This is a genomic window from Motilibacter peucedani, assembly GCF_003634695.1.
Classification (GTDB): domain Bacteria; phylum Actinomycetota; class Actinomycetes; order Motilibacterales; family Motilibacteraceae; genus Motilibacter; species Motilibacter peucedani.
The window spans coordinates 1-112,042 of sequence record NZ_RBWV01000013.1 but is presented as its reverse complement, the minus strand read 5'-3'; the positions used below and the strand labels follow the sequence as shown (position 1 = coordinate 112,042).

At 73.9% G+C, this 112,042-nt stretch carries 114 protein-coding genes, 1 pseudogene and 1 riboswitch (1 of these 116 cut by a window edge); of the genes and pseudogenes, 44 read left to right on the top strand and 71 right to left on the bottom strand.

Annotated features, from left to right (window positions below):
- The 4 genes and pseudogenes from CLV35_RS13630 to moeZ form a co-directional block, all read right to left on the bottom strand.
- Positions 1-413 (bottom strand): annotated as a pseudogene (locus tag CLV35_RS13630) (UvrD-helicase domain-containing protein); its annotated part reaches 2,557 nt to the left of the window's first position; the annotation flags it as partial.
- A 101-nt stretch (positions 414-514) separates the two neighbouring features.
- A complete protein-coding gene (locus CLV35_RS13625; RefSeq protein WP_121194047.1) occupies positions 515-3,733 on the bottom strand; it encodes an ATP-dependent helicase in 3,219 nt (1,072 codons plus the stop codon).
- A 73-nt stretch (positions 3,734-3,806) separates the two neighbouring features.
- Positions 3,807-4,097: an MGMT family protein gene (locus CLV35_RS13620; RefSeq protein ID WP_121194046.1), complete on the bottom strand. Its 291-nt coding sequence runs from the start codon at positions 4,095-4,097 to the stop codon at positions 3,807-3,809.
- A 23-nt stretch (positions 4,098-4,120) separates the two neighbouring features.
- Entirely contained in the window at positions 4,121-5,296 is a 1,176-nt protein-coding gene (gene moeZ / locus CLV35_RS13615) for an adenylyltransferase/sulfurtransferase MoeZ (protein ID WP_121194045.1), read from the bottom strand.
- 120 nt (positions 5,297-5,416) lie between these two features.
- Between moeZ and CLV35_RS20120 the strand changes: the two genes are divergently transcribed.
- Positions 5,417-5,674 (top strand): hypothetical protein, encoded by a 258-nt coding sequence (locus CLV35_RS20120; protein ID WP_183061973.1) that lies wholly within the window; start codon positions 5,417-5,419, stop codon positions 5,672-5,674.
- Between the two features lie 131 nt (positions 5,675-5,805).
- Complete coding sequence (locus CLV35_RS13605; RefSeq protein WP_121194043.1) at positions 5,806-6,036, top strand: DUF3107 domain-containing protein; 231 nt, start codon at positions 5,806-5,808, stop codon at positions 6,034-6,036.
- Between the two features lie 22 nt (positions 6,037-6,058).
- Here CLV35_RS13605 and CLV35_RS13600 read toward each other — a convergent pair whose 3' ends face one another.
- Positions 6,059-6,766 (bottom strand): ferritin-like fold-containing protein, encoded by a 708-nt coding sequence (locus CLV35_RS13600; protein WP_231121804.1) that lies wholly within the window; start codon positions 6,764-6,766, stop codon positions 6,059-6,061.
- Positions 6,767-7,000: 234 nt separating this feature from the next.
- Between CLV35_RS13600 and CLV35_RS13595 the strand changes: the two genes are divergently transcribed.
- The 5 genes from CLV35_RS13595 to CLV35_RS13575 all read left to right on the top strand — a co-directional run bounded on the left by CLV35_RS13595 (position 7,001) and on the right by CLV35_RS13575 (position 11,598).
- The gene (locus tag CLV35_RS13595) at positions 7,001-8,530 is read left to right on the top strand and encodes a DEAD/DEAH box helicase (protein ID WP_121194041.1); all 1,530 of its coding nucleotides are present in this window, start codon (positions 7,001-7,003) and stop codon (positions 8,528-8,530) included.
- Positions 8,531-8,534: 4 nt separating this feature from the next.
- Complete coding sequence (locus tag CLV35_RS13590) at positions 8,535-9,080, top strand: metallophosphoesterase family protein (RefSeq protein ID WP_121194040.1); 546 nt, start codon at positions 8,535-8,537, stop codon at positions 9,078-9,080.
- Positions 9,081-9,091: 11 nt separating this feature from the next.
- Entirely contained in the window at positions 9,092-9,964 is an 873-nt protein-coding gene (locus CLV35_RS13585; RefSeq protein WP_231121803.1) for an alpha/beta fold hydrolase, read from the top strand.
- 42 nt (positions 9,965-10,006) lie between these two features.
- Entirely contained in the window at positions 10,007-10,471 is a 465-nt protein-coding gene (locus CLV35_RS13580; RefSeq protein ID WP_231121802.1) for an ATP-binding protein, read from the top strand.
- A gap of 62 nt (positions 10,472-10,533) precedes the next feature.
- The gene (locus CLV35_RS13575) at positions 10,534-11,598 is read left to right on the top strand and encodes a hypothetical protein (RefSeq protein ID WP_121194039.1); all 1,065 of its coding nucleotides are present in this window, start codon (positions 10,534-10,536) and stop codon (positions 11,596-11,598) included.
- 14 nt (positions 11,599-11,612) lie between these two features.
- Here the strand turns inward: CLV35_RS13575 and CLV35_RS13570 are convergent, their stop codons facing one another.
- Genes CLV35_RS13570 through CLV35_RS13555 form a run of 4 tightly spaced genes read right to left on the bottom strand, consistent with a single transcriptional unit; the run spans position 11,613 to position 14,861 of the window.
- The gene (locus CLV35_RS13570; protein WP_121194323.1) at positions 11,613-12,167 is read right to left on the bottom strand and encodes a MarC family protein; all 555 of its coding nucleotides are present in this window, start codon (positions 12,165-12,167) and stop codon (positions 11,613-11,615) included.
- Between the two features lie 46 nt (positions 12,168-12,213).
- The gene (locus CLV35_RS13565) at positions 12,214-13,065 is read right to left on the bottom strand and encodes a PHP domain-containing protein (RefSeq protein WP_121194038.1); all 852 of its coding nucleotides are present in this window, start codon (positions 13,063-13,065) and stop codon (positions 12,214-12,216) included.
- Between the two features lie 32 nt (positions 13,066-13,097).
- Positions 13,098-13,742, bottom strand: a complete 645-nt coding sequence (locus CLV35_RS13560) for a DUF6758 family protein (protein WP_121194037.1) — start codon at positions 13,740-13,742, stop codon at positions 13,098-13,100.
- A gap of 45 nt (positions 13,743-13,787) precedes the next feature.
- Entirely contained in the window at positions 13,788-14,861 is a 1,074-nt protein-coding gene (locus CLV35_RS13555; RefSeq protein WP_183061972.1) for a DUF2332 domain-containing protein, read from the bottom strand.
- A gap of 91 nt (positions 14,862-14,952) precedes the next feature.
- Here CLV35_RS13555 and CLV35_RS13550 point away from each other — a divergent pair, with 91 nt between their 5' ends.
- Complete coding sequence (locus tag CLV35_RS13550) at positions 14,953-16,041, top strand: magnesium and cobalt transport protein CorA (protein ID WP_121194035.1); 1,089 nt, start codon at positions 14,953-14,955, stop codon at positions 16,039-16,041.
- Between the two features lie 18 nt (positions 16,042-16,059).
- Here the strand turns inward: CLV35_RS13550 and CLV35_RS20115 are convergent, their stop codons facing one another.
- Positions 16,060-16,233 carry a hypothetical protein gene (locus CLV35_RS20115; protein WP_183061971.1) on the bottom strand — a complete coding sequence of 58 codons (174 nt, stop codon included), beginning with the start codon at positions 16,231-16,233 and terminating at the stop codon, positions 16,060-16,062.
- A gap of 275 nt (positions 16,234-16,508) precedes the next feature.
- Positions 16,509-17,609 carry an AI-2E family transporter gene (locus CLV35_RS13545; protein WP_121194322.1) on the bottom strand — a complete coding sequence of 367 codons (1,101 nt, stop codon included), beginning with the start codon at positions 17,607-17,609 and terminating at the stop codon, positions 16,509-16,511.
- Between the two features lie 93 nt (positions 17,610-17,702).
- On the opposite strand from CLV35_RS13545, the gene CLV35_RS13540 reads away from it, so the two are divergent.
- Complete coding sequence (locus tag CLV35_RS13540) at positions 17,703-19,376, top strand: DUF885 domain-containing protein (RefSeq protein WP_121194034.1); 1,674 nt, start codon at positions 17,703-17,705, stop codon at positions 19,374-19,376.
- A 3-nt stretch (positions 19,377-19,379) separates the two neighbouring features.
- Here the strand turns inward: CLV35_RS13540 and CLV35_RS13535 are convergent, their stop codons facing one another.
- From CLV35_RS13535 to CLV35_RS13500, 9 genes are read right to left on the bottom strand one after another with little or no spacing between them, the layout of a single operon-like run.
- Positions 19,380-19,880: a Rossmann-fold NAD(P)-binding domain-containing protein gene (locus CLV35_RS13535; protein WP_121194033.1), complete on the bottom strand. Its 501-nt coding sequence runs from the start codon at positions 19,878-19,880 to the stop codon at positions 19,380-19,382.
- A 5-nt stretch (positions 19,881-19,885) separates the two neighbouring features.
- A complete protein-coding gene (locus tag CLV35_RS13530) occupies positions 19,886-21,247 on the bottom strand; it encodes a family 4 glycosyl hydrolase (RefSeq protein WP_121194032.1) in 1,362 nt (453 codons plus the stop codon).
- Between the two features lie 4 nt (positions 21,248-21,251).
- Positions 21,252-21,959 (bottom strand): polysaccharide deacetylase family protein, encoded by a 708-nt coding sequence (locus CLV35_RS13525; RefSeq protein ID WP_183061970.1) that lies wholly within the window; start codon positions 21,957-21,959, stop codon positions 21,252-21,254.
- Positions 21,956-22,252, bottom strand: coding sequence for a hypothetical protein (locus CLV35_RS20110; protein ID WP_183061969.1), 297 nt, complete (start codon positions 22,250-22,252; stop codon positions 21,956-21,958). The genes CLV35_RS13525 and CLV35_RS20110 overlap by 4 nt, the downstream gene beginning before the upstream one ends.
- 30 nt (positions 22,253-22,282) lie before the next feature.
- On the bottom strand, positions 22,283-23,038 hold the full coding sequence (locus CLV35_RS13520; RefSeq protein WP_121194030.1) for a DeoR/GlpR family DNA-binding transcription regulator: 756 nt from the start codon (positions 23,036-23,038) through the stop codon (positions 22,283-22,285).
- 5 nt (positions 23,039-23,043) lie between these two features.
- Positions 23,044-24,105 carry a D-2-hydroxyacid dehydrogenase gene (locus CLV35_RS13515; RefSeq protein WP_121194029.1) on the bottom strand — a complete coding sequence of 354 codons (1,062 nt, stop codon included), beginning with the start codon at positions 24,103-24,105 and terminating at the stop codon, positions 23,044-23,046.
- A complete protein-coding gene (locus CLV35_RS13510) occupies positions 24,105-24,989 on the bottom strand; it encodes a carbohydrate ABC transporter permease (protein ID WP_231121800.1) in 885 nt (294 codons plus the stop codon). Before CLV35_RS13510 ends, CLV35_RS13515 begins: the two co-directional genes overlap by 1 nt.
- Before the next feature lie 10 nt (positions 24,990-24,999).
- Positions 25,000-25,935 carry a carbohydrate ABC transporter permease gene (locus CLV35_RS13505; RefSeq protein WP_231121799.1) on the bottom strand — a complete coding sequence of 312 codons (936 nt, stop codon included), beginning with the start codon at positions 25,933-25,935 and terminating at the stop codon, positions 25,000-25,002.
- Positions 25,936-25,946: 11 nt separating this feature from the next.
- Positions 25,947-27,329, bottom strand: a complete 1,383-nt coding sequence (locus CLV35_RS13500; protein WP_121194028.1) for an ABC transporter substrate-binding protein — start codon at positions 27,327-27,329, stop codon at positions 25,947-25,949.
- 240 nt (positions 27,330-27,569) lie between these two features.
- Here CLV35_RS13500 and CLV35_RS13495 point away from each other — a divergent pair, with 240 nt between their 5' ends.
- On the top strand, positions 27,570-28,442 hold the full coding sequence (locus CLV35_RS13495; protein ID WP_121194027.1) for an LLM class flavin-dependent oxidoreductase: 873 nt from the start codon (positions 27,570-27,572) through the stop codon (positions 28,440-28,442).
- A gap of 32 nt (positions 28,443-28,474) precedes the next feature.
- Here CLV35_RS13495 and CLV35_RS13490 read toward each other — a convergent pair whose 3' ends face one another.
- On the bottom strand, positions 28,475-29,005 hold the full coding sequence (locus CLV35_RS13490) for a MarR family winged helix-turn-helix transcriptional regulator (RefSeq protein ID WP_121194026.1): 531 nt from the start codon (positions 29,003-29,005) through the stop codon (positions 28,475-28,477).
- Between the two features lie 130 nt (positions 29,006-29,135).
- Between CLV35_RS13490 and CLV35_RS13485 the strand changes: the two genes are divergently transcribed.
- The 4 genes from CLV35_RS13485 to CLV35_RS13470 are packed head-to-tail and all read left to right on the top strand — an operon-like array spanning position 29,136 to position 32,415.
- A complete protein-coding gene (locus tag CLV35_RS13485; protein ID WP_121194025.1) occupies positions 29,136-29,804 on the top strand; it encodes an FMN-dependent NADH-azoreductase in 669 nt (222 codons plus the stop codon).
- 41 nt (positions 29,805-29,845) lie between these two features.
- Positions 29,846-30,607, top strand: coding sequence for an MOSC N-terminal beta barrel domain-containing protein (locus CLV35_RS13480; RefSeq protein ID WP_121194024.1), 762 nt, complete (start codon positions 29,846-29,848; stop codon positions 30,605-30,607).
- A 10-nt stretch (positions 30,608-30,617) separates the two neighbouring features.
- Positions 30,618-31,871, top strand: a complete 1,254-nt coding sequence (locus CLV35_RS13475) for a magnesium transporter MgtE N-terminal domain-containing protein (RefSeq protein WP_121194023.1) — start codon at positions 30,618-30,620, stop codon at positions 31,869-31,871.
- Complete coding sequence (locus CLV35_RS13470; protein ID WP_121194022.1) at positions 31,861-32,415, top strand: DUF1003 domain-containing protein; 555 nt, start codon at positions 31,861-31,863, stop codon at positions 32,413-32,415. The genes CLV35_RS13475 and CLV35_RS13470 overlap by 11 nt, the downstream gene beginning before the upstream one ends.
- A gap of 200 nt (positions 32,416-32,615) precedes the next feature.
- Here the strand turns inward: CLV35_RS13470 and CLV35_RS13460 are convergent, their stop codons facing one another.
- A complete protein-coding gene (locus CLV35_RS13460; protein ID WP_121194021.1) occupies positions 32,616-34,829 on the bottom strand; it encodes a putative bifunctional diguanylate cyclase/phosphodiesterase in 2,214 nt (737 codons plus the stop codon).
- Positions 34,830-34,891: 62 nt separating this feature from the next.
- Positions 34,892-34,997, top strand: a riboswitch (TPP riboswitch).
- Between the two features lie 84 nt (positions 34,998-35,081).
- On the opposite strand from CLV35_RS13460, the gene CLV35_RS13455 reads away from it, so the two are divergent.
- From CLV35_RS13455 to CLV35_RS13445, 3 genes are read left to right on the top strand one after another with little or no spacing between them, the layout of a single operon-like run.
- Positions 35,082-35,864 carry an ECF transporter S component gene (locus CLV35_RS13455; protein WP_231121798.1) on the top strand — a complete coding sequence of 261 codons (783 nt, stop codon included), beginning with the start codon at positions 35,082-35,084 and terminating at the stop codon, positions 35,862-35,864.
- 3 nt (positions 35,865-35,867) lie between these two features.
- Positions 35,868-37,280 (top strand): ABC transporter ATP-binding protein, encoded by a 1,413-nt coding sequence (locus tag CLV35_RS13450; RefSeq protein ID WP_121194019.1) that lies wholly within the window; start codon positions 35,868-35,870, stop codon positions 37,278-37,280.
- Complete coding sequence (locus CLV35_RS13445; protein ID WP_121194018.1) at positions 37,277-37,990, top strand: energy-coupling factor transporter transmembrane component T family protein; 714 nt, start codon at positions 37,277-37,279, stop codon at positions 37,988-37,990. The genes CLV35_RS13450 and CLV35_RS13445 overlap by 4 nt, the downstream gene beginning before the upstream one ends.
- Before the next feature lie 371 nt (positions 37,991-38,361).
- On the opposite strand, the gene CLV35_RS19745 is transcribed toward CLV35_RS13445, so the two are convergent.
- Entirely contained in the window at positions 38,362-39,297 is a 936-nt protein-coding gene (locus CLV35_RS19745; RefSeq protein WP_183061968.1) for a type IV toxin-antitoxin system AbiEi family antitoxin domain-containing protein, read from the bottom strand.
- A gap of 272 nt (positions 39,298-39,569) precedes the next feature.
- On the opposite strand from CLV35_RS19745, the gene CLV35_RS13430 reads away from it, so the two are divergent.
- Positions 39,570-41,432, top strand: a complete 1,863-nt coding sequence (locus CLV35_RS13430; RefSeq protein WP_231121797.1) for a GspE/PulE family protein — start codon at positions 39,570-39,572, stop codon at positions 41,430-41,432.
- On the opposite strand, the gene CLV35_RS13425 is transcribed toward CLV35_RS13430, so the two are convergent.
- Positions 41,425-41,889 carry a MarR family winged helix-turn-helix transcriptional regulator gene (locus tag CLV35_RS13425; RefSeq protein WP_121194015.1) on the bottom strand — a complete coding sequence of 155 codons (465 nt, stop codon included), beginning with the start codon at positions 41,887-41,889 and terminating at the stop codon, positions 41,425-41,427. The two genes, CLV35_RS13430 and CLV35_RS13425, sit on opposite strands and share 8 nt — an antisense overlap.
- A 107-nt stretch (positions 41,890-41,996) precedes the next feature.
- On the opposite strand from CLV35_RS13425, the gene CLV35_RS13420 reads away from it, so the two are divergent.
- A complete protein-coding gene (locus CLV35_RS13420) occupies positions 41,997-43,145 on the top strand; it encodes an Mrp/NBP35 family ATP-binding protein (protein ID WP_121194014.1) in 1,149 nt (382 codons plus the stop codon).
- A 19-nt stretch (positions 43,146-43,164) separates the two neighbouring features.
- On the opposite strand, the gene CLV35_RS13415 is transcribed toward CLV35_RS13420, so the two are convergent.
- The 4 genes from CLV35_RS13415 to sigE all read right to left on the bottom strand — a co-directional run bounded on the left by CLV35_RS13415 (position 43,165) and on the right by sigE (position 46,669).
- Complete coding sequence (locus tag CLV35_RS13415; protein ID WP_121194013.1) at positions 43,165-43,605, bottom strand: sec-independent translocase; 441 nt, start codon at positions 43,603-43,605, stop codon at positions 43,165-43,167.
- A 98-nt stretch (positions 43,606-43,703) separates the two neighbouring features.
- Positions 43,704-45,224 (bottom strand): S1C family serine protease, encoded by a 1,521-nt coding sequence (locus tag CLV35_RS13410; protein WP_121194012.1) that lies wholly within the window; start codon positions 45,222-45,224, stop codon positions 43,704-43,706.
- Between the two features lie 165 nt (positions 45,225-45,389).
- A complete protein-coding gene (locus CLV35_RS13405) occupies positions 45,390-46,067 on the bottom strand; it encodes an anti-sigma factor family protein (RefSeq protein WP_121194011.1) in 678 nt (225 codons plus the stop codon).
- Positions 46,064-46,669 (bottom strand): RNA polymerase sigma factor SigE, encoded by a 606-nt coding sequence (gene sigE, locus CLV35_RS13400; RefSeq protein ID WP_231121796.1) that lies wholly within the window; start codon positions 46,667-46,669, stop codon positions 46,064-46,066. The genes CLV35_RS13405 and sigE overlap by 4 nt, the downstream gene beginning before the upstream one ends.
- Before the next feature lie 153 nt (positions 46,670-46,822).
- Here sigE and CLV35_RS13395 point away from each other — a divergent pair, with 153 nt between their 5' ends.
- Positions 46,823-47,446: an O-methyltransferase gene (locus tag CLV35_RS13395; RefSeq protein WP_121194010.1), complete on the top strand. Its 624-nt coding sequence runs from the start codon at positions 46,823-46,825 to the stop codon at positions 47,444-47,446.
- A gap of 24 nt (positions 47,447-47,470) precedes the next feature.
- Here CLV35_RS13395 and CLV35_RS13390 read toward each other — a convergent pair whose 3' ends face one another.
- From CLV35_RS13390 to CLV35_RS13370, 5 genes are all read right to left on the bottom strand, one after another.
- Positions 47,471-49,033 (bottom strand): leucyl aminopeptidase, encoded by a 1,563-nt coding sequence (locus CLV35_RS13390; protein ID WP_231121795.1) that lies wholly within the window; start codon positions 49,031-49,033, stop codon positions 47,471-47,473.
- Positions 49,034-49,132: 99 nt separating this feature from the next.
- Positions 49,133-49,300, bottom strand: coding sequence for a DUF3117 domain-containing protein (locus tag CLV35_RS13385; RefSeq protein WP_183061967.1), 168 nt, complete (start codon positions 49,298-49,300; stop codon positions 49,133-49,135).
- A 148-nt stretch (positions 49,301-49,448) separates the two neighbouring features.
- A complete protein-coding gene (locus CLV35_RS13380) occupies positions 49,449-50,045 on the bottom strand; it encodes a DNA-3-methyladenine glycosylase I (RefSeq protein WP_121194317.1) in 597 nt (198 codons plus the stop codon).
- Entirely contained in the window at positions 50,042-50,485 is a 444-nt protein-coding gene (locus CLV35_RS13375; RefSeq protein WP_121194008.1) for an SRPBCC family protein, read from the bottom strand. The genes CLV35_RS13380 and CLV35_RS13375 overlap by 4 nt, the downstream gene beginning before the upstream one ends.
- A gap of 7 nt (positions 50,486-50,492) precedes the next feature.
- Positions 50,493-50,801, bottom strand: a complete 309-nt coding sequence (locus tag CLV35_RS13370) for a DivIVA domain-containing protein (protein ID WP_121194007.1) — start codon at positions 50,799-50,801, stop codon at positions 50,493-50,495.
- A gap of 146 nt (positions 50,802-50,947) precedes the next feature.
- Here CLV35_RS13370 and folP point away from each other — a divergent pair, with 146 nt between their 5' ends.
- The gene (folP, locus tag CLV35_RS13365) at positions 50,948-51,760 is read left to right on the top strand and encodes a dihydropteroate synthase (protein ID WP_121194316.1); all 813 of its coding nucleotides are present in this window, start codon (positions 50,948-50,950) and stop codon (positions 51,758-51,760) included.
- Between the two features lie 25 nt (positions 51,761-51,785).
- Positions 51,786-52,100: a hypothetical protein gene (locus CLV35_RS13360; protein WP_121194006.1), complete on the top strand. Its 315-nt coding sequence runs from the start codon at positions 51,786-51,788 to the stop codon at positions 52,098-52,100.
- Between the two features lies 1 nt (position 52,101).
- Here the strand turns inward: CLV35_RS13360 and CLV35_RS13355 are convergent, their stop codons facing one another.
- Positions 52,102-52,449, bottom strand: coding sequence for a rhodanese-like domain-containing protein (locus CLV35_RS13355; protein WP_121194315.1), 348 nt, complete (start codon positions 52,447-52,449; stop codon positions 52,102-52,104).
- Between the two features lie 133 nt (positions 52,450-52,582).
- On the opposite strand from CLV35_RS13355, the gene CLV35_RS13350 reads away from it, so the two are divergent.
- The gene (locus tag CLV35_RS13350; RefSeq protein ID WP_121194005.1) at positions 52,583-53,650 is read left to right on the top strand and encodes an NADH:flavin oxidoreductase/NADH oxidase; all 1,068 of its coding nucleotides are present in this window, start codon (positions 52,583-52,585) and stop codon (positions 53,648-53,650) included.
- Positions 53,651-53,669: 19 nt separating this feature from the next.
- Here the strand turns inward: CLV35_RS13350 and CLV35_RS13345 are convergent, their stop codons facing one another.
- On the bottom strand, positions 53,670-54,275 hold the full coding sequence (locus CLV35_RS13345) for an LOG family protein (protein WP_121194004.1): 606 nt from the start codon (positions 54,273-54,275) through the stop codon (positions 53,670-53,672).
- Between the two features lie 4 nt (positions 54,276-54,279).
- Positions 54,280-55,113, bottom strand: coding sequence for an LOG family protein (locus tag CLV35_RS13340; RefSeq protein ID WP_121194003.1), 834 nt, complete (start codon positions 55,111-55,113; stop codon positions 54,280-54,282).
- A 43-nt stretch (positions 55,114-55,156) separates the two neighbouring features.
- Between CLV35_RS13340 and CLV35_RS13335 the strand changes: the two genes are divergently transcribed.
- Both CLV35_RS13335 and CLV35_RS13330 read left to right on the top strand, forming a co-directional pair.
- Positions 55,157-55,471, top strand: coding sequence for a hypothetical protein (locus CLV35_RS13335; RefSeq protein ID WP_121194002.1), 315 nt, complete (start codon positions 55,157-55,159; stop codon positions 55,469-55,471).
- Positions 55,472-55,484: 13 nt separating this feature from the next.
- A complete protein-coding gene (locus CLV35_RS13330; protein WP_121194001.1) occupies positions 55,485-56,279 on the top strand; it encodes a nitroreductase family protein in 795 nt (264 codons plus the stop codon).
- 48 nt (positions 56,280-56,327) lie between these two features.
- Here the strand turns inward: CLV35_RS13330 and CLV35_RS13325 are convergent, their stop codons facing one another.
- The 5 genes from CLV35_RS13325 to CLV35_RS13305 form a co-directional block, all read right to left on the bottom strand.
- Positions 56,328-57,236 carry a poly(ethylene terephthalate) hydrolase family protein gene (locus CLV35_RS13325; protein WP_121194000.1) on the bottom strand — a complete coding sequence of 303 codons (909 nt, stop codon included), beginning with the start codon at positions 57,234-57,236 and terminating at the stop codon, positions 56,328-56,330.
- 181 nt (positions 57,237-57,417) lie between these two features.
- Positions 57,418-58,836: a DUF222 domain-containing protein gene (locus tag CLV35_RS13320; protein WP_121193999.1), complete on the bottom strand. Its 1,419-nt coding sequence runs from the start codon at positions 58,834-58,836 to the stop codon at positions 57,418-57,420.
- 78 nt (positions 58,837-58,914) lie between these two features.
- Positions 58,915-59,790 (bottom strand): fructosamine kinase family protein, encoded by an 876-nt coding sequence (locus CLV35_RS13315; protein WP_121193998.1) that lies wholly within the window; start codon positions 59,788-59,790, stop codon positions 58,915-58,917.
- A 46-nt stretch (positions 59,791-59,836) separates the two neighbouring features.
- Positions 59,837-60,232, bottom strand: coding sequence for a VOC family protein (locus CLV35_RS13310; RefSeq protein WP_121193997.1), 396 nt, complete (start codon positions 60,230-60,232; stop codon positions 59,837-59,839).
- On the bottom strand, positions 60,229-60,519 hold the full coding sequence (locus CLV35_RS13305; protein ID WP_121193996.1) for an ArsR/SmtB family transcription factor: 291 nt from the start codon (positions 60,517-60,519) through the stop codon (positions 60,229-60,231). Before CLV35_RS13305 ends, CLV35_RS13310 begins: the two co-directional genes overlap by 4 nt.
- A gap of 67 nt (positions 60,520-60,586) precedes the next feature.
- Between CLV35_RS13305 and CLV35_RS13300 the strand changes: the two genes are divergently transcribed.
- Entirely contained in the window at positions 60,587-61,135 is a 549-nt protein-coding gene (locus tag CLV35_RS13300; protein ID WP_121193995.1) for a chloramphenicol phosphotransferase CPT family protein, read from the top strand.
- A 32-nt stretch (positions 61,136-61,167) separates the two neighbouring features.
- Here CLV35_RS13300 and CLV35_RS13295 read toward each other — a convergent pair whose 3' ends face one another.
- The 4 genes from CLV35_RS13295 to CLV35_RS13280 all read right to left on the bottom strand — a co-directional run bounded on the left by CLV35_RS13295 (position 61,168) and on the right by CLV35_RS13280 (position 67,214).
- Positions 61,168-62,043 (bottom strand): alpha/beta fold hydrolase, encoded by an 876-nt coding sequence (locus tag CLV35_RS13295; protein ID WP_121193994.1) that lies wholly within the window; start codon positions 62,041-62,043, stop codon positions 61,168-61,170.
- Positions 62,044-62,114: 71 nt separating this feature from the next.
- Positions 62,115-64,892 carry a bifunctional YncE family protein/alkaline phosphatase family protein gene (locus tag CLV35_RS13290; protein WP_121193993.1) on the bottom strand — a complete coding sequence of 926 codons (2,778 nt, stop codon included), beginning with the start codon at positions 64,890-64,892 and terminating at the stop codon, positions 62,115-62,117.
- Between the two features lie 25 nt (positions 64,893-64,917).
- A complete protein-coding gene (locus CLV35_RS13285) occupies positions 64,918-66,270 on the bottom strand; it encodes an ABC transporter permease (protein WP_121193992.1) in 1,353 nt (450 codons plus the stop codon).
- On the bottom strand, positions 66,267-67,214 hold the full coding sequence (locus CLV35_RS13280; protein WP_121193991.1) for an ABC transporter ATP-binding protein: 948 nt from the start codon (positions 67,212-67,214) through the stop codon (positions 66,267-66,269). The genes CLV35_RS13285 and CLV35_RS13280 overlap by 4 nt, the downstream gene beginning before the upstream one ends.
- A 350-nt stretch (positions 67,215-67,564) precedes the next feature.
- Here CLV35_RS13280 and CLV35_RS13270 point away from each other — a divergent pair, with 350 nt between their 5' ends.
- Complete coding sequence (locus CLV35_RS13270; protein ID WP_121193989.1) at positions 67,565-67,951, top strand: hypothetical protein; 387 nt, start codon at positions 67,565-67,567, stop codon at positions 67,949-67,951.
- 15 nt (positions 67,952-67,966) lie between these two features.
- On the opposite strand, the gene CLV35_RS13265 is transcribed toward CLV35_RS13270, so the two are convergent.
- From CLV35_RS13265 to dapE, 4 genes are all read right to left on the bottom strand, one after another.
- Complete coding sequence (locus CLV35_RS13265; protein WP_183061965.1) at positions 67,967-68,419, bottom strand: SRPBCC family protein; 453 nt, start codon at positions 68,417-68,419, stop codon at positions 67,967-67,969.
- Positions 68,416-68,721, bottom strand: a complete 306-nt coding sequence (locus CLV35_RS13260) for an ArsR/SmtB family transcription factor (protein WP_231121791.1) — start codon at positions 68,719-68,721, stop codon at positions 68,416-68,418. The genes CLV35_RS13265 and CLV35_RS13260 overlap by 4 nt, the downstream gene beginning before the upstream one ends.
- 98 nt (positions 68,722-68,819) lie before the next feature.
- A complete protein-coding gene (locus tag CLV35_RS13255; RefSeq protein WP_183061964.1) occupies positions 68,820-71,372 on the bottom strand; it encodes an amidase family protein in 2,553 nt (850 codons plus the stop codon).
- A 193-nt stretch (positions 71,373-71,565) separates the two neighbouring features.
- A complete protein-coding gene (gene dapE / locus CLV35_RS13250) occupies positions 71,566-72,630 on the bottom strand; it encodes a succinyl-diaminopimelate desuccinylase (RefSeq protein ID WP_121193985.1) in 1,065 nt (354 codons plus the stop codon).
- 18 nt (positions 72,631-72,648) lie between these two features.
- Here dapE and dapD point away from each other — a divergent pair, with 18 nt between their 5' ends.
- Positions 72,649-73,596 (top strand): 2,3,4,5-tetrahydropyridine-2,6-dicarboxylate N-succinyltransferase, encoded by a 948-nt coding sequence (gene dapD / locus CLV35_RS13245; RefSeq protein WP_121193984.1) that lies wholly within the window; start codon positions 72,649-72,651, stop codon positions 73,594-73,596.
- 11 nt (positions 73,597-73,607) lie between these two features.
- Positions 73,608-74,609, top strand: coding sequence for a Gfo/Idh/MocA family protein (locus CLV35_RS13240; protein WP_121193983.1), 1,002 nt, complete (start codon positions 73,608-73,610; stop codon positions 74,607-74,609).
- Positions 74,610-74,648: 39 nt separating this feature from the next.
- Here the strand turns inward: CLV35_RS13240 and CLV35_RS13235 are convergent, their stop codons facing one another.
- From CLV35_RS13235 to CLV35_RS13225, 3 genes are all read right to left on the bottom strand, one after another.
- On the bottom strand, positions 74,649-77,105 hold the full coding sequence (locus tag CLV35_RS13235) for an alpha/beta hydrolase family protein (protein WP_121193982.1): 2,457 nt from the start codon (positions 77,103-77,105) through the stop codon (positions 74,649-74,651).
- 220 nt (positions 77,106-77,325) lie between these two features.
- A complete protein-coding gene (locus CLV35_RS13230) occupies positions 77,326-77,529 on the bottom strand; it encodes a hypothetical protein (protein ID WP_147431966.1) in 204 nt (67 codons plus the stop codon).
- A 41-nt stretch (positions 77,530-77,570) separates the two neighbouring features.
- Positions 77,571-77,996, bottom strand: a complete 426-nt coding sequence (locus tag CLV35_RS13225) for a RidA family protein (protein WP_121193980.1) — start codon at positions 77,994-77,996, stop codon at positions 77,571-77,573.
- Positions 77,997-78,136: 140 nt separating this feature from the next.
- Between CLV35_RS13225 and CLV35_RS20810 the strand changes: the two genes are divergently transcribed.
- From CLV35_RS20810 to CLV35_RS13210, 3 genes are read left to right on the top strand one after another with little or no spacing between them, the layout of a single operon-like run.
- Positions 78,137-79,210 (top strand): hypothetical protein, encoded by a 1,074-nt coding sequence (locus tag CLV35_RS20810; RefSeq protein WP_183061963.1) that lies wholly within the window; start codon positions 78,137-78,139, stop codon positions 79,208-79,210.
- Position 79,211: 1 nt separating this feature from the next.
- Positions 79,212-79,901, top strand: a complete 690-nt coding sequence (locus CLV35_RS13215) for a hypothetical protein (RefSeq protein WP_121193979.1) — start codon at positions 79,212-79,214, stop codon at positions 79,899-79,901.
- Positions 79,898-80,338: a hypothetical protein gene (locus CLV35_RS13210; RefSeq protein ID WP_121193978.1), complete on the top strand. Its 441-nt coding sequence runs from the start codon at positions 79,898-79,900 to the stop codon at positions 80,336-80,338. The genes CLV35_RS13215 and CLV35_RS13210 overlap by 4 nt, the downstream gene beginning before the upstream one ends.
- Positions 80,339-80,341: 3 nt before the next feature.
- Here CLV35_RS13210 and CLV35_RS13205 read toward each other — a convergent pair whose 3' ends face one another.
- The 7 genes from CLV35_RS13205 to CLV35_RS13175 form a co-directional block, all read right to left on the bottom strand.
- Positions 80,342-81,079, bottom strand: coding sequence for an SDR family oxidoreductase (locus tag CLV35_RS13205; RefSeq protein ID WP_121193977.1), 738 nt, complete (start codon positions 81,077-81,079; stop codon positions 80,342-80,344).
- 16 nt (positions 81,080-81,095) lie between these two features.
- On the bottom strand, positions 81,096-81,713 hold the full coding sequence (locus CLV35_RS13200; protein ID WP_231121790.1) for a DedA family protein: 618 nt from the start codon (positions 81,711-81,713) through the stop codon (positions 81,096-81,098).
- A 20-nt stretch (positions 81,714-81,733) separates the two neighbouring features.
- On the bottom strand, positions 81,734-82,864 hold the full coding sequence (gene dapC / locus CLV35_RS13195; RefSeq protein WP_231121789.1) for a succinyldiaminopimelate transaminase: 1,131 nt from the start codon (positions 82,862-82,864) through the stop codon (positions 81,734-81,736).
- Positions 82,861-83,184 (bottom strand): ferredoxin, encoded by a 324-nt coding sequence (gene fdxA / locus CLV35_RS20515; protein ID WP_121193975.1) that lies wholly within the window; start codon positions 83,182-83,184, stop codon positions 82,861-82,863. Before fdxA ends, dapC begins: the two co-directional genes overlap by 4 nt.
- An 87-nt stretch (positions 83,185-83,271) precedes the next feature.
- Positions 83,272-83,787 carry a flavin reductase family protein gene (locus tag CLV35_RS13185; RefSeq protein ID WP_231121788.1) on the bottom strand — a complete coding sequence of 172 codons (516 nt, stop codon included), beginning with the start codon at positions 83,785-83,787 and terminating at the stop codon, positions 83,272-83,274.
- Positions 83,784-84,161 (bottom strand): DUF6113 family protein, encoded by a 378-nt coding sequence (locus tag CLV35_RS13180; RefSeq protein WP_147431965.1) that lies wholly within the window; start codon positions 84,159-84,161, stop codon positions 83,784-83,786. Before CLV35_RS13180 ends, CLV35_RS13185 begins: the two co-directional genes overlap by 4 nt.
- 28 nt (positions 84,162-84,189) lie before the next feature.
- Positions 84,190-86,136, bottom strand: coding sequence for an AAA family ATPase (locus CLV35_RS13175; RefSeq protein WP_231121787.1), 1,947 nt, complete (start codon positions 86,134-86,136; stop codon positions 84,190-84,192).
- 268 nt (positions 86,137-86,404) lie between these two features.
- On the opposite strand from CLV35_RS13175, the gene CLV35_RS13170 reads away from it, so the two are divergent.
- On the top strand, positions 86,405-88,291 hold the full coding sequence (locus CLV35_RS13170; RefSeq protein WP_121193972.1) for a S8 family peptidase: 1,887 nt from the start codon (positions 86,405-86,407) through the stop codon (positions 88,289-88,291).
- Positions 88,292-88,315: 24 nt separating this feature from the next.
- Here the strand turns inward: CLV35_RS13170 and mshB are convergent, their stop codons facing one another.
- Positions 88,316-89,221, bottom strand: coding sequence for an N-acetyl-1-D-myo-inositol-2-amino-2-deoxy-alpha-D-glucopyranoside deacetylase (gene mshB / locus CLV35_RS13165; protein WP_121194312.1), 906 nt, complete (start codon positions 89,219-89,221; stop codon positions 88,316-88,318).
- 170 nt (positions 89,222-89,391) lie between these two features.
- On the opposite strand from mshB, the gene CLV35_RS13160 reads away from it, so the two are divergent.
- Positions 89,392-91,488, top strand: coding sequence for a S9 family peptidase (locus CLV35_RS13160; RefSeq protein WP_121193971.1), 2,097 nt, complete (start codon positions 89,392-89,394; stop codon positions 91,486-91,488).
- Here the strand turns inward: CLV35_RS13160 and CLV35_RS13155 are convergent.
- The 9 genes from CLV35_RS13155 to CLV35_RS13115 all read right to left on the bottom strand — a co-directional run bounded on the left by CLV35_RS13155 (position 91,485) and on the right by CLV35_RS13115 (position 100,402).
- A complete protein-coding gene (locus tag CLV35_RS13155) occupies positions 91,485-92,501 on the bottom strand; it encodes an ABC transporter ATP-binding protein (RefSeq protein ID WP_121193970.1) in 1,017 nt (338 codons plus the stop codon). The two genes, CLV35_RS13160 and CLV35_RS13155, sit on opposite strands and share 4 nt — an antisense overlap.
- Positions 92,488-93,576, bottom strand: a complete 1,089-nt coding sequence (locus CLV35_RS13150) for an ABC transporter ATP-binding protein (protein ID WP_121193969.1) — start codon at positions 93,574-93,576, stop codon at positions 92,488-92,490. Before CLV35_RS13150 ends, CLV35_RS13155 begins: the two co-directional genes overlap by 14 nt.
- An 11-nt stretch (positions 93,577-93,587) precedes the next feature.
- Positions 93,588-94,580: an ABC transporter permease gene (locus CLV35_RS13145; RefSeq protein ID WP_121193968.1), complete on the bottom strand. Its 993-nt coding sequence runs from the start codon at positions 94,578-94,580 to the stop codon at positions 93,588-93,590.
- A complete protein-coding gene (locus CLV35_RS13140) occupies positions 94,573-95,508 on the bottom strand; it encodes an ABC transporter permease (protein WP_121193967.1) in 936 nt (311 codons plus the stop codon). Before CLV35_RS13140 ends, CLV35_RS13145 begins: the two co-directional genes overlap by 8 nt.
- 127 nt (positions 95,509-95,635) lie before the next feature.
- A complete protein-coding gene (locus CLV35_RS13135) occupies positions 95,636-97,321 on the bottom strand; it encodes a peptide ABC transporter substrate-binding protein (protein WP_121193966.1) in 1,686 nt (561 codons plus the stop codon).
- 253 nt (positions 97,322-97,574) lie between these two features.
- Positions 97,575-98,849 (bottom strand): EamA family transporter, encoded by a 1,275-nt coding sequence (locus tag CLV35_RS13130; RefSeq protein WP_121193965.1) that lies wholly within the window; start codon positions 98,847-98,849, stop codon positions 97,575-97,577.
- The gene (locus CLV35_RS13125; protein WP_121193964.1) at positions 98,846-99,250 is read right to left on the bottom strand and encodes a DUF3037 domain-containing protein; all 405 of its coding nucleotides are present in this window, start codon (positions 99,248-99,250) and stop codon (positions 98,846-98,848) included. The genes CLV35_RS13130 and CLV35_RS13125 overlap by 4 nt, the downstream gene beginning before the upstream one ends.
- A complete protein-coding gene (locus CLV35_RS13120) occupies positions 99,234-100,022 on the bottom strand; it encodes a HipA family kinase (protein ID WP_231121785.1) in 789 nt (262 codons plus the stop codon). The genes CLV35_RS13125 and CLV35_RS13120 overlap by 17 nt, the downstream gene beginning before the upstream one ends.
- Positions 100,023-100,084: 62 nt before the next feature.
- Positions 100,085-100,402, bottom strand: a complete 318-nt coding sequence (locus tag CLV35_RS13115) for a hypothetical protein (RefSeq protein ID WP_121193962.1) — start codon at positions 100,400-100,402, stop codon at positions 100,085-100,087.
- Between the two features lie 99 nt (positions 100,403-100,501).
- On the opposite strand from CLV35_RS13115, the gene CLV35_RS13110 reads away from it, so the two are divergent.
- The 3 genes from CLV35_RS13110 (at position 100,502) to CLV35_RS13100 (ending at position 104,046) form a co-directional block, all read left to right on the top strand.
- Entirely contained in the window at positions 100,502-101,620 is a 1,119-nt protein-coding gene (locus tag CLV35_RS13110; RefSeq protein WP_231121784.1) for a glycoside hydrolase family 88 protein, read from the top strand.
- A 101-nt stretch (positions 101,621-101,721) separates the two neighbouring features.
- A complete protein-coding gene (locus tag CLV35_RS13105) occupies positions 101,722-103,503 on the top strand; it encodes a bifunctional metallophosphatase/5'-nucleotidase (RefSeq protein WP_121193960.1) in 1,782 nt (593 codons plus the stop codon).
- 123 nt (positions 103,504-103,626) lie between these two features.
- Positions 103,627-104,046 carry a DUF7715 family protein gene (locus CLV35_RS13100; RefSeq protein ID WP_121193959.1) on the top strand — a complete coding sequence of 140 codons (420 nt, stop codon included), beginning with the start codon at positions 103,627-103,629 and terminating at the stop codon, positions 104,044-104,046.
- Here CLV35_RS13100 and ychF read toward each other — a convergent pair.
- A complete protein-coding gene (ychF, locus tag CLV35_RS13095; RefSeq protein WP_121193958.1) occupies positions 104,036-105,109 on the bottom strand; it encodes a redox-regulated ATPase YchF in 1,074 nt (357 codons plus the stop codon). The two genes, CLV35_RS13100 and ychF, sit on opposite strands and share 11 nt — an antisense overlap.
- Before the next feature lie 183 nt (positions 105,110-105,292).
- Here ychF and CLV35_RS13090 point away from each other — a divergent pair, with 183 nt between their 5' ends.
- A complete protein-coding gene (locus CLV35_RS13090; protein WP_231121783.1) occupies positions 105,293-106,474 on the top strand; it encodes a DNA recombination protein RmuC in 1,182 nt (393 codons plus the stop codon).
- Between the two features lie 70 nt (positions 106,475-106,544).
- Entirely contained in the window at positions 106,545-107,168 is a 624-nt protein-coding gene (locus tag CLV35_RS13085) for a DUF6542 domain-containing protein (protein ID WP_147431964.1), read from the top strand.
- Here the strand turns inward: CLV35_RS13085 and CLV35_RS13080 are convergent.
- Positions 107,140-108,141 carry a 4-hydroxy-3-methylbut-2-enyl diphosphate reductase gene (locus tag CLV35_RS13080; RefSeq protein WP_231121782.1) on the bottom strand — a complete coding sequence of 334 codons (1,002 nt, stop codon included), beginning with the start codon at positions 108,139-108,141 and terminating at the stop codon, positions 107,140-107,142. The genes CLV35_RS13085 and CLV35_RS13080 overlap by 29 nt on opposite strands.
- Before the next feature lie 46 nt (positions 108,142-108,187).
- Here CLV35_RS13080 and xseA point away from each other — a divergent pair, with 46 nt between their 5' ends.
- The 5 genes from xseA to CLV35_RS13055 all read left to right on the top strand — a co-directional run bounded on the left by xseA (position 108,188) and on the right by CLV35_RS13055 (position 111,946).
- Complete coding sequence (gene xseA, locus CLV35_RS13075; protein WP_407938210.1) at positions 108,188-109,483, top strand: exodeoxyribonuclease VII large subunit; 1,296 nt, start codon at positions 108,188-108,190, stop codon at positions 109,481-109,483.
- Between the two features lie 29 nt (positions 109,484-109,512).
- Positions 109,513-110,979, top strand: coding sequence for an MFS transporter (locus CLV35_RS13070; RefSeq protein WP_231121781.1), 1,467 nt, complete (start codon positions 109,513-109,515; stop codon positions 110,977-110,979).
- An 80-nt stretch (positions 110,980-111,059) separates the two neighbouring features.
- Positions 111,060-111,278: a hypothetical protein gene (locus CLV35_RS13065; protein ID WP_147431963.1), complete on the top strand. Its 219-nt coding sequence runs from the start codon at positions 111,060-111,062 to the stop codon at positions 111,276-111,278.
- Between the two features lie 58 nt (positions 111,279-111,336).
- Positions 111,337-111,693 (top strand): hypothetical protein, encoded by a 357-nt coding sequence (locus CLV35_RS13060; RefSeq protein ID WP_121193954.1) that lies wholly within the window; start codon positions 111,337-111,339, stop codon positions 111,691-111,693.
- A 22-nt stretch (positions 111,694-111,715) separates the two neighbouring features.
- On the top strand, positions 111,716-111,946 hold the full coding sequence (locus tag CLV35_RS13055; RefSeq protein ID WP_121193953.1) for an exodeoxyribonuclease VII small subunit: 231 nt from the start codon (positions 111,716-111,718) through the stop codon (positions 111,944-111,946).
- Positions 111,947-112,042 lie beyond the last annotated feature (96 nt).

Genomic DNA, 112,042 nt, shown 5'->3' with positions numbered 1-112,042 from the left:
TGCTCGGAGAGCTCGCCGTCGAGCGCGAGCAGGTCGGCGACGATGCTGGAGACCTGCTTGGTCAGCCCCGCGAAGGGGCCGGGTGCGGCACGGACGACGCGCTCGGCCAGCTGGAAGCGCGTGGCGTCGGCCAGCAGGGCGGCGCGCGGCTCGACACCCAGGCGCAGGCCGTGCTCCTGCACCAGCGACCCCGCGTAGGCGTGGTAGGTCGACACCGTCGGCAGGCCGTCGACCTCGCCCTCGAGCAGGCCGGCCGTCGCGAGCGCCGTGCGGACCCGCCCGGCGAGCTCGGCCGCCGCCTTGTTGGTGAAGGTGAGCCCGAGCACCTGCTCCGGCCGCACCTGTCCGCTGCCCACCAGCCACACGACGCGGGCCGCCATGACGGTGGTCTTGCCGGAGCCCGCGCCGGCCACGACCACGCCCGGCTCGAGCGGAGCCGCGACGGCCGCCAGCTGCGGCGCGCTGAAGGGCACCCCGAGCAGGTCGCGCAGCTGCGCGGGGTCGCGCAGCCGGCTCACTGGACCACCTGCGCGCCCTCGGCCTGGGCCGGGCACGCCCGACGGTGGATGCAGCGGCTGCACTGGTCGCCCGGCGTGGGCGCGAAGCCCTCGGTGCGGACCAGCCGGGCGCCGTCCTCGACGAGGCCGTCGACCCACGTCGTGCCGTCGTCGCCGGAGGCCAGCGCTGCCTGCGGCGAGACCTTGGGCATCCCGGAGTCGTCGCGCCGCAGCCAGACCAGCTCTGCGCCGCCGGCGGGTGCACCGGGGGCCAGCTCCTCGAACGCGCCCGCGGCGACGGCGCGCTGGTAGACGCCGAGCTGCGCGTGCTGCGCCACCTCGGGGGCGCTGAGCGGGGTGCGGCCGGTCTTGAAGTCGACGACGTGCACGCCGCCGTCGGCGTCGCGCTCCAGCCGGTCGGCGCTCCCGCGCAGGACGACCGGACCGTCGGGCGTCGGCACCTCGACGCGGAACTCGCGCTCGGTGGCGAGCAGCTCGCGCCCGCGCTGCGGCGTGGCGACGTGCCAGGCGAGGAAGCGGCCGACGGCGGCGCTGGCCTCGGCCCGCTGCTGCGCCGACTGCCACCGCGCCTCGAAGGCCAGCTCGCTCCAGACCGAGTCGATCGCGGCCTCGAGCACCGCCGGCTCGGCGGCGAGCTCGCCCGTGGCCACCCGGTCGGCCAGCACGTGGACGATGCTGCCGAAGCCGAGCGCCGACGTGCGCGCCGTCGTGGCCTGGGCCTCGTGCTCGAGGAACCACTTGAGCGGGCACTCCGCCAGCCCGGCGAGCGAGGACCCCGACAGCACGACCGGCGCGCCCGGCTGGCGCAGCGGCACGCCGGGGTCGGTGGTGTCGACCAGTCCCCACCACCGCCCGAGGTGGGCCGCCGGCACCAGCGGCGCGCCGGAGTCGTCCTCGGCGGCGGCCAGCTGGGCGAGCTGCGCCACGGCGGCCGCCCGCAGGCCGGGCGGGGCCTCGGGGTCGACGCTCGCGCGGCGCAGGTCGGCGACCAGGCCCGGCACGCTGAGGGTGCGACGCGGCCGGCGGGCGACGGCGACGACCGGCACGCCGAGCTCGTCGAGGAACCGGGACGGCCGCTCGCCGTCGTCGTCGGCGCTGGCCACGGCCGACACGACGAGCGTGCGGCGCGCCCGCGTCACCGCGACGTAGAAGAGCCGGCGCTCCTCGGCGAGCAGGTCCGCCGACGACGGCGGCTCGACGACGCCGTCGGCCCCGATGCGCTCGGGCTCGAGCAGGCTGCCGCGGCGGCGCAGGTCCGGCCAGACGCGCTCCTGCACGCCGACCACGGCGACGAGGTCCCACTCGAGGCCCTTGGAGCGGTGGGCGGTGAGCAGGCGGACGGCCTCGCCGCGCACGGCCCGCTCGGCGAGGGTGTCGCCGGGGATGCGCTGGGCCTCGACCTCGTCGAGCAGCAGGCGCACGCCGCGCACGCCGGGACGCTGCTCGACGCGCGCCGCGGCGTCGAACAGCCCGCAGACCGCGTCGAGGTCGCGGTCGGCGGCCCGGCCGGCCGGGCCGCCGGTGAGCGCGGCCCGCTCGAGCCGCTGCGGCCAGCGGGTGCCGCTCCACAGCGTCCAGAGCGCCTGCTCGCCGGTCGCGCCCTGGTCGAGCTGCTCGCGCACGCGAGCCAGCAGCAGGCCGAGCCGCCGCACCGGAGCCGCCAGCCGCTGGTCGGCCGCCACCAGCCGCTCGGGGTGCTCGACCGCGCCGCGGAGGAGCTCGGCCGAGGAGTCGGGTGTGCGCCCGGCGGCGCGCTGCTCCGCGCGCAGGTCGCGGGCGAGAGCGCGCAGCGCGCCGGGCTCGGCACCGCACAGCGGCGAGAGGAGCAGCTCGCCCACCTGCTCGACGCTGGCCCGCGCCTGCCCGCCCGCCACGCGCAGGGCCAGCAGGAGCGGCGCCACGGCCGGCTCCTCGCTCAGGGGCAGCTCGTCGCCGGCCACCTCGACCGGCACGCCGGCGGCGCCGAGCACGCGGCGCAGCAAGGGCACCGAGCGCCGGCCGCTGCGGCAGAGCACCGCCATGCGCGACCAGGGCAGCCCGTCGTCGAGGTGGGCGCGGCGCAGCAGGTCGGCGACCGCGTCGGCCTCCGCCCCTGCCGTCGGGTAGGTGCGCACGACGACGGCCGGAGGCCCGTCGTCGGCCGGCGGTCGCGCCGGCACCAGGTCGCGGTGGGCCGCGACCACGGACCGGGGCAGCGCCCGCACCGGCATGCGGGAGGCGAGCGTGCGGCTCGCGGCCAGCAGCTCGGCGCCGGCTCGGCGCGAGACGCGCAGGGTCCGCACCGGCGCCTCGGCCCCGGAGAGCTGGCGGAACCGGTCGGGCAGCTCGAGGATGCCGCTGACGTCGGCGCCGCGGAAGGCGTAGATCGACTGGTCGGGGTCGCCGACCGCGACGAGGTGGCGTCCGCCGCCGGCGAGGGCGCGCAGCAGCCGCTCCTGGCTGGGGTCGGTGTCCTGGTACTCGTCGACGAGGACGGCGGCGAACCGGGCGCGCAGGGCAGCCTGGACCTCGGGCTGCTCGGCCAGCAAGCAGGCGCGGTGCACCAGCTCGGCGTAGTCGACGGCGAGGCGGGCGTCGAGCACGTCGAGGTAGTCGGCGAAGAACGCCGCGCTGGCCACCCAGTCGTCGCGGCCGGCCTCGCGGCCCAGCTGCGCCAGGCGCGGCGGGTCGAGCCCGAGCTCGCGGGCCCGCGACAGCACGGCGCGGACCTCCTCGGCCATGCCGCGCGTGGAGAGCGCCGGGCGCAGCCGCTCGGGCCAGTCGACGCGGCCCTCGCCGGCGGCGTTGCCCTCGAGCAGCTCGTGGACCACGACGTCCTGCTCGGGCGCCGACAGCAGCCGCAGCGGCTCGGTGAAGGCGTCGGCGGGCGAGTGGGCCCGCACCAGCGCGTAGGCGAACGAGTGGAAGGTCCAGGCCATGGGCTCGCCGGTGGCCCGCCCGAGCCGGGCGGTGATGCGCTCGCGCAGCTCGCCGGCCGCCTTGCGGCTGAACGTCAGCACCAGCACCTGGTCGGGCCGCAGCGGGCGCTGCTCGTCCTCGACGAGGGAGGCGACCGACTCGACCAGCGTGGTGGTCTTGCCGGTGCCCGGACCCGCCAGCACGAGCAGCGGGCCCTCCCGGTGGGCCGCCACGGCCGCCTGGGCCGGGTCGAGGACCGGGCGCAGCGCGGGGGCGGCCGTCGGCGCCAGCAGGGTGAAGGTGGTGGTGCTCTCCATGTCGGGGCCATGCCACCACACGGCACTGACACTGTCCCGGCGAGCGGCTCCGCGGACGGGCTCGAGCGCAGGCTCAGCCCCGCCAGCGGGCGCGCGAGAGGTCGACCCGCTCGCCCGCGAGCGGCACGCCCTCGGCCACCAGCCGGCGCACCGCCTCGTCGGACTTGTGGGCGGGCGGGCGGCCGTCGGAGCGGATCACGCGCCACCACGGCACGCCGCCGCCCCACCGGGCCATGACGGCGCCCACGCCCCGCGGGCCGCCCTCCCCGAGCATCTCGGCGAGGTCGCCGTAGGTGGTCACCGACCCCGCCGGCACGCGCTCGACGAGCTCGAGCACGCGCTCGGCGAAGGGGGTCGGGTCCACCTCGGCGGCTGCGGCGCGACCGACTAGTAGGAGGGCTGGCTCGGGTCGATCTGGCTGACCCAGGCGCTGACCCCGCCGCCCACGTGCACGGCGTCGGCGAGACCGGCCCCCTTGAGCACGGCCAGCACCTCGGCCGAGCGCACACCCGTCTTGCAGTGCAGGACGACCTGCTTGTCCTGCGGCAGCGTCTCGAGCGCGGAGCCGTTGAGGAACTCGCCCTTGGGGATCAGCACGGCGCCGGGGATCGAGTTGATCTCGGCCTCGTTGGGCTCGCGGACGTCGACGAGCACGAAGTCGCGCTCGCCCTCGGCCCGCTCCTTGAGCCACTGCTCGAGCTGCTGCACGCCGATGGTCGCGCCCTTGACCGCCTCGGACGCCTCCTCGGAGACCGCGCCGCAGAACGCCTCGTAGTCGCCCAGCAGCGCCGTGATCGGCTGGCCGTCGGGGTCCTTGCGCAGCTTGAGCGTGCGGTACGACATCTCGAGCGCGTCGTAGACCATCAGCCGGCCGAGCAGCGTCTCGCCGATGCCGGTGATCAGCTTGATCGCCTCGGTGACCATGATCGACCCGATCGAGGCGCAGAGCACGCCCAGCACGCCGCCCTCGGCGCACGAGGGGACCATCCCGGGCGGCGGGGGCTCGGGGTAGAGGTCGCGGTAGTTGGGCCCGTGCTCGTTCCAGAAGACGCTGACCTGGCCCTCGAAGCGGTAGATCGAGCCCCAGACGTAGGGCTTGCCCAGCAGCACGGCCGCGTCGTTGACGAGGTAGCGCGTGGCGAAGTTGTCGGTGCCGTCGAGGATCAGGTCGTAGGGCTCGAAGATCCGCAGGACGTTGTCCTCGTCGAGCCGCTCCTCGTGGAGGACGACGTCGACGTACGGGTTCACCTCGGCCACGGACTCCTTGGCCGAGACGGCCTTCGGCTTGCCGATGTCGGACTGGCCGTGGATGACCTGGCGCTGGAGGTTGGACTCGTCGACGGTGTCGAAGTCGACGATGCCCAGGGTGCCGACGCCGGCCGCGGCCAGGTAGAGCAGCGCGGGGCTGCCGAGGCCGCCGGCGCCCACGACGAGCACCTTGGCGTTCTTCAGCCGCTTCTGCCCGACCATGCCGACGTCGGGGATGATCAGGTGGCGCGAGTAGCGGCGCACCTCGTCGACCGACAGGGACTCGGCAGGCTCGACGAGCGGGGGCAACGGCACGATGATCTCCTCCTCAGGGCGACGCCGTGGGCAACCCCACGGGGCCGCCCGCGCATTCCCGGCAGGTCAAGCATCTCAGGTCCGACGAGTGCCGGGCGCGGTCCGGGGACGGGGGAGGTCATGAGCACACCCACGAGCGGCAGCGACGACCTGGCGGGCGGTGCGGCGGGCGGGCCGGCCGAGGTCCCCACCGAGGTCCCCGACGCCGACGCCCAGGAGCAGGCGCGGACGGTCGCGGGCGACGAGCTGGCCCCCGGCACCGCGGCGGCCGGCGCCTCGCCTGCCGCCGGCACCGCCGCGACCGTCGAGGCCGACGAGGGCGACCTGGTCGAGCAGGCCCGCGACGTGCCGCTCGGCGACCGCGACGACTACCCCTGAGGCTCCCGTTTTCCGCTGAGCGCGGAGCGGGCGGCGCGACCGGCGCCGGCCGCTCCGGGCCGGGGTAGCCTGCGGCTGCCGGTGGCGAGACACCCTGCGCCGCCGGTCCGAGCGCGAGAAGAGGAGCGGCCGTGGAGGTCAAGATCGGTGTCCAGCAGGCGGCTCGCGAGCTCGTCGTCGAGAGCGCGCAGACCGCCGACGAGGTCTCGGCCGCCGTGGCGGCCGCGATCGCGGCGGGCGGCGTCCTGACGCTGAGCGACGACAAGGGCCGCCAGGTGATCGTCGCCGTCGACAAGCTGGCCTACGTCGAGATCGGCGTGCCCGAGGTGCGGCGCGTGGGCTTCGGCGCCATCGTCAGCTAGCGCCGGCCCGCCCGCGCGGTCCTCACGCCGAGAGGCCCAGCGCCGCCATCCGCCGCGTGTGCGCCTCGGTGAGCCGCGTGAACATCGAGCTCAGCGCGACCAGGTCGGTGCCGGGCCGCTCGGGCGTGCCGGCCAGCAGCTCGGTGAGCTCGTCGTCCTCGGCAGCGACGTGCTGGGCCTGGCTGAGCGCCTCGCCGACCAAGCGCCGGCCCCACAGCGCCAGGCGGCCGGCCACGCGGTGGTCGGCCTCGACGGCGGCGCGCACCCGGGCGATGACGAAGTCGGCGTGGCCGGCGTCCTCGAGCGCGCGCAGCACCAGCTCGCGGGTCGAGGGCCCGACGCTGCCGCTCACCTCGCGCAGGAAGTCGCGCGCGATGGCGTCGCCGACGTAGGCCTTGACGAGGCCCTCGAGCCAGTCGCTGGGCGCGGTGCGCCGGTGGAACTCCTCGAAGGCCGGCAGGTAGCGCGTCATGGTGGCCTCGACGTCGGCGCCGAGCGCGACCAGCCGCTCCTGCAGGAGCGCGAAGTGCGCCTGCTCGGTGGCCGCCAGCGCCTGCAGCGCCGCTCGGTCTGAGAGCCGAGGCGCGGCCGCCGCGTCGGTGGCGAGGCGCTCGAAGCCCAGCAGCTCGCCGACGGCCAGCAGGCCCAGCAGCGACACGACCCCGCGGCGGTAGGCAGCGTCGTCCGGGCGCCCGTCGAGGATGTCGTCGGGAGCGCTGCGATCGGTCACGGCGGGCAGCGTACCCATCGCGGGTAGCATGGCTGGCGTTCACGGGAGAGCCCGGTCGGTGCCCCGATCGGCACCCGACCCCCGCGTGCACCGCGTGGAGCCCGCCCGAGCGGGCTCCGCGGCGCACTCTAGAGAGGCACTCCGCTGACCACCTTCCGCGACCTCGGCGTACTCGCCGCCACCGCTGACGCCCTCGAGGCCGTCGGCATCGTCCACCCCTTCCCGATCCAGGAGATGACGCTCCCGGTCGCGCTGGCGGGGTCCGACATCATCGGCCAGGCAAAGACCGGCACCGGCAAGACGCTCGGCTTCGGCATCCCGCTGCTCCAGCGCGTGGTGGCCCCCGGCGACGACGCGACGTCCGAGGCGCCGGGCAAGCCGCAGGCGCTCGTGGTCGTCCCGACCCGCGAGCTCGCCGTGCAGGTCGCCAAGGACATCGACCTGGCGGGCGGCGCGCGCGGCGTGCGCGTGCTGCAGGTCTACGGCGGTCGCGCCTACGAGCCGCAGGTCGAGGCGCTGCGCAAGGGCGTCGAGATCGTGGTCGGCACCCCGGGCCGCCTGCTCGACCTGGCCAAGCAGGGCCACCTCGACCTGTCCTTCGTCAGCATGCTGGTGCTCGACGAGGCCGACGAGATGCTCGACCTGGGCTTCCTGCCCGACGTCGAGCGCATCCTGGCCCAGACCCGCGCCTCGCGGCAGACGATGCTGTTCTCGGCCACGATGCCCGGCGCGGTCGTCTCGCTCGCGCGGCAGTACATGACCCAGCCGACGCACATCAACGCGGTGAACCCGGACGACGAGGACGCCACCGTCGCCAACATCGAGCAGCACGTCTTCCAGGCGCACGCGCTCGACAAGCCCGAGGTCCTCGCCCGCCTGCTGCAGGCCGAGGGCCGCGGGCTCGTGATGATCTTCACCCGCACCAAGCGGGCCGCCGCGCGGGTGTCCGACGACCTGGCCGAGCGCGGGTTCGCCGCGGCCGCGGTGCACGGCGACCTCGGCCAGGGCGCCCGCGAGCAGGCGCTGCGCGCGTTCCGCAACGGCAAGGTCGACGTGCTGGTCGCCACCGACGTCGCCGCGCGCGGCATCGACGTCGAGGGCGTCACCCACGTCGTCAACTACGAGTGCCCCGACGACGAGAAGACCTACCTGCACCGCATCGGGCGCACCGGCCGCGCCGGCGCGTCGGGCATCGCGGTGACGCTCGTCGACTGGGCCGACACCACGCGCTGGTCGGTCATCAACAAGGCGCTCGGCCTCTCGTTCTACACGCCGGTGGAGACCTACTCCTCCTCCGAGCACCTCTACACGCTGCTCAACATCCCGCCGGGCACCAAGGGCGTCCTGCCCCGCGCGGAGCGCACCCGCGAGGGCCTCTCGGCCGAGCAGGTCGAGGACCTCGGCGAGACCGGCAAGCGCCAGGCGCGCGGCGGCCGCACGGGCGACGACAGGGCCGGGCGCCACGGCCACGACGGCGGCCGCCGGTCCGGCGCCCGCACCGAGGCCGCTGCTGCCGACGACGCCCCCGAGCAGGAGCGCCCGGCCCGCCCTCCCCGATCGCGCAACCGCCGGCGCACGCGCTCGGGCGAGGCCCTCACCCCGGGTGCCGCAGCCGAGGGACCGGAGACCTCGGTCGCCGCACCGGACGCCGCGACCGGCGAGGGCGGCGAGCCCCGCCGCCGGCGTCGCCGCCGTCCCAGCTCCTCGGCCGGCGGCGACGCCGCCCAGCAACCTGCGCCGGCCGCCGCGGGCGACGCCGACTAGTCCGGTGGCGGCCCGCCCGCCGGGCACCCGGCTGCTGCTGCTCGCCGACACCCACGTGCCCCGCCGGGCCCGCTCGCTGCCGGACGCGGTGTGGGTCGCGGTCGAGGAGGCCGACCTCGTCGTCCACGCGGGCGACTGGGTGGACGTGGCGCTGCTCGACGAGCTCGAGCAGCGCGCCGCCCGGCTGCTCGGCGTCCACGGCAACAACGACGGCCCCGCTCTGCGGGCGCGGCTGCCGGAGCGCGCGCACGCGACGGTGGAGGGCGTACGCCTCTCGGTCGTCCACGAGACGGGCCCGGCCGCCGGGCGCGAGCTGCGGATGCAGGCCGAGTTCCCGGAGACCGACCTGCTGGTCTTCGGCCACAGCCACGTCCCGTGGGACACGAGCGCCCCGGGCGGCCTTCGCCTGCTGAACCCGGGCTCGCCCACCGACCGGCGCCGGCAGCCGGTCTGCACGTGCACGACCCTGCGCCTGGCCGACGGCGCGGTCCACGACGTACGCCTGCACGCCGTCCCGCGCACCGGCTCGCGCCTCGGGCCCGCCACGTAGGCTCGTGAGCCGTGGCTCTCCCTCGCACGCTGACCCGGCACCCCGACCTGCGCGACCTGGCGGTCGGCGCGGGCGCCGACGCGTGGGCCGGCGTCGAGGCGCGGCCCACCGGCGAAGCGCGCGGCACGGCGCTGCTCCTGCCGGGCTTCACCGGGTCGAAGGAGGACTTCCTCCCCCTGCTACCGCTGCTCGCCGCCGGCGGCGTGCGCGCCGTCGCGGTCGACCTGCGCGGCCAGTACGAGTCGCCGCACGCCGACCGCCCCGAGGGGTACGCGGTGGAGCAGCTCGCCGCGGAGGTGGCCGAGCGCGCCGCGTCCCTGGGGGACGGCCCGGTGCACCTGCTCGGCCACAGCTTCGGCGGTCTGGTGGCGCAGGAGGCGGCGAGGGCGGCGCCGGGGGCGCTGGCGTCGCTGACCCTGCTGTGCACGGGCCCGGGCGCGCTGCCGCCGGGTGCGCGCACCGACGACGCCGAGCTGCTGCTGGCCGCGCTGCCCGGCGTCCCGCTCGACCAGGCGTGGGAGCTCAAGCAGGCGCACGAGGCGGCGGGCGCTCCGGCGCCGGGCACGCCGGCGCCCGAGGTGCAGGAGTTCCTCCAGCGCCGGTGGGTGCGCTCGGCGCACGAGGGCTACCTCGTGATGGCCCGCGAACTGGTGTCGCGCCCCGACACGGTCGACGAGCTGGCCGCGGTGCTCCGGGCCGCCGGTGTGCCCGTGCTCGTGGCCCACGGGGCCGACGACGACGCCTGGACGCCGGAGCAGCAGGCCGACATGGCCCGGCGGCTCGGCGCGCGCTACGTCGTGGTCCCCGACGCCGCGCACTCCCCCGCCTACGAGGCTCCGGAGGCCACCGCGCGGGTCCTGCTCGGGCACTGGCTCGGGGCATAGCACCCAGGTCTGCGATCCGCATCCCGGACGAGGGGTAGACCGGTGCGCGCGGGGGCACAAGCCCTCCCAGAGGGCGTCGAGAACACGGCGTGCTGCAGCGCGAAGGAGGTCGTCATCCCCACGATCGACTTGCGCGCGCCGTTGTCCGCCGACCCGCGCGAGGTGGCTGCCGCGCGCCACCAGATGGCGTCGCACCTGCACTCCCAGGGCATCGACGGCGAGGTCGCCGACTCCGCGGTGCTGCTGGTGAGCGAGCTCGTGACCAACGCCATCCTGCACGGCGAGCCGCCGGTGGAGCTGCGCGTCGCCGTGCCCGGCGGCCGGGTGCACGTCGAGGTGCACGACAGCGACCGGGAGTCCCACCCCCACGTCGGGCCGGTCAACGGTCCGGCCGGCGAGCGGCTGGGCGGCCGGGGGCTCAGCCTGGTCGCCTCGCTGTCCTCGCGCTGGGGGCTCTGGGCCGACGACTCGGGCAAGTGCGTCTGGTTCGAGATCGACCTGCGCTGAGCGCCGGGGCGAGCGGCGGCATCGCCGAGCGCCGCGCCCGCGGGGCGCCTATCGTCGGGGACGTGGAGCTGCTCGACAGCCGGGGCGGTGCCGGCCCCGTCGCGGGTCCGGGGCGTGCGGCCGACCCCGCGGGCCTCGAGATGCTGGAGCCGGTCGAGCTCGACGCGTCGGACGCCGACCGCGCGGGTGGACCGAAACCCCCTCGCCCGCCCGTGCGCGACCGGCTCCGCGCGACCCTGCTCCGCCGCCCGAGCCGCCCGAGCCGCACCGTCGTCGCGGCGGTCGTGGCTACCGCGTGCGGTGCCGCTGCCGGCGCCTGGAGCGTCTCCTCGGCGCACGCGCGCGACGAGCGGCAGGCCCGACTGGCCTCGGTCGACCTGCGCGTGACCGGCATCGTGCCCACCTTCGACGAGACGGGCCTGCCGGAGCGGGCCGACGTCTACCTCGCCAACCGGGGGTCGGCGGCGGTGACCGTGACGGCCGGCAACCTCGGGTCGCAGGACGCGGTGCAGGTGCCCCTGCCCGTGCCGGCCGACGAGGGCGCCACCCTGACGATCCCGCTCGAGCGCGCCTGCGGCCACCCGCTGGCCTCCGGCGACCTCCGCCTGCGCGTGCGCACGACGGACGGCACCGTGCGCAGCGTGCTGCTGCGCGACGGCCGCGACTTCCTGCTCAACGGCCTGAGCGACGTCTGGGCGAGCGACTGCGGCATCCAGACGCTCAACCAGCTGGTCTTCGACACCGCGGTGCTGGTCAACAGGCGCAGGAGCGACACCGCCTCGCAGTTGGTCCTCGGCATCGGGCCGCCGGTCGTGCGCGACGGCGCGCAGGCTCCGGTCCTGACCGGCATCCGCTCGGCCGTCGCCGGTCTCGAGGCCAGCACCGGCGAGGGCTGGCCGATCCACACGACCTCCGTGGCGGCCAGCGCGGCGACAGTGGTGCTGCGGGTCACCTCCTGCAAGGCGCTGCACCTGCCGACCGACCCCGACAACGACGCACTGCTCCAGGTGGAGGGCAGCGTCGTGCCCGGTGCCCCCACCGAGACGGCCAACCTCTACGGCGCGAGCCTGAGCCTGGCGCTCGTGCGCGTCATCGGGCGGGCCTGCCCCGACCTGCTGCGCTCCTGACGGCTTCCGGCGGCTCAGCCGGCGCTGATGAACGCCCGCACCGCGTTGGCGACCATCTGCACGGCGATCGCCGAGAGCAGCAGGCCCGAGATGCGGGTGACGAGCAGGACGCCGCTCTCCTTGATGACCTTGATGATGCCGACGGAGTAGCGCATCGTCAGCCACAGCACGAGGTGGACCAGCACCACGCCGAGCGCCAGGAAGACCCCGCGCTCCCAGGTGTGCACCTGGCGCACGAAGACCATCGTCGCCACGATGGCACCCGGCCCGGCGAGCAGCGGCGTGCCGAGCGGCACGAGGGCGACGTTCGTGTCGCGCTGCACCGAGGGCTCGGAGTCGTTGCCCGTCAGCAGCTCGAGCGCCACGAGCAGGAGCAGCAGGCCGCCCGAGCACTGCAGGGCCGGCAGCGTGATGCCGAGGTAGTCGAGCAGCTGCTGGCCGAACAGCGCGAACGCGGCGATGACCAGCAGGGCCGTGGAGGACGCCTGCCACGCGACCCGGCGGCGCAGCGCGGTCGTGCGCCCGCTGGTGAGGCTGAGGAACAGCGGGATGGTGCCGGGCGGGTCCATGATCACGAACAGCGTGACGAACACCGAGCCGAGGAAGCGGATGTCGTCAGCCACCGCGCGCCACCTGCCCGGCCTGCCCGGCCTGGGCGAGGATCGCGTCGTAGACCTCGGGCGCGGTGAGGTTCTCGCCGAGCCGGTTGGCCTTCCCGGCGCCGTGGTAGTCGCTCGACCCGGTCTGGAGCAGCCCGAGCCCGCGCGCGAGGCGCTGCAGCCGGACGACGTCCTCGGCGCTGTGGTCGCGGTGGTGCACCTCGAGCCCGGCGAGCCCGGCCTCGGCCATCGCGGCCACCGCACCGTCGTCGAGCACCGCGCCGCGGTGCCGGGCGAACGGGTGGGCCAGCACGGGTACGCCGCCCGCCGCCCGCACGGCCCGGACCGCGGCGACCGGGTCGAGGGAGCGGTGGCGCACGTAGTGCGGGCTCCTGCTGTTGAGCAGCCCGGCGAAGGCCTCGCCGCGGTCGCGGACGACACCACTGCGTACGAGCGCGTCGGCGATGTGGGGGCGGCCGACGGTCGCCCCCGGCTCGAGCTCGTCGAGGACCTGGTCCCAGCTCACCGGCACGCCCGAGGCGCGCAGCCGGTCGACCATCTCGCGCGCCCGCGGCACGCGGCTGGCCCGCACCCGCTCGAGCTCAGCGGCGAGGCGCGGGTCGTCGGGGTCGAACAGGTAGCCGAGCAGGTGGAGGCTGACCTGCTTGTAGCGGCAGGAGATCTCGGCGCCGCGCACGAGGGTGAGCCCGTCGGGCAACGCGGCTGCGGCCTCGTCCCAGCCCGCCGTCGTGTCGTGGTCGGTCAGGGCGACGACGTCGAGCCCCGCCGCGGCCGCGGCGCGCACGAGCTCGGCCGGCGAGTCGGTGCCGTCGGAGGCCGTGGAGTGGGTGTGCAGGTCGATGCGCATCAGGCGCGCAGCCTAACGGCGGGGGGTGACGCTCAGGCGACGGCGGGAGCCGCTGCCAGCCGCGGGGTCAGCGCGCCGGTGGGCAGCAGCTCGAGCTCGTGCCCGAGCTCGCGGGCGTCGGTGAGCTCGAGACCCTCGAGCAGCATCGCGCCGGCGGTCTCGGGCCACAGCAGCACGTAGACCCAGCACCCGAGCGCCTCGCCCGCGTAGGCGGCGCAGGAGTCGGCCGAGGTCACGCACCACAGCGCCGTGGGGTGGCCGGCGGCGTGGACGCGCGCGTGCGGCGGCCGGTCGGACACCGGCCCCGGGTCGGGACCGGGGATGCCGGCGTAGCGGGCGCCCATGCCGACGCCGGGCTCCTCGGCGACGAGCAGCATCTCGCCCGGCCCGCCCAGCGGCGCGGGGCCGGAGAGCGCGAGCCCCGCGGCGACCGTCCCTGAGCGCTCGTCGCCCGCGCACGTGACGCCGGTGACCACCCAGCCGCGCGGCAGCGGCCACGGCAGCCACACCGGCACCTTCGAGCGGGCCACGAGGTCGACGACGTGCTGGACCGTGGGCTGGTGGGGGGCCGGCTGCGGGAGGACGGCGCCGTGGGTCGCGCACGTCCAGGCGCTCGACCACAGCCCCGGGGGCTGCACCGCGCCACCGCAGCGCGGGCACGTCGGCGTGCCTCTCATGGGCCTACACGTTCCTCGCCGATCCGCGTCCGGTCAACCCCCGGCTCACACCGCGTGACGCCACGTGACCGGTACGCCGTGGGCCGGCGCGCTCCCCAGCAGCCGGTCCGCCCCGGTGCCGACCCGCAGCCGCACCTCCGCGTCCCCGCCCGGCCCGTCGTCGCCCTCGCGCGGCTCGAGGCGCAGGTGGGCGAAGCCGGCGCCAGGTCCGGCGCTCCGCGCGAGCGAGTCGAGCGCGGTAGCGAGCCGGCCGCGGGCGGGTGCGGGGACGTACTGCCGGAAGACGCTGTGCCAGACGACCGTCGTGACGCCCTCGACGAGCTCGAGCCCCTCCGCGAAGGCGGCGGCGTCGCCGGCGACGACCGGGGGCGGCGACGAGCCGACCGTCTCGAACGCAGCGCGCAGCCGCTCGACCCGCTCGACCTGGTCGGCCCAGACGTACGCGGTGAGCAGCAGCCGGCCCTCGGTGCTCGCGACGTCGACCGGGTCGAGGTCGACGCCCACCGCCTCGACGACCTCGACGTCCGCGCTCGGCGGCGCAGCGCCGGTCCACGCGTCGTCGAGGCGCACCCGCGCGTCGGCCGGCCCCCACGGGTCGCCGGCACCGCCGACGCGGAACCGCTCGACCGCCAGGTTGAGCCCGGCGCTGGCGCCGAGCTCGACCAGCCGCACCCGCGAGGACCCGGTGGCGGCCGCCACGTGCCGCAGGCCGCCGGCGAGCGCGGCCGCTCGGCCGACCTCGTTGGTCTGCGGCACGCGCTCGAGGGCCTGGAGCAGGGCCTGCGGCGGGTCGGCGACCAGCTCGAGCAGGGCCGGCCAGGCGGCGTCGGCGCCCGCGAACGAGCCGCCGACCGAGGGGTAGTGCAGGGCGAGCCGCGGCGCCTGCCGCTCGAGCACCAGCCGGTGCACGGCGCCCATCAGCCGCAGGGGCACCGCGTCGCCGGCGCCCGCACCGGCCCAGGGCGCGAGCAGCTGCGCCGTGGGGCCGCCAGCTGAGGCGTCCTGCGCGAGGCGCTCGAGCAGCGCCGCGTACATCGGCGACCCGAGCTGCTGGCAGGCGCGCGCCTGCCGGGCCAGCAGCTGCGCGACGGCGGGCGGGGCGGCGGGCGGGTCGGGCACGCTGGGACGGTAGCGCCGGGGGCGCCGCCTACTATGAGCGGTCGGCGTCCAGGACGGCCTCGAGGGCCCGTGCACGCAGAGGGGGTCAGCCGTGGCATGGGTCCCAGGGCTCGTCCGTGGGCGCAGCGCGCTGCTCGCCCGGCGCCGGCAGGGCGGCGAGGTCCAGCGCGACCGTGTCGACCGCGGCCGCGACGCGGTCGTCGACTGCGGGGTCTACGCCCACGGCGCCAGGCTCGAGGACTCCGCGAGCTACCCCGAGGCGCTGCGCCGCGCGCGCGCCGAGGGCGGCTTCGTGTGGATCGGGCTGCACGAGCCCAGCGCCCGCGAGCTCGACGACATCGCCCGCGACTTCGGCCTGCACCCCCTCGCCGTCGAGGACGCCGTGCAGGCCCACCAGCGGCCCAAGCTGGAGAAGTACGAAGGCATGCTGTTCGCGGTCTTCAAGACCGTCACCTACGTGGCGCACGAGACCGTCACCGACAGCAGCCAGATCGTCGAGACCGGCGAGGTCATGGTCTTCGTCGGCGAGGACTACGTCGTCACCGTGCGCCACGGCGACCACGGCAGCCTGCGCGGCCTGCGACGGCGGGTCGAGGGCGACGAGGGGCTCATGCGCATCGGCCCGCTCGGCGTGCTCTACGCGATCGCCGACCGCATCGTCGACGACTACCTCGGCGTCACCGAGGCCGTGCAGGACGACGTCGACGAGCTCGAGCAGTCGGTCCTCTCGCCCCAGCGCAGCCGCGAGATCGAGCGGATCTACCAGCTCAAGCGAGAGGTCATCGAGCTCAAGCGCGCCGTGGCCCCGCTCGAGATGCCGATGCGCGACCTGGTCAACCGCTACTCCATCGGCCACGGCGACCTCACGCAGTACTTCCGCGACGTCGAGGACCACCTGACCCGCGTGCGCGACCAGGTCACCGGCTACGACGAGCTGCTGACCTCGATCCTGCAGGTCGCCTACGCCCAGGTGCAGATCTACGAGAACGAGGACATGCGCAAGATCTCGGCGTGGGTGGCGATCGCCGCCGTGCCGACGATGATCGCCGGGATCTACGGCATGAACTTCGAGCACATGCCCGAGCTCGGCTGGCGCTACGGCTACGCCTACGCGTTGAGCGTCATCGGGGTCGTCTGCGCGGCGCTGTGGCGGGGCTTCCGCCGCAACGGCTGGCTCTAGCCCCGCCCCTCCGGCCCGCTAGTCGGGCGGCTCCGGCAGCGCCGCGTCGCCCGTCACGTCCTCCTCGGGCGGCACGCTCGGCGTCTCGATGTCGGGGTCCTCGCTCACGGTGGGGTCGGCAGGCTGCTCCAGGTCCTCCACGCGCGTGCGCGGCTCCGGGGAGTCGAGGGGCTCGAACGGTGTCGTCGTCATGGCCGGGCCCCTACCCGGGCGCCGCGGGTCCGACGCCCGGGACCTTGGTCCGTCGCCCGGGTGGCGCTACCGGAGGGCTGTGAGCCGGCCGAAGCCTCTAGTACGCGCCGGACGAGCCGGCGCACTCCCCGAGAGCGCAGGCACCGCGATGAACACGAACTCCTACACCCCCAGCGGCGCGGTCATCTACACCCCGGAGCGCACGAAGGCCCTGCTCGCGCGCCGCGGCACCTCACCGCGTACGGCTGTGGTCCCCACCGCCGCCTGAGCGGACCTCAGGCGGGGACCTTCTCCTCGCCGACGGTCGGCTGCGGCTTGAGCTCGCCGCGCCGCACGTCGTAGATGTCGCGGACCAGCACCTGGATGATGCCGGCGACCGGGATCGCGAGCAGCGCCCCGAGGATGCCGGCCAGCTCGACGCCCAGCAGGACGCTGAGCAGCACGGCCAGCGGGTTGAGCTTGACGGTCCGGGACTGGACCACCGGCTGGAGCAGGTGGTTCTCCAGCTGCTGGTAGATGACGAACCACACGGCGACGATGATCGCCGCCTGGATCGAGGTGAAGGCGGAGGCCGCCACGGCGACCACCGCGCCGATGGTGGCGCCGACCAGCGGGATCAGGTCGCACACCGCCACGAACAGCGCGATGACGCCCGCGAAGGGCACGCCCGTGACCAGCAGCACCACGTAGGTCAGCACGCCGCAGATCGCGGCGATGAACAGCGCCCCGGTGATGTAGCCCGTGATCGTGCGGGCGCAGTCGGCGGCGACGCGGCGGGCGCGGTCCTGGTGCTGGTCGGGCAGCTGGGCGACCGCGGCGGTCATGATCTTCGGCCCCTCGAGCACCATGAGGAACGAGAGCACGATGATCGAGACGGCGGCCAGCAGCAGCTGGCCGGCGACGGTCACGGCGTGCAGGGCGGGGACGCCGAGCCCGGTCAGCGACTTGCGGATGTCGGCCTGGTGCTTGTCGAGGTAGTCGTCGATGTTGTAGCGGGTGACCAGGTGGCCGAGGGGCCCCCGGCCCGCCTGCGCGTCCTCGACGTACTTCGGGATCGAGCGCGAGAGGTCGTCGTACTGCCGCGCCAGCGGCGTCACGAACAGCGTGATGAGCCCCGCCAGCAGCAGCAGCACCACGAGGTAGACGAGCAGGGTCGCCACCGAGCGCTTGAGGTGGAGCCGGTTCTCGGCCATGTTGACCAGCGGGGTCAGCGCGACCGCGAAGAACGCCGCGATCGCCGCCCACACCAGGATGCGCGCCACGTCCCGCAGGATCATCAGCAGCAGCACGGTGCCGAGGACCATCGCGATGGTCGCCGCGATGGTCCGCACGGGCACCGGCGTACGCGCGCGGCCGTCCTTCAGTTCCACTGCCATGAACCCAGCCTTCCCCCGGGCCGTCGCGTTCACGCTCCGTCACCTCGCGGGCCGGGGGGCCGCCGCGCCTGCGCCGTCGCGCAGAATGGCGCCGTGTCCGAGATCCGCGACCTCGCCGACGAGGTGCACGCGCTGCTGATGGCGGCCGACCCGTTCAGCGCGACCCTGCTGGGCGTGCCGGGCCACGACGCCGAGGTGCCCGACATGAGCCGGGCCGCCGCGGCGGCGCGCTCGGGGACCTGGCGGCGGCTGCTCCACCGTGCCGGTGACCTGGAGGCGCGTGGCACCGCCGACCCGCGCGACACCGTCACCCTGTCGGCCACGCGGCACCTGCTCGAGGCGCACCTCGCCCACGACGAGGCGGCGACGGTCGAGCACACGCTCTCGCCGATGGCAGACGGGCCGTCGGTGCTGCTGCTGCTCGTCTCCCAGACGCGGCTGCGGACGCTCGCTTCTGCGCACGACTACCTCGAGCGCGTACGCGGCTTCGCCTCCTACGTCGACGGCTGCGCGCAGCGGCTGCGCGAGGGCCTCGCCGAGGGCCGTACGCCTGTGGCGACGCTCGCGCGCGTGGTGCTCGGGCAGCTCGACGGCTACCTCGGCTCCCCGGTCGACGCGACGGACGCCGTCGCGGGCGTCGCCGCGCCCGCCGAGCTCGAGGACGCCGACGTGTGGCGCGGCCAGCTGGTCGCCGCCGTGCGGGACTCCGTGCGCCCGGCCGTCGCGCGCTACCGCGCGCTGGTCGCCGACGAGCTGCTGCCCGCCGCCCGCGACGACGAGCACTGCGGACTGCTGCACCTGCCGCGGGGGCTCGAGGACTACGACCGGCTCATCCGCGTCCACACGACCCTGCCGCTCGCGGCCCGCGACGTGCACGAGGTGGGCCTGGCGGCCGTCGAGTCGCTGGTCGCGCAGATGACCGAGCTGGGCGCACGGCTGGGGATCGGCTCCTTCGCCGAGGTGCTCGAGCAGGCCCGCACGGCATCAGCGGGCGTCGACCCAGAGCAGGCGATGGCCCGTGCCCGGGTCGCCGTCGCGCGGGCCGAGGCCGTGACGCCGCAGTGGTTCCCCGAGCCGCTGCCGGCGCCCTGCACGGTCGAGGCGATGTCCGACCACCTGGGCTCGGCGGGACTGCCGCCGATGTACGTGCCGCCCTCCCCCGACGGCGCGCGCCAGGGCACCTACCTCTTCAACACCGTCAAGCTCGGTGCCGGCAGCGGCTGGGACCTGGAGGCCACTGCGTACCACGAAGCGGTTCCCGGCCATCACCTGCAGGTGTCCCGCGCGCTGCTGCAGACCGATCTGCCCGCGATCCAGCGCGAGGGCATCGTCACCGCGCAGGCGGAGGGCTGGGGCCTCTACGCCGAGCACCTGGCTGCCGACATGGGTCTCTACACCGACGAGCAGCAGCAGTTGGGCGCCCTCGCCATGCGCACGACGCGCGCCGCGCGGCTGGTCGTCGACACCGGCCTGCACGCCCTGGGCTGGAGCCGCCAGCAGGCGGTCGACTACATGAGCGGGACCTGCCCGCTGCCGGTCGAGTTCCTGGCCTCGGAGGTCAACCGCTACATCGGCTACCCGGGCCAGGCGCTCGCCTACTTCACCGGCTACCAGGAGATCCTGCGGCTGCGCGCGCTCGCCGAGCAGGAGCTGGGCGCGGCCTTCGACGTCCGCGAGTTCCACGGTGCCCTCCTGGGCGCCGGCTCCGTGCCGCTGCCGGCGCTGCGCACAGCCGTCGACGCGTGGGTGGCCGCCCGCGCGGCCTAGGCGTCACTGCGGGCGTTCGGCCCATGGCCGCACGGCGCCCAGGACGACGTCGCGCTCCTCGGCCAACGCGGTCAGGGCGGCGGCCGACACCTCCTCCGGTGTGTGCCACCGGCCGTCCCGCCATCCCAGGACCACCTGGTGCCACGGCTGCGCCGGGGCCGCGGGCATCAGCCCGTCGGGCGCGGCCGCGGCGCTGGTCAGCAGCTGCACCACCGGGCCCGACACGGCCCGGCGCAGCACCGCGAGCAGCGCGGCGGGCGCTCCGGGCGCGTAGACGAGCGCGGCGTCCAGCGTGCCGGCCGACGTCAGGCGCGCCCGCAGCTCCTTCGTCCGCGTCCGGTCCGCCGCCAGGGGCGCGATGCTGCCGCGCCGCTCGTCGGCCAGTCGCTCGAGCTCGTCACCCGTGCGCGCGACCGCGACCACCCGCCAGCCGTCGTCGGCCAGCCGGAGCACCGCAGGCCGCAGGACCCGGGTGGCGCCGACCACGAGGATGCGCCGGGGCACGGCAGTCAGCGGAACAGGGGCAGGTGCTCGAGCTGCGCGGCGATGAGCGCGTCGGTCAGCTCGGCCGCAGCACCGGGGTCGGTCACCGCCCCGTCGGCCAGCACCGCCTCCACGGCGAGGTCGCGGCTGCCCGTCATGGCCGCCTCGACGGCCAGGTAGACCGAGGACAGCCGGGCGTTGATGATCGCGGTCAGCGGGGCCCCGAGGTCGGGCACGCTGACCGGCCGGATGCCCCGTGCGGTCGCGACCCCGGGGATCTCGAGCGCCGCGTCGTCGGGGAGGCCGGGCACCGCACCGTTGTTCACGACGTTGCACGAGAACATCTCGCGCGAGTCCCTGCTCACCGACCGGAGGATCGCCACCAGCTGCTCCTGCTCGCCGCTGGAGCGCTCGAAGATGCTCTCGTCGAGGGGCTCGGTGCCGTCGGCCTGCCGAGCCATGGCCTGATAGCGCTCCTCCCCCCACTCGAGGATCTCGGGCACGGAGAACGCGTCCACGCCGAGGGTCTTGCCGTAGTAGGCGCCGCGCGGCCACCGCTGCGGGAAGAACTCGGTGACGTGGCGGTCCTCGGCGGCCGGGAAGGCGCCGTAGCGCAGGAACAGCTCCCACGAGAAGGGGTTGTTCCACGCGGTCGTGGCCTCGGAGAAGATGTCGCCCAGGTCGGCCGGGTCGAGGGGCTGCGCGAGCTCGCGCTCGACCTTCGCGCGCACCTCGGGCCACGCGTCGACGCCGCTGCGCCGGAAGTCGTAGATGAAGGTCAGGTGGTTGATGCCTGCGTAGAGCGTCGACGTCTGCTCGAACGGGGCACCGATGTAGGCGGCCAGGTGGCGCTGCACGTGGTGCATCCCGTGGCACAGCCCGACGAGGTCGTGGGCGCCGGCGTAGGACGTCATCGCCATGACGTTGGCCGTCATCGGGTTGCTGTAGTTGAAGAAGAAGGCGTCCGGCGCCAGCTCGAGGACGTCGCGGGCGATGTCCACCATGACCGGCACCGTGCGGAGCAGGCGGGAGATCCCGCCCGGCATGACGGAGTCGCCGACGGGCTGGAAGACGCCGTGCCGCTGGCACACCTCGTGGTCGGCCTGCCAGCCCGGGCGCCCACCCACTCCGACGCAGGTCACGACGAAGTCGGCGCCAGGCAGGACGTCGCGCCGGTCGGTGGAGCCCCTGACGCTGATGGATCCCTCAGCGCCCCGCGCGGCGACCATCCGCTCGGCCAGCCCCTGCGCCGTGGAGAGGGCGACGCCGTCGACGTCGACGAGCCGGATGTCCCACTCCCCCAGGTCGGTCGCGGAGATGAGGTCGGCCAGCAGGCCGCGGGTGAAGACCGCGCTCCCCGCACCGATGAGCACCAGGCTGCGACGCATCTGCTCAGGCTCCCCTCTGCGCGGCGGGGAGGCTCCCCACCTGCTGCACCATGGTGTTGCTGAAGACGTAGCGGTAGCCCGCGGCGCGGACCGCGTCGTCGTGCCGGCGGCTGGTGCCGAACGGCGAGCCCCAGAGGTAGGCCATCGCCGGCGCGCTCTGGCCGGTGACCGCGTCCATCCGCCGCTTGGGCTCGACGATCTCGCGCTCGAGGTCGTCGTCGGTGACGATGTCGGCGATGCCGTCGTGCGACGCGGTGTGCGGAGTGACGACGTGTCGGGTCGAGAGCTCGCCCACCTCGTCCCACGACATCGCCAGCCGGTCGCGCCCGAACTCCGCGGGCAGCAGGTCGATGTTGTGCGAGCGGGCGAACTGCTCCTGCTCCGCGGGCGGGCAGTCGACGAAGCCGGTGCAGACGAAGAACCAGGCGGTGAGGCCGAGCTCGTCGCAGACGGGCGCAGCGACTTCGACGTTGTTGCGGTAGCCCTCGTAGAACACCGGGATGACGGCCGGCCGGTCCTCCGACCAGGTGCCTGTCGCGAAGAAGCCGTCGAGCTCCTCGAGCGTCACGCCGGCGAAGGTCTCCCGCAGCTTCGCGAGGTCCGAGCGCAGCGCGCCGCGCGAGGCCTCGGCGGTGTTGTGGAAGTTGAGGACACGGACGAACCTGCCCTGCGACAGCGCCTCCTGGTGGCCGGCGAACCCGAGGGGGCTCACCGGTCGCCCGGCTCGAAGGAGGTGACGGTGAGTGCCTGCACGGTGCTGATGAGGCAGCCCAGGTCGCCGTCGCGCTGGCTGGGGAAGAGCTCGGCGCGCACCTCGCCCAGGCGCCGGGCGAGCTCCGCGCCCTCGCGGAGCACGTGCTCGTCGTGCACGACGGGCCCGTCGCCTCCGGCGGGTACGAGTGCGAGCACCATCGGGACGCCGACGCTGCCGAAGCTGCGGTCCTGGGCCGTGCGCAGCGCCTCCATCGCGCCGGCTGCGGGCTGCTCGGGGGGCAGGGTGGTCATGCGGTTCTCCTCGGGTCGCTGGGCGGGACGTCAGACCTGGCGGACCTCGACACCGGCGTCGCGCAGGGCGGCGACGGCGGGAGGTGGCGCGTCGGTGTCGGTGATGACGGTCGAGAGCTGGTCGACGCCGGCCAGCCGCACGGGCCCGCGACGGGTGAACTTGCTGCTGTCGGCCAGCACGACGATCGAGCGCGCCCGTTGCAGCAGCCGCCGGTCGGTGCTCGCCTCGTGCACCGAGGCCCCGGTGAGGCCGACGGAGGGGTCGATGCCGTAGGTGCCGGTGAAGGCGAGGTCGACCTCGAACTCCTGCACGGCCGACTCCGCGAGCCCGCCGAGCAGCGACATCTCGGCGTGCCGGAGAATGCCACCGAGCACCACGACGGTGACCTCGGGCAGCCGCGAGAGCTGGACCGCGACGTTGAGCCCGTTGGTGATGACGGTGAGCCCCTCTCTGCCCTGCAGGTGCGGGAGCATCGCCTCGGTGGTCGTGCCGCCGGTGATGAGCACGGTCGAGCGGTCCTCGACCAGGGCGGTGGCTGCCAGCCCGATGCGCCGCTTCTCGGCCGACTGCTCGAGCTGGCGGGCGGTCGGGGTGATCTCGAGCTCGTCGGGCAGGCTGGCGCCGCCGTGGACGCGGCGCAGCAGGCCCTGCTCACCCATCTCCGTCAGGTCGCGCCGGATGGTCGACGGGCTGACACCGACCGCGGCCGCCAGCTCGCGCACGTTGCCGCCGCCGTGCAGCCGCAGCTGGCGGAGGACCTCGCGCTGCCTCTCGTGGCTCAGCATCGCGCTCAGTACCCCAGGGTCCGGTCGACCACGTTGAGGAGCGAGCGTCCCTCGCGCAGCCGGCGCAGGTTCTGCGAGACGATCTCGAGCACCTGCTCCGCGTAGGCGGGCGCGAGGCCGCTGACGTGCGGCGTGACGAGGACGTTGGGCTCGTCCCACCACGGGTCGTCGGGGGCGAGCGGCTCGTCGGCGAAGACGTCGAGCACCGCGGCGCGGACGCGTCCCGACCGGAGGGCCGCCCGCAGCGCGTCCTCGTCGACGATGCCACCGCGTGCCACGTTGATGATCACCGCCGAGTCCTTCAGCGCGCCGAGGGCCTGCGCGTCCAGCATGCCCGCCGTCTGCTCCGTGAGCGGCAGGACCACGACGAGGTAGTCCGAGCGGCCCAGCACCTCGTGCAGCCCGTCGGGCCCGAACACCTGGACCGGTGCGTCGGCCGAGGGCTGCAGCTCGGCCGACGGGTCGTAGTGGTCGGCAGCGCGCGCGGGGGACCCCGGCGTACGCCGCACCGCCAGCACGTCCATCCCGAAGACTCGGCCCAGCCGGCCGATCTCCCGCCCGATGCGGCCGTAGCCCAGGATCCCCAGCGTGGCGCCGCGCACCGGGGCGGGCAGCATGCGGGCCCACCGCTCGTCGGGCCCGGGCCAGCGTCGCCGCTCGCGGGTCTCGAGGAGGGCCGGCAGGCGGTGGGCCGTGCCGAGGACGGCCCACATGACGTACTCGGCCAGCGGCACGGGCGAGACCCCGCCGATCGTCGTGATGGGGATGTCGCTGTCCCACAGCGGCTCGGAGCGCAGGTGGTCGACGCCAGAGGTGTCCACCTGCACCCACCGCAGCCGCGGTGCCCGCGAGGGGTGGCAGACGACCGAGCCGGTGTGGAGCACGTCGACCTGGGCCCAGACCTCGTCGTCGATCTCCTCGGCCGAGCTGACGCTGACCTGCCGCACCTCGACGTCGTCGCCGACCGACTCGATCGCGGCGAGGAACTCCTCGTCGAAGCGCATGGTCGAGAGGTAGTTGATGCGGGCGCGCCCGGAGAAGACGCGGGTCCCCGTGGCGCCGGCCATCACTTGATGCCGGAGCGGGCGAGGCCCTGCACGAAGTAGCGCTGGAACGCCACGAACAGCACGATCATGGGCAGCGTCATCAGCAGGCTGATCGCCATGATGGCGCCGTAGTTCGAGGAGTACTGCCCCTGCAGGTCGGTGACGATGCCCAGCGGCAGGGTGAAGAGCTCGTTGTTGCTGAACAGCGCGACCAGCGGCCACGCGAACGAGTTCCACTCGCTGGAGAAGGTGAGCAGCACCAGCACGGCGACGAGCGGCTTGCACAGCGGCAGGACGATCTGCACGAAGGCCCGCACGTGGCCGGCGCCGTCGACGCGCGCCGCCTCCAGCAGCTCGTCGGGGATCGCGACGAAGAACTGGCGGGCCAGGAAGACACCGAAGACCGCCGCGCTCTCGGGCAGGATGACGGCCCAGATGTTGCCGAACAGGCCGAGGTCGACCGACACCCTGAACTGCGGCACCATCACGGCCTGCACCGGGATCATCATCGTGGAGAGCAGCAGCAGGAACAGCGGGTTGCGCCCGCGGAAGCGGATCTTCGCGAACGCGTAGCCCGCGAGCAGGTTGCACACCACCGTGATGAGCGTCGTGAGCGTCGCGATCACGAACGAGTTCCAGAACCAGTGCCACACCGGGTAGAGGTCGATCGGGTCGCGGTAGTTGTCGAGCGTGAAGTGGTGCGGCCACCAGCGCAGGCCGGCCGAGTAGAGCTCGGACTGCGGCGAGAAGGAGGTCAGGATCATCCAGTAGAGCGGGAAGAACATGACCAGCGTGATGACGACGGCGAGCGCGAGGCGCGCCCAGAACCAGGGGCTCCGACGCGTACGCGGTCGCCGGGTCGCCGAGGTCGCCGGCGCCTGCGCGGGGGTGGTCGTCGTGGACACGTGCGCCTCCTCAGTCGGTCTGGTCGCGCGTGCTGCTGAAGCGCCACTGCGCCGCGGTGATGGCGAGGGTGATCAGGTAGATGACCACGCCGACAGCCGCGCCGTAGCCGAGCTGCTGGGGCCCGTGCTCGTCGAAGCTCGTGCGGTAGGCGTAGGTGCTCACCGTCGTCGTCGCGTAGTCGGGCCCGCCGCGGGTCATCGCCCAGACCGTGTCGAACACCTGGAACGAGTAGATCATGTTCATGACCAGCAGGAAGAAGGTCGACGGGCCGAGCAGCGGGAAGACGACGTGGCGGAAGCGCTGCCACGCGCTGGCTCCGTCGACGGTCGCCGCCTCCTGCACCTCGGAGCTCACCCCTTGGAGACCGGCGAGGTAGATGAGCATGTCGAAGCCGACCCGCTGCCAGACCGTGACGATGATGACCGAGGCCATCGCCCAGGTGCCGTTCGCCTGCCAGGAGGGTCCGCTGATGCCCAGAGTGGCGAGGAACTTGTTGACGAAGCCGTTGTACTGGTCGAACATCCACGCGCCGAGCACGCCCGTGGAGATGCCGGAGATGACCAGGGGCAGGAAGATGATCGACCGGTAGAGGGTGCGCCCGGGCAGCACGCTGTTGAGCAGCACGGCGATGCCGAGGCCGGCTGCCATCGCGATCGGGATGCTGAAGAGCGTGAAGACGCCGGTGTTGCGCAGCGTCTCCCAGAAGACGCGGTCCTTGAGCAGGTCGGCGTAGTTGTTGATGCCGAGGTACTCCCCCGGCCCCAGCGAGCCCAGCTTCTCGAAGCTGATGACGAACGCGAGCACCAGCGGCAGCAGCAGGAACACCGAGATGAGCACGAGGTTGGGCAGCAGGAAGCCACCTGCTGCCAGTGCCTGGCCGCGGGCCAGCCCGCCGCGCCGCCGCTGGGGCGTCGCGGTGGGCATCCGCTCCTGGAGGAGGGTCACCGGCCCGGTCCTCAGCCGGCGAGGGCTTTGGTCACGCCGCTGGCGATGTTCTTGAGGGTCGCCTCGCTCGACTGGTTGTGGAAGGCCAGCTCGAGCTGGTCCTGCAGGAGGGTGTTGATGCTGGCGAAGGCCGGGACCGTCGACTCCTTCACCACGGTGTCGGAGATCGTGGCGGCCTGCTGGGCGCAGACGGCGACGACGTCAGGCCGCGAGACGTACTGCAGGCTCTCGCTCGAGAGCGACTTCAGGGTCGGCAGCTCGATCGCCTGCTCGCAGAAGTACTTCATGCAGTCCTCGGTGACGAGGAACTTGAGGAACGCGGCGGCGAGGTCCGGGTTCTTCGTGTCCTTCAGCGCGACGATCGCGTTGCCGCCGAGGTCGGACGCCGCCGCGGTGCTCTGCGGCATGTAGGTCGCGCCCCAGTCGCCGCCCTTGTAGCCCGACTTCGCGTCGGCGAGCTCGGGCACCAGGAAGTCGCCGATGAACGTCATCGGCACCGTCTGGTTGAGGAAGAAGTTGTCGGAGTAGACGCTGGTCTTGATGGTGTTGGTCTTCGGCACCCACTTGTTGTCGAAGAAGCTCTTGGTGAAGTCCATCGCCTTGGTGGCCTCGGCCGAAGGCAGCGCCGTCCCCTTGAGGTCGGGCGTCAGCAGCGTGCCGCCCGCCTGGTAGAGCCACGAGAGCCACCGGTAGGCACCGGCCTGCGTCCAGTCGTAGGCGAAGGGGAACTTGTTGTCCGGCAGGCTGCTGCGCAGCTTGGTCGCGACGTCGGAGAACTCCTCCCACGTCCACGCGTCCGAGAGCTTGTCGGGCACCGCGGTGATGCCGGCGCTGGCGAACGCCGCCTTGTTGTAGACGATGCAGGTGGTGTCGGTCTGGTGCGGCACGCCGTAGGGCTTGCCGTCGAACTTCACCGCCTCCCACAGCGCCGGCAGGAACGCGTCGGACTCCGCGGCCGAGACGTAGGGCGTCAGGTCGAGCAGCACGCCCTTCGCGCTGTACTTGCCGATCGTCGTGTAGTCGACGCGGAAGATGTCGGGCGCGTTGCCCGCCTGGATGCCGCGGTCGATGCCGCTGAAGAACCCGTCGTAGGGCACGGCCTTCAGCTGCACGGTGGCCCCGGGGTTGGCCTCCTCGAACTTCTTCTTGGCGTAGGTGAAGCCGGCCGTCTCGCCGACGCTGCCGCCCCAGAAGGCGAAGGTGAGCTTGCCCGTGACGGGCCCGGAGCTGGCCTTCGAGCCGGCCGCCGTGGACGCCCCGCCGCTCGAGGCCGGCGCGCTGCCTGCGGCGTCGCTGCTCGTGCCGTCGGAGTGCTTGGAGGAGCACGCGCCGAGACCGACCAGCGCCGCTGCGCCCACCGCCCCGCCGAGGAACCCGCGCCGTGTGAGTGCCATGTGTTCGCCTGCTCCTCGAGGAGGTCCCTTCCGGGACGCGGGTGGGTCTGTTGTACGTCCGGCGCCAGGAACCGTCAACAGTTCCCAGGAGCACCGGCCGCACTGCTCGTCCGTGCTCGAACGTCGTCGTCTCTGCGCGGTTCTGCTGCCGGACGGCCTCCCGGACGCTACCGCCGGGGCACGCGCCCCGCACGGCGAGAACGTCGACGCCCCGGGGGCGGCTGCGACAGGATGGGCGCCATGACGACCCTCGGCGCTGTCTTCCGCCCCCAGCTCCCGCCCGAGCGGCTGCGCTCGGTGGCCCGGGCCGCCGACGAGGCCGGCCTCGAGGAGCTGTGGATCTGGGAGGACTGCTTCCGTGAGGGGGGCATCTCCTCGGCGGCGATGGCGCTCGCCTGGACGACCCAGCTGCGCCTGGGCATCGGGCTCATGCCGGTGCCCTTCCGCAACGTCGCCCTCTCGGCCATGGAGCTCGCGACCCTGGCGCGCGTCTTCCCGGGACGCGTGCGCCCGGCCGTCGGCCACGGCGTGCAGGACTGGATGGCGCAGGTCGGCGCCCGGCCCGCCTCCCCCATGACCTGCCTGCGCGAGCACCTCTCCGCGCTCCAGGCGCTGCTCGCCGGCGAGCGCGTCACGACCAGCGGGCGCTACGTGCACCTCGACGACGTCGCGCTCGACTGGCCGCCGGCGCAGCCGCCGGCGCTCATCACCGGAGCGACCGGCGACCGTACGCTGCGGCTCTCCGGCGAGCTCGCGGCCGGCACGATCCTCACCGGGGGCACCACGCCCGACGGCGTGCGCCGCGCCCGCGGGATCGTCGACGAGGGCCGCGCCCTCGCCGGGCGCTCGGACCACCACGAGGTCGTCGTCTACCTCGTCGCTGCCGCCGGTCCCGACTCCGCCGAGCGGCTCGAGCGCGAGTGCCGGCGCTGGGAGTTCCCGGCCGGTGCCGACGTCACGGTGGGCGGCGACGCGGAGTCGGTGGCCAACGGCGTACGCCGCTGGGCCGAGGCCGGCGCCGACACCGTCGTGCTGCAGCCGACCGAGGACGAGCCCGACCTCGAGGGCTTCGTGCGCTTCGCCGGCGAGCAGGTGCGCCCGCTGCTGGGCTGACGCACGCAGCAGCCCGCCGGAGCGGCAGCCCCTCAGGCGCGGGCGACCTCGCGGGCGACGGCGTCGGCGGCCTCGCACGCCGACTCCACGGTGGCGGGCTCGTCGCCCGGGAGGGTCGCCGCCACGCGCTCGAGCAGGGAGCGGAACGTCGCCGCCTCGGCAGGCGAGAGCCCGCGCAGCACGGAGGTGTCGATGCCGGCCAGCGCCCGCTCCGCCTCGGCGTGGACGCGGCGACCGTCGTCGGTGGCGACCACCTGGCGGCTGCGCCGGTCGGCGGGGTCGGGCCGGCGCGTGACCAGTCCGGCCCGCTCGAGGTCGTCGAGCAGGTAGGTCAGGACCGTGCGGTCGACCCCGAGGCGCTGGCCGACGACGGTCTGGCTCGCCGCCTCGCCGCTCACGGCGGCGGTGAGCACGTGGAACCCGCGGGGGCCGCCGGGCAGGTCGGCGAGCACCGAGCCGGCCGCCTTGACATAGGCGCGGAACACCGCGCCGAGGGTGTAGCCGAGGTCGCGCTCGAGGGGCGAGCAGGGCGAGGCGGCGGCACACGCCTGCAGCTCGTCCATGCCACGACCGTACACCCGGCGCGTCCCTGTGCGCGGTCGTCCAGACGGTCGGGTTGACAGATGTTCTGCTTGACATACGATCTGTCCAGCAGCAGGAACCGTCCCTGCACCCAGGTCCCCAGGAGGAGCCATGTCCCTGTTCCGTCTCGATGCGAGCATCCGCGGCGAGCAGTCGGTGAGCCGCAAGGTCGCCGACACTGCGACCGACGCGTGGCTCGAGGTCCACCCCCACGCGCCGGTCGTCCGGCGTGACCTGGGCGCCCACCCGCTGCCCTCGGACCTGTGGCCCCACGCCGTGGGCGGCTCGTTCCTGCCCGAGGACGCGCGCAGCCCGGAGCAGCGCGACGCGCTCGCCCTCGCCGCCACGCTGGCCGACGAGCTCGTCGCGGCCGACGCCTACGTCTTCGCGCTGCCGCTCTACAACTGGGGCGTCGACCAGCACGTCAAGACCTGGATCGACCTCGTGCTGACAGACCCGCGCTTCCGCGCCGGCACCCCCTCGCCGATCGCCGGCCGGCCGGCCGCGCTCGTCGTGACCCGCGGCGGCGGCTACTCCGAGGGCATGCCGAAGCACGGCTGGGACCACGCGACGCCCTACTACCTGCGCGTGCTGGGCGACGTGTTCGCCCTCGACGTCCACGTCTCAGAGGTCGAGCTGACCCTCGCCGGGCTCAACCCGGCGATGGCCGAGCTGATCCCGCTCGCCGAGAAGTCGCTGCGCGACGGGCACGAGAGCGCCGGCCGCCACGGCGCCGTCCTGGCCGAGCGGGTGGCCGGGGTCACGCGCCTCGCCGGCTGACACGCCGCCCGGCGCGCTGCGTTCCGGCACACTGTGGGCCCATGACGAGCGTCAGCGGCCTCACGGTCGCGCCGGTGAAGGGGCTGGCGGCCGTGCCGCGCCAGCGCGTCCGGCTCGAGCAGCAGGGCGTGGCGGAGGACCGCCGCCTGTTCCTGCTGCGCGCCGACGGCACCGTGGCCACCATCCGCCAGCTCCCGGCGCTCGCGACGCTCGAGCCCGACCTCGACCTCGAGGCCGGGGAGCTGCGGCTGCGGCTGCCCGGGGGCGGGTCGGTCGCCACAGCGGTCCACGAGGCCGGCGCCGCCCTGTCGGCCGACCTGTTCGGCAAGCAGCGCGCGGGCCGGCGCCTGTCCGGCGCGGTCGAGGACGCCGTGAGCGAGGCGGCCGGCGAGCCGCTGCGGCTGGTGCTCGCCGACCGGACGGGCATCGGCTGGGACGAGGGCCCGGTGTCGCTCGTCTCCCGCGCCTCCGCGGCAGCCGTCGGGCTGCCCGAGGACGAGGCGGGGCCGCAGCTGCGCCGGCTGCGCGTGCTCGTGGAGCTCGAGGGCGCAGCGCCCTACGAGGAGGACGGCTGGGTCGGCCGCGACGTGCGGGTGGGGGCGGCAGTCGTACGCGTGAGCCACCTGCTCCAGCGCTGCGTCGTGATCGGCGCCTCGCCGGTCACCGGCGAGCAGGACTGGGACGGCGTGCGCCGGCTCGTCCAGGTGCGCGGCCGCGACCTCACCTGCCTCGGCGTCATCGCCACCGTCGTCGAGCCCGGCGAGGTGGGCGTCGGCGACCCCGTCGAGCCGCAGATGACCTAGCCTTCGCTGCGTGAGTGGCACCCGCGTCTACGCCGCCCGGCTGGCCGGCACCGGAGTCTTCGACCCCACCGGTGACCAGGTCGGCAAGGTGCGCGACGTCGTCTGCCTGCTGCGGCAGGAGCAGCGCCCGCGCGTGCTGGGACTCGTCGTCGAGGTCCTCGGCAGGCGCCCGGTCTTCCTGCCCATGACACGGGTCACCGCCGTCGACCCCGGCTCGGTCATCACCACCGGCATCGTCAACATGCGCCGCTTCTCCCAGCGGCCCACCGAGACCCTGGTCCTCGGCGAGCTGCTCGACCGCAAGGTGACCCTCGTCGAGGACTCCACGACCGTCACCGTCGAGGACATCGCCCTGGAGCAGACGCGCACGCGCGACTGGGTGCTCGACAAGGTGCACGTCAGCCGCCCGGCCAAGGGCTTGCGCCGGCGCGGCGAGGCGCTCACCGTCGACTGGGACGCGGTGACCGGCTTCAGCCTGCAGGAGCAGGGCCAGGGCGCCACCAACCTGCTGGCCGCCTTCGAGGAGATGCGCGCGCCGGACCTCGCCAACGTGCTGCACGACCTCTCGCCCAAGCGGCGCGCCGAGGTCGCCGCCGCGCTCGACGACGAGAAGCTCGCCGACGTCCTGGAGGAGCTGCCCGAGGACGACCAGGTCGAGATCCTCGGCAACCTCGACGAGGCGCGCGCGGCCGACGTGCTCGAGGCCATGGGCCCCGACGACGCGGCCGACCTGCTGGCCGAGCTGCCCGAGCACGAGGCCGAGAAGCTGCTCGCGCTCATGGAGCCCGGCGAGGCGGCCGACGTGCGCCGCCTGCTGTCCTACGACGAGCTCACGGCCGGCGGCATGATGACGACCGAGCCGGTCATCCTGCCTCCCGACGCCACCGTCGCCGAGGCGCTCGCCCGCGTGCGCGTCGCCGACCTCTCCCCCGCGCTCGCCTCCTCCGTCTACGTCTGCCGGCCCCCGCTCGAGACGCCGACCGGGCGCTTCCTCGGCACCGCCCACATCCAGCGCCTGCTGCGCGAGCCGCCGTCGTCCCTGGTGTCCGGGGTCGTCGACAAGGACGTCGACCCGCTGCTGCCGCAGACGACGCTGCCGGCCGTGACGCACTACCTGGCCACCTACAACCTCGTGGCCATCGCGGTCGTCGACGACAACGACCACCTGCTGGGCGCGGTCACCGTCGACGACGTGCTCGACCACCTGCTGCCCGACGACTGGCGCGACCGCCCGGCCGACATCGAGGTGCCGCGTGGCTCGTGACGAGCGCGGCCTGCGCGGGCCCCGGCCCTCGCGCTCGCGCCCGGCGCTCGACGTGCCGCGCGAGCGCGGCCGGCGCGGGCTGCGCGGCCCGGGCTACGACGCCGAGACCTTCGGCGCGATCGGCGAGCGCATCGCCCGCTTCCTCGGCACCTGGCGGTTCATCGGCTACCTCACGGTGTTCGTGGCGCTCTGGCTGGCGTGGAACACCTGGACGCCGGACCGGCTCCAGTTCGACCCGCGGGCCACCAACTACACGCTGCTCACGCTCATCCTGTCGCTGCAGGCGTCCTACGCCGCGCCGCTGATCCTGCTGGCGCAGAACCGCCAGGCCGACCGCGACCGGGTGCAGTGGGAGCAGGACCGCGCGCGCAGCGAGCGCAGCATCGCCGACACCGAGTACCTCACCCGCGAGCTGGCCGCCGTGCGCATCGCGCTCGGCGAGGTGGCCACCCGCGACTTCCTGCGCGGCGAGCTGCGCACCCTGCTCGAGGAGCTCGAGGAGCGCCAGGCCGAGCAGCCGCCCGCCGCCGAGTACGAGTCCTGAACTCAGACCTCCAGCGCCTCGACGCCTCCTGGACGGCGACGACCTCTGCCGCCGGCGCGCCGTGCGCCTCCGCGGTCTCCAGCAGGGCCGCGGCGCGGCCGGCGGCCTCGGCGTCGTCGGACCCGGAGCCGGACTCCACCCACGCGTACGCGCCATTCCACCGAGCCGCAGGTCCGACACCGACGCCGGGCGACGTGGCCCTACGCCGTCGCGGCAGCCAGCGGCGCGTGCTGCTCGAGCTGCTCGATGACGGCGGGCAGGTCGGCCGGCGACATCGGCCGGCTGTAGAGGTAGCCCTGCGCGCTGGGCACGCCGAGCCCGTGCAGCGCCCGCGCCTGCACCTCGGTCTCGACGCCCTCGACCACGGTGTGCAGCCCCAGGGTGCGGCCGAGCTCGGCGATGACCGAGACCAGCCGCGTGCTCGACCGCTCGGTCGTGATGTGGTCGGTGAAGCTCTTGTCGACCTTCAGGATGTCGAAGTCGAGCTGCTGCAGGTAGCTCAGCGACGAGTAGCCCGTGCCGAAGTCGTCGACCGCGAAGCGCACGCCGATCGCGCGCAGCACCCGCACCGCGTCGACGACGGACTCGAGTCCCAGCGCCGCGCTCTCGGTGATCTCCAGCACGAGGTGGCGCGGGTCGAGCCCGGTGTCGGCGAGCACGGCGCGCACCTCGTCGGCGAAGCCGGGCTCCTCGAGCCGCGCGGGCGAGACGTTGGCGCTGACGTAGGCGTCGGCCGCCACGGGGTGCTCCCGCTTGAGCTCGGCGACCGACGCGCAGGCCGTGCGCAGCACCCAGCGGTCGACCTCTCCCATCAGGCCCATCGACTCGGCGGTCGGGAGGAAGGCGAAGGGGCCGAGCAGCCCGCGCGTCGGGTGCTCCCAGCGGATCAGGGCCTCGAGGCCCTGGAGGCGGGCGCTCGCCACGTCGACGATGGGCTGGAAGTGCAGGCGCAGCTCGCCGCCGTGCAGCGCCTGGCGCACCGACTCGCGCAGCACCAGCTCGCCCATGCGGGCCTCGCGCAGGTCCGGCTCGAAGACGCGGGCGCAGTCGCCGCCGGCGGCCTTCGCCGCGTACATCGCGAGGTCGGCGTCCGTGACCGGGTCCGCCCCCTGGGTCCACGAGCCGGCGAGCCCGAGGCTCGCGGTCACCAGCGTGTGCACCAGCTCGGGCTGGTCGAACGGCGCGCGCAGGCACTCGAGCACCCGCAGCGCGAACGACTCGGTCTCCTGCTCGCCGGCGCCCACGAGCAGCACCGCGAACTCGTCGCCCTCGAGGTGCGCCACGAGCGAGGGCTCGGCCACCAGCGCGTACAGCCGGCCGGCGACCTCGCTGAGCACGGCGTCGCCGCCCTCGCGCCCGAGCCGGTCGTTGATGGTCTTGAAGCCGTCGATGTCGCAGTGGATGACGCCGACCGGCGTCCCCGCGCCCGTCGCGTCCCAGATCCGCTCGTTGAGCAGCGTACGGTTCGGCAGCCCGGTGACCGGGTTGCGCAGCGCCTGCTCGCGGACCTCCACCTCGAGCCGGTGGCGCTCGGTGACGTCGCGCGCGTTGATGACCGCGCCCGAGGAGTCCGGCGAGGCCGACAGGGTGCACTCGAGCACGCGCCAGCCGTCGCCGCCGCGCACCCGCAGGTCGAGCTGCGTGGGGACGCCGGGGCGCGGTCCCGCGGCGAGGCGCTCGAGGGCGGCCTCGACCTCGTCCGGGTGCATGTGCTCGCGCAGGACCGCCGCGCACTCCGCGCCGACGAGCCCGGAGGCCTCGATGCCGAGCACCGAGGTGAGCGAGGGGCTGACGTACTCCACGCGGCCCTCGCCGTCGAGCAGCACGGTGATGTCCGAGGAGTTCTCGACCAGGCTGGCGAAGCGCCGCTCGTCGTGCTCGTGCAGCTGAGCGGCCGAGCGGGTCAGGCGGCTGACGAGGTAGGCGGTGATCTCGCTGAGCAGGACGCAGACCAGCACCGTGTCGAGCGCGCCGCCCCGCAGCCAGGCCGCGTGGTCGGCGGGCGCGACGTCGGCCAGCGGCAGCCAGAACGCGACGCCGATGAGCGGTGACCACCAGAGGCTCGTCCACCGCGGCTGCGAGAGCCCGATGAAGACCGCGAGCACGGTGAAGAAGCAGGTGGAGTTGTAGGGGTTGAACGACACCGCGTTCATCAGGCCGATCATCACGCAGCCAAGCGGGATGATCGGCAGCATCGCGGCCCGTGGCCACCGGTGGAACGGCAGCACCAGGCACAGCACGCCGACGGCCGCGGCGACGACGGCGACCGAGACGCCCGCGACCAGGGCCCAGCCGCCCAGAGGCAGGGTGCAGGACACCGACACCGCGCTGCCGGCGAGGGTGAGGACCGCTCCGCACCTGCTCGCCAGGCCGCGCAGGTCGAGGGAGTCGTCCCTCCGCGGCTTCCTGGTCACGACGTCCTCATCGACCGGGCACCCCGCCGTCTTACGGGTACGCACGGGTGTAATCTCGCAGCGCACCACCGCAGGGGAGCGCTGCAGCGCTGAGAGTGTGGGACGACCCACAGACCCTCGAACCTGATCCGGGTCATGCCGGCGCAGGGAGTCGGATCTCCACCGAGCGGCGCGTCCCTCGGGCCGCGCCACGCGGTGGCTCGTCAGATGCCTTCACCTCTCCTCCTACGTCGTCCGCGTCCAGGAGGAACCGTGTCCACCACCCACCCGTCCGGCCCGTCCCGCCCGTCCGGCGCCGCCGCGCGCGCCGGCACGGTCATTGTCGCCGTGGGCGCCGTCGCCGCCGTGCTCGGCTACCTCGGCACCGAGGCGACCGACCTGCCGCGCGCCGCGAGCGTCATCGACGCCGTGGTCGCGCTCGTCGCCGCCGGGCTCGTCTGCTTCGGCGTCCTGACCCGCCCCCGGGCACCGTGGCGCACCGTGGACATCGTCACCGCGGCGGTGCTGGCCGTCGCGTCCGGCGTGGTCTTCTGGGCGTGGACCCAGCTGTGGAACGCGGTGTCGCCGGCGTTCTCGGGCTTCCCGCCCGGCCAGGCCGTGATGTACGGCATGTGGTTCCTGCCGGGCGCGCTCGTGCCGCTGGTCGTCCGCAAGCCGGGCGCCGCGGTCTTCGCCGAGCTCGTCGCCTCGACCCTCGAGTACCTCCTGGCGAGCTCGTTCGGCGCGCCGGTGATCGTCTACGGGCTCGTCCAGGGGCTGTGCGCCGAGGCCGTGTGGGCCGCGTTCCGCTACCGGCGCTGGGGCCTCGTGCCCTCCGCGCTCGCCGGTGCGGCGGCGGGCCTGGGCGCCGCGCTGCTCGACCTCGTCTACTACTACGCCGACTGGTCGGGCCCGTGGAAGCTCACCTACGTCGTCGCCGTCGTCGTCTCCGGCGCCGTGCTGACCGGTGGCCTGTCGTGGTGGCTGCTGCGCGCGCTGGTGCCGACCGGCGCCCTCGGCGCCTTCGCGGCCGGCCGCAGCCGCGAGCTGGTCTAGCGCATGCAGGTGTCCGTCACGGGCTGGGGCTGGCGCCACGCCGGCCGCCGGGCCTGGGCGGTGCGCGAGCTGGACCTCGAGGTCGCGCCCGGTGAGAAGGTCCTGCTCGTCGGCCCGTCCGGGGCCGGCAAGAGCACGCTCCTGCTCGCGCTCGCCGGGCTGCTCGACCCGTCCTCGGCCGAGGAGACCGAGGGCCGCATCACCCTCGACGGCGTCGACGCCCGCGAAGCGCGCGGCCGCGCCGGGCTGGTGCAGCAGGACCCGGCCACGAGCCTGGTGATGGCGCGCGCCGGTGACGACGTCGCGTTCGGGCCCGAGTGCTGGGGCGTCGAGCCGGCGGAGATCTGGCCGCGCGTGGACGAGGCGCTCGACGACGTCGGGTTCACCCTCGGCCGCTCCCGCGCCACCGCCGGGCTCTCCGGCGGCGAGGCGCAGCGCCTCGCCCTCGCGGGGGTCGTCGCCCTGCGGCCCGAACTCCTGCTGCTCGACGAGCCGACCGCCAGCCTCGACCCGGCCGGCGTGCTTGTGGCCCGCGCGGCGGTCGGTCGCGTGCTCGAGCGCACCGGCGCAGGGCTGGTCATGGTCGAGCACCGGCCAGGGCCCTGGCTCGACCTGGTCGACCGGGTGGTCGCCCTGGACGCGTCCGGCGTCGTGGCCGACGGCCCGCCGGCCGCCGTGCTCTCCGGCGAGCGCGGGCGCTGGCTGGCCGAGCACCGTGTGTGGGTGCCGGGCTTCGAGCCGTCGTGGCCGTGGCACGCGCCCGCCGCCGGGGAGGCCCTCCTGCAGGCGGAGTCCGTGACGCACCGGCACCGCGGTGCTTCCCGGCCCTCACCCGAGGACGTCTCGCTCGTGCTCCACCGCGGGGAGGCCGTCGCGGTCACCGGCCGCAACGGCGTCGGCAAGACCACCTTCGCCCAGGCGCTCGGAGGCCTGCTGCGGCCGAGCGCGGGCAGCGTACGCGCGACGCCGGCCCTGAGCGCCGACCGCCGTCCGCTGTGCACGTGGCGCGCCAGTGCGCTGGCCGGCGCGGTCGGCAGCGTCTTCCAGCGCCCCGAGCAGCAGTTCGTCACCGGCCGCGTCGTCGACGAGGTCGCCCTCGGCGTCCGGCTGGCGGGCGGTGCCCCGTCGACGGCGACCGACCTGCTCGAGCGGCTCGGCCTGGCACGGCTCGCCGCCGCCGACCCGCACACGCTGTCCGGGGGCGAGCAGCGCCGGCTCTCGGTCGCCGCCGTCCTGGCCGCCGCGCCTCAGGTGCTGGTGCTCGACGAGCCGAGCTTCGGGCAGGACGCGCGCACCTGGGCCGAGCTCGTGCGGCTGCTGCAGGCGCTGCTCGAGGAGGGCCGCTCTGTCGCCGCGGTCACCCACGACCGGCCGCTCGTCGGTGCACTGGCGGCGCGCGAGCTGGTCCTCGGGTGAGCGTCAACCCGCTCTCCGGCCTGCTCGCCTGCACGGTGGTCGGACTCGCCGCACTGCTGGCCCGCGACGCCGTCACGCCGGTGCTGCTGCTCGTGCCCGCCCTCGCGTGGCTGCTCTCCGGGCTGCCGGTGGCCACCTCGGCCCGCCGCTCGGTCCCGGTCTTCGTCGCGGCGGCCGGCGTGGGCTTCTCCACCGCCCTGCTCGCGCCGGGCGCAGGGCTGGTGTGGGACCGCGGCCTCGCCATGGCGCTGCGCGTGCTGGCGGTGGCGCTGCCCGGCGCGCTCTACGCCGGTCTCGTCGACCCCACCGAGCTCGCAGACGCGCTCGTCCAGCGGCTGCACGCCCCGGCGCGCTTCGCCTACGGCGCCCTCGCCGCCCTGCGCCTGCTGCCCCTGCTCCAGGAGGAGTGGCGCATGAGCGGGCTGGCCCGCCGCGCCCGCGGCCTCGGCGACCGGCGCAGCCCCGCCGCAGTCGTACGCGCCTTCGCCGCCCGCTGCTTCGCGCTCCTCGTCGCCGCCGTCCGCCGCAGCACCCGCCTGGCCACGGCCATGGACGCCCGCGGCTTCGACTCCGGCCGCCCGCGCACCTCCGCCCGCACGTCCCCGCTCGGCAGTCCGGACCTGGTGCTCGTCTCCGCGTCCCTCGTCGTCGCCGTCGGCGCGACGCTCCTCTCCGCCGCCCTCGGCACCTGGTCGCCCGCCTGGGGGTGAGCGCGCCTATCGCGACCTCGGCGGTGGAACCTCGACCCCAGCGGTAGCAACCACGACCCGGCGGTAGCCCCTCGGCTACCTCCGGACCGCTTTGCTACCGCTCACCTGCCGAGCGCCAGCCCAGCGGTAGCCGACGCGGCCGAGCGGTGGCAACCCCGACCTCAGCGGTAGCAACCACGACCCGGCGGTAGCCCCTCGGCTACCGCCGACCCTCCCTTGCTACCGCTCACCTGCCGAGAGCCAGCCCAGCGGTAGCCGACGCGGCCCAGCGGTAGCCGACGCGGCCGAGCGGTGGCAACCCCGACCTCAGCGGTAGCAACCACGACCCGGCGGTAGCCCCTCGGCTACCGCCGACCCTCCCTTGCTACCGCTCAGCGCCCATGACGCCGGGCTGAGCGCTCCAGGGCCGCGCGCACCACGTGCTCGAGCCGCCCCGGGTCGTGGAGGTCGCGCCACTCGAGCCGGACGAACTCGTAGCCCGCCGCGCGCAGGTCGTCCTCTCGCCGCTTCTCCGCGCGCAGGACCTCCGCGGCCGAGGTCGAGCCGTCGCCGGCGTACTTCGACCAGCCGTCGAACTCGACGACGACATGGTGCTCCTCGAGGACGAGGTCACCGCGGTACGGACGCCCGCTCGCACCGCGCACGACGCCCTGGGGAACAGGCGTCGGCAGGCCGAGCTCGGCCATCACCAGGCGGGCGAGCGTCTCGCCGGGCGACTCGGACCGTCCGTCAGCCAGGCGTACGGCGCGCACCGCCTGGGGCGCACCGCGCCAGCCGCGTACGGCCTGCAGCGCCTCGTCGAGCGCCTCCGGTGTGGCGAGGCGCAGCCGCAGTGCCGAGTCCATGGCGACCACGGCGGCATGCAGCGGGAGTGAGCGCGCGAGATCGATGGCCGTGCGGGCTCCGGAGGTGACTGGTACGCCGTGGCCGTCGGCGCGCACGTGCTCGTCCGGCAGCGGTGCGCGCAGGACGTGCAGCCCCGGACGCTTGCGGTGGTCGGCCCGGGCCGCGGTCAGCGTCACCGTCGACGGCGGCTCGAGGAGGACCATGCCGAGCAGCAGGGCCGCCGACGAGTGGCTCGCGACGGCGTGGGCCACGCACAGCTGCGCCGCGCGCACCGCCAGGCGATGGGCACCGGTGGGGTCGACCTCGTCGGGCAGGGAGTAGACGCCGTGGCGGAGGCGCACCCACCTCCCCTCCGCCACGAGCCGCGCTACCTCGTCGGGCGGGAACCCGTGCACACCGGCATCGGCGGCGGAGAAGACACCGCCCTGGGCGGTGGCGAGGGCGAGCAGGCCGGGGGTCATCGCGTCAGTCTCGGGCTCCGGCGCTCGGAGCACCGCCCGTCGTCCACATGCCCGGGAGCCGAGGGCGCGCAGCTCGACCAGGCACATCGGGCACCAGCGGTAGCAGTTCCACGCCAGCGGTAGCACCTCGGCTCCCGCCGGGCTCGATCTGCTACCACTCGCGCGCCTGCCTGAGCCATGCCGCTGCCGAACGTGCCGCGAGCGCGAGGCACCGGACAGGAACACCGCTGCCCCGGGCTACAGCAGGAGCGGATCTGCTCCGAAGAGACTGCGTGAGCATTCCCACGGCCCGCGACGAGTCGACCCTGTCACGAGGACGGCACGCCTACTCCGACCTGCCCTACGCGGTCAGCTCGACGCCGGAGCCGGCCACCCAGCAACCGGCTGCCGCACCGGCAGCGAGCTCGAGCTACGCCGGCGCGAACGGCTACGGCGGCGGGACCCGCAAGCGCATCGGCGACGTGCTCGTCGAGGCCGGCGTGCTCACGCAGGCCGACCTCGAGCGCGCCCTCGGCGCGCAGAAGACCGATGCCTCCGGCGAGCGCAAGCGGCTCGGCGAGATCATCACCGAGCTCGGCTTCGCCTCGGAGCGCCAGGTCGCCCAGGCTCTCGCCGACGTGCTCGGCCTCCAGGTCGTCGACCTCGGCGCCGTCGTGGTCAGCCCCGAGGTCGCGCGCTCGCTGCCGCGCTCGGTCGCGGAGCGTACGGGCGTCCTCGTCGTCGACCGCGCGCCCGACGGTGCGCTGCGGGTCGCGACCTCCGACCCGACCAACGTGCTGGCGCTCGACGACGTACGCCTCTACACCAACGCTCCCCGCCTCGACGTGCTCGTGGCGACCTCGAGCCAGGTGCGCGAGCACCTGCACCGCGCGTGGTCGCTGTCGGAGGACAACGTCGTCGTCGCCGACGTGCTCGAGGGCATCACGCCCGACACCGACGACACCCAGGAGACCGGCGGCTCGCCCGACGACGCCCCGACGGTCCGCCTGGTCAACATGGTGCTCTCCGACGCCGTGCGCGCCGGTGCCTCCGACATCCACATCGAGCCCCAGCGCGACGTGCTGCGCATCCGCTACCGCGTCGACGGCATGCTGCGCGACGTCATGACCGTGCCCCGCCGCGCGGCACCGGCCGTCGTCAGCCGCATCAAGATCACCTCGGGCCTCGACATCGCCGAGCGCCGGGTGCCGCAGGACGGCCGCGCCCGCATCAGCGTCGACGGCACCTCGGTCGACACCCGCATCTCGACCATGCCCTCGATCCACGGCGAGAAGGTCGTCATCCGTCTGCTGATGGGCGCCGAGCAGATCAAGCAGCTCGACGCGATGGGCATGTCTGCTCCGCAGCTGGCGAAGATCCGCGCCTCGATGCAGCAGCCGCAGGGCCTGGTGCTCATCACCGGCCCCACCGGCTCGGGCAAGACCTCGACCCTCTACGCCGCGCTCTCGGAGATCGTCGACCCGACGCGCAACATCGTGACGCTCGAGGACCCGGTCGAGATCCAGATCCCCGGCATCACGCAGACGCAGACCAACGAGCGGGCCGGCATGACCTTCGCCAAGGGCCTGCGCTCGATCCTGCGCCAGGACCCCGACGTGGTCCTCGTCGGCGAGGTCCGTGACGCCGAGACCGCCGAGCTGGCGCTGACCGCGTCGATGACCGGCCACCTCGTGCTCTCGACCCTGCACACCAACTCGGCGGTCGCGGCCATCACCCGCATGGTCGACATGGGCATCGAGCCGTTCCTCGTCGCCTCGTCGCTGACCTGCGTGGTGGCGCAGCGACTGGTACGCCGCGTGTGCACCAGCTGCGCGCGCCCCGAGCCGCTCGACCCGGTGCTCGCCGAGTCGCTGGGTGTGCCGGTCGAGCTCCAGGCCGTCGCGGCCCCGCGCAAGGGCGAGGGCTGCACGCAGTGCGGCGGCACCGGCTACAAGGGCCGCTGCGGCATCTACGAGGTCATCGAGATCACGCCGACGCTGCGCGGTGTGCTGCTGCGCGACCCCAGCGAGGCCGCGCTCGCCCGGGCCGCCGAGGCGGAGGGGTTCCGGTCGCTGCGGTCGGCCGCCCTCGAGCTGGCCGCCCGCGGCGAGACGACGTTCGCCGAGGTCGCGCGCGTGGTGCCGCGCTTCAGCTGAGCAGCTTGTCCATCGCCCGGTCGAGGGCCGCGAGGTCCTCGGGGTCGAGCTTGGAGACGACCAGCTCGGACACGCCGCGCAGGTGCGTGCCGGTGGCGCTGCGCAGCCGGTCGTAGCCCGCCTGCGTCAGCACCGCGAACAGCCCGCGGGCGTCACTCACGCAGGCCTCGCGCGTGACGAGCCCCTCGCGCTCGAGCCGGTCGACCAGGCGGGTCAGCCCGCTGCGCGAGAGCAGCACGGCGTCGGCCAGCTCGGTCATGCGCAGCTTGTGCTCGGGCGCCTCGACGAGCTGCACGAGCACGTCGTAGGACGCGAGTGGTAGCGAGTGGGCTCCGAGCAGGTCGGCCTCGAGCTGACGCACCACGGTGGCATGGGCGCGCAAGAACTTGCGCCAGACCGCGATCTCCCCCGAGCTCAACCGCTCCGGAGCACGTTGCACCGGTGGCGATGTCTGCATCGCCGCATCGTACCCGCAATACCACTCTCTGCTGTCGTTTGTCACCGGTTCGGCCCAGGTGCTACGCAGCGGTCCGCGTCGCCCGGCACGCGCCGTAGCATCGCCTCATGCAGAGCCCCACCGTCGAGCAGGTCCACGCTGCGCTGGCCCGGGTCATCGACCCCGAGATCCGCCGGCCCATCACCGAGATCGGCATGGTGGGAGCGGTCGAGGTCACCGGCGCGACCGTCGCCGTCCACATCCTGCTCACGACGACCGGCTGCCCGATGCGCGAGCGCATCACGACCGACGTCACCACAGCCGTACGCGGTGTGCCGGGCGTCGCGGACGTCGCCGTGACGCTCGGGGTGATGAGCGACGAGCAGCGCGCGGGCCTCAAGACCCTGCTGCGCGGCGGGGTGCCCGAGCGCGCGGTGCCGTTCTCGCAGCCGGGCTCGCGCACGCGGGTCTACGCGGTGGCCAGCGGCAAGGGCGGCGTCGGCAAGTCGTCGGTCACGGCCAACCTGGCCGCTGCGATGGCGGCCGACGGGCTCGCGGTCGGCCTGCTCGACGCCGACATCTACGGCTTCTCGATCCCCCGCATGCTCGGCGTCACCGGCCGCCCGACCAAGGTCGGCGACATGATCATGCCGCCCGTCTCGCTGGGCGTGAAGGTCGTGTCCATGGGGATGTTCGTCCAGGGCAACACCCCGGTGGCGTTCCGCGGGCCCAAGCTGCACCGCGCGCTCGAGCAGTTCCTCACCGACTTCGAGTGGGGCGAGCTCGACGTGCTCCTGCTCGACCTGCCCCCCGGCACCGGGGACATCGCGATCTCCACCGCGCACCTGCTGCCGACCGCCGAGCTCGTCGTCGTCACGACCCCGCAGCTCGCCGCGGCCGAGGTCGCCGAGCGCGCCGGCTCGCTCGCCAAGCAGACCTCGCAGCGGGTCGCGGGCGTCATCGAGAACATGTCCTACCTGCCGTGCCCGCACTGCACCGAGGAGGGCCGCGACCACCGGCTCGAGGTGTTCGGCGCCGGCGGCGGGCAGACGGTCGCCGACGCGCTGACCGGCGTGCTCGGCGCGCGGGTGCCGCTGCTCGGCCAGGTGCCGCTCGACGGCCGGCTGCGCGAGGGCGGCGACAGCGGCGTGCCGCTCTCGGTCGGCGACCCGACGGCTCCGGCGTCGGTGGCGCTGCGCGAGATCGCCCAGCGGCTGGGCCGGGCGCCGCGCTCGATCGTCGGCCGTCCGCTCTCGCTCACCCCCGTCAGCGCCTAGCGGCGCTCAGCGGGGTCGCTCAGGTGACGTCGCCGTCGGCGTAGGCCGAGGCGTCGGGCGCGTCGTCCTTGCGGAGGTCCGGAGCGCCGGGCTTGCGCAGGTCGGGTGCGTCGCGCTTGCGCAGGTCCGGCGAGCCCGACGAGCGGGCGGTCGCGCCGGTGGACCGGCTGCTCGGGGCGTCGCCGTCGAGGTCGAACGCGCTGCGCAGGTCGTCGTCGAGCGCGTCGTCGAGCAGGTGCTTCTGCACGAACGCGCGCGGGTTGAGCTCGCTGAGGTCGATGTCGGCGAACTCCGGGCCCAGGTGCTCGCGGACGTCGGCCTGCGCCTCGCTGGCCATGCGGCGCAGCTGGCGCACCATGCGGCCGGCCTCGGAGATGAAGCCAGGCAGCTTGTCGGGGCCGATGACCACGAGGGCCACCACGGCCAGGACGACGAACTCCCAGCCGTTGATCCCGAACATCGCCCGCTCCTCGGTGCTGAGTGCCCCGGCCGAGCAGGCCGGAGTGCACCTCCGAGACTAGCTCCTGCCAGCCGGGCCCACCCTCGGGTCGCGCAGCATCAGCCGGTCTTGCTGCGGCCCAGCGTGACCTCGACGGTGCGGCTGCGCCCGCCCCGCGTGTAGGCGAGGCTCACGGTCTCTCCGGGCACGTGCGCGCGGATCGCGACGATGAGCTCCTGCGAGTCGGCCACCCGCTTGCCGTCGACGGCGGTGATGACGTCGCCCTCGCGCAGGCCCGCCTTGTCGGCCGGTCCGCCGGGCTCGACACCGGGGGTGCCCCCCGTCGTCCGCGCGTCACCGATGCGGGCACCCGGGTCGTCGTAGGTGCAGTCCAGCGAGACACCGATCACCGGGTGCACCGCGTGGCCGGTGCGGATGATCTCGTCGGCGATGCGCTTGGCCTGGTTGCTCGGGATGGCGAACCCGAGCCCGATGCTGCCCGACTGCCCGCCGCTGCTGGAGCTGCTCAGCGTCGAGATGGCGCTGTTGACGCCGATGACCTGGCCGCTGTAGTTGACCAGCGGGCCGCCCGAGTTGCCCGGGTTGATCGCGGCGTCGGTCTGGATCGCGCTGTAGTAGGACGCGTCCTTGGCGCCGCAGCCCCCCGAGGCGCCCGACTCCCCTGCGGTCACCGGACGGTCGAGGGCGCTGACGATGCCGGTGGTCACCGTGCCCGAGAGCCCGAGCGGCGAGCCCACCGCGATGACCGGGTCGCCGACCACCGCGGCCGCGGAGTCGCCGAAGGCCACGGTCGGCAGCGCGCTCGCGTCCACCTTGATGACGGCGAGGTCGTAGCTCGAGTCGGCGCCGACGATGCGCGCGTCGAAGCCGCGCCCGTCCTGGAACACCACGCGCACCTCGCCGCCGCCGATCGCGGAGGCGACCACGTGGTTGTTGGTCAGGATGTAGCCGTCGGGGCGGATCACGAAGCCGGAGCCCGAGCCCTGCTCGACCTGGATCGACACCACCCGCTGCAGCAGCTGGGCCGCGACGGCCGGCACGCTGCCCTGCGGGCGCTGCTGGCTGCCGCGCGGGGTGACGGGCAGGCTGCTCGTGCCCGTCACGACGTCGTCGCCGCCGTCGTCGGCGAGGCCCCAGCCGATGACGCCGCCGACCGCGCCGCCCAGCAGGGCGATCAGCGCAGCGAGCGCGACGATCAGGGGTGCGCGGCGCGACGACCGCGCCGGCCGGCCCTCGGCGGCGACGAGGACGTCGCGCGGCTGCTGCGGCGGCGGCGGGAAGTGCGGGCTGGTGTAGGGCGGCGCGTAGGGCGAGCTGAACGGCGCGTCGCCCGGGCGGCGCAGCTGCTCGCCCGGCGGGCGGAAGTACGGGTCGACCGGCGGGTACGCGGCCTGCTGGCCGCCCCAGCCCGGCGGGGGCTGCTGCGGCTGCTGGCCGTACGGCTGCTGCTGTGCGTACGGCTGCTGGGGCTGCTGCGGCGCGTACGGCTGCTGCTGGCCCGTGCCCTCGACCGGCCCGGTCGGCCAGTCGTCGGAGCGGATCTCCTCCGGCTGGCGCACCGCCCACGGGTCGTCACCGGGTTGCGCCCACCACGCGCCTTCGGGCCGCTCGTCGCTCATGGGTCGTGTCGCTCCTGGGCTTCTCAGGCCGTCGTCGCCTCCCGGTAGGGGGGCGGGTCGGGGTCGCGCGTCGTCTGCGTGGTCACCGGCATACCCGGCCCGGCCATTCTCGTCACCCGGGCGCGGGCACGCACCACCACGCCCGCACGACCGGCAGGGCCTGCCTCAGCGCTGGAGCGTCGCGGCGAGCAGCGGGAGCGGGGCGCTCAGCCGCTCGATGGGCTCGGAGGCCGCACCGCCGTGACGCGCCGACCGCGTCACCGCCGCGCGGCCGAGCGGGAACGAGAGCTCGGCGGCGGTGGGGTCGGAGAGCGCCGCAGCGATGCGCGACTCGGCGCTCGACCGGGTCGGCGCCGTGCGGGCGGCCCGGCGCGCGGCGGCGTCGGACTCGGTGCTCGGGACGCTCGGCCGGGTCGCCGGCGGGCGCGGTGCCCGGGTGGTGGCGCGGGCGCCTGAGGCGGAGCCGCCGCTCGGGCTCATGGCCGGCACAGCGACGAGCAGGGCCGCTCCGACCAGCAGGCCGAAGGACGCGGCGCCCGCGTGCGGCCGGCGCAGGTGCGAGGACGGCACGACGGGCTCGGGTTCCGGCGCGCAGGCCGCGACCGAGGGCAGCGAGAGCAGCCGCGAGGTCAGGTCGGAGGGCACGCAGGGCTGGCCGAGGCGACCGAGCTGTGCCTTGACCGCGCGCGCCGCCTGCAGCTCGGCGCGGCACGACGGGCAGCCGGCGACGTGGGCGAGCAGCCGGTCGCGCTCGTCGTGGGCGACCTGGCCGTCGGCCAGCGCGTCGAGGCGCGAGCCGAGGTGCGGCCCGCCGAACGGCGAGAGCGAGCCGAAGCCGGTCATGCGAGCACCCCGCCGTCGGCGAGCGCGCCGTCCTCCAGCGCCGCGCGCACGCGGGCCGGGTCGCGGTGGGCCAGCGCCGCCCGCAGCTGGGCGCGCCCGCGCGAGATGCGGCTGCGCACCGTGCCCAGCTTCACGCCGAGCGCCACGGCGATCTCGTCGTAGGACAGCCCCTCGATGTCGCACAGCACGACGGCGGCGCGGAAGTCGGGCGAGAGCGCGGCGAGCGCGGTCTCGACGTCGGGGTCGAGCCCGCTGTCGACCAGCAGCGCCTCGGGCCCGGGCTCGCGGCCGGGCAGCCGGTCGTCGCCGTCGTCGGGCAGCGGGTCGAAGCGCACGCGCGACTTGCGGCGCACCGAGTCGAGGAACAGGTTGACCGTGATGCGGTGCAGCCAGCCCTCGAACGTGCCGGGCGAATAGCGCGAGAGCGAGCGGAAGACCCGGACGAAGACCTCCTGGGTGAGGTCCTCGGCCTCGTGCCGGTCGCCGGTGAGGCGCAGCGCGAGGCGGTAGACGCGGGCCGAGTGCGTGCGCACGATCGAGTCCCAGCTCGGGGCGACCCAGGTGCTGCCGCCGTCCGGCGGGGCCCAGGTCGGGTCGTCCACCACGCTCTCCCTCGCTGCTCGCTCGTCGTGCTCGTCGTCGGGTGCTCCCGACAGCCTCCACCAGAGGCGTCGTAGTGGCAACGGTCGCGCACACCGCGCGGGTTCCCGTGGGTCGCCCCCGACCGTGCCGGCGGCCTGGCTAGGCTGCGACCCGTGCGCGAGACGACGTGGGAGTTCAGCGAGGCGTGGGCCGGCGAGGACGACGTGCTCCGCGAGGCGCGCGCCCGCGCCTCCGAGCTGGGCTGCGTGCCGGTCGGCCCCGGAGGTGCCGCCGCCCTGCGCGTGCTGGCCGCCGCCCTGGGCGCCCGGGCGGTGGTCGAGATCGGCACCGGCACCGGCGTCTCCGGGCTCGCCCTGCTGCAGGGCATGCGGCCCGACGGCATCCTCACCACCGTCGACGTCGAGCCCGAGCACCAGCGCGCCGCCAAGGAGGCCTTCGCCGCCGCCGGCGTCGCCGGCAACCGCGCCCGGGTCATCTCCGGCCGCGCGCTCGACGTCCTGCCCCGGCTGGCCGACGGCGGCTACGACCTGGTGTTCTGCGACGGCGAGAAGACCGAGCACACGGCCTACCTCACCGAGGCGCTGCGCCTGCTGCGCGTCGGCGGCGCGGTGGCCTTCGACGGCAGCCTGCTCGACGCGGTGGCCGACCCGGCGCAGCGCGACGAGCAGACGACCGCCGTGCGCGAGCTGCTCGCCGCGGTCAAGGGCGACGAGCGGCTGGTGTCGTCGCTGCTGCCCGTCGGCGACGGCCTGCTGGTCGCCGTCAAGCGCGCCTGAGCCCTCGACCTCGCAGGACCGCTCTCAGCCGCGTCGGACCGGCGCGCCGAGGCCCTCGAGCCAGCGCAGCAGCAGCCGCACGCCGAAGCCGGTGCCGCCCTTGTTGACGTCGGCGTCGTCGGCGTCGGCCCGCGCAGGGCCGGCGACGTCGAGGTGGGCCCAGGCCCGGGTGCCCGTGAACTCGCGCAGGAACAGCGCCGCGGTGATCGAGCCGCCGCCGACGTGGGGGTCGCGCGGCACGTGGGCGAGGTCGGCCACCGGCGAGTCGAGCGCCGAGCGGTAGTCCTCGACGAGCGGCATCCGCCAGAGGCGCTCGCCACCGCGCTCGGAGGCCGCCAGCAGCGCCTCGGCCAGCCGCTCGTCGGTGGCGTAGAGCGCGCCGTGGCGCTTGCCGAGGCCGAGGCTCGCCGCGCCGGTCAGCGTGGCGATGTCGACCACCGCGTCGGGGGCGAGCTGGGCGTCGGCGTAGCCGAGCGCGTCGGCCAGCACCATCCGGCCCTCGGCGTCGGTGTTGAGCACCTCGACCGTCGTCCCGTCGTAGTGGCGCACGACGTCGCCCGGGCGGTAGGCCGCGCCGTCGGGGAGGTTCTCGGCGATCGCGAGCAGGCCGGTGACCCGCACGCGCACGCCGAGCTCGCGCACCGCGCTCATGACGCCGAGCACCGCGCCGGCGCCGGCCATGTCGGTCTTCATCGACACCATGGCGTCGCGCGGCTTGAGCGAGAGGCCGCCGCTGTCGAAGCAGATGCCCTTGCCGACCAGCACGACGTGCGGAACCCGGCGCTCGGTCTCGGGCTCGTAGCGCATCTCGACCAGGCGCGGGGGCCGGCGCGAGCCGCTGCCCACGGCCAGCAGGCCGCCGAAGCCCTCGGCGGCGAGCGCGGCCTCGTCGCGGACGTGCACCTCGAGCCCGGCCGCCGCGCCCACGCGCTGGGCCTCCTCGGCGAGCTCGACGGGTCCGACGACGTCGGCCGGTGAGTTGATCAGGTCGCGCGCGAGCGCGAGCGCCCGACCGGTCGCCACGGCGCGCGCGACGGCGGCCTCGGCCGCGGCGCGGCGGGGTCCGCTGGCGGCCAGCAGCAGGCGTACGTCCCGGAGCCGTTCGCCCGAGGCGGTCAGTCCGGAGCGGGGTACGCGGTAGGCGCCTGCCAGCAGGCCCTCGACCGCCGCGCGGACGCTCTCGGGGTCCTCGTCGGCGACCAGGGTCGTGGCGAGGGCCGGCTTCGAGCCGGCGCGGCGCGCGAGCTGCGCACCCGCCCGCCGCAGGTCACTGGGCGAGCCGTCGCCGGTGCCGACCAGGAGCAGCGACTCGGCGGCGCGGCCCTCGTCGGAGACCGGGACCTCGACGACCTCGCCGGGCGCGCCGGTGGCCTTCTGGTGGGCCAGCTCGTCGGCCAGCTCGAGGCCGAACGCGTCGGCCACCTCCGAGGCGCCTGCCCCGGGTGCGGGTGCCTCCGCGCCCTGGCGGACCGGCACGGCGAGCGCGACGACCGCTGAGTCGACGAGCGCGCTGCGCTCGGCCACGACCGAGACGACGGGCAGGGCGTCGGCCCGCGCGAGGGCCCGAGGGGTGCGAGGTCGCGCCACGGGCGCTCCTTCCGGTGGGCAGGGCACCGGCGCCGAGCCGCCCGGGCGCGGCGCCGGGGTGTCGGCGGGCGCCCGGGCGGGTCGGTGCGGGTCGTCGGGCTAGGGGACCACTGACTTGAGAGCGTCGCCGAGCGCGCCCGCCTCGTCGGCGGAGAGCTCGACGACCAGGCGGCCGCCACCCTCCAGCGGCACGCGCATGACGATGCCGCGCCCCTCCTTGGTGACCTCGAGCGGGCCGTCACCCGTCCGCGGCTTCATGGCCGCCATGCGCGTTCCCCTTCCTGTGGGCGGCGCCGGCACGCCCCCCACGGGGACGGCACCGGCGTCGTCTGTCCGGACCATTATCGCGGGTCGGCAGCAGCGGTGTGACAGCGCGTAGCCCGCAGCGCCCTGCAGGCGCCTCCGGCGCAGTCCTCTAGCGCCCTGCGACGCACCCCTCGAGGTGGTCGTCGACGAGCCCGCAGGCCTGCATCGCGGCGTACGCGGTGGTGGGTCCCACGAACCGGAAGCCGCGTGCCTTCAGCGCCTTCGCCAGCGCCGTCGACTCCGGGGTCGTCGCCGGGATGCCGTCCGTCGTGGCCGGGCGCGGGCGCGGCGGCGGGGCGAAGGACCACACCAGCGCGTCGAGGCTCTCGCCCGCGTCCGCCAGCGCCACGGTGGCGCGCGCGTTGGCGACCGCGGCCTCGACCTTCGCCCGGTTGCGGACGATGCCGGCGTCGGCGAGCAGGCGCTCGACGCGCGCCTCGTCGAACGCGGCGACCGCCTCGGGCTCGAAGTCCTCGAAGGCCGCGCGGAAGGCGGGGCGCTTGCGCAGGATCGTGATCCAGGCGAGCCCGGACTGGAACGCCTCGAGGGTGATCCGCTCGAGGAGCGCGCGCTCGCCGTGCACCGGGCGGCCCCACTCGGTGTCGTGGTAGTCGAGGTAGAGCCGGTCGCCGCCGGCCCCGGCTCCCGCCCAGGGGCAGCGCAGCAGCCCGTCGTCGCCCAGGACGAGCCCGGCCACCGCGCTCAGGCGCCCGGCTCGACCGAGCGGGCGAAGCGGCGCAGCGACTGGCGCATGCCGAGCACCATGAACGGGCGCGCCAAGGGCCAGCCCAGGCGGCCCAGCGCGCCGAGCGGCAGCTCGAGGTACTCCGCCCACGTGAAGCGGGAGCGGTGCTCGTCGAGCGCCTCGACCTCGAAGGCGCCGGCGCCGCGCACGACCCGGCCGGTGTGCCGCACCACGCAACGGCGCGGCGGGTCCCAGGTGCGGATCACCATCGTGTCGAGCACCCCGACGGGCCCGACGCCGGTGAAGCCCTCGATGCCGCCGCCCACGCCCTGGCCGTCCTGCGCGGTGGCACGGACCTTGGTGAGCAGCATCCAGTCGCCCTGGCTCTCCCAGTCGACCAGCGTGTCCCACACCTGCTGCGCGCTCGCGGCCACGTCGACCGACACCGACACCTGCGCCATCCGCGGCTCAGAGCTCCTCGGCCGGCGCGGGCACCGAGGCCTCGTCGAGGCCCTCGAGCTCGCGGATCCGGGCGTCGCGGGCGTCGAGCTCGGCGCCGAGCCGGTCGAGCACCTCGTCGACGTCGCGCATGCGGTAGCCGCGCAGCGCGGACGGGAAGCGCACGCCGAGCAGGTCGTCGCCGGTCAGCCCTCCCTCGGGCAGGCCGACGGGCGGGGAGTCCGGCTCCACCTCGGCCATCGAGCCACCCCTGCCCGCGGCCACGAGCGCGACGGCGACGACGATGACCAGGAGCAGGACCAGGAAGACGGGCGTCACGAGGGAGATCGTGCCACCGTCGGGTCGTGAGCGGCCACCGACCGACGAGGAGACGCCCCGTGACGACGGCCCCAGGGCTGACGACGGCCCCCCAGGGCGAGCTCCGGCTGGGCGCGCGCACCTTCGCCCCTGACGAGCTCGTCGTCATGGCGGTGGTCAACCGCACCCCCGACTCCTTCTTCGACCGCGGCGCCACCTTCGCCGAGCAGGCCGCGCTCGAGGCCGTCGACCGGGCCGTCGACGAGGGCGCGGCCGTGGTCGACATCGGCGGGGTGAAGGCCGGCTACGGCGCGGTCGTCGACGCCGAGGAGGAGGCCCGCCGCGTCGTGGGCTTCGTCGAGCGGGTGCGCGAGCGCCACCCCGAGGTGGTCATCAGCGTCGACACCTGGCGCAGCGACGTCGGCGACGCCGTCTGCCGCGCCGGGGCCGACCTGCTCAACGACGCCTGGGGCGGCCACGACCCCGCGCTGCTCGAGGTCGCCGCGCGCCACGGCGCCGGCTACGTCTGCACGCACACCGGCGGGCTGGCACCGCGCACCGATCCCCACCGCCCCGCCTACGACGACGTCGTCGCGGAGGTCGTCGCAGCGCTCGACGAGCTCGCCGGCCGCGCGCTCGCGGTCGGTGTGCGGCCCGACGGCATCGTCATCGACCCGGCCCACGACTTCGGCAAGGCGACCCGGCACTCGCTCGAGGTGACGCGCCGGCTCGACGAGCTCGTCGCGGGCGGCTGGCCGGTCCTGGTGGCGCTGTCGCGCAAGGACTTCGTCGGCGAGTCCCTCGACCTGCCGCCCGACGAGCGGCTCGAGGGCACGCTCGCGGCGACGGCCGTGTCGGCGATGCTCGGCGCGCGCCTGTTCCGCGCCCACGACGTGCGCGCCACCCGGCGCGTGCTCGACATGGTGGCCTGCATCCGGGGCACCCGGCAGCCGGCGGTCGTACGCCGCGGCATGGCCTGAGCGGCGCACCGGACAGACTGCACCCATGCACCTGCGGCGCACGACCACCGCGCTCGGCGCGGCCCTGCTCGCGGCCGGCCTGCTCGGCACTGCGGGCTGCGGCGGCTCACGGGCCTGCGAGCGCTGGGACTACGTGTCCACCCAGGCACCTTCTGCGGACGCGCCGCGGGCGGCGCTCGACGCGTACCTCGCCTCGGCGCCCGGCGACCCGCCGCGCACCGGCTGGAAGGAGCGCGGCGTCGACTCGGCGCGCTCCTACACCGCCTCGCCGCACTGGCGCATCGGCGTGGAGCAGCGCAGCGACGGCACGTGGTACGTCGCCAACGCGAGCTCCTGCTAGCTCAGCGGCGCACGTCGGCCGGCCCGTCGGAGAGCGGCAGGCCGGCTGCGACCCACGCCTCGACACCGCCCTCGAGGTCGGTCGCCCGCCACAGCCCGATCGAGCGCAGGCTGGCCGCCGCGAGGCTCGAGCTGTAGCCCTGCCGGCACACGACCACCACCTCGACGTCGGGGCCGACCGCCTCGGGGATGCGTGAGCCGGAGCGCGGGTCGAGCCGCCACTCGAGCACGGTGCGGTCGATGACCAGCGCGCCGGGCAGCTCGCCCTGCTCGCGGCGCTGCGGCTCGGTGCGGGTGTCGACGAGCAGCGCGCCGCGCTCCACAGCCTGCTGGGCCTCGTGGGGGCTCATGCGGCGGACGCCCTCCCGGGCGGCCGCGAGGAGGTCGTCGACCGACGCGTACGGAGCTGGCACGCGGCCCAGTGTGGCCTGCGACCCACCGCCGACCGGGAATGGGTTCCCGGGGCAAGGGCTTGGTACGACTGTGAGCCGACTCTTCTCCCCCTTGACCCTGCGTGGCACCACCTTCCGCAACCGTGCGTGGGTGGCGGCGATGTGCCAGTACTCCTCCGTCGACGGGCTGCCCAGCGACTGGCACCTCGTGCACCTGGGCAGCTTCGCCCGCGGCGGCGCCGGCCTGGTCATCTCCGAGGCGACCGCCGTGACGCCCGAGGGCCGCATCAGCCCCGACGACGCCGGCATCTGGACCGACGAGCAGGCCGAGGCCTACGCGCGCATCAACGCCTTCGTCCGCGGCCAGGGCGCGGTGCCCGGCATCCAGCTCGCCCACGCCGGCCGCAAGGCCTCGACGTGGTCGCCGTTCAAGGGCGAGGGCTTCGTGCCGCTCGAGCAGGGCGGCTGGCAGACGGTCGGCCCGTCCGCCGTCGGGTTCGCCGACTGGCCAGCTCCGCGCGAGATGAGCGTCGAGGACATCGCCGCGACCGTGCAGGCCTTCGCCGACGGCGCGCGCCGCTCGCTCGACGCCGGCTTCGAGGTCGCCGAGCTGCACGCCGCCCACGGCTACCTGCTCCACCAGTTCCTCTCGCCGCTGTCGAACCAGCGCACCGACGACTACGGCGGCTCGTTCGAGAACCGCTCGCGCATCGTCGTCGAGGTCGCCGAGGCCGTGCGCCGGGTGTGGCCCGAGGACAAGCCGCTGTTCGTCCGCTTCTCGGCCACCGACTGGGTCGAGGGCGGCTGGAGCCTCGAGGAGACCGTCGAGCTGTCCAAGTCGCTCGCCGGCTCGGGCGTCGACCTCGTCGACGTGTCGAGCGGCGGCGTCGTCCACGACGCCCGCATCGCGGTCGGCCCGGGCTACCAGGTGCCCTTCGCCCGCGCGGTGCGCGAGGGCTCCGGGCTGCCGGTCGCGGCGGTCGGGCTCATCACCGAGCCCGTCCAGGCCGAGCACATCCTCGTCGACGGCTCCGCCGACGCGGTGCTGGTAGCGCGCGAGGTGCTGCGCGACCCGCACTGGCCGCTGCGCGCGGCCCACGAGCTCGGCGACACGGTCGACTGGCCCGAGCAGTACGCACGGGCCGCCTGGCGCCACTAGCCCTCGGACGGGCGCGCGGTCAGAGCTCGGTCTCGAGCAGCTCCTCGACCGCGCGCTCGCGGCTCGGCTCCGGCGGCTCGTCCGCCCACATGCGGTCGATCGCGTCGAACGCGGCCTCCACGTCGCTGACCCACGCGACCGCAGCCGCGGCCTCCGCACGCACGAAGCGGCGGGCGGTCAGCGCCTCGACCTGCTCGCGCAGGCCGGCGTAGGTGCCGTCGGGGTCGAGCACGACGACGGGCTTCGCGTGCATGCCGAGGCTGCGGGCCACCCACACCTCGAGCAGCTCCTCGAGGGTCCCGATGCCGCCCGGCAGGGCGAGGAACGCGTCGGAGCGCGCGTCCATCACCGCCTTGCGCTGGCGCATCGAGTCGGTGACGACGAGCTCGTCGGCGTCGTCGTCGCCGACCTCGATGTCGTGGAGCGCGCGCGGGATGACGCCGAGCGTGTGCGCGCCCCCGGCCCGGGCCGCCGCGGCCACCCGGCCCATCATCGACACCCGCCCGCCGCCGCTGACCAGGCTGTGGCCGCGGGCGGCGATGCCGGCACCGACGGCGGCCGCCAGCTCCTTGTAGGACTCGTCGATCGCCTCGCCCGAGGCGCAGAACACGCAGATGGCCGCCACCGGCTCAGGTCCCGTCGTAGGTCGTGCCGCGCACCGACTCCTGCTCGCCCTCGTGGAGCTCCTCTCCCGAGAAGCGGTCGTGCTCGGAGCGCACGATGAGCTCGACCGCCTCCGCGGGGTCGTCCACGACCTGGATGAGGCCGAGGTCGGCAGCGCGCAGCTTCTGCCCCTCGAGCACGGGGCCACCGAGCCAGTCGAGCAGGCCCTGCCAGTAGGCCTTGCCGACCAGCACGACGGGGAACTGCGTCACCTTCTGGGTCTGCACCAGGGTGAGCGCCTCGAACAGCTCGTCGAGCGTGCCGAACCCGCCGGGCAGCACGATGAAGCCGACGCTGTACTTCACGAACATCGTCTTGCGGGCGAAGAAGTAGCGGAAGTTGACGCCGAGGTCGACCCAGTCGTTCATCGACTGCTCGAACGGCAGCTCGATGCCGAGCCCGACGCTCACTCCCCCGGCCTCGGCCGCGCCGCGGTTGGCGGCCTCCATCGCCCCGGGCCCACCGCCGGTGATGACGGCGTAGCCCGCGTCGACGAGCAGCCGCCCCAGCTCCATGCCCGTCGCGTACTCCGGCGAGCTCACCGGGGTGCGGGCGGAGCCGAAGACGCTGACCGCGCGGCCCAGCTCGGCCAGCGCGCCGAAGCCCTCGACGAACTCGCTCTGGATGCGCAGCACCCGCCACGGGTCGGTGTGCACCCAGTCCGACGGGCCGCGGCTGTCGAGCAGCCGCTGGTCGGTGGTGCTCAGCGGCACCTGGTCACCGCGCAGGGTGACCGGGCCGCGCTGGCGCTCGCTGCCCGGCCGGGTACGTCGCTCCACCTGGGAGTCCTCGGCTGCCATGGCAGGAGACTATTGAGTCCGGACGGACGCAGGAGGCGGCAGGGTGGCAGCGCTGGTCGCGGTGGCGGCGACCGCGTACGCGTGCAACGTCCTGCTCGGCGTCCTCGTGCAGCGCCGCCTCGTCGACACCTCCGGCGTGCGCTGGCTGCACCACGCGCTGTTCTTCGCGGTGGCCGCCTCGGCGACCGCGGCGGTGGGAGCGGCGCTGCTGACGCGTACGTGGCCCGCCCTGCTCCTCGCTCCCGCGCTCGGTGCGTGGCTCGTGATGCCGCGCCTGCCCGGGGGCACCACCCGGCATCGCGCGACGGCGCTGGGTGTGATGCCCTTCTACGCACTGGCGCTCGTGCTGGTGCTCTGAGGAGGTACGTGCGATGGAGTTCGTCGAGGTGGTCAAGCGGCGCAGGACGACCAACGGGCCGTTCCGGCCCGACCCGGTCTCGCCGGAGCACCAGCGCCTGCTCGTCGAGCTGGCCGGCATGGCGCCCTCGCACTTCAACAGCCAGCCGTGGCGGTTCGTGCTCTGCGACGACCCGGAGATCATCGCGAAGGTCGCAGACCTGAGCGGCGAGAGCATGACGCGGCTGCTGGAGGAGGGCACCTTCTGGCAGCGCTACCGCCCCTACTTCCGCTTCTCCGAGCAGGAGATGGAGGAGCGGCGCGACGGCATCTACTTCGACCAGCTGCCCGCGGCGTTGAAGCCCTTCTCGAAGTACATCTTCTCGGGCACCGGCCAGGCCATCATGAACAAGTTCGGCGTGCCGCAGACGCTGGGCAAGGACAACCACAAGCTGGTCGCCGGGTCGCCGCTGCTCCTGGCCGTGCTGCTCGACAAGACGGAGTACAAGCCCGGCCAGCTCTCGGGTTTCTACTCGGTCTTCGGCATGGGCGCCGCGATGCAGAACATCTGGCTGGCCACCGTGGAGCTCGGCATGGGGCTGCAGTTCGTGTCGACACCAATGGAGATCCCCGAGAACTGGGCGAAGATGCAGGCGCTGTTCGAGGTCCCCGACGACCTCGAGCTGATGGCGGTCTACCGGCTCGGCTACGTCCCGGAGACCACCAAGCGGCCGACGATCGACTGGTCGAGCCGTCAGCGCAAACGGCTGTCGCAGTACGTCTTTCGCAACACCTGCGCGACGCCGGAGGCCGACCCGGCAGGGTCGTGAGCCTCCGGCGCCACAGTGGTGCCTAGTGGACTGGATCAGGTGGACTGATCAGGTCTGCGGGATGTTCTTGCTCTCCACGCTCCACTTGGCGACCTTGGTGATGCCGGGGTTGGCCCCGACGAAGTAGTCCTTGGCCGCGGCGCTGTCGAAGAGCGTGTAGTCGAGGTACTGCACCATGACGGTGACGACCTCCGGCGTGAGGGTCATGTCCCACTCGCCGTTTCGGGTGTTGTGCCAGAAGCCGGCGTGCCCCGCGTCGGGGTTCGTCGCGTGGACGGCGGGCACCGTGACCCGGGCGTAGTTGGCGACCGAGTTCTCGTAGGCGATGTCGACGGGACCGCCGTCGAGGAACAGCACGGGCGAGTGGAGCTTGTCGAGCTCCTCGCGCCCGTAGCCGAACGGCGCCGAGGTGGGGAAGAAGCCCGTGTCGAGGGCGAGGACGGAGTCGACGCGGGGGTCCTCACCGGCGACCATCGCCTCGATGCCGCCGCACGAGTGGCCGGCCACGGCGACCTTCGACAGGTCGATGCGGTGGCGCAGGTCGCTGCCGCGGGTGCGCTCGGCCGAGGCGGCCCAGTCGATGGCGCCGGTCAGCAGGTCAGGCCTGGCGTCACGGGTCAGGCCGGCGGGCGCGCCGTTGTAGTAGCCCTCGGCGACCACGAGGTAGCCGTGGGACGCGATGAGGGACAGCGTGGTGATGTACTCGATGTCGGACTCGTGGTTGCAGGCCCCGTTGCCGAAGACGACCACGGGCAGGTCGTGGCCCACGGCCTTGACGTCGGCCGGGCGGTAGACCGTGTACTGCGGGGCACCGAACGCCGCTTCGCGGACCACCGGGAACGACCGCTCGACCGAGGGAACGTTCTGGCGCGGTGCGGCAGACACACCGGCACTGCCGGTGACCAGCGCGAGAGTGGCAGCCGCGAGGACTGCAGGAATGGTGCGGCGGTAGCGCATGCGTGCTCCTGTGGACGCGAGGGGGGTGGTCCACCGGATGTCCCGGGAACCGGAGTTCGTATGTGAGCGCTCACTTTTCGGCCGTTGCGCGATCTATCCCGTCTTCGGTTCGTGGCCGGGTGGACGAGATGTCTCGTTTTCGCTGGTGTGCAGGGGAACCTAACGCCTCGGGACAACGACGTCAACGGTCCGGAGTTGCGCAACTCCGGGCAGCGACGCGAGGCCGCGCCGACCGAACCTCGTGGCGCGCTAGTCGTCCTCTCTGCTGAAGGGCAGGGGGAGGGTGGCGCCGGGGTTGCGGTCGAGGGCGTGGACGGCTGGGGTGGGTGGCCCGCCGCGGGGTGAGCGGATCTGGAGCAGGCCGGGTCTGGCGGGGTCGGGTTCGATGGTCCAGCCGTCGTCGTGGACGAGGTGGTGGCAGCGTTCGCAGAGCAGGCACTCGTTTGACCAGGTCGGTGGGGCCGGAGTCGCGGGCCCAGTGCTTGATGTGGTGGACCTGGACGGTGCGGCTCTCGCAGCCGGGGGTGATGCACCCGCCGTCACGGACCCACGCGGCCTTGACGTGCGCCTGCGGGGCGAGGCGGGCTTCGCGGCCGAGGGCGAGCGGCTCTCCCCACTCGCTCACGATCACCGGAGTCAGGTCGCAGGCGCAGGTGAGCCGTGCGAGCGCGGCAGGGCCGAACGAGCGCCCGACCAGGGCCGCGAGCCCGCTCGCCGCCAACCCCGCAGCAGCAGCCGCCGCGCTCCTACTTCCGCCGCCAGTGGTCGCGGTGGTGAGTTCGCCGCGCAGGGTGGGCAGGTCGAGCACGAGGCTGACGTGCGGGGCGACCCCGCCGACGGTCGGGGCCTGGCCGGTGGCGAGGGCGGTGGCGGCGAACTGGACGAGGGTGTCGGCGGTGCGCTGGCCCTTGGTGCGCGGGTCGGGGCTGCCGTCGGGCAGGGCCTGGAGCCTGGAGCAGGCGTCGAACGCGGCCTTGACCAGGGCGCCGTCGGCGGGATCGAGCAACCCGGACAGGGTCCACGTGCCGTCGAACCCGGGGGTGATGTTCAGGTGGCGCAGCGCGCGCTGACGTTCGGCGCGCGCGGTGGCGGTCTCGTCGGGGTCGACGACCTGGACGAGCCGGTCGACGGCGAGGCGGAGCTGGTCCGGGCTGGAGGTGCGGGCCAGTCCGAGCAGGGTGTCCTCGGCGGCGGCCATCGTGGGGGTGCCGACCCGGGCCCGGCCGCGCGTCAGGGCGTCGACGTGGCCGGCCTCGATCTCCGCGGAGGCGAGGGCGGTCGCGGTGCCCGGCAGCTCGGCCAGCGTCCGGGCGCGGGCCAGCCGGGTGCGGGCGGCGCGGGGGTCCAAGCGCAGGTGGTACCGCAACCACGCCGCGGTGGTGGGGGCGGCGTCGAGCCGGTAGGCCTCCCGCGCCTCGACCGCGGTCAGCGTCTGCGCTTCGAGAGCGTCGAGCCGCGCGCGTACCGCAGCCAGGTGTCGCAACCGCTCCAGCAGCCCTTCCGAGGTGGCCACACCGACCACCTCGTTGTCGCCGGACAGCAGCGTGTCGAGGGTGTCGGTCATCGACACCCACGCCCGCTGCTCGGCTCCTGCGATCACATCCCAGAACCTACAAGCCACCACTGACAGAGTTGCCGCACCTAAGAGGAACTCCTAGACAGCAGCACTTTCCTCGATTCACGCACCTCCGCGACGAAAGGGACGGACGAGCTCACGGACGGCGTCGGCCGATCCCCAGTCGTCGTCGAACATGGCCATCAGCGCGAGGTGCTGGCGCAGCTGCACGTACGGCAGCCGGTCGGTCCAGTCGGGGCCGGCGCGCGTGACTTCCGCGTACACGTCGAAGAACCGCGCTGCCTGTGGCGGGTGCGGCGTCGACCACAGGTGCGCCACGTCCACGTCGGCCCACATGAACGACACCGCCGGGTCGATGACCGCGGGCGACCCGTCGGCCGTGGCGAGGATGTTCTGCGCCCAGAAGTCCCCGTGCGTCAGGCACGCCGGTCGTGGAGGCATCAGGTCGGGAAGGGCTGAGCACAACCGCTCGAGCGCCTTCCTGTCACTCGGGTCGAGCTTCTCCTGCACCCGCGGCTCGGGGAGCCAGCGCAGCACCCGCCGCTCGGCGAAGAACACGAAACCGTCGGTTTCCCAGGCGTTGTGCTGGGACTTCGACCCGAGCCAGCCGTCGTGCGGCCAACCGAACCTGTCGCTGACCGTCGTCAGGTGGACGTTCGCGAGGTCGCGAGCGAGCTTCTCCCAGAACTCCGGCGTCTCCTGGCGGGGCTGCAGCACCGAGAGCACGAGGAGGTCCGGGTCGCTGTGCAGGACCTCAGGCGTACGCAGTCCTGCGCTGCCCAGCGCGACCAGACCTTCCGCCTCGGCCGCGAAGACGTCGCCGTCCGGCTGCTGTGCGAACGTCTTGGCGAAGACCGTGCGACCGTCCTGCAGCGACGCAATGCCGGACAGAGCAGCGAAACCCTCGTCCGTCGGCCGGACGTCGCTGACGGGGAACCCGGCCGCGTCCAACCGATCCCGGAGCTGCTGCAGCGCCATGGAGCCACGCTACCGATGAAGGTGCGGGCGTTCCAGCCGCGGATGGTCAGCTGTCCGCGGAGACCTGCAGGATCTGGATGAGGTTGCCGCAGGTGTCGTCGAGGACCGCGGTCACGACGGAGCCCATCGCCGCGGGTTGCTGGGTGAACCGCACGCCCTGCGCCGCGAGCCGGGCGTGCTCCGCCTCGACGTCCTCCACGGTGAAGGCCGTCCAAGGTATGCCGTCGGCGACGAGCGCCTCCTTGAAGCGCCGGGCGGCCGGATGTGCGTCGGGCTCCAGCACGAGCTCGACACCGTCCGGCTCGTCGGGTGAGACCACGGTGATCCAACGGTGCTCTCCCATCGGCACGTCGTTCTTGGCGAGGAAGCCGAGCACCTCTGTGTAGAAGCGCAGAGCCCTCTCCTGGTCGTCGACGAGCACGCTCGTCAGCCCGATCTTCACTGTGAGCCCTCCTGAGGGTCGTCGAGCCGCCACCGCTCCAGCGCCTCGCGCAGCGGACGCGGCTCGTAGCTGTGGAACGTGTAGCGACCTTCGCGGCGCCGGCGCACCAGCCCGGCCGCAGCCAGCACGTCGAGGTGCTGACCGACGGCCTGGCGTGAGGGCGTCAGGCCGTGCTTGGTGGCCAACCGTGCGCACAGCTCGAACAGCGTCTGCTCGTCGCGGTCCTGCAGCTCGTCCAGCAGCGCGCGACGAGTGGGGTCTGCCAGAGCCTTGAACACGTCACCCACTGCTCCGACTTTAGGCAAGTGGCTACTTGCCGGTCAAGGCACCGGTGCACTGCCTACCCTGGGCCGCGTGGCCCTAGACATGGTCGTGCTGAACGGCGGCTCCAGCTCGGGCAAGACCTCGCTCGTGCGCACGGTGCAGGGCCTGCTGGAGGAGCCCTGGGTCGCCCTGAGCGTCGACGACCTCGTCGATGCGCTGCCGCGCTCGGGTCCCGGCTCCAGGACCATCACCTTCGGTGCCGACGGCTCCGTGCACGTCGGCCCGGAGTTCCGCCGCGTCGAGCGCGCATGGCTGGCCGCGCTGGCCACGATCGCCAGAGCTGGGGTCGGCGTCCTGGTCGACGACGTCTTCCTCGACGGTAGGACGTCGCAGGACCGGCTCCGCGCGCACCTCTCCGGTGTCCAGGTGCTGTGGGTCGGCGTCCGCTGCGACCCGGACGTGGCCGCGGCGCGAGAACTGGCTCGTGGTGACAGGCCGCTCGGGATGGCGCGAGCCCAGGCCGAGCGGGTCCACGTCGGGGCGGCCTACGACCTCGAGGTGGACACAGGCACTGCCTCCCTGCAGGACTGTGCGAGGGACCTGGCAGCAGCCGTCGCGCACCGCCGCGGAGCGCCCTGACGGAACCGGCCCCGAGCCGTGACGTCCACAGCTCACAGGCGGACCAGGTCCGCGACCTCCTCGGGCAGTCCCGGCGAGGTGAGCACGTGGCCCATGCCGGGCACCACGTGCAGCACCGCGCCGGGGATCGCGGCTGCCACGGCCTCACCGTGCGCCAGGGGGTAGACCGGGTCCTGGTCGCCGTGCACGACTGACGTCGGCGCGGTGATCGAGGCGAGCGGGGCGTCCAGCTCGGGGCACTCCAGCCACACGGCCCGGTGGTGGTGTGCCGCGGCTGCCGGGTCGGTGGCGCGCGAGAGGGCGAGCTCGAGCATCGCCCGGGCCGCCGCCTCGTCGAACGGCCGCACCGGTCCGTTGAACACCCGGAACAGCTCGACGTCCGACTCGACACCCGGAGGCAGGTCCGACGCCTGGTGCGCCAGGAAGGCGGGCGACGGCGGCGGCAGGTCGTCGGGGTCGGCCGGCTCCCCCGCCTGCGCCCGTTCCCACGCAGGGCTGGGGTCGTGACCCATCGGCGAGCTGGAGATGACGGTCAAGGAACGGACCCGCTCGGGGAAGTGCACCGCGAGCAGCTGCGCGATAATCCCGCCCAGGGACGCGCCAGCGACATGGGCGGAGTCGAGGCCCCAGCCGTCGAGGACCGCCAGGCAGTCGCGCGCCAGGTCGCTGATCGTGTAGGGGTGCGCGTCGAAGTCGACGGTGCTCGAGCGTCCGGTGTCCCGGTGGTCGAACCGGATCACCGACACCCCACGGTCGACGAGACGCGCGACCAGGGCGTCGGGGCAGCTGATGCCTTGGGCGGCCGAGCCCATGACCATCAGCACCGTGGGCAGGCCGGGGTCACCGGTCCGCTCGCTCCAGATCCGCAACGGCCCGCTGGCCGCGTACCGCTCCTCGCGCACCACCATGCTGGCACGCTAGCGGACGACGGACGGCCCGCCGGAGTCCTTTCCGGCGGGCCGTCCTGGACGAGCGAGCGTCAGTCGGAGTCCGCCGACGGGATGGCGCCGCCAGGGACCTGCGACGGCGCGTAGACCCGGCTGTCGCCCGGGTAGGGCACCGTCCAGCCGTGCGTGGCGTACCACGTGTAGCGGTTCATGAGCTCCGGGGCCGCTGCGTCTGCACGAGCGCCGTTGCCGGTCAGCTGCTGCGCCGACTTCCACGCGTTCCACTGAGCCGCCATCGCGGTCGCTGCGGAGGACAGAGAGGTACGCGTCGCCGCGGCGCTCTCCGGCCCGCACGCCGGCTGGGGTGTGACGCCCTCGGTCAGCGGGACCTGGTTCGGGACCGCGTCGTACGGCGTGTAGTCCGGCTTCTTGTCGACGAAGGCGCCGTACATCGGCGTCGCCGCGGCGAGCCGCTGGTTGAGCGGCTGGGCACCGAGGATCTGCTCGATCGTCCGCACCAGCGTGATCTGCGTGTAGTAGGTGCTGTCGACGACACCGCGCTTCGCCCAGGGACTGATGACCTGGATCGGCGCGCGGTGGCCGTCGACGTGGTCGACGCCGGCCTGGCTGTCGTCCTCGACCACGAAGATCGCCGAGTCCTTCCAGTACGGCGAGTGCGAGATCTCGTCGACGATCTTGCCGACGGCGAGGTCGTTGTCGGCCACCATGGCGCGCGGGGTCGCCGGACCGCCCGTGTGGTCGCTCGACAGCCACATCATGTTGAAGTTGGCCGGCCCGTTCTTCTCGAAGTCCTGCTTCCAGACCTCGTAGCGGTACTGGTCAGGGATGGTCAGGTCGAACGGCGGGGACGTGTGGTTGGTGATCGCGTCGAGCGACGGGATGACCGAGTGGTAGTCGCCCTCGAGCCCGTTGTCGAACAGCTGCGACGGGTCACCGCCGGCGTCGGTGCTCCTGGCGACGCAGTAGTACTGCTGCCACGTCGGAGCGGTAGGCCGGCCCTCGGTGTAGAGGAACTCGCCGTAGTTGCGGGCGGTGGCGCCGGCGTCCTGGACGTTGGTCCAGAGGAAGCCGGAGCGCTGGTGGCCGAGGACGTCCTCCTCGGTGTCGTAGCTGCGGGTGTACTCCCCCGCGCTCGTCTCCGTGTACTCCGGGTTGTCGCCCTGCATGAGCCAGTTGTGACCCTCGGCGGAGTTGGTGCCGATGTCGTAGGTGTTGTCGTAGAGGCCGAACTGCTCCGCCAGCGCGTGCTGGTTCGGGGTCACCGTCTTGCCGAACTGCGCGAGCGACGCGTCGCCGTTGCCCTGCGGCATGTCGCCGTAGAGCTGGTCGTAGGTTCGGTTCTCCTTGACCAGCAGGAAGACGTGCTTGATGGTCGAGGGGTCACCGATTCGGGTGGGCACGGCCGTCGCCTTCTTGGGGTGCCCCTGGGTCTGCTTGACGTCGCGGTTGGCCTTGCCCCAGCCGTTCTGTGCGTAGACCGTGGCGGTCTCGTCCTCGATGACCGAGTCGGCCGGCAGCGAGAACTTCGTGAGAGAGGCTGTCGTGCTGTGCGTTCCGTGGCCCGTGACCGGCGTGGTGCCGAACCCCTGCTTGGAGACGACCTCGGGACCGCGCGCGTCGATGCCACGGGTGTTGGTGACGACGACGCGCCCGCCGACCTCGGCGACGTTCGAGGGGTAGTAGTCCGTCGGCAGCAGACCGATGAGGTCGACCGGCGACTGCGGGTCGCCCTGGTAGCGGTAGACCGCGACGGCGTTCGCGCGCCCGAGGGTGACGAGCAGGTGCCCGTCGTTCGTCAGGGTGACCCCGTTGGGCTGGTAGCCCACCTCGGAGCCGGCCCACGGCTTGGCGTTGATCGTCTGCACGACCTTGCCCTTCGTCGTGTCGACCACCGAGACCGTGTCGTCGTTGGTGTTCGTGACGAAGAGCGCCTTGCCGGCGACGTGCATCGCCGTCGGGTGCAGCCCGACGCCGATGGAGCGGACGGCGGCGCTCGGGGCAGCGGTGTCGATCACGCTGACGATGCCGGTCGTCGAGGTGCCCTTGTCGCCGTCCGCAGGGACCGCAGTGCCGTAGGAGTCCATCGTCGTGTCGCCCGCCTTGGCCTGGCGGCCGCCCTCGTCGCTGACGTAGAGCCTGCCTCCCACGAACGCCACCTGGCGCGGCGCGATGCCCACCGCCCACGAGCGCACGATGGCGCCGGTCGTGGCGTCGATGGCCACGACGCGGTCCTGGCCGTTGACCGCGACGTAGAGGGTCCTGCCGTCAGCGGAGTAGACGGAGCCGCCGGTGAGCGCCTCGCGGCCGTCGACGTCCGGAATGGCCACGGTCGTGAAGGCACCGAGGGTGCCGTCCGCCTTCACGGCGAAGCGGGTCAGGCCTGTGGCGTTGGGCATCCACAGGACCTTGCCGTCGGGCGAGTACGTCGGGGCCTCCTGCCCGACGGTCGTGACGGTCAGCGCCTGGTCGACGCCCGAGGCGGACGTCGCGGAGCCGGCGCGCCAGAGCAGCGCGTACGTCTTGAGGTCGAAGACCTGCAGCGCCACGCCGCGGTCGGTGCTGGTGGCTGCGAGGAAGCGGCCGTCAGGACTGACGGTCGAAGCCATGAACTTGCCGTAGGGGGTGGTCAGACGGCTTCCGAAGGGCTTGATGACCTGGTCGGCGGACACCTGCAGGCCGTTGGCGTACTGAGTGCCGACCGCGTTGTGGTCGAAGATGGTCGTCGAGCCGTAGGCGACGCCGCCGCTGGCGGCAGCCAGTGCGGCAGCGCCGGCCACGGCCACGCGGAACCTGCGGGTGCCGAAGAGCCCTTGGCGGACGACTGGTGCGCGTCGTCGCGTTACCTGCATGCGAAGTCTTCTCTCTGTGCCGTGCTCACGAGCGTTCGAGCAGGTCGACGATGCCGTCGAACTGCCACAGGGGGTTCGGTGCGTCGCCTCGGGCGGTGCGCACCTGGAAGAACCCGTTCACCTCCTTCGGTCCGTCCCCGTCGGCGACGTACCGCCCGTCCGCGGTCACGTCGAGCTGGTAGATGGCGCTGCCGACCGCCGTGGCACCAGGCAGGCGCCACGAGACCACGCAGCGCCAGTCGTTGCCGGGTCCGCGGTCCTGCACGCGCGTGCCGCCCTTGTCACAGGCGGCGCGGCTGGCGAGCTGCGCCTCGTTCACGTCGGTGCGCCCCAGCTCCGCCGTCTGCAGCCGGTAGAGGTGCGCGAACGCCGTCGACAGCGAGCGTTCGAGCTCCGGGCGCTCGATCCCCGAGCCGGACGCGGAGGTGGTGGCTGCTGTCACACCGACGCTGACCGCGAGGAGCGCAGCAAGGGGCAGCGCTGCCGCGGCGACCGCACGCCGGCCGGCGCCGTCGTAGGCAAGGTCGGTGAAGTCGCGCCGCCGGAAGATCACATGGGCCAGACCAGTCGCCACCACCGCCCAGAGCAGGCTGACGAGCACGCCGATGAGCAGCGGGCGGGTCTGCGAGGGATCGGTGAAGAGACCACGCCACGCCAGGAAGGCGTTGCTGGGCAGGGCGAGGCGCACCGACACCGGGACCGGGAGCACGAGCGCGAGGTCCATCGCCAGCGCCACCACAGCCGGCAGGAGCAGGCCTGTCGGCGAGCGCCCGAAGATCACCGAGCCGAGCAGGCCGATCGCCGCGAAGGCCAGGGTGGGCGCGAGCACGCACAGCCAGGCGAGCACCACCGTGCCCGCCGCGTCGCCCGCCCCGAGCGTGTGCCCGTCGATGCCGACCAGCGGGTGCGACCCGACGGCCGCGACGCCTCCGACGATGCTCGAGGCCGCCAGTCCGGCGACCACGACCAGGATGACGGTCAGGCTGGCGAGCGCCTTCGTCAGGAAGATCCGGCCGGGCGAGCGGACCGCGATGAGCAGGTGGCGCCAGGTGCCGAGCCGGTCCTCGACGGCGAAGACGTCGCCTGCCACCAGCGAGGTCACCAGCGGCAGCACCCAGCTGCACGCGAAGCCGAGCACGACGAGGGACCCCGCCCAGCCGGTCGAGCCCATCCAGCGGCCGAACACGGTGTCGGCCGGCAGTGAGCTCTGCCGGCTGACGACGGCCACGAACCCGGCCGGCGCGAGCCAGCAGGCCAGCAGCAGCAGGCGCACCCGCCACTGCGAGAGCAGCTTGGCCACCTCGAAGCGGTAGCCGGGGAGCATGGGAGCCGCGCCGGCCACGTGGGACGCGGGCGGGGCGACGGCGGTCGCGGTCATCCGGGCTCCTCGTCGCTGCTGCCGGTCAGTGCCAGGAAGGCGGCCTCGAGAGGCGGCACGACAGGGCCGAACTCGCGCACCAGGACGCCCGCCGCGACCAGGCGCACGACCAGCTGGTCGAGCGCTGCGACACCACCGCGTACCACCAGCGCGTCGCCAGCGGACCGCGGACCCGCAGGAGCGACGTGCACGTCGGGCACCTGCTCGGCGACCTGTCGCGCCCGCTCCGGATGCGAGGTGAGCACCCGGTGGTCGAGCTCGCCGCTCTCGACGGCCAGCTTGTCCACGGAGCCGGAGAACACGACTCGTCCGGTCGAGAGGATCGTGACGTCGGAGCAGAGGGCAGCCAGGTCGTCCATCCGGTGGCTCGACAGCACGATCGCAACGCCCTCGTCGGCCAGCCGGGCCAGCACTGCGTGGACGTGGTGCTTGGCCGACGGGTCCAGCCCGTTGACGGGCTCGTCGAGGACGAGCAGCCGCGGCCGCGTCATCAAGGCCGCGGCCAGGCCGAGGCGCTGGCGCATGCCGAGCGAGAAGCCGCGTACGCGGTCGCCGGCGACGTCGGTCAGCCCCACCTGCTCGAGCGCGCCGTCCACCTCCCGCGCCGAGCCGGTCCCTCCGCTCCCGCGCAGACGGGCCAGCGCGACGAGGTTCTGCCGGGCGGTGAGCGTCGGGTAGAGACCGGGGGCGTCGACGAAACCGGCAACGCCGGCGGGCACGGCAAGGGTTCGGCCGACACGCGTACCCAGCACCTCGAGCTCGCCCTCGTCAGGCACGGCGAGCCCGAGCAGCAGCCCGAGCAGGGTGGTCTTGCCTGCACCGTTGGGGCCGACCAGGCCGTGGACCTCGCCGGGGACGACGTCGAGGTCAACGGAGTCGAGGGCCCGGACCTCACCGAACGAGGTGGTGACGGAGCGCGCGCGGACCGCGGCACTGGACTGCATCTGTGCCCTTTTGTCAGAGGAGATGCAGGCAAGGTAGGCAGCGATCGTGACCCTGCGCGGTCGGCGAGGAGAACGGCAGGCCAACGCCGAGCGACGACCGAAGGTTGTCCCAGGCAATCCTGGGGAGATGGGGGTGGCACGGTGCACCGGGGCGTCTGGCACCGTCCTGCGGCAACGACCACGGAGGCGACGATGACCACGCCCAGCACGCCTGCCCTGCGCTACAACCCGCCGCCGAACTGGCCCGCTCCCCCAGCCGGCTGGGCTCCACCGCCCGGTTGGGCGCCGGATGGCAGCTGTGGGTGCCGTCGCCTCGGTTCGGCCCAGTTCGCCGACGGGCGTGGATCGGCGTGGCCGTGGTGGCGGGGCTCGCCGTGGTGATCGGTCCGGCGGCCGCGCTCCTCCTGCGCTCAGGCGACGGCTCGCGCACGGAGGCCCAGCCGCCGATCACCAGCCGGGCGGAGGGCTGCCACCGCTTCGTCAGCCTCGACCTGGAGATCGTGTCCAAGCACCTGGGCGACGACCAGGCCGCCCCGAAGCTGCGGGGCTACGAAGCCGCCGTCCGCGGTGTGGACGAGGCCGCTGCCGACGACGTGGCTGCTGTGCTGCGGGCCACCACCAAGGAGGAGGTGTCCTCGACCGAGAGGAGGCTCCTGCTCCGGTGCGTGCAGGACGGCTACCTCACGCGAGGCGACCTGGCGCCCCTCATCACTGCCGGCCAGCTGGCCTCCGACTGACCGGCACAGCCCTCGTCAGGCCGCGCCGGCGAGGTGCTGCGCGATCCCCTCGAGGCACCACGTCCAGCCTGTGCGCATCTGGTCGGCGGTCAGCTCGCCTGAGAGTCCGTCGACGCGGAGCTGCAGCCGCATACCTCCCTCGACCGGCTCGAACAGCACCGTGCACTGCGAGCGCTCGGCCATGTCCTCGCCCGCGGTGAGGATGTCGAGCCCGAGGCGCTGCACCGGCTCAAAGACGGTGAAGGTGGCGTCCTCGCTGTAGGCGTCGCCCGAGGGGCGCGGACCGAAGCGCAGGCGGTAGCCGCCGCCTTCGCGGGCGTCGACCTCGCAACTCGCGACGCGCCACTCGGGGTCGGGGCAGACCCAGCGCTCGAGCTGGTCGGCACGGGTCCAGGCGGCCCAGACGCGCTCGGGCGGTGCGGGATAGGTGCGCTCGAGGTCGAACGACAGGAGCGGGGTGGTGGTCACGAGTCCTCCAGGAGGCTGCCGAGGGCGTCCAGCCGGGTCGACCAGAGCGCCTGCTGCTGTGCGGTCCACGTCGCGACGGCGACCAGGGCGTCGTCGCGCAGCCGGCACTCGCGCACGCGGCCGCGCTTGACCGTCGTCACCAGCCCCGCGTCCTCGAGCACACGCACGTGCTTGAGGACGGCCGGCAGCGACATCGCCGTCGGCGCCGCCAGCTCGCCGGCCGGTGCCGGCCCGCGGGCGAGCCGCTCGACGATGGCCAGCCGGGTCGGGTCGCCCAGGGCTGCGAACTGACGGTGAACCACGAGGTTCAGTGTTGCGCGGCGTCGCGTCCTGGTCAACCCCTCCGTGAGCAGCGGCAGGGCCCGGGCCGCGCAGCAGCGACCCGGGCCCTGCCCGACGATCAGGACACCCGGCGGTAGGCCAGGTTCCCGTAGCCGGCAGGAGCCTTGCGGCCCACGGCCGTGCCCTTCGCGCCCTGCTCGTAGGAGTAGGCCATGTCGAGCAGGCGCCCGTCCGACCAGGCCTTGCCGAGGAACTCGAGGCCGACCGGTAGGCCGTGGCTGTCCAGACCCGTCGCGACCGTCACGCCCGGCAGCCCGCTGTTGGCGCTGATCTGGCAGTTCTGGTTGAAGCCGCGATCGCCGTTGGCCAGCGGTGCGTCGTCGGCGTTGGTCGGGTAGACCAGGGCGTCGAGGTGGTTCTTCGTCATGAACCTCGAGATCGCCGTGGCCAGGGCCGCCTTGGCGCGCGCGGTCTTCGCGAGGTCGGCCTTCGTGGGCAGCTTGGCCTTCGCCGCCGCCTCCAGCGGGCCCTGGAGGAAGGGGATGGCGTGGTGGCTCGCCGCGATGGCAGCGACGCTGCCCTTCGTGAACCCCTTGTTGGCCCGGAGGAACGTGTCGATGTCGTAGTGGTAGTGCGAGGAGCTCCAGACCCCCGAGGCGTCGTAGGCGGCTGAGGCCTTGCTCGTGGCCGCGTTGAAGAGGTCGGTGACGTCGACGACCGTGGAGCCGCTCCTCCCGAGCTGGCGCAGGACGCCGGAGAAGTGCTGCTGCACGGTGGACTCGGCGTACTCACCCGGGAAGTAGTCGAGATAGCCCAGCCGCTTGCCCTTCAGCGCCGTCGACGAGAGGGAGCTGCCGAAGCCGCCGGCAGGGATGTGAGCCGCGGCAGTCCGGGTCAGCGGGTCCTCGGGGTCAGGGCCCGCCAGCACCGTGAGGGCTGTGGCGAGGTCACTCACGGTCCGAGCCATCGGGCCCGCACTGTCCTGGAAGCCTTCGAGCGGGAAGACGCCGGCAAGGCTGGTCAGGCCTCGGGTGGCTCGGATGGTCGAGAGCCCCGTGACGCCGCTGACGCCCTGGAGGGACCCGCAGCTGTCCGTGCCCATGCTGAAGGCGTTGAGGCTCGCCGCTGTCGAGGCGCCGCTGCCGCCGCTGGAGCCGGCCGCCGACCGGTCGGTGTCGTAGGGGTTGACGGTGGAGCCACCCACGCCGCTCACGCTGTAGTTGCCGCTCCAGGCGAACTCGGACAGGTTCAGCTTGCCCAGGATGACCGCACCTGCTGCCCGCAGCCGAGCCGTGGCAGTCGCGTCCGTCGTCGGACGGCTGCCGGCCAGGGCGAGCGACCCGCCTGTCGTCGGCATGTCCTTGGTGTCGTAGAGGTCCTTGAGCGCCACCGGTATGCCGAGCAGCGCACCCGTCGAGCCCGAGGCCCGCGCGGCGTCCGCCTTGCGTGCCTGGGCGAGTGCGCCGGCGACGTCGAGGTAGAGGTAGGAGTTCAGGCCCGTGCTCGCCACGTCGAAGGCGGCGATGCGGTCGATGTAGGCCTGCGTGATCTCCACCGAGGTGGTGCGCCCCGCCGCCATGTCTGCGACCATCTGCGCGACGGTCTTCTCAGCCACGGGGTAGGGCGAGCTGGAGGTGAGCCGCAGCCGCGCCGGCTGCGGCGTGGGCCCGAGCGGCCGCTGGGCGGCGCACGCGGCACCGTCGTAGCCGGCGACCCGGGTCGGGTCCATGTTGCGCAGCGTGCAGAGCTGCGCAGCGCTGAGGTCCGCCAGCGGCGGTGCGGCGGCGAGGGCCTGCAGCGTCCCCTGCACCATGGCTGTCTGCTGGCCTGTCGTCGCGGCGGTCTCCGCGCTGCCCGCCGCCACGAAGTGCACGAGGGTGGCGGTCCGTCCCGCTGCGAGGGGTACGTCGTAGTCGACGCCGAGGAAGTCGGCGCCCTTCGCGCTGCCCGCCGACTGGTAGGGCGTGACGAAAGCGGTCCTGGCGTACTCCACGTCGGTGAAGCGCGCCGCCCCCGACCCCATGAGCACGCCCGACGGACCGTGCGTCGAGGGCTCTGCTGCGGTCCCGTCGCTGCTGTGCGCGAACACCGCCCAGCTGTCAGCAGGTGTCAGGGCGCTGTCCCCGGTGCTCGTCATGGCGACGTACGTCGAGCTGGGCGCGTGCGCCTTGCCCTGCGTCATCAGGCTGGCGGGGAAGGCGGTCGTGCTGTAGCCGAGGCCGCCGCCGAAGCCCAGCGCCACCCGCTTGGTGACGTTCGCCGTGTTCGTGACGCTGTCGACGTAGCGGACCCAGTGCCCCGTCCTGGAGACCAGGACCGAGCGGGTGAAGCGGACGCCGCCGACGTCGACCGGGGAGGTCGTGCGCCAGCGGTCGACGCCGTCGGAGGTGAGCCCGAAGCCCCGCACGATGTGCGCGCCGCCTGCCGTGGTGCCGCGCGACGCGACGGTCGCGCGCAGAGCGCCGAAGCCGTCGAACGGGTTGGTGCCGGTGCCGTTCTGGAACGGCGCACCACCGGTCGCGATCGAGCCGTCGTCCACGCCGCCGGCGACCGCGTCGTTGACGTCCCAGGTGGTCCCGGCGGTATCGGTGACGGCGGTGGTCGCGTGCGCAGGTGCGACAGCGGTGAGCGTGAGACCGATGGTGGCGACGGCGCCGACGACAGCGGTCACGCGGCGACGCCGGTTCCGCCTCGAGGTGCTCGTGCTACCGGTCATCGATGGGTGGGGCAAGGAGGACGCTCCCGTCGGCAGGCGCGACCCGGGAGGCTCCGGGTCGGGGACGCCGGAATGCTGGCGCCTCGTTGTTGCCGGCAGCAACGGGGAGGATGACGCTGCTGTTAACGCTTCCGCTCGACCGGGACCGCTAGCCCTGGAGCCACGCCAGCAACGAGGCCTCGCACGCGGTGAGCTGCTCCACGGGCACGCGCTCGTCGTCCTTGTGCGCCAGCAGCGGGTCTCCCGGGCCGAAGTTGACCGCGGGCACGCCCAGGCCGGCGAAGCGTGCCACGTCGGTCCACCCGTACTTCGGCTTCGGCTCTCCACCTACGGCCGCCACGAACGCCGCAGCAGCAGGGTGGTCGAGACCCGGGCGGGCCCCGGGTGCGGAGTCGGTGATGGTCACGTCGAAGCCGTCGAAGAGCTGGCGCACGTGGGCGGCGGCGTCGTCCTCGGACTTCGCCGGCGCGAAGCGGTAGTTGACCGTCACGACGCACAGGTCGGGGATGACGTTGCCCGCGATGCCCCCCGCGACCTGCACGGCGTTGAGGCTCTCGCGGTAGGCCAGCCCGTCCACCTCGACAGTCTGCGGCTCGTAGCCGCGCAGCCGCTCGAGCACCACCGCGGCGTCGTGGATCGCGTTGTGACCCATCCACGCCCGGGCGGAGTGCGCGGTCACGCCGGTGGTGCGCACCTCGGCGCGCAGCGTCCCGTTGCAGCCGCCTTCGACCACCCCGTCGCTCGGCTCCATCAGGATGGCGAAGTCACCCGCCAGCCACTCGGGGTGGGTGCGCGCGACGCGGCCGAGCCCGTTGAGCGACGCGGCCACCTCCTCGTGGTCGTAGAAGACGTAGGTGACGTCGCGCGACGGCCTCTCCAGCTGGGCCGCGAGCTTCAGCGCGACGGCGACGCCGCCCTTCATGTCGACGGTGCCGCGCCCGTGGAGCACGCCGTCCTCGAGCCGCGTCGGCAGCGAGCCTCCGACCAGCGGCACCGTGTCGAGGTGCCCGGCGAGCACGACCCGGTCGGCGCGGTCCAGCGAGGTCCGCGCGACCACGGCGTCGCCGTCACGGTCGACGCGCAGGTGCGGCAGCGTACGCAGTGCGTCCTCGACGAGGTCGGCGAGCGCGCGCTCGTCGCCGCTCACCGACGCCACGTCGCAGACCTGCGCGGTGAGCGCGACGACGTCGCGGGAGAGGTCGAGCGCAGCCACGCCGGTACCGTATCCGCCGTGACCGATCGCACGAGCAGCACGACGCGCTTCTGGGGCTGGGGCCTCGCGACCACGACGACCGACGGCGCCGTCCTCGACACCTGGTTCCCCGCGCCCGCCGCGGGCGAGCCCGGCGGCGACGACGCGACGCGCGAGCTGCTCGAGCGGCTGGTCGGCACCGACGATGAGCGCGCGACGCGTACGTCCGTGGTGCAGGTCGCGGTCGACGTGACCGAGCCGCCGGCCGGCACCAGCGACGTCTACCTGCGGCTGCACCTGCTCTCGCACCGGCTCGTGCAGCCCAACGGCGTCAACCTCGACGGCATCTTCGGCCACCTGCCCAACGTCGTGTGGACCGACCAGGGGCCCTGCGCGGTCGAGGGGTTCGAGCACACCCGGCTGCGTCTGCGCGCCGCCGGCCGCCCGGTGCGGGTGCTCGGCGTCGACAAGTTCCCGGCGATGACCGACTACGTCGTGCCGTCGGGGGTCCGCATCGCCGACGCGAGCCGCGTGCGCCTCGGTGCGCACCTCGCGTCGGGCACCACCGTGATGCACGAGGGCTTCGTCAACTACAACGCGGGCACGCTCGGCGCGTCGATGGTCGAGGGCCGCATCAGCCAGGGCGTGGTCGTCGGCGACGGCTCCGACGTCGGGGGCGGCGCCTCGATCATGGGCACCCTGTCGGGCGGCGGGACCGAGCGCGTCGTCATCGGCCAGGGGGCGCTGCTCGGCGCCAACTCCGGCACGGGCATCTCGCTGGGCGACGGCTCGGTCGTGGAGGCCGGCCTCTACGTCACCGCCGGCACGAAGGTCGCCCTCGACGAGGGCCGCACGGTCAAGGCGCGCGAGCTCTCCGGCGTGCCGGGCCTGCTGTTCCGCCGCAACTCGCTGACGGGGGTGGTCGAGGCCGTGCCGCGCACCGGCGACTGGGGCGGCCTCAACGCGGCGCTCCACGCCAACGACTGACGGCCGCCGTCATGACTGCACAGCCGTGCGTGCCTGACATCGGCCTGCGCGACGCCCCTGCCCTGCGCTGGGGCGTCGCAGGCCCCGGCGGCATCGCCGCCGACTTCGTGAGCACCGTGCAGCGCCACACCGACCAGCAGGTCGCCGCCGTCGCCTCGCGGTCCGCGGCGCGGGCGCAGGAGTTCGGCGCCCGCTTCGACGTGCCGGCGACGTACGACTCCTACGACGCCCTGGTCGACAGCGACGTCGACGTCGTCTACGTCGCCTCGGTCAACGCGACGCACGTCGACATCGCCCTGCGGGCGGTCGCCGCCGGCAAGCACGTGCTCGTGGAGAAGCCGCTCGCGACCAGCGCGGCGGACGCCCGCCGGCTCGCCGACGCGGCACGCAGCGCGGGCGTGCTGGTGATGGAAGCACTGTGGACGAGGTACGTGCCGACCTACGTCGAGCTCGCGCGCCAGCTCGCCGCGGGTGCGGTCGGCGACCCGCGCGTCGCGTCGGTGACCGTCGGCTGGCGGGCGCACGACGGGCGCCTCTGGGACCCGCCGGAGCAGGGCGGCGGGGTCACGCTCGACATGGGTGTCTACGGGCTGTGGTTCGCCCAGTTCGCGGTCGGGCGCCCGGTGCACGTCTCCGCGTCGGTGCAGGCGGTCGACGGGGTGGACACCTCCGCGGTCGTCGCGCTGGCGGCCGCAGACGGCCGGCTGGCGTCCGTGGCCACGACGCTGTGGAACGACACGTCCGGCCACGCCGAGATCATCGGCACCGAGGGCACCGCGGTGGTCACGGACCACGTCGTCTTCCCCAGCGGCTTCTGCGTCTCCGGCCCGAGCGGCCGGCACGAGTGGCGCGACGAGTCCGGGCTGTCCGGCCGCGACGGCCTGGCGTGGCAGGCCGCGGCCCTGGCGGCCTACGTCGCCGAGGGCCGCACCGACTCCCCCGTCCACTCCCTGGCCGACAGCGTCGCCCTCGCCGAGACGATGGACCTGGTGCTCCGCGCCCGCACGCCCTGAGCCCACCGCCCCGCGAGTGCGGGGCGGCGGGCCAGCGGGCTACGGCGCGACCACTGCGTCGTCGTCCCGGATCGTCAGGGCGGCGAACTCGTCGTCGAGCAGGACGCCCTTGGGCGCCGAGACGCCGATCTTGTTGACGCTGACCGGTGTCGCCTCGGGCGTGGTGTTCCCCAGCAGCGGCACCTGGACCGTCACGGACCGGGCGCCCACCGGGAACTGGACCGGGATGGCCTGCGCCTCGAGCTGCGTCGTGCCCGTGACCACTGACAGCCACGCGCTGGCCGGCGCCTTGAGCTTGTCCGACAGCGAGATCGTCATCGCCGCGTATCCGGGGGCGTTGCCCTCGTCCACGCTGGCGTCGGCGATGCTCAGCTGCGGCAGCGTCGACGGCCCACCAGCTCCGACACCCGGCGTGTCGAACGCGAGATCGGACAGGTAGGCGCCCCCCGTCGCGCTGCGGGGCGTCAGGCGTACTTCCCGGACGTCGTGCAGGTCCAGCGACGTCAGCGACGAGAGCGGGATGCGCACCGTACGCATCCAGGTCTTCGGCAGCAGCGCCAAGCCGTTCGGCGTGTTCGTCGACGCCGGGAAGGGCGTCAGCGCCGGGCTGACCGACGAGACGCTGACCGACTGCGTCGTCCCCCTGCCGTCGACGACCGTGACGTCCATGTCGGCCGGCCCTGTCTGGTTCTCCTCGAGCGCGGCGCGGAAGGTGAGCGCCGAGAACCGCGACACGTCGAAGGAGCCGGCGGGCAGCGTCGCGCGGACCGAGGCCGGGACGCTGGCGTCGGTCCACACGGTCTTCAGCACGGGCGAGATCGGCACCCAGCCCGCGTAGGACGCCGGCGTGAAGTGCGGCGAGCGCGAGGTCTGCGGCAGCGTGAAGCAGGGCGTAGTGCCCGAGCCCTGCGTCACCCGGACCGACGAGCTGGCGCAGTACGCGCCGGTGGCGAAGCCGCTCACCTTGACGTTGCTGGCCGCCGCCTCGAGCGGCGCGACGTCCAGCCGCTGCGAACCGGGCTGCTGCGCCTCGGTGTAGACCGCGGCGCTGCCGGTCGAGCGGACGGTGCTGCCACTGCCGTCGAACAGCGGCAGGAACTGCTTCTCGCCACCGAGGACCATGCGGAAGAACCCGTCGATGTACGCAGTGCCCACCGCCCGCTGCGCAGCCGGTGCGAGCCGCTGGCTCGTCGGGGACGCGGTGCCGCACACCGAGTCGTCAGCCGCGCTCCAGTCGTCGTTGGACGGTGCGGTGGAGACGCCAGGAGTCCACTCGGTGTTGAAGAAGTTGTGGTCGGCGCCCATGACCATGAGCGAGCTGCGGAGCACGTCGTCGGCGTGCGCGTAGCGGGAGTCGTCGTAGTAGTGCTGGCCCTGCTGGTTCGAGACGTCGCCGTCGCAGTAGGGCAGCATCACCGCCATCGGCACGTCGGGCAGCGTCTCGCGGGCGAAGTCGATCGGCGCCAGCGGGAACACCGCCTTGATGCCGTAGGGGTGGTGCAGCGCCGCGTTCTGCAGCGCGGCCTCGACCACGCCCTCACCGCCGCGCGAGTGGCCCATGAGGCCCACAGTGGTGAGGTCGAGCCGGCCGGTCAGGGCGGCCCGCTGCTTCTTGTCGCCCTTGCCGTCGTTCCAGCGGTCCAGCAGGTCGAGCGTCTGCAGCACGAGCTGGCCGCGTGCCGCGGTGCCGGCGTCGTCTGTGTAGGGCGCATCCTGCGCGTTGATGCCGTCGGCGCTGATGGAGACCACGACGTAGCCGTGGCTCGCGAGGGCGTTGGCCTGCTCGGTGTAGCCGAGGTAGCTGTTGATGGGCTGGAAGCCCGGCGCGCACGGCCAGATGCTGTTGTCCGACTTGAGGGTCGTGGGGTTGTAGCAGGCGGAGTGCCGGCCGTGCAGGAAGATCACGACAGGCCTCTTGCCGGTCGCACCTGTCGGCAGGTAGACCGCACCGCGGAGCTCGTTGTAGCGGCCCCCCAGCCCGGGCAGCGTGGTGGCGGTGTCGCCGAAGTCGTAGTCGGCGCGGGAGACCACGTAGGGGCCGGGGGTCGCGGGGTCGTCGGCGAGGACCGCGGCGCTGGTCAGCGGTGCCGGAGCGGCCGGGGCCACCGTACGCATCTTGGCGCGGGCGCCCGCTGCGGACGGCACGACGCCGTCGTAGGCCACCTCGGCGGAGGAGGCCGACGCGACGCTCGCGTCGGACGTGACCGCGCTGACGGTCCTGCCGTCGGCCGAGACGCTCGCCGTGCCGATGACGGTGCCGTCGACCGCGACCTCGGGCAGCGCGTCGCGCGCCTCGAGGGCCGAGTCCAGGTGAAGGGTGACGCGGTAGCCGCCAGCCGTCGCGGCGACGGAGAAGCGGGCCGAGGCCGCTGGTGCGGCGGACGCCTCGGCGGCGGAGGCGGGCAGGTTGAGCGCGGCGGTCGCCGACGCCACCATCAGGCCCGCGGAGAGGGCGCCGACGACTGCGCGTCTGCGGACGGGTGCCGTCCAGGTCATGTGCTGGGGTTCCTCTCGCGGTTCGAATGCTTGCCTGAGGTAGTCAGGAGCGATCGCACCGTAAGGTCACCGATGTACGCAGCAGTAGCCCTTTCCGGCGATTCGTCTACAGAGTTAACAAACCGCCCCGAACTGCAACCCGCCGGAAACACGGCCCCCTCGGCGATGATCATGAGGAAGTCAGGCGACACGCCGGGCGTGTCACCTGACTAGCCCATGATCATCGCGGGGGTGCGGAGGGGTCGCCGTCGTCCGGCCCGTCGCCGGTCAGCTCCTGGTAGTGCTCCACCTGGTCGGGCGAGGGGTCGACACCGACGGACTCGGCGTACTCCTCCGCACGCTCGGGGTCGTGCTCGCCCGAGGGCTCGGCGGTGCCGGGGAAGACGGGGCTGGCGGCGGGGCGGACGGGGTCGGGAACGGTCATGGCCGCAGCGTTCCCCGCCGCGGCCACGACCTACCCGGCGCTCAGCGACCCGCGCTCACCTCGATCTCGACGGTCATGCCCGGGATGGCCAGCCGGCTGACGCCGACCAGGGTCGCGGGCGGGGTGGCGCCGGCGGCAGCGAGCCGCGAGACGACCGCGCCGTAGCCGGCGAGGGTCGCGTCGACGTCAGTGGCGTAGACGGTCATGCGCAGGACGTCGCGCAACCCCATGCCGCCGGCGGCGAGCAGCTCCTCGACGTTGGCCATGGCGGCGGCGAGCTGGGGCTCGACCTCGCCGGGGTGCTGCAGCTGACCGGAGCGGTCGGTGGCGCCCTGGCCGGCGACGGTCAACAGCACCGACGGCGCCGGACGCAGCTGCGCCTGGTCGTAGTGGAAGCCGGCGTTCCAGGTCGTGGGGTTGATGTGGACGGTGGAGTGGTGCCCGGTGTGGGCCGTGGTCGTTGTCATGGCACCACCGTGCGCCCGGGCACTTGCCGTTCTCTTGCGGACGACTTGGCGGCCCCGCAGCGGCCGGGTCGAGCGGGCGACACACCGCACGGCCCGCCACCCGGCCGGAACGCCCCGGCACCTGACACAGTTGTCCCACCGTGCCGCAGCAGACAGCCCGACGACCGGCGCCGAGGCGTACCTCCGGCGCGGGCGCCCGGCCACGCCCGCGCACGGCGCGCACGGGCCGCGCGAAGCAGGGGCGCGACCTGCGCTGGCTCGCCGCACTGCTGATCATCGCCTTCGGCCTGCTCGTCGTGGCCGGCGCCCAGCGGCTGGTCAGCGCCCTGCTGCCGGACTCCTTGCCCTTCGTCCCCAGCTCGAAGGCGTGCACGGTCACCGTCGGCTCGACCGAGGTCGGGCTCGACCGCGACCAGGCCGCCAACGCCGCGACGATCGCCGGAGTCGGCACCCGGCTCGGGATGCCGCAGCGTGCCGTCACCATCGCGATCGCGACCGCGCTGCAGGAGTCCAAGCTGCGCAACCTCGACCACGGCGACCGCGACAGCCTCGGGCTGTTCCAGCAGCGGCCGTCGCAGGGCTGGGGCACCGCCCGCCAGGTGCAGGACCCGGTCTACTCGTCCACGAAGTTCTACCGCGCGCTCGACGGGGTCGAGGGCTGGGAGCGGCTCTCGCTGACCCGCGCCGCGCAGGCGGTGCAGCGCAGCGCACTGCCGTCCGCGTACGCGAAGCACGAGCCGCAGGCGGCGGCGCTGGCCAACGCCCTCACCGGGCACACGCAGGCCGCGCTGACCTGCCGCACGAGCCCGGCGAAGGCACCCCGCCAGTCGCTCACCGGCACGGGGCTCACGACGCGGGCCAACAGCGTACGCAGTGCGATGGAGGCGGTCTGGGGCAAGCAGTCGCTGGGCGGCTTCGAGCCCGGCGGCGTCTCCACCGGCCACATCGAGGACTCCGCGCACTACGAGGGCCGGGCCATCGACGTCTTCTTCCGGCCGGCGAGCACGGCGAACCGCCTTGACGGCTGGGCGATGGCGCACTGGATGGTGGCCAACTCCGCCCGGCTCGAGCTGGCGACCGTGATCTACGACGACCACATCTGGAGCGCGGCGCGCTCGTCGCAGGGCTGGCGCCGCTACGTCAGCGACGACCCGACCAACGCCATCAAGCAGCACCGCGACCACGTGCACGTCGACGTCGTACGCGGCGGCTGAGGTGGCGACCACCGCCACCGGGCACCCGGGAGAGGTACGCCTGCCTGCCGCCGTCGCGGTGGTCGCGGCCATCACGCTCTACGCCCTGCTGCCCAGCCGGCTGACCCTGGGCCCGCGGCTGGTGGTGCCCGCGCTGGAAGTGCTGCTGTTCATCCCCGTGCTCGCCGCCAACCCGCACCGGCTGCGCCGGGAGAACACCTGGTTGCGCAAGCTCTCGCTCGGCCTCGTCCTCCTGATCGCCGCCACCAACCTGCTGGCGCTGGTGCAGCTGCTGCGGGCCCTGCTCGAGAGCCACACCCCGCAGGGATCGGCTCTCGTGGTCGGCGCTGGTCAGGTGTGGTTGACGAACATCCTCGTCTTCGGGCTCTGCTTCTGGGAGCTCGACCGCGGCGGCCCGGTCGTGCGGACCCAGGTGGCGCGGGAAGACCTGCCTGCGGCCGACTTCCGCTTCCCGCAGGACGAGGACCACGACGCGGTGGGCGAGGTGGCGACCCGCTCGTCGGTGAAGTCCGGCTGGCTGCCGGGGTTCGTCGACTACCTCTACGTCTCGGTGACGAACTCCTCGGCGTTCAGCCCCACCGACACCATGCCGCTGTCGGCGCGCGCCAAGTGCCTGATGGCGGTCGAGTCGGTGTCGGCGATCCTGCTCAGCGTGCTGGTCATCGCGCGCGGCGTGAGCCTGCTGCAGTGAGCGTCGGCGAGCGGACCACGCCCGAGCTGCTCGCCCAGCTGGCTGAGGTCGTCGACGAGCTGCGGCGGCGCGGGCTCGAAGGGGCGGCAGCCGACCCCGCGGGCAGCTTCGCCCGCTGGCTCGTCAGCGCGCTGCTCGGCGGGCGCCCGGCCGGGCCTGGTCGCACCTACGACGTGCTCGACGCCGACGGCGAGCGGGTCGCCGTGCTGCTGGCCGAGAGCGGGCAGTTCCGGCTGCGCAGCTGGGGCTTCGACGTCGCGGCGTTCGTGGAGCTGCGCGGCGGCACGCAGGTGGAGCGGCTCGTGCTGGTCCCGCGTGCGACGGTGCAGCAGAACGCCGCGCGTGACACGCACGGCCCGGTGGTCGCTCTGGCGGCGCTCGGCGGAGCAGGACGCGACCTCACGCGCGAGGCGCGTGAGGCCGCGTCGTCAGGCTGAGGGTCAGCTGCCCTGCTTCATGCTCCACATGGCCCACAGGGTCGTGCGCAGCCGGCGGGGCTGCTGCAGGACCGTGACGATCGCGAACGCGACGTCCTCAGGGGCGAGGTAGTCGTCGAGCGCCGGGTCGCCCTCGGTGCGGCCGTCGCCGATGGCGAACTCGGTCTTGACGCCGGCGGGGCAGATCGTGCTGACGCGGATGCCCTCGGCGCGGACCTCGCGGTCGAGCGAGCCGGCGAGGCCGACCTGGCCGAACTTGGTGGAGGCGTAGACGGCCTCGTCCTCGCCGCCGCGCAGGCCGGCGACCGAGCTGACGATGACGACGTCGCCGCCGTCGCCCTGGGCGCGGAACTGGCGCACGGCCGAGCGCACGGTCCACACGGTGCCGTCGAGGTTGGTCTCGAGCATCGTGCGGAGCTCGTCGTCGCTGGCGTCGGTGATGCCGCCGTACTTGCCGAGGCCGGCGTTGGCCACGACGCTGTCGAGCCGCCCGAAGCGCTCCACCGCGGCGGCGACGAGCGCCTCCTGGTCCTCGGGCTTGCGGACGTCGCCGGGGACGGCGAGGGCGTTCTCGGCTCCGAGCTCGGCGACGAGGGCCTCGAGGCGGTCGGCGCGGCGGGCACCGAGCACGACCTTGGCGCCGGCCTCGACGAGCAGGCGGGCAGCGGCCTGGCCGATGCCGGAGCTGGCACCGGTGAGGGCGACGACTGAACCGGAAAGATTGCGGGACTCTGCAGGCATGGGCCAAGCGTAGGTGTCAGGACTTCTCGGCCCGACGCCGGTGCACGTGCCAGGCGAGGAGCAGTCCCACGACCACGACGGCCGCCGCGGCCGCGACGCCCCGGCCGAGCTGCGCCTCGACCCGCTTGTAGGAGTCTCCGGCGACGTAGCCGACCGTCACCACGATCGAGCCCCAGATGACGCCGCCCAGGGCGTTGTAGACGAGGAACTTGCGGTAGTGCATCTCGGCGCAGCCCGCGAGGGCCGGCATCACCGCGCGGAAGAAGGCGACCCACCGCCCGAGGAGCACCGCCATGCCGCCCCGGCGGGCGAGGAAGCGCTGTGCGGCCTCGAGCTGCTCGCGGCGCCCGGCCAGCAGCCGGTTGCGCAGCATCCGCGGCCCGAGGATGCGCCCGAGCTCGTAGCCGACGCTGTCGCCGACGATCGCCGCCAGCACGACCAGCACGAGCATCACCGGGAAGGACACGTGGCCCTGCGACGCGGCCACCCCGCCGAGCACCGCCACGGTCTCGCCGGGCAGCACGAAGCCGAGGAAGAACGCGTCCTCGGCGAAGACGACGAGCGTCACGATGAGGTAGACCCAGCCTGGCGCGACGTTGAGCAGCCTGTCGGCGAGGTCCTTCACTCCGCCCACGACGCGAAACCGCCCCGACCCTAGAGCCCGGCGAGCGCTGCTGCGGCGCGCGCGACGTCGGCGTCGGTGGCGGTCAGCGCGACGCGTACGTGGCGCGCCCCTGCGCTGCCGTAGAAGTCGCCGGGGGTGACCAGCACCCCACGCTCGGCGCAGGCGCGCACGGTGTCCCAGCAGGGCTCGTCGCGGCTGGCCCAGAGGTAGAGCCCGGCCTCGGAGTGCTCGACGGTGAACCCGCTGCCGAGCAGGGACTCGAGCAACGTGGTGCGGCGGGCGGCGTAGCGGGCGTGCTGCTCGCGCACGTGCTCGTCGTCGGCGAGCGCGACGGTCATCGCCGCCTGCACCGGTGCGGGCACGATCATGCCGGCGTGCTTGCGCACCTCGAGCAGGCCCGCGACCAGGGCCGGGTCACCGGTGACCAGCCCCGCGCGGTAGCCCGCGAGGTTGCTGCGCTTGCTCAGCGAGTGGACCGCGAGCAGCCCCTCGTGGGAGCCGCCGGAGACGTCGGGGTGGAGCACCGAGACCGGCTGGCGCGAGGGGTCCCACGACAGCTCGACGTAGCACTCGTCGGAGACGACCACGACGCCGCGCTCGCGCGCCCAGTCGACGACCTTGCGCAGGTGCTCGACCGGCAGCACGCGACCGGTGGGGTTGGAGGGCGAGTTGAGCCAGAGCATCGAGACCCGCTCGGGCCCGATCGCCGTGAGCGAGTCGGTGGCCAGCGTGTGGGCGCCGGCGAGCAGGGCGCCGACCGCGTAGGTCGGGTAGGCGACCGCCGGGACGACCACCGTGTCGCCCGCACCGACGCCGAGCAGCGTCGGGAGCCAGGCGACCAGCTCCTTGCTGCCCACCGTGGGCAGCACGTCGGCGGGCGCGACCGTCACCCCGAGGGTGCGGTCGAACCAGCCGGCTGCCGCCTCGCGCAGCGCGGGCGTGCCGTGCGTGGTCGGGTAGCCCGGGCTGTCGGAGGCCGCGGCCAGCGCCGCCTGGACGGCCGCGGGCACGGGGTCGACGGGCGTGCCGACCGAGAGGTCGACCAGCCCGCCGCGCGGCCCGCCGGCCTCGGCGGCGACGGCCTTGTAGGGCGCCAGGCGGTCCCACGGGAAGTCCGGGAGCGACGGGCCCCGGGGACCCGGGAGCCGCGTCCCGCTCACTCCTCGGTCTGCGGCGGCAGCGCCGAGACGAGCGGGTGGTCCTTCTCGATCAGGCCGAGCTTGCTGGCGCCGCCGGGCGAGCCGAGGTCGTTGAAGAACTCGACGTTGGCCTTGTGGAAGTCCTTCCACTGCTCGGGCACGTCGTCCTCGTAGAAGATCGCCTCGACCGGGCAGACCGGCTCGCACGCACCGCAGTCGACGCACTCGTCAGGGTGGATGTAGAGCATCCGCTCGCCCTCGTAGATGCAGTCGACAGGGCACTCCTCGATGCAGGCCTTGTCCTTGACGTCCACACAGGGCTGGGCGATGACGTAGGTCACGGGTTCGCTCTCCTCCTCGCACCGCGGTGCACGACCTCGCGCACCCGACGCGGAACAGTATCCCCGTCGCCCTCGCCGGGCGCGCGCCTACCTCCCCGTCGGGTGCCGCAGCGAGGTGTAGCCGCCCCGGAACCACAGCAGCGGCTCGGCCTGCGGGGCCGGCGCGCCGACCGAGCGGACCTCCCCCACGACGACGTCGTGGTCGCCGGCGCGGTGCGTCTGGACCGTCGCGCACTCGATCGTCGAGAGCGCTGCGACCAGCAGGGGTACGCCTGTGGCGGGTCCGCGCGACAGCGCCACCCGGTCGAGCTGGCCCTGGAGCGGCCGGCCGTTCTGGGCCAGCCACGCGGCGGCCGCCCGCTCGGTGACGGGCAGGACGCTGACGCCCCACACGCCGCTCTCCGCGACGGCCTCGGTGACGCGCGCGTCGACGTCGAGGCACACCAGCACGATCAGCGGGTCGAGCGAGACCGAGGTGAGCGTGTTCACCGTCATCGCGTAGTCCTGGCCGCCCGCGGTCGTCGTCACCACGCACACGCCGGTGACGAAGCGCGCCATCGCGCGGCGGAAGTCGTCCTCGTCCACCTCGGGCACGGCGCTCACCGGCGGCCCTCCCGCGAGGCGGCGAGCGCGATGCACGCCAGGCACGTGCAGGCGACCAGCGCCATCCCGCCGTAGGCCCAGACGTAGCCGGTGGTGTCGCCGCTCACCACGAGGTCGCCCTCGGGGCGGCGGCCCGACAGCGGCACGACCGCCACGAGCCACCCGACCGTCGCCGCCACCGGCAGCAGGCGCGAGGTGCCCAGCGCACTGGCCAGCGCCACGGCGACCGCGCTGGCCAGCAGCGCCAGCAGCAGCCCGGCAGGCACCCGCCCGGCGCGCACCTCCTGCGCGAACGAGCCGACCGCGCCGACGAGCAGGCCCAGCAGCAGGGCGAGCACGGGCCCGGCCACCGAGCGCGCCACCGAGGACCTCACGCGGGCGAGCCTAGGGCCAGGCGGCTGCTCAGGACTCCAGGACGACGGGCGCCGGCTGCTCCCGCAGGTCGACGACCACCTCGCGGGCAGCAGCCTCGAGCACGTCGGTGATGGCGCTCCCGACCAGCTCGTGGTGCTCGAGCAGCGCGTCGCGCAGGGCGGCGACGAGGTGCCGGTTGGCCCCGAGCAGGGTGCGGACGACGGCCTTCTGGTCCTGGAGCAGCTGCTCGACCGCGTCACGCCCTGCGCTGTCGCCCAGCACCCGGCCCACCAGCCCGCCGTCGCCGAGGGCACCCGGCTGCACGGCGGCGTAGGACACCAGCGAGCCGGTCATGCCGGCTGAGCCGACCATCTGCGCCGCGACCCCGGTCGCGTAGGCCAGGTCGCTCGCCGGGCCCGTCGACACGTCGCCGACGAAGAGCTCCTCGGCCACCTGGCCGCCGAGCGCGATCTGCACCAGGCCGGTCAGCTCGGCCTTCGAGCGGGTGTAGACGTCCTCGCGGTCGCCGTGGGCGAGCAGGCCGAGCGCGCTGCGGCGCTTGACGATCGTGAGGATCTCGAGCCGGCGCTGCGGCGCCACCAGCCAGGCGGTGACTGCGTGGCCGGCCTCGTGGGTGGCGATCAGGCGCGCCTCGGCCTCGGTGTAGTCGACCGGCTGCGCGACGCCGACCTCGACCAGCATGCGCGCCCGCTCCACGTCGACCCACGTCATCGCCCGCCGGCCGTCCTGGACGGCCTGCACGAGCGCCTCGTCGAGCAGGCCCTCGAGCACTGCGGGGCTGTAGCCGTTGGTCACCGCGGCGAGGGCGTCGCGGCGCTCGTCGGTGGCCAGCTCCTCGGTGTGCGCCTTGGTGCGCAGGAAGTGGTCGACCAGGTCGCGCCGGCCCTTCTTGGCCGGCACGTCGAAGGTCAGCCGCTGGTCGAAGCGGCCACGGCGTACCAGTGCGGGATCGAGCGCGTCGGCGCGGTTCGTCGAGGCGACGAGGAGGACGTTGGGGCGCTCGGCCGGCCGCAGGCGTACGCGCCGCGACGCCGGCAGCAGCGCGTTGAGCGCGTCGACCAGGCGGCCCAGCAGCTTCTGCGTACCCGTGGGCTCGTCGAACGACTGCATCTGCACGAGCAGCTCGTTGACGATCGTGTGCGCGTCGCCGCTGCCCGTGAAGCCGTGCACCTCAGACTGGTACGCAGTGGTGCCACGCTCCCCCGGCAGTCCTTCGAGCCCGCCGCAGCACAGCGCGCTCGAGGGCGACGCGCTGGTGGCGGCAGCAACCCCTGACCGGGCGGCACCGATGGCGTCGAGCTCGTCGATGAAGCCGACGGCTCCGCCGTGCGCCAGTGCGGCCTTGCGCAGGGCCTTGAAGTACTGACGCACCTTGCGCTGCGACGCCCCCTGCATCGGCGAGGCGAAGGACGTGCCGGTGGCGAAGAGGAACGGCACGCCGGCCTCTGCCGCGAGCGCCTTGGCGGTGTGGGTCTTGCCCGTGCCGGGCGGGCCCTCGAAGAGCAGGCCGCGCCGGGGGCGGCCGCCCATCTCGGAGGCGAACTCCTTGTGGGCGAGGAAGAGCTGGAGCGAGCGGACGACCTCGTCCTTGACCGGGTCGATGCCCACGACGTCGGCGAGGCGCACGTCGAGCTGCTCGGGCCGGTAGACGACGTGCGGGCTGCGCCCGGTCATCACCATCTGGGCGACCAGGACGCCCATCAGCATGAGGAAGAAGACGCCGGCCATGAGGGTCAGCGGGTCGACCGTCGGGGGGCTGGGCACGACGGGCGCGCCGCTGACCACCCGCCAGAGCACCCATACGGCGGCGAGGGCGACCAGCGCGGCGAGGCGGCGTACGCGTCCGCGCCGCTTGCGCTCCCGGTCGCGCGCCACGTCGGCCTGGCCGGAGCCCATCAACGGCGCCAGCCCGCCGAGCCCCGGCGCCTGGACGCTCCGACTGCCTGTCGCGACCCCTCGGTCTGCGCTCCGCATCGCCACTGCTCCCCCACCCCTCGGTGCACCCGCTCGGCCCATACTCAGCGCTGCCCGGCCCCCGGGGAAGCGCCCGTGTCCGAAACGACCCGATCGTGGGTCGGTGGCTCACCCGGTCGGCGGTGCGCCGAGCGACCGGGCCGAAGGTCCCGGCCAGGTCTGGGACCGGCCGGGCGGGCGGTATTGCCCCCGAGGGGCAGTACCGGCCGTCCGACCGCCCGTACGGTTCTCGTGTCACACAGCAACCGATGACGTACGGAGAGTATCGATGACGCGCTCGACCCGACGGCGTGCAGCCGCGGCCCTGGTCGTCCTCGGGCTCGGCTGCGCCGCGGCCGGCACCGCGAGCGCCCAGGAGCAGCCGGCCACGGGCGCCGGCCCGACGCGTACCTGGCTCGCGCTGGCCACCGGCCCCGTCGCCGAGACCTCCGCCGCCGTGCGCGCGAGCGGCGCCAGCGTCGTGCGGGAGCTCCCAGGCATCGGCCAGGTCGTGCTGCGTGCCGACGCTGCGCAGGTCGCGGCGCTCGAGACCACGGGCACCGTCCGCAGCATCACCCTCGACTCGACGGTGCACCTCTCGGGCGCGGCCTACACCCCCGCGACCGACCCGGGCAGCCCCTTCAACGTGTCGACGGCCGTGGGGGCCCGCGCGATGTGGAAGGCCGGCTTCACCGGCGACGGCGTCGACGTCGCGGTCATCGACTCGGGCGTGACCCCGCTGCCGGGCGGCCCGCGCCTCGTGGTCGGCCCGGACCTCTCGTTCGACGCGCAGGACCCGAAGAACGGGCGCATCGACGAGTACGGGCACGGCACCCACCTGGCCAGCATCATCGCCGGCGAGGACACCACCTCCGACGCCCGGACGAGCAGCGCCACGGAGACCGGCATCGCGCCGGACGCCCGCGTCGCGAGCATCAAGGTCGGCGACGTCAACGGCGGGGTCGACGTGTCGCAGGTGGTCGCGGCCATCGACTGGGCGGTCGTCAACCGCTCGAACCACCTGAACCTGCGGGTCATCAACCTCTCGTTCGGCACCGACACCACCCAGCCGTGGCAGCTCGACCCGCTGGCCTTCGCCGCCGAGAGCGCGTCGCGCAAGGGCGTCGTCGTGGTCGCGGCCGCCGGCAACACCGGTGGCGTGGGCCTCGACGACCCGGCCTACGACCCGTCGGTGCTGGCGGTCGGCGCGACCGACCCCCGCGGCACGACCGGGCCGGCCGACGACGTCGTGGCCAGCTACTCCAGCCGCGGCAACGGCGTGCGCAACCCTGATCTGGTCGCGCCCGGCACGGGGATCGTCGGGCTGCGGGTGCCCGGCTCGGTCATCGACGGCGAGACCGGCGCGGGCGGCTCCCGCTGGCTGCGCGGCACCGGCACCAGCCAGGCCGCCGCTGTCGTCAGCGGTGCGGCGGCGCTGCTGCTCCAGCAGCGCCCGAGCCTGACGCCGGACCAGCTCAAGGCCGTCCTGCGCGCCAGCGCGGCCCCGATCGCGGGCGCGAGCGCCGCGGAGCAGGGCGCCGGGCGCCTCGACCTCGCCAAGGCGATGGTCACGCCCGTCCCGGCCTCGGTGCCGACCGCTCCGGCCGGCACGGGGCTCGGCTCGCTCGACGCCTCGCGCGGCAGCCAGGTGCTCGTCCTCGACGGCGTGCCGCTCACCGGCGAGAAGGACGTGTTCGGCGGCGCGGTGACCTCGGCGCAGCTCGCAGCCGTGGCCTCGGGGCAGATCAGCCCGGAGGCGCTCGGGGCCTACGCCACCGCGTTCTGGACCTACACCGACGGCGTGCAGGGCGCCGAGCTCAGCTGGGGCCGCCTGTCGCTGCCGGCCGCCTTCTGGTCGGGCACGACCGCCGGCACCTGGTCGGGGCGCTCGTGGTCGGGGCGCTCGTGGTCGGGCCGCTCGTGGTCCGGGCGCTCGTGGTCCGGGCGCTACTGGTCGGACAAGCTGTTCCAGCCCGCCGAGGGCACCGCCCCGGCAGCCGCCTCGGCGACGACCACCGCGGCGTGCAGCGCGCTGCCGGCGTGGTCAGCCGCCACCGCCTACAACGGCGGCGGCTCCGTGACCTACGGCGGGCGGCGCTGGACCGCGCGCTTCTGGACGCAGGGCAACGTCCCGGGCGACCGCTCGGGGGTCTGGGGCACCGGCACCAGCTGCTGACGGATGCCCCTCCGCTGAGCGGCGTCAGACCCCGAGGCCGGAGAACAGGTCGGTCTCCCAGCCGGTCTCGGGGTCGGTCTCGCCGGCGCTGCCGCGGACCAGCGTGTAGTGCTCGAGCGCCCACACCTGGTCGCCCAGGTTGTTGGACAGCGCGAAGAACGGCCCGTCGACGGTGATCTGGGTCGCGTGGGCCCGCATGGCCGACAGCTTGGCGGCGACGTGGCCGGTGCCGTCGATGACGGCGGTGACCCGCTCGTCGGGCACGGTGTAGGGCAGCGGACCCTCGGGGTCGAGCCCCTCGAAGCTCGTCGAGTCGCCGGCAGCGCGCAGCGCCCGGAGGCCCTCGCGCATGCGCGACTCGGGGTTGGCGCACCAGTAGACCTTGCTGACCGACCACGGCTCTCGCGCCCCGGCGTCGGTGAAGCCCTCGTCCTCGGCGAGCTCGACGCCGCGCATGGCGGCGCGGTGGGCCTGGATGTGGTCGGGGTGGCCGTAGCCGCCGTTCTCGTCGTAGGTGACGACGACCTGGGGGCGCGCCTCCCGCACGACCTCGGCGACCAGCCCCGCCGCCTGCTCGAGGTCGGCCTGCCAGAAGCAGTCGGGGCGGTCGTTGGTCGGCAGGCCCATCATCCCCGAGTCGCGGAAGCGGCCCGGGCCGCCGAGGAAGCGCGAGTCGGTGACGCCGAGCGCCTCCATGGCGGCGGCGAGCTCGCCGACGCGGTGCTGGCCCAGGGCGTCGTCCCGGTCGGCGGCCAGGTGCTCGAGCTCGGGGACGAGCACCTCGCCCTCCTCGCCGAGGGTGCAGGTGAGCAGCGTGACGTGGGCGTTGGCCGCGGCGTACATCGCCATCGTCACGCCGTTGTTGATCGTCTCGTCGTCCGGGTGGGCGTGCACGAACAGGATGCGGCGGCGCTGGTCGAGGACCGCCATCTCCTGCTCGGCCTCGGCGGTCAGCTCGGCCGACTCGACCACGGCGGCCGCCTCGTCGAGCGCGGAGCGCTCCTCGGCGAAGGGGCCGTCCTCGGGGGTGCCAGTCGTCATGGGGCCCGACCCTACGCCGCGCCGGCCGCGGTGCACGGTCCCCTGGTTGGATGCTGTGCATGAGCGACGTCGACTCCTTCCCGCGCCTCTCGGCCCGCACCCAGCGCTTCCGGCTCGGCGCCCCGCGCGACCTGACGGTGTCGGAGGACGGCACGCGCGTCGCCTTCGTGCGCTCGGGCGGGCCGACCGACCGCGTCGGGCGGCTGTGGACCCTCGACGTCGCCACCGGCGCCGAGACCCTCGTCGTCGACCCCGCGGCGCTGCTCGGCGGCGACGAGGAGGACCTCCCGCCGGAGGAACGGGCGCGGCGCGAGCGGCTGCGCGAGGGCGCGGGCGGCGTGACGGCGTACGCGGTGTCGCGCTCCGGCTCCACGGCCGCGCTCGCGCTCGGCGGCCGGGTCGTCGTCGCCGACCTCGAGGACGGCACCGCCGCCCTCGTCGAGTGCCCGGGACCCGCGATCGACCCGCGCCCCTCCCCCGACGGCTCCCTCGTCTCCTACGTCGTGGGCGGCGCCCTCCACGTCGTCGACCCGGCGACGGGTGCCGACCGCGTGCTCGCCGAGCCCGACGGCGACGACGTGACCTGGGGGCTGGCCGACTTCGTCGCCGCCGAGGAGATGCACCGCTACCGCGGCGCCTGGTGGTCGCCGGCCTCGGACGCCGTGCTCGCCGCCCGGGTCGACGAGTCGCCCGTGCAGAGCTGGTGGATCGCCGACCCGGCGCGCCCGGGCACCGAGCCGCACCGCGTGCGCTACCCCGCGGCCGGCACGCCCAACGCCCTCGTCGGGCTCGAGCTGCTCCGGCTCGACGGCACGCGCACCGAGGTCGCCTGGGACGCCGGGGCGTTCCCCTACCTCGCCGCCGTGACCTGGACCCTCCACGAGCCGGTGCTGCTCGTGCAGTCGCGCGACCAGCGGCGCACCCAGACCCTGGCCGTCGACCCGGCGACCGGCGCGACGCGACTGCTGCGCGAGGACTCCGACGAGCACTGGGTCGAGCTCGTGCCCGGCACGCCGGCCCAGCTCCCCGACGGCCGGCTCGTGCACACCCTCGACGACGGCGACACCCGCCGCCTGGCGGTCGAGGGCCGGCCGGTCACGCCGCTCGGGCTGCAGGTCGAGTCCGTCGCCCAGGCCGACGAGCAGGGCGTGCTGTTCCGCGCGACGGAGGACGCGGTGCACGTCGCCGTGTGGAAGTGGGACGCCGCCTCGGGAGCCGTCGCGCCGCTGAGCCCGCGCACCGGGCTGCACGGCGCCCGGCGCAGCGGCGGGACGACGGTGCTGAGCTCGATGGGCCTCGAGGAGGCGGGCACCCGGGTCACCGTCACCGCGACGGGCGGCACGGGCGTACCCGTCTCGTCGCTGGCGGCCGAGCCGCCGTTCGCCGCCGCACCCGTCGCGCTGCTGCGCGCCGGCGAGCACCAGCTGCGCACCGCGGTGGTCCTCCCGCGCGACCGCGACCGCTTCCCGGGCCGGTTGCCCGTGGTGATGGACCCCTACGGCGGCCCGGGGCACCGCGAGGTGGCCGGCGCGCAGGCCGCGTGGCTCGAGCCGCAGTGGCTCGCCGACCAGGGCTTCGCCGTCGTCGTGGCCGACGGCCGGGGCACGCCCGGGCGCGGGCCCCGCTTCGAGCGCGAGATCGCCGGCGGGCGCTGGGCGCAGACCGTGCTCGACGACCAGGTGGCCGCGCTCGAGGCGGCGGCCGAGGCCCACCCCGACGACCTCGACGCCTCGCGCGTCGGGATCAGGGGCTGGTCGTTCGGCGGCTACCTCGCCGCGCTCGCGGTGCTGCGCCGGCCCGACGTCTTCGCGGCCGCGGTGGCTGGTGCGCCGGTCACCGACTGGAGCCTCTACGACACCCACTACACCGAGCGCTACCTCGGCACGCCCGAGGAGCACCCGGACTGGTACGCGGCGAACAGCCTGCTCGACGACGCCGGCGCGCTCACCCGGCCGCTGCTGCTGGTGCACGGCCTGTCGGACGACAACGTCGTGGTCGCTCACACGCTGCGGCTCTCCTCAGCGCTGCTCGCCGCCGGACGCGCCCACACGGTGCTGCCGCTCTCCGGCGTCACGCACATGACGCCGCAGGAGGTCGTGGCCGAGAACCTCACGCTGCTGCAGGTGGAGTTCCTGCAGCAGCACCTGGCCCACTAGCCGGCGAGCTGCTCGGCGCTCTTCTCCTCGGCGAAGTGGCACGCGCTGGGGTGCGGGTGCGCCGCGCGGTCGACGAGCGGCGGCGGCACCTCGGCGCAGACGTCCTGCGCCTTCCAGCAGCGGGTGCGGAACCGGCAGCCCGAGGGCGGGTTCGCCGGGCTCGGCACGTCGCCCTGGAGCAGGATCCGCTCGCGCGAGTTGCGCTTGGTGGGGTCTGGCACCGGCACCGCGGAGAGCAGCGCCTGGGTGTACGGGTGGGTGGGGTGCTCGTAGATCGCCTCGTCGGTGCCGATCTCGACCACCGAGCCGAGGTACATCACCATCACGCGGTCGGAGATGTGGCGGACCACCGACAGGTCGTGGGCGATGAACACGTAGGAGAGGTCGAGCTCCTTCTGCAGGTCCTCGAGCAGGTTCATGACCTGCGCCTGGACCGACACGTCGAGCGCCGACACCGGCTCGTCGCAGATGATCACGTCGGGGCGCATGGCGAGCCCCCGGGCGATGCCGATGCGCTGGCGCTGGCCGCCCGAGAACTGGTGCGGGTAGCGGTTGATGTGCTCGGGGTTGAGCCCGACCATCTCGAGCAGCTCCTGCACCCGGCGGCGGCGGTCGCCCTTGGGGGCGACCTCCTTGTGCACCTCGAACGGCTCGCCGACGATGTCGCCGACCGTCATGCGGGGGTTGAGCGAGGAGTACGGGTCCTGCATGACCATCTGGATGCTGCGGCGCATCTCGCGGAACTCGCGACCGCGCAGCTTGAAGATGTCCTTGCCGCGCCACTTGACCGAGCCGGAGGTCGGCTTCTCGAGCGACATCAGCAGCTTGGCCAGCGTCGACTTGCCGCAGCCGGACTCGCCGACGACGCCGAGCGCCTCGCCCTTGTTGAGGTCGAAGCTGACGCCGTCGACCGCGCGCACGGCGCCGATCTGGCGCTTGAGCAGCACGCCCTGGGTGAGCGGGAAGTGCTTGACGAGGTCGCGGACCTCGAGGACCGGCTCAGTCGATGGCATGCGAGCCACCCTCCTTGTGCATCGCGAACTCGGCCTGCGACTCGGCGCGCACGTCCTCCCAGAAGTGGCAGGCGGCACCGGTGCCGGGGCCGATCTGGTAGAGCGGCGGGCGCTCGGTCGTGCAGACCGGCTCCTGCTTGTAGGGGCAGCGCGGGTGGAACGGGCACCCCGAGGGGATGCGCATGAGGTTCGGCGGCAGGCCCTCGACGGCACGCAGCCGCTGGTTCTTCTCGTCCACGCGCGGCACCGACTCGAGCAGGCCCTTGGTGTAGGGGTGCGCCGGCCGGCTGTAGATGTCGAAGACCGACGCCTCCTCCACGATGCGCCCGGCGTACATCACCGCGATCCGGTCCGCGACGTCGGCGACCACGCCGAGGTCGTGGGTGATGAGGATCATGCCCATGTTGCGCTCGCGCTGGAGCTCTCCGAGCAGGTCCATGATCTGGGCCTGCACGGTCACGTCGAGCGCCGTGGTCGGCTCGTCGGCGATGAGCACCTCGGGGTTGAGGGCGATGGCCATAGCGATCATGATGCGCTGGCGCATGCCGCCCGAGAACTGGTGCGGGTAGTCGCCCACGCGCTGGCGGGCCGCGGGGATGCGCACGGCGTCCATCGCGTCGATCGCCTTCGCGCGGGCCGCCCGCTTGGACAGCCCCTCGTGCACCCGGAACATCTCGCCGATCTGGTCGCCCACCGGGAAAACCGGGTTGAGCGCCGAGAGGGCGTCCTGGAACACCATGGCGATGCGCCGCCCGCGGTAGGTGCGGCGCTCGCGCTCGGGCATCCTGAGCAGGTTGCGGCCCTTGAAGCGGACCTCGCCCTTGGGGATGAAGGCGGGCGGGGTGTCGAGGATGCCCATGATCGCCTGGGCGGTCACGCTCTTGCCGGACCCGGACTCGCCGAGCACGGCCAGCGTCTTGCCGGCCTCGACGGTGTAGCTCACGCCGTTGACGGCGCGGGCCACGCCCTCGCGGGTGCGGAACTCGACGTGCAGGTCCTCGAGCTCGAGCAGCGGGGCGCCGGGGTCCTCGGCTGCCGTCTTGTCGTCGGAGCTCGCGAGGTAGGAGGTGGTCATCGTGCCTTCCGTCAGCGCAGTTTCGGGTCGAGCGCCTCGCGGACGGCGTCGCCGAGCAGGATGAAGCTGAGCACCGCGACCGTCAGGGTCGCCGAGGGCCAGAGCAGCGCGTGCTCGCCACCGATGAAGTGGCTCGACGCGTCGGAGATCTGCAGGCCCCACGACGTGGTCGGCGGCTGGACGCCGATGCCCAGGAACGAGAACGTCGCCTCGCTCGCCACGACGGCGCCGAGACCGACCGTCGAGACGACGATCAGGGGCGCCAGCGAGTTCGGCAGGATGTGCTTGAGCAGGATGCGGGGGGTGCGCGCGCCGACCGCCCGCGCCGCGACCACGAAGTCGGCGTCGCGGATCGAGATGACCGACGAGCGGGCGATGCGCGCGATGCCGACCCAGCCGAGCACCGTCAGCGCCAGCACGACGCCCTGGATGCCCGGGCGCTGCACCAGCGTGAGGATGACCAGGCCGCCCAGCACGTAGGGCAGGCCGAAGAAGATGTCGATGATGCGCGAGATCACGCCGTCGACCCAGCCGCCGTAGTAGCCGGCCACGATGCCGAGCGTGCCGCCGATGATCGTCGACAGGATCGTGACGATGAAGCCGACCGAGATCGAGGCGCGCGCGCCGTACGCGGTCAGCGACCACACGTCGCAGCCCTGGAAGTCGTAGCCCATGGGGTGCCCGCCGGAGGCCCCGCGCAGCGAGTTGCTCAGGTCGCACTCCCACGAGCCGTCGAGCGCGTAGGGGTTGTGCGAGGTGAACAGCCCGGGGAACACCGCCATGACGAGGAACACCGCGATCATGGTCAGCGAGATCCAGAACGTGACGCTGCGGCGCAGCTCGCGCCAGGCGTCGCCCCAGAGGCTGCCGTGGCGCTCGGCCACGGGCTGGCCCTGGCCCACGTCGCCGCCCGGGGTGCCCAGGGTCGTGGTGCCCTGCACCGCGCCCGGCGTGACGACGGCGCTGCCGTCCGAGCCGATCGCGTGCCTGTCGATGTCAGTCATAGCGGATCCTCGGGTCCAGCACCGCGTACATCAGGTCGATGACGAGGTTCAGGAAGGCGTAGATGAGCACGAGCAGGGTCACGATGCCCACGATCACCGGGGCGTCGGCGGCGCGAACGGACTGGGCCATCTGCTGCCCGACCCCCGGCAGGTTGAACACGGTCTCGGTGACGACCGCGGTGCCCATGATCGAGGACAGGTCCGCCCCGATCTGGGTGATGATCGGGATCATCGTGTTGCGCAGCGTGTGCACGGTGATGATGCGCCGTCGCGGCACGCCCTTGGCGACCGCCGTGCGCACGTAGTCCGAGCGCAGGTTCTCGATCAGCGTCGTGCGCGTGAGCCGGGAGAGCACCGCCAGGCCCAGCAGCGAGACGCAGAAGCCCGGCAGGATGAACGCCTCGGGGAACCCGTCGCGGATGCCGGACACCGGCAGGTGGAAGAACCCGCGCCACTTCACGCCCACGAGCAGCTGCAGGACGAAGCAGATGACGAAGGAGGGGATCGAGACCAGCACCAGCGTGGTGATCAGCACCGTGCGGTCGAAGAGCCCGTTGCGCTTGAGCCCGGCGATGATGCCGACCCCGAGCCCGATGGCCGCCTCGAAGAGGATGCCGACCAGGCCCAGCTTCAGCGAGACGGGGTACTCCTCCTTGAGGAGGTCGGTCACCGGGCGCTGGTTGCGGGTCTCGCCGAAGTCGCCGCTGGCCAGCTTGCCGACGTACTTGCCGTACTGGACGACGAGCGGGTCGTCGAGGTTGTACTTGTGGCGCAGGTAGAGCACCCGCGCGGGGTCAGGCTTCTTCTCGCCCGAGATGCGCTGGACCTTGTCACCGGGCAGCGCGTAGACCATGGCGAAGATCAGCAGCGTGGTGCCGAAGAGCACCGGGATGATCTGCAAGAGCCGACGGGCTGTGTAGCGCCCCATCGGCCACCTCCTCGTTGAGCGGGCCGCCGGAGCGACCCCTGACCGGACGCCTCCGAGAAGACGACTGCACCCACGGACGCGGCTCGGGGGCGGACAAGACTCGCCTGTCCGCCCCCGAGCCGGGCGCCTACTTGACCGTCAGGGCGAACTTGTCGACCTTCTGGTACGGGTCGACGCGGACGTTCGCGACCTTGCTGGTGTCGAAGCCGACCTGGCTCGCACCGAAGAACATCGGGGCGATCGGGGCGTCCTTGGCCAGGATGTCGCCGGCGTCCTGCCAGTCCTTGATGGCGGCGTCGTCGCTGGTCTCCTGCGTGCCCTTGTTGACGAGCGCGTCGAAGGCGGGGTTGTTGTAGCCGTAGTAGTTGCTCGAGCCCTTGGAGCTGTAGAGCGGGCCGAGGTAGTCCTGCGCGGACGGGTAGTCCATGATCCAGCCGAGGCGGAAGGCGCCGAACGAGGCCTTGGTCTTCTTGGCCTTGTCCAGGTTGTTCAGCAGCGTGGCGAAGTCAGGGGCGGGCTTGCCCACGCAGCCGACGCCGAGCGACTTCTTGACGAAGTTGCAGGACGCGTCGATCCACTCCTTGTGGCCACCGTCGGCGTTGTAGGTCAGCGTGACCGAGGTCGGCTTGTTCTTGGCCGCCGCCCAGTACTGCTTGGCCTTCGCCGGGTCGTAGGTGCACAGCTCGCCGCAGGCGCCCTGGCGGTAGCCGGGGATGACCGGGGCGACGAAGTCGTCGGCCGGGACGCGGGTGCCCTGGAAGACCGTCTTGCCGATGGTCGCACGGTCGATCGACATCGAGATCGCCTTGCGGACGTTGATGTCCTGGTACATCGGGTCGAAGGTCGGGAACCCGAGGAAGGCGTAGTAGGAGGACGGGTCCTCCTGGTAGCCGTCGCCCAGGTCGCTCTTGGCGCGGGTCAGGTCGCTCGGCGGGATCTGGGTCAGGATGTCCAGGCTGCCCGCGGTGAGGTCGTTGTAGGCCGTCTCCGCCGCCTTGTACATCTTGTAGTCGATCTCGGCGACGTGCGGCTTGGTGGCGCCGGCGTACTGGTCGTAGCGGACGACCTTGATGAGCTGGTTGTGCACCCACGAGCCGCTCATCTTGAACGGGCCGTTGCCGATCGGCGCCTCCTGGAACTTCTTCTCACCCTCGGTGAAGAAGGCCTGGGGCAGCGGGTAGAACGCGGTGTAGCCGAGAGCGGTCTTGAAGACGTTGCTGGGCTTGACCAGCGTGACCGTGAACTCGGTGTCGCTGACGACCTTGAGCCCGGACATCTCCTTGGCCTTGGGCGTCGCGCCCTCCTTGGCCGGCTGGAGGTCGTCGTAGCCCTGGATGCCGACGGCGTCAGGGCCGAAGAAGTAGGCGTTCAGCGCGCCGTTGGGGCCGTAGGCCGCCCAGTTCCACGCGTCGACGAACGACTTCGCGGTCACCGGGGTGCCGTCGTGGAAGGTCCAGCCCGGCTTGATCTTGATGTCCCACGTCTTGTTGTCCGTGGACTCGATCGAGTCGGCGAGGTCGGTGAGGACCGCCTTGTTGTCCTGGTCGTACTTGACCAGACCGGTGAAGAGCGCGTCCAGGACCTCGGAGCCGTTGGTCTCGTTGACCTGGCCCGGGCTGAGGAACTGCGGCTCGCTCAGGTTGATGGAGACGACACCGCCGTCCTTCGCCGGAGCGGCAGCCGTGCTGCCGCTGGTGCCGCTCGACGCAGACGCAGAGCCGCCCTTGTCCCCGCTGCTGCCACCGCACGCGGTCAGGGCGAGCGCGAGGGCGACTGCCCCTGCGCCCCAGCGGCCGAGTACTCGACTCTCCATGAACTGTCCTCTCGCTCCCCGGGGAGTGTTCGCCATGTCAGCGACCCGACTCCGGCGTGTGGTCGGATGGACCACCACGCATTCGCCCAGCATCGTGTGGCTAGGCGCCGGTTTGGCGGCCTAGCGCTGAAACATTACCTGACCTCGTGTTAATTGACGTGCGCGTCGATGTTCCAATGAGGTAACGCCGCCGGACGCCTCGGGGTGAGGGAACGGTCCATCTCCTCAGGTATAACACGCCCGCGGCGCGTGATCACCACCCGCTGCCCGAGCGCGCAGCGCGGCGCTGCCCCAGCTCGCGGACGGCCGGCAGGTCGGCGTCGAGCCAGGGCACCTGCGCCCACTCCCCGGCGGGCAGCCAGCGCAGCTCGTCGTGGTCCTGCAGCGGCGTCGGCTCGCCGTCCAGGAGCTCGGCGGTCCACACGCGGAGCACCCGGCCGCCGGGCAGCGGCCGGTCGCCGCCCACCTGCTCACTGACGCGCACGACCACCCCCAGCTCCTCGCCCAGCTCGCGCACGAGCGCGTCGGCCTCGTGCTCGCCCGGCTCGACCTTGCCGCCGGGCAGCTCCCAGCGGCCGGCCAGCTCGGGCGGTGCGCTGCGCCGCGCGGCCAGCAGCGCCCCGTCGCGCAGCACGGCCGCGGCGACCACGACCGCTGGAGCGGCCTCGGGGACGGGGCCGCGGCCGCGCGAGGTGGACAGCACCGAGCCGAGGATGACCAGGGGGAACCCGAGCGCGATGCCCAGGGTGAACGGCTCGTCGAGCAGCACGACGCCGAGCACGAGCGCGACGGCCGGGTTGACGTAGGTGAACACCGGCGCCCGGGCGGGGCCGACCTCGGCGATCAGCCGGAAGAAGACGACGAACGCGACCGCCGTGCAGACGACCCCGAGGCCGGCGATCGCGGCGATCGCGTCGCCCGGCACTCCCCCGGAACCCTCGACGACGGCGAACGGGAGGTAGAGGAGCCCCGTCACCAGGAGGCTGGCCGTGATGACGGCCATCGCCGGCACGTCGCGCAGCCGGCGGCTGATGATGACCGGCCCGGCTGCGTAGCCGATCGCGGTCGCGACCGTCTCGACGACCGCCAGCGGCTCCACCGAGCCGATGTCGATGCCGACCAGCGCGGCCACCCCGACGACCCCGACGGCCAGCCCGACCAGGCGACGGCCCTCGAGGCGCTCGTGCCCGAGCGTGGTGACCATGACCGCCGCTGCGAGCGGGGTCATCGCGATGAGCAGGGCCGCCAGCGAGCTCGACAGCTGCGACTCGGCGTGGGTGAGGAACAGCCACGGGCCGGCCATCTCGATCGCGGCGAAGAGCAGCAGCGGGGGCACGTGGCCCCGCAGCGCGCGGAACTGGCCGCCACGCAGTGCGAAGGGCAGCAGCAGCAGGGCGCCGAGCAGCGTGCGGCCCGCCACGACGACGAAGGGCGAGACGCCGTCGTCGACCGCCACCTTGATGAGGAGGTAGGGCACGCCCCACAGCACGCTCATGGCGGCGAACAGCACCCAGCCGCGGCGCGTCACGAGGGCGACCCGGCGGCAGGAGGGCAGCGCACGAGCGAGCTGACCAGCCGGTCGAGCTCGGCGGCGGGCTCGGCCGCGACACCGGTGTGGACCGGCGAGGCCTGCACCATGGTCGAGCGGGGCGCCACCAGCCAGCGGAAGCGCTCGCCGGGCGGCCGGGAGCCGCTCGCGCCGGTCGAGGCGTCTCCCCGGCACAGCGCCTCGACCGCGACGAGGTGCTCCCGCACGGCGGTCAGGTCGGTGCTCGGGCACAGGGCGAGCGCGCGCGCCTCGTCGAGCTCGACCGCGGCGACCAGCACCTCGGCCGACTGGCTGTAGACGACGGCGCCCACGTTGACGAACTCCCCCCGCTCGACCCGAGGCACCAGGCGCAGGAGCACCCACTCATACGCGTGCCGCACGGCGCTCCTCCACGTCGGGCAGCCACGCTGCGCTGCTGGCCACGCGCTCGAGCAGCACGTCGCGGTAGCGGGCGCGCAGCTCGTCGGGACCCGGCGTCCCCGGCTCGCCCGCGAGCCAGGCGTCGGGCACCAGGGCGGTGACCTCGTCGAGCAGTGCCGCGTCGACCTGCGGCGCCAGCTCGGCGTGGGCGTCGGCCAGCGGGCCCGCCAGACCGGCGAACACGTGGTCGGCGGCCACGGCGTACGTGCGCGTGCCGGCGCCCGACGCCCGGGACCAGTCGTGGTGGAAGTAGAGCGCGGCCCCGTGGTCGATCAGCCAGGGCTTGCCGTGCCAGCGCAGGACGTTGGGGTTGCGCCAGCTGCGGTCGACGTTGAGCGTCAGCGCGTCGAGCCAGAGCACCCGCGCGGCGTAGGCCGGGTCGACCAGGTGGCCGTCGGCCGCCGGGTCGAGCGTCAGCGACCCGGGCAGGTAGTCCATGCCGAGGTTGCGGCCGGCCGAGGCGCGCAGGAGGTCCTGCACCTCCTCGTCGGGCTCGGCCGGCGCGAAGGCGGGGTCGAGCTCGACCTCGACGAGGTCGGGCACCGCGAGCCGGAGCCGGCGCGCGAGCTCGCCGACGACCACCTCGGCGACCAGCGCCTTCGGTCCCTGTCCCGCCCCGCGGAACTTCACGACGTAGGTGCCGAGGTCGTCGGCCTCGACCAGCCCCGGCAGGCTGCCGCCCTCGCGCAGGGGGAGCAGGTAGCGGGTCGCGGTCACGGTCGGCAGCGGCACGTCGGACACCGTACGGGGTGGGTCCGACAGGGTCGCCGCCCTCTTCCTCCGGGTGGGAGGAGTCAGAGGGTGCCGAGCAGGCGGGCGCGCGCCGACGCACGCTCGTCGGAGGTGATGAGCCCGCGCAACTCCATCGACTCGAGCTCGGCGAGCCGCCCCTCGAGGGAGTCCGGAGGGCCGCCTCGCAGGTAGCGGAGGGCCACCTGCGACTGCAGCGTGAAGGGGCTGACGCCGGCGCGGCGCAGGACCCGCACGTTGCGGACGAGGCTCACCACGAGCAGCGCGCCGACCGCGAGGACGACGACCACCGCCAGCGTGAACAGCAGCGAGAAGCCGACGGAGAGCCCGTCGTAGGGGCCGAGCGCCGCGACCGTGGACATCTGCGAAGCGTAGGTCGGCTGCGCCGGCAGGGCCAGGTCGGCGGCGTAGGGTCGTCCGTCCGGGGGACGGCGCGGCGGCGGGAGCGGATGGTGCGAGGCGTGTCACGGCGTACCGTCCTGCGCTCCGGTGCCGCGCTGGCCGCGGCGCCGCTCGTCGGCCGCGTCCGGCCGGCCGCGGTGCCGGCGGTGCTCCCGAGCCGGCGCTCGGTCCTCGCCGCGGTGCGGCTCGTCAACGACGCGTGGCTGGCCGCCCACCCGCGCCCTGGGGACAACCGCTGGGCGCACGCGACCTACGTCGACGGCTGCCTGGCGGCGTACGCAGTGACCCGCGAGCGCCGCTACCTCGCCTACGCCGAGCGCTGGGCGGAGGCCGCCGACTACCGGCTGCACGGCGGGCCGCGCACCCGCGACGCCGACGACATGTGCGCCGGGCAGGCCTACTACGCGCTGCACACGCTGGCGCCCGACCCGGCGAAGCTGGCCTCGGTCGACTCCGCCGTGCTGCGGATGGCGCACCGCTCGGGACCCGGCTCCGACGACGACTGGTGGTGGGTCGACGCCCTGCACATGGCGATGCCGGTGTTCTGCCGGGTGGCCCGGCACACGGGTGACCCGACCGTGCTGCCGGCGATGTGGCGGCTCTACTCCGACGCGAAGCACCGCCGCGGGCTCTACGACCGGTCCTCGGAGCTGTGGTTCCGCGACGGCCGCTTCGTGCCGCCGGCCGGCCTCCGCTCCCCGCACGGCGCTCCGGTGTTCTGGTCGCGCGGCAACGGCTGGGCGTTCGCGGCCCACGCCAAGACGCTCTCGATCCTGCCCGGGCACTCGCCGCACCGGCGCGAGTACCTCAACAACCTGCAGGCGCTGGCCCGCTCGACCGCGCGCACCCAGCGCGCCGACGGCTTCTGGGGCGTCGACCTCGCCGACCCTGACGACCACCCCGGGCCGGAGACGAGCGGCACCGCGCTGTTCGTGCACAGCCTGGCCCACGGCGTACGCGCCGGCCTCCTCGACCGCGCGACCTGCCTGCCCGTCGCGGTGCGGGCCTGGAACGCGATGGTTGCCACTGCGGTCCACTCCGACGGGTTCCTCGGCTACGTGCAGGGCGTCGGCGACAGCCCGTCGTCGAGCCAGCCGGTCACCCGCGACACCACCGCCGACTTCGCCGTGGGCGCCTTCCTGCGCGCCGGCAGCGCGCTGGCGCGGCTCGCGCGCTGAGCCACCGCGTAGCCGTCGTTCTCAGGGCAACCGGGACTACCGCGACAGGGGTGGCGGTACTACCGTGCCTGCTCCGACCCGCACGACCCGCTGGAGCGTCCATGCGTCACCTCTCGTCTCGACGGCTCGCCGTCACCTCGGCGCTAGGGGTGGCCGCGCTGGGAGCGGCGCTCGCCGCACCGGCGGCCTCGGCGCAGCAGAACCCCGCGAGCATCACCGTCACGGTGATGGGCACCTCGGACCTGCACGGCCACGTCTACAACTGGGACTACTTCAAGGACGCGGAGTACGACGACGCCGCGCACAACGACGTCGGCCTCGCGAAGATCTCGACGCTGGTGAACGATGTCCGAGCCCAGCGGGGCAGGGACCGCACTCTGCTGTTCGACTCCGGCGACACGATCCAAGGCACACCGCTGTCCTACTACTACGCCAAGGTCGAGCCGATCACCGAGACCGGCGCGACGCATCCCATGGCCGCGGCGATGAACGTCATCGGCTACGACGCCATCACGCTCGGGAACCACGAGTACAACTACGGGCTGAAGATGCTCGGCAAGTGGTCTCGCCAGGTTCACGCGCCCGTGCTCGCGGCCAACGCGATCGACGTGAGGACCGGCAAGCCGGCCTACCGCCCGTGGGTCATGAAGAAGGTGAAGGTGCCCGGCCACAAGCCGGTCAAGTTCGGCGTGCTGGGCCTGACGAACCCCGGCATCGCCATCTGGGACAAGGCCAACGTGCAGGGCAAGCAGCGGTTCGACGACCTCGTGGCCACGGCGAAGAAGTACGTGCCGATGATGAAGGCCGAGGGGGCCGACGTCGTCGTGGTGACGGCGCACTCGGGCGACAGCGGCCTCTCGTCCTACGGCACGGACCTGCCCGTCGAGAACGCCTCCGCGCTCATCGCGCAGCAGGTGCCCGACGTCGACGCGGTGCTGGTCGGCCACGCGCACAAGGACATCCCGGAGGAGTTCGTCACGAACCCCACGACCGGCAAGAAGGTCCTGCTGGCCGAGCCGGCGCTGTGGGGCGAGCGCCTGACGGTCATGGACTTCGGCCTGCGGACGAAGGGGTCGGGCTGGGAGGTCGTCAGCAAGCACTCGCAGAACCTCAACAGCAACACGGTGCCCGCCGACCCGGCGGTGCTGGCGGCGACCGCGACCGCGCACGCCAAGACGGTCGCCTACGTCAACCAGCCGGTCGCCACGTCCACCGAGGAGCTGTCGGGCGCGCGCTCGCGCCTCGAGGACACGCCCATCGTCGACTTCATCCAGAAGGTCCAGACCGACACGGTGACGAAGGCGCTGGCAGGCACGCAGTACGCGTCGCTGCCGGTGCTCTCGGTCGCTGCGCCGTTCTCCCGCGAGGCGCTGTTCCCCGCGGGGCAGGTGCGCATCAAGGACGTCGCGGGCCTCTACATCTACGACAACACCCTCGAAGCCGTGACGATGAACGGCGCGCAGGTGAAGGACTACCTCGAGTACTCCGCGAAGTACTTCAAGCAGGTCGCGCCGGGCGCGCCGATCGACGAGCAGGACCTGACCGACAACGGCCAGCCCGACTACAACTACGACATGCTCTCGGGAGTCGCCTACGACATCGACATCTCGAAGCCGGTCGGCTCGCGCATCGTCGGGCTCTCGCACCCCGACGGCTCGCCGGTCACCGCGGCCGACCAGTTCGTCGTCGCGGTCAACAACTACCGGCGCTCCGGCGGCGGCGGCTTCCCGGCCGTCTCGACCGCGCCCGTGGTCTACAACCAGCAGGCCGACATCCGCCAGATGCTCATCGACTACGCGACCGCCACCGGCTCGATCGACCCGGCCGACTTCGCGGTCGTCAACTGGCGGCTGGTGCGCGAGGGCGTGCCGGTCTTCCCGTAGTCCCTGCTGCCGGACGTCTGCGGCGCGGGTCGGGGTCGCCCCCGGCTCGCGCCGCCGTCGTTGTCAGACCCCTCTCCTAGGTTCCCGTCCTGTCGGGACTGAGCTCGGAGAAGGGGACGGCGGATGAGGCTGGCAGTGGCGACCACGCGCGGGCAGGGCGAGCGGCCCGGGGACTTCAGCCACACGGTCGACGGCGAGCTGGTGATGCTCGGCCTGGTGTGCGCGACCGACACCCGCAACCCCGACAGCGGGGGCTGCGGCTGCGGGCGCGCGTTCTCCGGCTTCGCCTCGCACCGGGCGACCACGACCGCCGAGATCCGCGAGCTCGACATCTCCGACGAGGACCTCGTGATCGCCGTCCGCGCCGCCCTCGAGGCGCACGGCTGGCTCAGGTGGCTGCCCGACGACGAGTGCGAGCAGATGGTCTGCGCGGTGGTGGGCCAGCTGCTCGAGGTCGGGCGCGCCTTCCCCGTCGGCACGCTGGTCGGCCGGCGCCTCGACGACCTGGTCGTGCGCGGGCTGCCGGAGGAGGTCACACGTTGAAGCGGAACTCCACCACGTCGCCGTCGGCCATCACGTAGTCCTTGCCCTCCATGCGCACGCGCCCGCGCGACTTGGCCTCGGCCATGGAGCCCGCGTCCACCAGGTCGTCGTAGGACACGATCTCGGCCTTGATGAAGCCGCGCTGGAAGTCGGTGTGGATGACGCCCGCCGCCTCGGGCGCGGTCGCGCCCTTGGGGATCGTCCACGCGCGGGCCTCCTTCGGCCCGGCGGTGAGGTACGTCTGCAGCCCGAGCGTCTCGAACCCGACCCGGGCGAGCAGGTCGAGGCCCGACTCCTCCTGGCCGGTCGACTGCAGCAGCTCGAGCGCCTCGTCTGGCGGGAGCTCCGAGAGCTCGGCCTCGAGCTTCGCGTCGAGGAAGACCGCCTCGGCCGGCGCGACGAGCGCGCTCAGGCGGGCCTTGAGCTCGTCGTCGGCGAGCTCGTCGTCGTCGAGGTTGAAGACGTAGAGGAACGGCTTGGCCGTCAGCAGGTGCAGCTCGCGCAGCGGCTCCCGGTCGACGCCGCTGGCGAAGATGGTGGTGCCCTCGTTGAGGATGTCGCGCGCCTTCTCGACCGCGGCGACCGTGGCCGCCCGGTCCTTCTGCATGCGCGCCTCCTTCACGAGGCGCGGGAGGGCGTTCTCGATCGTCTGCAGGTCGGCGAGGATCAGCTCGGTGTTGATCGTCTCGATGTCGGACGCCGGCTCGACCTTGCCGTCGACGTGCACGACGTCGGGGTCGGTGAACGCGCGGATCACCTGGCAGATCGCGTCGGCCTCGCGAATGTTGGCGAGGAACTTGTTGCCCAGCCCCTGGCCCTCGCTCGCCCCGCGCACGATGCCGGCGATGTCGACGAAGGTCACCGTCGCCGGGATCGTCTTGGCCGAGCTGAACAGCTCTGCCAGCCTGTCGAGCCGCTTGTCCGGCACGCCGACGATGCCCACGTTGGGCTCGATCGTCGCGAACGGGTAGTTGGCAGCGAGCACGTTGTTGCGGGTGAGCGCGTTGAAGAGCGTCGACTTGCCGACGTTGGGCAGACCGACGATCCCGATGGTGAGAGCCACGCGCGCAGTCTACGGGCGGGGGCCGCACCCACCCTCCGCCGATGTTGATCGCCCAGGCCGATCAACCTCGTGCCGGGCCGAGTCAATTGCATGGGTCTCGCACGAGGTTGATCGGCTAGCGCGATCAACGTCGGGCACTGCGCAGCGCGACTGTGTCAGTGGGGGGGCGGCATGCTGCGGGGCATGGATGTCGGAGGAGTGCTGCTGCTCGTGCTGGGCGTGCTGCTGGGGCTGGGCGCGGGGGTCGGGCTCGGCGTCTGGGTCAGCTCGACGCGCGGGCTGACGGCCCAGGCGCTGGAGGCGCGCGACCGGCACCTGGTCGAGCTGGCCGACGCGCGCTTCCGGGCCGCGGGCGCCGAGGCGTCGGGCGAGCTCGACCGGCGCCAGCGGGCCGTCGGCGACCTCGTGCTGCCCGTCCACGAGGCGCTCGGCCGCATGGAGGCGCACCTGCGGGCGCTCGAGACCTCGCGCGCCGCGGCGCACGCGGGCCTGCTGGAGCAGGTACGCGGTGTCCAGGCCGCGTCGGAGCAGCTGCGCACCGAGACGGCTGCGCTCACGGGCGCCCTGCGCTCGCCCAACGCCCGCGGCCGCTGGGGCGAGATGCAGCTGCGCCGCGTGGTGGAGGTCGCCGGCATGCTGGCGCACTGCGACTTCGACGAGCAGGTGGTCCTCGCCACCCGCGACGGCTCCCTGCGTCCCGACCTGGTCGTGCGGCTGGCCGGCGGGCGCTCGGTGGCCGTCGACGCGAAGGTGCCGCTCACCGCGTACCTCGAGGCCGTCGAGCGGACCGACCCCGCCGGGCGCGAGGAGCGCGTGCGCTCGCACGCGCGAGCCCTGCGCGCCCACGTCGACACCCTCGCCCGACGTGAGTACTGGTCGGCGCTCCAGCCCGGCCCCGAGCTCGTCGTGCTGTTCGTTCCCGGCGAGGCCTTCCTCGCCCCGGCGCTCGAGGTCGACCCGGTGCTGCTCGACGACGCGATGGGCAAGGGCGTCCTGCTCGCCACGCCGACCACGCTGCTGACGCTGCTGCGCACGATCGCCTACGGCTGGCAGCAGGAGTCGCTGGCCGAGGGCGCCCGTGAGGTCGTGGCCGCCGGGCGCGAGCTGCACCGGCGGCTCGGGCGGCTCGGCTCGCACCTCGACAAGCTGGGCCGCTCGCTGACCCGCTCGGTGACCGACTTCAACTCCACCGTCGGCTCGTTCGAGCGGTCGGTGGCGCCTGCGACGCGCCGGCTGTCCGAGCTCGGGCTCGCGGGCTCGGGAGCGGCCGCGGAGCCGGCCGCCCTCGACGTCGCCCCGCGGCCCGTCACGGTCGACCTGCCGACCGATCGTCCCGCGCGCGAGCTCGACGAGGGGGCCGCCTAACCTCGGCGGGAGCGGGCACCCGCGGCGTGGCAGCACCGCGACGGACCCGGTCAACCTCTACGGTCGCGGGGTGCCTGTGTTCCCCAACCGACCCGGTACGGGCCTGCCCGCCACCGGTGCCACCCTGGTGCTGTCCGTGCTCTGCTTCGCCGGAGCCCTGGCCGACATCGGGGTGAGGGGCCACCTGGGCACGTGCTTCTCCGTCGCCTACGTCGCCGGCTGCGCCCTGCTCGGTGCCCGTCTCGTGCGGCGCGACCTCGCCGCGGCGCTCATCGTCCCGCCGCTGGTGTTCGTCACTGTCGCGTTCGTGGCGCTGCAGCTCATCACCCGCGGCGAGGGTGCACGCAGCTTCCTGGTCAACGAGGTCATGGGCCTCGGCGGCGCGCTCGCCTCGGGCGCTCCGGTGCTGCTGCTCGGCCTCGCTGTCGCCGCAGCCCTGGCGGGCTTCCGCGTCGCGGTCGCCCGGGCGCACCGCACTCCGCCGCGCCCGGCGGCAGGGCGCGCGCTCCGCCCGCCGGCCCAGCGCGCGAGCGAGCCGACCAGCCGAGTGGCCCGCCCCGTGCCCGCCGTCGACCTCACCAAGCACCGGCCGACCGAGCACCGGCCGACCGAGCACCGGCCGACCGAGCACCGGCCGACCCTCAGCGAGCAGGAGCCTCCGGTGCTCAGCCCTGAGCCTGCTGGGCGGCCTTGAGGTCCTTGCGCAGCTCGACGGGCAGCGCGAACAGCAGGGTCTCCTCGGCCGAGACGACCTCCTCGACGTCGGCGTAGCCGCGCTCGGCGAGCCAGGCGACGACGTCGCGGACCAGCACCTCGGGCACCGAGGCGCCGCTGGTCACGCCGACCGTGCTGACGCCGGCGAGCCACGCCTCGTCGAGCTCGCCCGCGCCGTCGACCAGGTGGGAGGCGCGGGCGCCCGACTCGAGCGCGACCTCCACCAGGCGTACGGAGTTCGAGCTGTTGCGCGAGCCGACCACGACCACGAGCTCGCACTGCGCCGCGATCTCCTTGACCGCGACCTGGCGGTTCTGGGTGGCGTAGCAGATGTCGTCGCTGGGCGGGTCCATGAGCAGGGGCAGCTTGGTGCGCAGCCGGCGGACCGTCTCGAGCGTCTCGTCGACCGAGAGCGTCGTCTGCGAGAGCCAGGCGACGCGCGAGGGGTCGCGGACCACGAGGTCGTCGACCGCGTCAGGACCGTCGACGAGGGTGATGTGGGCCGGCGCCTCGCCGGTGGTGCCGACGACCTCCTCGTGGCCCTCGTGGCCGATGAGCAGGATGTCGTAGTCGTCGGCGGCGAACCGGCGCGCCTCGAGGTGCACCTTGGTGACCAGCGGGCAGGTCGCGTCGATGGCGCGCAGCCCGCGGGCCCGCGCCTCCTCGTGCACCGTAGGCGCGACGCCGTGGGCAGAGAAGACCACCGTGGCGCCCTCGGGCACCTCCTCGGTCTCCTCGACGAAGACGGCGCCCTTGGCCTCGAGGGACTGCACGACATAGGTGTTGTGCACGATCTGCTTGCGCACGTAGACCGGCGCGCCGTAGAGCTCGAGCGCCTTCTCGACGGTGACCACCGCGCGGTCGACGCCGGCGCAGTAGCCGCGCGGCGCCGCCAGCAGGACCCGCTTGGTCAGCGGCGGCGCGGCGGTCGGCTCCGTGGCGGCTGCAGTCATGGCTCCATGGTAGGTGCGCGGAGGCGCCCCCGCGCCTCCCGCGACCATGGCCTGCACCACCCTGCGGGCGCCTCCGCATAGCCTGCTGGGCGTGCCGCCCGACTCCAGCGCCGAGGCCCCGTGGCCGGTCCGCCGCGTCAGCCAGGGGCTGAGCCAGTGGATCGGGCGCATGGGCTGGGTGTGGGTCGAGGGCCAGCTCACCCAGTGCGTGCGCCGGCCCGGCACCCGCACCGCCTTCCTCACCTTGCGCGACACCGCCGCCGACATGTCGCTGCAGGTCACGTGCCCGGTCGACCTGCTCGACTCGGTCAGCCCGCCGCTGCGCGAGGGCGCCCAGGTGGTGGTCCACGCCCGCCCCAGCTTCTGGCCCGCGCGCGGCAGCCTGAGCCTGGCCGCCGACGACCTGCGCCCGGTCGGGATCGGCGCGCTGCTCGCCCGGCTCGAGGAGCTCAAGCGCGTGCTGGCCGCCGAGGGGCTCTTCGACCCGCGCCGCAAGAAGCCGCTGCCGTTCCTCCCCCACTCGGTCGGCCTGGTCTGCGGCCGCGCGAGCGCCGCCGAGCGCGACGTCGTCGAGAACGCCCGCCGCCGCTGGCCGGCCGTGCAGTTCGAGGTCCGCGAGGTCGCGGTGCAGGGCCCCAGCGCGGTTCCCGAGGTCGTCGAGGCCCTGCGGGCGCTCGACCGCGACCGCAGCGTCGACGTCATCGTGCTCGCCCGCGGCGGCGGGGCGGTCGAGGACCTACTCGCCTTCAGCAACGAGGCGCTGGTCCGCGCAGTCGCCGAGTGCCTCACCCCGGTCGTGAGCGCCATCGGCCACGAGGTCGACAGCCCGCTCGTGGACCTCGCCGCAGACGTACGCGCCTCGACCCCCACCGACGCCGCGAAGCTCGTCGTCCCCGACCTCGCCGAGGAGGTCGCCCGCCTGGCCGCGCTGCGGCAGCGGGCGTCGGCGGCGGTCGCCGGGCGGGTCGCGCGCGAGCAGGCCCAGCTCGACGCGCTGCGCTCCCGCCCGCTCCTGGCCGACCCGCACCGCCTGGTCGAGGGCCACGAGCAGGCGCTGGCCGACCTGCGCACCCGGACGAAGCGCTCGCTGCTCCACCGGCTCGACCGCGCGCAGGACGAGATCGCCCACGCGCTCGCCCGCACCCAGGCCCTGAGCCCGCTCGCCACCCTGGAGCGCGGGTACGCCGTGGTGCAGCGCCGCGACGACGGCGCGGTCGTGCGCGACCCGGCCGACGCCGTACCCGGCACCTCGCTCCGCATCCGCGTCGCGGCGGGCGAGCTGGGCGCGGAGGTCGCCGACGTCACAGCACCGCGCACGGGCGGAACCGCTTCCGAGGTGTGAACTGCCGCTCCGTGGGAGACCGTGGAGCAGTGACCGACGTGCAGCAGACCCCCCGCAGCGACCAGGGCGAGGACCAGCTCGACCCCAAGAGGTGGCGCGCGCTCGCCGTCTGCCTGGTGGCCGCGTTCATGACCCTGCTGGACGTCAGCATCGTCAACGTCGCGCTGCCCTCGATCCAGAAGGGCCTGCACGCAGGGCCGAGCGCCGTCCAGTGGGTGCTCTCCGGCTACGCGGTGGCCTTCGGCCTGCTGCTCGTGCCGGCAGGGCGCATCGGCGACGCGATCGGCCGGCGCACGGTCTTCATGATCGGCGTCACGGTCTTCACCATCGCGAGCGTGGTCTGCGGCATCGCGCCGAACTCCGCCTCGCTGGCGGTCGCCCGTCTCGTGCAGGGCGCCGGCGCCGGCATCATCATCCCGCAGAACGCCGGGGTCATCCAGCAGCTGTTCCGGGGCAAGGAGCGCGGCCAGGCGTTCGGCCTGCTCGGCACGGTGATCGGGCTCTCCACCGCGATCGGCCCGCTGGCCGGCGGCCTGCTCATCCAGGCCTTCGGCGAGACCAACGGCTGGCGCTGGATCTTCTTCATCAACCTGCCCATCGGGCTGCTGGTGCTGCCCTTCGCGCGCCGCTTGCTGCCCGGTCGGCAGAAGGAGGGCAAGCACGAGTCGCTCGACCCGGTGGGCGTGGCGCTGCTCGCGCTCTCGGTGGTCCTCGTGCTGCTCCCGCTGGTCGAGGAGCGCGAGTGGAAGGGCGCCCTGAAGTGGCTGCTCATCCCGGCAGGGCTGCTGGTGGCCGTCGGGTTCGTGCTGTGGGAGCGCCGCTACGCCCGCAGCGGGCGGATGCCGGTCGTCGACCTCTCGCTCTTCACCGTGCGCTCCTACGCCATGGGCAACGCCATTGGCTCCGTCTACTTCGCCGGGTTCACCGGCATCTTCTTCGTCTACACCCTGTTCCTGCAGCAGGGTCGCGGCTACACGGCCCTCGAGGCCGGTCTCGCCTCGCTGCCGTTCGCCGTCGGCTCCGGCGTCTCGAGCGGCATCGGCGGCCGCTACGTCGCGACGGTCGGTCGCAAGCTCGTGGTCGCCGGCCTGGTGCTGGTCGTCATCGGGCTGGCCGCCACCGACCTGGTCATCGAGCAGGTCACCGGCAAGGGCATCGGCTGGGCGCTGGCGCTTCCGTTCCTGGTCGCGGGCATCGGCGGCGGGCTGGTCATCGCGCCCAACACCTCCATCTCGCTGTCGGAGGTGCCGCCGGCGGTCAGCGGCGCGGCCTCCGGCGTGCTCCAGACCGGGCAGCGGGTCGGCACGGCGCTGGGCATCGCGGTCGTCGGCTCGGTCTTCTTCAGCCGGCTCGCGGCCACCCAGGGCAAGGACTGGGCCAGCGCGCTCGAGCACGGGCTGCTCGTCTCGACCGCGTTCGTGGCGCTCGCGCTCGTGCTCGGCATCGTCGACCTGGTGGCCAAGGGCGCCCACCACGGCCGGCACGAGGCGGCCTGAGCCCGGACCCGCACCCGGACTCCCCTCCGACGCTTCACCCGGCACCCCGAACGGCCGAGGAGCAGAGCAGAGTCCGCTGAGTGAGGGGAGGCCTCGTGCCGCTGACCGGAGTGTCCCGGGGCTACGCGTCGTTCGCCGCGCCGCCGCCGCCGAAGGCGCCGACCACGGACGGCACGGGCAGCGGGTCGGGCGGCGCACGCGTCGCCGCCCCCCAGCCGGAGGCACCCGCCGCCGTCGCGGCCGAAGCCCCCGCCCCGGCCCTGCCGGCGGCGCGTGCGCGGGTCGACCTCTACCTCTGAGCCGCGCGTGGCGCACTATGGACGTGCGACGACGCAGCCGAGCAGGGAAGGAGCTCCGATGCCGGAGCACGAGGAGCAGACACCGGACGCCACGCCCGAGCGACGGGCGGCAGTGGTGGCCCACCCGGTGCCGCTCGAGCGCGCCGCGCCGGAGCCGGGCATCGTCCTGCGCGCCGCGGCCCGGCTCGGGACCCGCGCCCGCGCCATCGCCTCGAACCCCATCGCGGTCGCCTCGGCCTCGGCGGCGGCCACGGTCGGCACCGGGCTCGCGCTGAGCGCGGCCAAGTCGGCGGTCACGCGCACGCTGGTCGCTCGCTCTGCACCCCCGCCGACGGCGAGCCTGCACGTCCACGTGGTGCACCACGTCGTCCACCACGTCGTCCACGTCGCCGCCCTGCCCCCGGGCCGCGACTGACGGGCCGCCTATCCTCGGCGCTGTGGCAGACCCCGCCGAGAGCGCAGCGACCGACGAGCCCGCCGGCTACGAGCAGGCCCGCGACGAGCTGCTCGACGTCGTCCGGCGCCTCGAGGCCGGCGGCACCACCCTCGAGGAGGCGCTGGCGCTCTGGGAGCGCGGCGAGAAGCTCGCCGCGGTCTGCCAGCAGTGGCTCGACGGCGCCCGCCGCCGCCTCGACGCGGCGGCTCCGGAGCCTCCGTCGGCCGGCTAGGTGTACTGATCAGGCACGTTGGTCGAGGTCGTGTGACGACACGATCTGATTGATCTTGATGTGGGAGGACCTCCCGGCGTGGAGTGGAGCTGCTGA

Bases quoted from the DNA above. Each gene is read 5' to 3' on its own strand.
- CLV35_RS13625 (WP_121194047.1), bottom strand. From the start codon at position 3,733: ATGGAGAGCACCACCACCTTCACCCTGCTGGCGCCGACGGCCGCCCCC.
- CLV35_RS20120 (WP_183061973.1), top strand. From the start codon at position 5,417: ATGAGCACACCCACGAGCGGCAGCGACGACCTGGCGGGCGGTGCGGCG.
- CLV35_RS13595 (WP_121194041.1), top strand. From the start codon at position 7,001: ATGACGCTCCCGGTCGCGCTGGCGGGGTCCGACATCATCGGCCAGGCA.
- CLV35_RS13570 (WP_121194323.1), bottom strand. From the start codon at position 12,167: ATGGACCCGCCCGGCACCATCCCGCTGTTCCTCAGCCTCACCAGCGGG.
- CLV35_RS13565 (WP_121194038.1), bottom strand. From the start codon at position 13,065: ATGCGCATCGACCTGCACACCCACTCCACGGCCTCCGACGGCACCGAC.
- CLV35_RS13560 (WP_121194037.1), bottom strand. From the start codon at position 13,742: ATGAGAGGCACGCCGACGTGCCCGCGCTGCGGTGGCGCGGTGCAGCCC.
- CLV35_RS20115 (WP_183061971.1), bottom strand. From the start codon at position 16,233: ATGACGACGACACCGTTCGAGCCCCTCGACTCCCCGGAGCCGCGCACG.
- CLV35_RS13545 (WP_121194322.1), bottom strand. From the start codon at position 17,609: ATGGCAGTGGAACTGAAGGACGGCCGCGCGCGTACGCCGGTGCCCGTG.
- CLV35_RS13530 (WP_121194032.1), bottom strand. From the start codon at position 21,247: ATGCGTCGCAGCCTGGTGCTCATCGGTGCGGGGAGCGCGGTCTTCACC.
- CLV35_RS20110 (WP_183061969.1), bottom strand. From the start codon at position 22,252: ATGACCACCCTGCCCCCCGAGCAGCCCGCAGCCGGCGCGATGGAGGCG.
- CLV35_RS13520 (WP_121194030.1), bottom strand. From the start codon at position 23,038: ATGCTGAGCCACGAGAGGCAGCGCGAGGTCCTCCGCCAGCTGCGGCTG.
- CLV35_RS13515 (WP_121194029.1), bottom strand. From the start codon at position 24,105: ATGGCCGGCGCCACGGGGACCCGCGTCTTCTCCGGGCGCGCCCGCATC.
- CLV35_RS13500 (WP_121194028.1), bottom strand. From the start codon at position 27,329: ATGGCACTCACACGGCGCGGGTTCCTCGGCGGGGCGGTGGGCGCAGCG.
- CLV35_RS13495 (WP_121194027.1), top strand. From the start codon at position 27,570: ATGACGACCCTCGGCGCTGTCTTCCGCCCCCAGCTCCCGCCCGAGCGG.
- CLV35_RS13490 (WP_121194026.1), bottom strand. From the start codon at position 29,005: ATGGACGAGCTGCAGGCGTGTGCCGCCGCCTCGCCCTGCTCGCCCCTC.
- CLV35_RS13485 (WP_121194025.1), top strand. From the start codon at position 29,136: ATGTCCCTGTTCCGTCTCGATGCGAGCATCCGCGGCGAGCAGTCGGTG.
- CLV35_RS13480 (WP_121194024.1), top strand. From the start codon at position 29,846: ATGACGAGCGTCAGCGGCCTCACGGTCGCGCCGGTGAAGGGGCTGGCG.
- CLV35_RS13450 (WP_121194019.1), top strand. From the start codon at position 35,868: ATGCAGGTGTCCGTCACGGGCTGGGGCTGGCGCCACGCCGGCCGCCGG.
- CLV35_RS19745 (WP_183061968.1), bottom strand. From the start codon at position 39,297: ATGACCCCCGGCCTGCTCGCCCTCGCCACCGCCCAGGGCGGTGTCTTC.
- CLV35_RS13425 (WP_121194015.1), bottom strand. From the start codon at position 41,889: ATGCAGACATCGCCACCGGTGCAACGTGCTCCGGAGCGGTTGAGCTCG.
- CLV35_RS13420 (WP_121194014.1), top strand. From the start codon at position 41,997: ATGCAGAGCCCCACCGTCGAGCAGGTCCACGCTGCGCTGGCCCGGGTC.
- CLV35_RS13415 (WP_121194013.1), bottom strand. From the start codon at position 43,605: ATGTTCGGGATCAACGGCTGGGAGTTCGTCGTCCTGGCCGTGGTGGCC.
- CLV35_RS13410 (WP_121194012.1), bottom strand. From the start codon at position 45,224: ATGAGCGACGAGCGGCCCGAAGGCGCGTGGTGGGCGCAACCCGGTGAC.
- CLV35_RS13405 (WP_121194011.1), bottom strand. From the start codon at position 46,067: ATGACCGGCTTCGGCTCGCTCTCGCCGTTCGGCGGGCCGCACCTCGGC.
- CLV35_RS13385 (WP_183061967.1), bottom strand. From the start codon at position 49,300: ATGGCGGCCATGAAGCCGCGGACGGGTGACGGCCCGCTCGAGGTCACC.
- CLV35_RS13375 (WP_121194008.1), bottom strand. From the start codon at position 50,485: ATGGCGCAGGTGTCGGTGTCGGTCGACGTGGCCGCGAGCGCGCAGCAG.
- folP (WP_121194316.1), top strand. From the start codon at position 50,948: ATGGCGGTGGTCAACCGCACCCCCGACTCCTTCTTCGACCGCGGCGCC.
- CLV35_RS13360 (WP_121194006.1), top strand. From the start codon at position 51,786: ATGCACCTGCGGCGCACGACCACCGCGCTCGGCGCGGCCCTGCTCGCG.
- CLV35_RS13355 (WP_121194315.1), bottom strand. From the start codon at position 52,449: ATGAGCCCCCACGAGGCCCAGCAGGCTGTGGAGCGCGGCGCGCTGCTC.
- CLV35_RS13340 (WP_121194003.1), bottom strand. From the start codon at position 55,113: ATGGCAGCCGAGGACTCCCAGGTGGAGCGACGTACCCGGCCGGGCAGC.
- CLV35_RS13330 (WP_121194001.1), top strand. From the start codon at position 55,485: ATGGAGTTCGTCGAGGTGGTCAAGCGGCGCAGGACGACCAACGGGCCG.
- CLV35_RS13325 (WP_121194000.1), bottom strand. From the start codon at position 57,236: ATGCGCTACCGCCGCACCATTCCTGCAGTCCTCGCGGCTGCCACTCTC.
- CLV35_RS13315 (WP_121193998.1), bottom strand. From the start codon at position 59,790: ATGGCGCTGCAGCAGCTCCGGGATCGGTTGGACGCGGCCGGGTTCCCC.
- CLV35_RS13295 (WP_121193994.1), bottom strand. From the start codon at position 62,043: ATGGTGGTGCGCGAGGAGCGGTACGCGGCCAGCGGGCCGTTGCGGATC.
- CLV35_RS13290 (WP_121193993.1), bottom strand. From the start codon at position 64,892: ATGCAGGTAACGCGACGACGCGCACCAGTCGTCCGCCAAGGGCTCTTC.
- CLV35_RS13285 (WP_121193992.1), bottom strand. From the start codon at position 66,270: ATGACCGCGACCGCCGTCGCCCCGCCCGCGTCCCACGTGGCCGGCGCG.
- CLV35_RS13280 (WP_121193991.1), bottom strand. From the start codon at position 67,214: ATGCAGTCCAGTGCCGCGGTCCGCGCGCGCTCCGTCACCACCTCGTTC.
- CLV35_RS13240 (WP_121193983.1), top strand. From the start codon at position 73,608: ATGACTGCACAGCCGTGCGTGCCTGACATCGGCCTGCGCGACGCCCCT.
- CLV35_RS13235 (WP_121193982.1), bottom strand. From the start codon at position 77,105: ATGACCTGGACGGCACCCGTCCGCAGACGCGCAGTCGTCGGCGCCCTC.
- CLV35_RS13230 (WP_147431966.1), bottom strand. From the start codon at position 77,529: ATGACCGTTCCCGACCCCGTCCGCCCCGCCGCCAGCCCCGTCTTCCCC.
- CLV35_RS13225 (WP_121193980.1), bottom strand. From the start codon at position 77,996: ATGACAACGACCACGGCCCACACCGGGCACCACTCCACCGTCCACATC.
- CLV35_RS13205 (WP_121193977.1), bottom strand. From the start codon at position 81,079: ATGCCTGCAGAGTCCCGCAATCTTTCCGGTTCAGTCGTCGCCCTCACC.
- CLV35_RS13175 (WP_231121787.1), bottom strand. From the start codon at position 86,136: ATGCGGAGCGCAGACCGAGGGGTCGCGACAGGCAGTCGGAGCGTCCAG.
- CLV35_RS13170 (WP_121193972.1), top strand. From the start codon at position 86,405: ATGACGCGCTCGACCCGACGGCGTGCAGCCGCGGCCCTGGTCGTCCTC.
- mshB (WP_121194312.1), bottom strand. From the start codon at position 89,221: ATGGCGGTCCTCGACCAGCGCCGCCGCATCCTGTTCGTGCACGCCCAC.
- CLV35_RS13160 (WP_121193971.1), top strand. From the start codon at position 89,392: ATGAGCGACGTCGACTCCTTCCCGCGCCTCTCGGCCCGCACCCAGCGC.
- CLV35_RS13155 (WP_121193970.1), bottom strand. From the start codon at position 92,501: ATGCCATCGACTGAGCCGGTCCTCGAGGTCCGCGACCTCGTCAAGCAC.
- CLV35_RS13150 (WP_121193969.1), bottom strand. From the start codon at position 93,576: ATGACCACCTCCTACCTCGCGAGCTCCGACGACAAGACGGCAGCCGAG.
- CLV35_RS13145 (WP_121193968.1), bottom strand. From the start codon at position 94,580: ATGACTGACATCGACAGGCACGCGATCGGCTCGGACGGCAGCGCCGTC.
- CLV35_RS13140 (WP_121193967.1), bottom strand. From the start codon at position 95,508: ATGGGGCGCTACACAGCCCGTCGGCTCTTGCAGATCATCCCGGTGCTC.
- CLV35_RS13135 (WP_121193966.1), bottom strand. From the start codon at position 97,321: ATGGAGAGTCGAGTACTCGGCCGCTGGGGCGCAGGGGCAGTCGCCCTC.
- CLV35_RS13115 (WP_121193962.1), bottom strand. From the start codon at position 100,402: ATGTCCACGGTCGCGGCGCTCGGCCCCTACGACGGGCTCTCCGTCGGC.
- CLV35_RS13105 (WP_121193960.1), top strand. From the start codon at position 101,722: ATGCGTCACCTCTCGTCTCGACGGCTCGCCGTCACCTCGGCGCTAGGG.
- CLV35_RS13100 (WP_121193959.1), top strand. From the start codon at position 103,627: ATGAGGCTGGCAGTGGCGACCACGCGCGGGCAGGGCGAGCGGCCCGGG.
- CLV35_RS13090 (WP_231121783.1), top strand. From the start codon at position 105,293: ATGGATGTCGGAGGAGTGCTGCTGCTCGTGCTGGGCGTGCTGCTGGGG.
- CLV35_RS13080 (WP_231121782.1), bottom strand. From the start codon at position 108,141: ATGACTGCAGCCGCCACGGAGCCGACCGCCGCGCCGCCGCTGACCAAG.
- xseA (WP_407938210.1), top strand. From the start codon at position 108,188: ATGGCCTGCACCACCCTGCGGGCGCCTCCGCATAGCCTGCTGGGCGTG.
- CLV35_RS13060 (WP_121193954.1), top strand. From the start codon at position 111,337: ATGCCGGAGCACGAGGAGCAGACACCGGACGCCACGCCCGAGCGACGG.